99 protein-coding genes and 3 tRNA genes (1 of these 102 running past the window's edge) are annotated in these 115,343 nt (G+C 67.4%); 55 read left to right on the top strand and 47 right to left on the bottom strand.

Going from position 1 to position 115,343, the window contains the following annotated elements; all coding sequences use genetic code 11:
• Both ACWDSI_RS15360 and ACWDSI_RS15355 read left to right on the top strand, forming a co-directional pair.
• A protein-coding gene (locus ACWDSI_RS15360) for an aminotransferase class V-fold PLP-dependent enzyme (protein WP_449747955.1) crosses the window boundary here: on the top strand, window positions 1-618 show its 3' portion. Its footprint begins 474 nt before the window's first position; the window shows 618 of its 1,092 coding nt (coding positions 475-1,092); its start codon lies beyond the left edge, outside the window; its stop codon occupies window positions 616-618.
• 4 nt (window positions 619-622) lie between these two features.
• Complete coding sequence (locus ACWDSI_RS15355) at window positions 623-1,540, top strand: diacylglycerol/lipid kinase family protein (protein WP_449757060.1); 918 nt, start codon at window positions 623-625, stop codon at window positions 1,538-1,540.
• On the opposite strand, the gene ACWDSI_RS15350 is transcribed toward ACWDSI_RS15355, so the two are convergent.
• A complete protein-coding gene (locus ACWDSI_RS15350) occupies window positions 1,534-2,997 on the bottom strand; it encodes a CCA tRNA nucleotidyltransferase (protein WP_449757059.1) in 1,464 nt (487 codons plus the stop codon). The genes ACWDSI_RS15355 and ACWDSI_RS15350 overlap by 7 nt on opposite strands.
• Window positions 2,998-3,056: 59 nt before the next feature.
• Between ACWDSI_RS15350 and ACWDSI_RS15345 the strand changes: the two genes are divergently transcribed.
• From ACWDSI_RS15345 to ACWDSI_RS15325, 5 genes are all read left to right on the top strand, one after another.
• Window positions 3,057-4,208, top strand: a complete 1,152-nt coding sequence (locus ACWDSI_RS15345; protein WP_449747958.1) for an NUDIX hydrolase — start codon at window positions 3,057-3,059, stop codon at window positions 4,206-4,208.
• Window positions 4,201-6,936 (top strand): DUF6049 family protein, encoded by a 2,736-nt coding sequence (locus ACWDSI_RS15340; RefSeq protein WP_449757058.1) that lies wholly within the window; start codon window positions 4,201-4,203, stop codon window positions 6,934-6,936. Before ACWDSI_RS15345 ends, ACWDSI_RS15340 begins: the two co-directional genes overlap by 8 nt.
• Complete coding sequence (locus ACWDSI_RS15335; protein WP_449757057.1) at window positions 6,933-10,769, top strand: lipid II flippase MurJ; 3,837 nt, start codon at window positions 6,933-6,935, stop codon at window positions 10,767-10,769. Before ACWDSI_RS15340 ends, ACWDSI_RS15335 begins: the two co-directional genes overlap by 4 nt.
• Window positions 10,770-10,844: 75 nt before the next feature.
• Window positions 10,845-12,227: an MFS transporter gene (locus tag ACWDSI_RS15330; protein WP_449747961.1), complete on the top strand. Its 1,383-nt coding sequence runs from the start codon at window positions 10,845-10,847 to the stop codon at window positions 12,225-12,227.
• A complete protein-coding gene (locus ACWDSI_RS15325; RefSeq protein ID WP_449757056.1) occupies window positions 12,220-13,737 on the top strand; it encodes a pyridoxal phosphate-dependent decarboxylase family protein in 1,518 nt (505 codons plus the stop codon). Before ACWDSI_RS15330 ends, ACWDSI_RS15325 begins: the two co-directional genes overlap by 8 nt.
• Here the strand turns inward: ACWDSI_RS15325 and ACWDSI_RS15320 are convergent.
• The gene (locus ACWDSI_RS15320) at window positions 13,633-14,625 is read right to left on the bottom strand and encodes a sterol desaturase family protein (RefSeq protein ID WP_449748050.1); all 993 of its coding nucleotides are present in this window, start codon (window positions 14,623-14,625) and stop codon (window positions 13,633-13,635) included. The genes ACWDSI_RS15325 and ACWDSI_RS15320 overlap by 105 nt on opposite strands.
• A 115-nt stretch (window positions 14,626-14,740) precedes the next feature.
• Between ACWDSI_RS15320 and ACWDSI_RS15315 the strand changes: the two genes are divergently transcribed.
• The 4 genes from ACWDSI_RS15315 to ACWDSI_RS15300 are packed head-to-tail and all read left to right on the top strand — an operon-like array spanning window position 14,741 to window position 17,326.
• Window positions 14,741-15,439, top strand: a complete 699-nt coding sequence (locus ACWDSI_RS15315) for a TetR/AcrR family transcriptional regulator (protein WP_449757055.1) — start codon at window positions 14,741-14,743, stop codon at window positions 15,437-15,439.
• A 4-nt stretch (window positions 15,440-15,443) separates the two neighbouring features.
• Window positions 15,444-15,845 (top strand): DoxX family protein, encoded by a 402-nt coding sequence (locus tag ACWDSI_RS15310; protein ID WP_449757054.1) that lies wholly within the window; start codon window positions 15,444-15,446, stop codon window positions 15,843-15,845.
• Window positions 15,846-15,847: 2 nt separating this feature from the next.
• Window positions 15,848-16,276 (top strand): PPOX class F420-dependent oxidoreductase, encoded by a 429-nt coding sequence (locus ACWDSI_RS15305; protein ID WP_449757053.1) that lies wholly within the window; start codon window positions 15,848-15,850, stop codon window positions 16,274-16,276.
• 51 nt (window positions 16,277-16,327) lie between these two features.
• On the top strand, window positions 16,328-17,326 hold the full coding sequence (locus ACWDSI_RS15300; protein ID WP_449757052.1) for a 5'-methylthioadenosine/S-adenosylhomocysteine nucleosidase family protein: 999 nt from the start codon (window positions 16,328-16,330) through the stop codon (window positions 17,324-17,326).
• 8 nt (window positions 17,327-17,334) lie between these two features.
• Here the strand turns inward: ACWDSI_RS15300 and ACWDSI_RS15295 are convergent, their stop codons facing one another.
• Window positions 17,335-19,047: an alpha/beta hydrolase gene (locus ACWDSI_RS15295; RefSeq protein ID WP_449757051.1), complete on the bottom strand. Its 1,713-nt coding sequence runs from the start codon at window positions 19,045-19,047 to the stop codon at window positions 17,335-17,337.
• Between the two features lie 61 nt (window positions 19,048-19,108).
• Here ACWDSI_RS15295 and ACWDSI_RS15290 point away from each other — a divergent pair, with 61 nt between their 5' ends.
• The gene (locus tag ACWDSI_RS15290) at window positions 19,109-19,879 is read left to right on the top strand and encodes a CPBP family intramembrane glutamic endopeptidase (RefSeq protein ID WP_449757050.1); all 771 of its coding nucleotides are present in this window, start codon (window positions 19,109-19,111) and stop codon (window positions 19,877-19,879) included.
• A 5-nt stretch (window positions 19,880-19,884) separates the two neighbouring features.
• Here ACWDSI_RS15290 and ACWDSI_RS15285 read toward each other — a convergent pair whose 3' ends face one another.
• Entirely contained in the window at window positions 19,885-20,742 is an 858-nt protein-coding gene (locus tag ACWDSI_RS15285; protein ID WP_449757049.1) for an acyl-[acyl-carrier-protein] thioesterase, read from the bottom strand.
• A 125-nt stretch (window positions 20,743-20,867) separates the two neighbouring features.
• Between ACWDSI_RS15285 and sigM the strand changes: the two genes are divergently transcribed.
• From sigM to ACWDSI_RS15260, 5 genes are all read left to right on the top strand, one after another.
• Window positions 20,868-21,428, top strand: coding sequence for an RNA polymerase sigma factor SigM (gene sigM / locus ACWDSI_RS15280; protein WP_449757048.1), 561 nt, complete (start codon window positions 20,868-20,870; stop codon window positions 21,426-21,428).
• A gap of 162 nt (window positions 21,429-21,590) precedes the next feature.
• A complete protein-coding gene (locus ACWDSI_RS15275) occupies window positions 21,591-22,343 on the top strand; it encodes an anti-sigma factor family protein (protein ID WP_449747971.1) in 753 nt (250 codons plus the stop codon).
• A gap of 163 nt (window positions 22,344-22,506) precedes the next feature.
• On the top strand, window positions 22,507-23,502 hold the full coding sequence (gene trxB / locus ACWDSI_RS15270) for a thioredoxin-disulfide reductase (RefSeq protein WP_449757047.1): 996 nt from the start codon (window positions 22,507-22,509) through the stop codon (window positions 23,500-23,502).
• 36 nt (window positions 23,503-23,538) lie between these two features.
• Window positions 23,539-23,877 (top strand): thioredoxin, encoded by a 339-nt coding sequence (gene trxA / locus ACWDSI_RS15265; RefSeq protein WP_449747973.1) that lies wholly within the window; start codon window positions 23,539-23,541, stop codon window positions 23,875-23,877.
• Window positions 23,878-23,997: 120 nt separating this feature from the next.
• A complete protein-coding gene (locus tag ACWDSI_RS15260) occupies window positions 23,998-25,188 on the top strand; it encodes an N-acetylmuramoyl-L-alanine amidase (RefSeq protein ID WP_449757046.1) in 1,191 nt (396 codons plus the stop codon).
• Window positions 25,189-25,215: 27 nt separating this feature from the next.
• Here the strand turns inward: ACWDSI_RS15260 and ACWDSI_RS15255 are convergent, their stop codons facing one another.
• The 9 genes from ACWDSI_RS15255 to rpmH form a co-directional block, all read right to left on the bottom strand.
• Window positions 25,216-26,085 (bottom strand): hypothetical protein, encoded by an 870-nt coding sequence (locus tag ACWDSI_RS15255; protein ID WP_449757045.1) that lies wholly within the window; start codon window positions 26,083-26,085, stop codon window positions 25,216-25,218.
• A gap of 134 nt (window positions 26,086-26,219) precedes the next feature.
• On the bottom strand, window positions 26,220-27,308 hold the full coding sequence (locus tag ACWDSI_RS15250) for a ParB/RepB/Spo0J family partition protein (RefSeq protein WP_449757044.1): 1,089 nt from the start codon (window positions 27,306-27,308) through the stop codon (window positions 26,220-26,222).
• Between the two features lie 46 nt (window positions 27,309-27,354).
• Window positions 27,355-28,338 (bottom strand): ParA family protein, encoded by a 984-nt coding sequence (locus ACWDSI_RS15245; RefSeq protein ID WP_449757043.1) that lies wholly within the window; start codon window positions 28,336-28,338, stop codon window positions 27,355-27,357.
• Between the two features lie 107 nt (window positions 28,339-28,445).
• Window positions 28,446-29,144, bottom strand: a complete 699-nt coding sequence (gene rsmG / locus ACWDSI_RS15240) for a 16S rRNA (guanine(527)-N(7))-methyltransferase RsmG (RefSeq protein WP_449757066.1) — start codon at window positions 29,142-29,144, stop codon at window positions 28,446-28,448.
• A 252-nt stretch (window positions 29,145-29,396) separates the two neighbouring features.
• Window positions 29,397-30,077: a Jag family protein gene (locus tag ACWDSI_RS15235; RefSeq protein ID WP_449747979.1), complete on the bottom strand. Its 681-nt coding sequence runs from the start codon at window positions 30,075-30,077 to the stop codon at window positions 29,397-29,399.
• 78 nt (window positions 30,078-30,155) lie between these two features.
• Window positions 30,156-31,391: a membrane protein insertase YidC gene (yidC, locus tag ACWDSI_RS15230; protein WP_449747980.1), complete on the bottom strand. Its 1,236-nt coding sequence runs from the start codon at window positions 31,389-31,391 to the stop codon at window positions 30,156-30,158.
• Window positions 31,392-31,398: 7 nt separating this feature from the next.
• Window positions 31,399-31,818 (bottom strand): membrane protein insertion efficiency factor YidD, encoded by a 420-nt coding sequence (gene yidD, locus ACWDSI_RS15225; protein ID WP_449747981.1) that lies wholly within the window; start codon window positions 31,816-31,818, stop codon window positions 31,399-31,401.
• Window positions 31,815-32,246 carry a ribonuclease P protein component gene (gene rnpA / locus ACWDSI_RS15220; protein ID WP_449747982.1) on the bottom strand — a complete coding sequence of 144 codons (432 nt, stop codon included), beginning with the start codon at window positions 32,244-32,246 and terminating at the stop codon, window positions 31,815-31,817. The genes yidD and rnpA overlap by 4 nt, the downstream gene beginning before the upstream one ends.
• A 74-nt stretch (window positions 32,247-32,320) precedes the next feature.
• Window positions 32,321-32,464 carry a 50S ribosomal protein L34 gene (rpmH, locus tag ACWDSI_RS15215; protein WP_449747983.1) on the bottom strand — a complete coding sequence of 48 codons (144 nt, stop codon included), beginning with the start codon at window positions 32,462-32,464 and terminating at the stop codon, window positions 32,321-32,323.
• 610 nt (window positions 32,465-33,074) lie between these two features.
• Between rpmH and dnaA the strand changes: the two genes are divergently transcribed.
• The 11 genes from dnaA (at window position 33,075) to ACWDSI_RS15160 (ending at window position 45,829) form a co-directional block, all read left to right on the top strand.
• Window positions 33,075-34,595, top strand: a complete 1,521-nt coding sequence (dnaA, locus tag ACWDSI_RS15210) for a chromosomal replication initiator protein DnaA (protein WP_449747984.1) — start codon at window positions 33,075-33,077, stop codon at window positions 34,593-34,595.
• 536 nt (window positions 34,596-35,131) lie between these two features.
• Window positions 35,132-36,301 (top strand): DNA polymerase III subunit beta, encoded by a 1,170-nt coding sequence (gene dnaN / locus ACWDSI_RS15205; protein WP_449757042.1) that lies wholly within the window; start codon window positions 35,132-35,134, stop codon window positions 36,299-36,301.
• Window positions 36,301-37,251 (top strand): phosphogluconate dehydrogenase (NAD(+)-dependent, decarboxylating), encoded by a 951-nt coding sequence (gene gnd, locus ACWDSI_RS15200; RefSeq protein ID WP_449747986.1) that lies wholly within the window; start codon window positions 36,301-36,303, stop codon window positions 37,249-37,251. Before dnaN ends, gnd begins: the two co-directional genes overlap by 1 nt.
• A gap of 3 nt (window positions 37,252-37,254) precedes the next feature.
• A complete protein-coding gene (gene recF / locus ACWDSI_RS15195) occupies window positions 37,255-38,457 on the top strand; it encodes a DNA replication/repair protein RecF (protein ID WP_449757041.1) in 1,203 nt (400 codons plus the stop codon).
• Window positions 38,454-39,044: a DUF721 family protein gene (locus ACWDSI_RS15190; RefSeq protein WP_449757040.1), complete on the top strand. Its 591-nt coding sequence runs from the start codon at window positions 38,454-38,456 to the stop codon at window positions 39,042-39,044. The genes recF and ACWDSI_RS15190 overlap by 4 nt, the downstream gene beginning before the upstream one ends.
• Before the next feature lie 354 nt (window positions 39,045-39,398).
• The gene (gene gyrB / locus ACWDSI_RS15185; protein ID WP_449747989.1) at window positions 39,399-41,444 is read left to right on the top strand and encodes a DNA topoisomerase (ATP-hydrolyzing) subunit B; all 2,046 of its coding nucleotides are present in this window, start codon (window positions 39,399-39,401) and stop codon (window positions 41,442-41,444) included.
• A 52-nt stretch (window positions 41,445-41,496) separates the two neighbouring features.
• Window positions 41,497-43,983 (top strand): DNA gyrase subunit A, encoded by a 2,487-nt coding sequence (gene gyrA, locus ACWDSI_RS15180; RefSeq protein WP_449747990.1) that lies wholly within the window; start codon window positions 41,497-41,499, stop codon window positions 43,981-43,983.
• 123 nt (window positions 43,984-44,106) lie between these two features.
• Window positions 44,107-45,018: a DUF3566 domain-containing protein gene (locus ACWDSI_RS15175; protein WP_449757039.1), complete on the top strand. Its 912-nt coding sequence runs from the start codon at window positions 44,107-44,109 to the stop codon at window positions 45,016-45,018.
• 74 nt (window positions 45,019-45,092) lie between these two features.
• Window positions 45,093-45,169: transfer RNA gene (locus ACWDSI_RS15170), tRNA-Ile, on the top strand.
• 9 nt (window positions 45,170-45,178) lie between these two features.
• Window positions 45,179-45,254, top strand: a tRNA-Ala gene (locus ACWDSI_RS15165).
• Window positions 45,255-45,418: 164 nt separating this feature from the next.
• Complete coding sequence (locus tag ACWDSI_RS15160) at window positions 45,419-45,829, top strand: DUF1622 domain-containing protein (RefSeq protein ID WP_449747992.1); 411 nt, start codon at window positions 45,419-45,421, stop codon at window positions 45,827-45,829.
• Here the strand turns inward: ACWDSI_RS15160 and ACWDSI_RS15155 are convergent.
• From ACWDSI_RS15155 to ACWDSI_RS15145, 3 genes are all read right to left on the bottom strand, one after another.
• A complete protein-coding gene (locus ACWDSI_RS15155) occupies window positions 45,808-46,518 on the bottom strand; it encodes a cutinase family protein (protein WP_449757038.1) in 711 nt (236 codons plus the stop codon). The genes ACWDSI_RS15160 and ACWDSI_RS15155 overlap by 22 nt on opposite strands.
• Window positions 46,519-46,571: 53 nt before the next feature.
• Complete coding sequence (locus ACWDSI_RS15150; RefSeq protein ID WP_449747994.1) at window positions 46,572-46,784, bottom strand: DUF4190 domain-containing protein; 213 nt, start codon at window positions 46,782-46,784, stop codon at window positions 46,572-46,574.
• 1,067 nt (window positions 46,785-47,851) lie between these two features.
• The gene (locus tag ACWDSI_RS15145; protein WP_449757037.1) at window positions 47,852-48,031 is read right to left on the bottom strand and encodes a hypothetical protein; all 180 of its coding nucleotides are present in this window, start codon (window positions 48,029-48,031) and stop codon (window positions 47,852-47,854) included.
• A 69-nt stretch (window positions 48,032-48,100) separates the two neighbouring features.
• Between ACWDSI_RS15145 and ACWDSI_RS15140 the strand changes: the two genes are divergently transcribed.
• Together ACWDSI_RS15140 and ACWDSI_RS15135 are read left to right on the top strand one after the other, a co-directional pair.
• Window positions 48,101-48,631 carry a peptidylprolyl isomerase gene (locus tag ACWDSI_RS15140; protein ID WP_449748051.1) on the top strand — a complete coding sequence of 177 codons (531 nt, stop codon included), beginning with the start codon at window positions 48,101-48,103 and terminating at the stop codon, window positions 48,629-48,631.
• A 43-nt stretch (window positions 48,632-48,674) separates the two neighbouring features.
• Entirely contained in the window at window positions 48,675-49,622 is a 948-nt protein-coding gene (locus tag ACWDSI_RS15135) for a rhomboid family intramembrane serine protease (protein ID WP_449757036.1), read from the top strand.
• A gap of 14 nt (window positions 49,623-49,636) precedes the next feature.
• On the opposite strand, the gene ACWDSI_RS15130 is transcribed toward ACWDSI_RS15135, so the two are convergent.
• Both ACWDSI_RS15130 and crgA read right to left on the bottom strand, forming a co-directional pair.
• Complete coding sequence (locus ACWDSI_RS15130) at window positions 49,637-50,128, bottom strand: PH domain-containing protein (protein WP_449747997.1); 492 nt, start codon at window positions 50,126-50,128, stop codon at window positions 49,637-49,639.
• An 81-nt stretch (window positions 50,129-50,209) separates the two neighbouring features.
• Window positions 50,210-50,500, bottom strand: coding sequence for a cell division protein CrgA (gene crgA / locus ACWDSI_RS15125; RefSeq protein WP_449747998.1), 291 nt, complete (start codon window positions 50,498-50,500; stop codon window positions 50,210-50,212).
• A gap of 128 nt (window positions 50,501-50,628) precedes the next feature.
• Here crgA and ACWDSI_RS15120 point away from each other — a divergent pair, with 128 nt between their 5' ends.
• Entirely contained in the window at window positions 50,629-51,321 is a 693-nt protein-coding gene (locus ACWDSI_RS15120) for an aminodeoxychorismate/anthranilate synthase component II (protein WP_449757035.1), read from the top strand.
• 42 nt (window positions 51,322-51,363) lie between these two features.
• Here the strand turns inward: ACWDSI_RS15120 and pknB are convergent, their stop codons facing one another.
• The 7 genes from pknB to ACWDSI_RS15085 form a co-directional block, all read right to left on the bottom strand.
• Window positions 51,364-53,295 (bottom strand): Stk1 family PASTA domain-containing Ser/Thr kinase, encoded by a 1,932-nt coding sequence (pknB, locus tag ACWDSI_RS15115; RefSeq protein ID WP_449748000.1) that lies wholly within the window; start codon window positions 53,293-53,295, stop codon window positions 51,364-51,366.
• Window positions 53,292-54,698, bottom strand: a complete 1,407-nt coding sequence (locus tag ACWDSI_RS15110) for a protein kinase domain-containing protein (RefSeq protein ID WP_449748001.1) — start codon at window positions 54,696-54,698, stop codon at window positions 53,292-53,294. Before ACWDSI_RS15110 ends, pknB begins: the two co-directional genes overlap by 4 nt.
• Window positions 54,695-56,194: a peptidoglycan D,D-transpeptidase FtsI family protein gene (locus tag ACWDSI_RS15105; protein ID WP_449748002.1), complete on the bottom strand. Its 1,500-nt coding sequence runs from the start codon at window positions 56,192-56,194 to the stop codon at window positions 54,695-54,697. The genes ACWDSI_RS15110 and ACWDSI_RS15105 overlap by 4 nt, the downstream gene beginning before the upstream one ends.
• Window positions 56,191-57,624, bottom strand: a complete 1,434-nt coding sequence (locus ACWDSI_RS15100; protein ID WP_449757034.1) for an FtsW/RodA/SpoVE family cell cycle protein — start codon at window positions 57,622-57,624, stop codon at window positions 56,191-56,193. The genes ACWDSI_RS15105 and ACWDSI_RS15100 overlap by 4 nt, the downstream gene beginning before the upstream one ends.
• On the bottom strand, window positions 57,625-59,118 hold the full coding sequence (locus ACWDSI_RS15095) for a PP2C family protein-serine/threonine phosphatase (RefSeq protein ID WP_449748004.1): 1,494 nt from the start codon (window positions 59,116-59,118) through the stop codon (window positions 57,625-57,627).
• Window positions 59,115-59,579: an FHA domain-containing protein FhaB/FipA gene (locus ACWDSI_RS15090; RefSeq protein ID WP_449748005.1), complete on the bottom strand. Its 465-nt coding sequence runs from the start codon at window positions 59,577-59,579 to the stop codon at window positions 59,115-59,117. Before ACWDSI_RS15090 ends, ACWDSI_RS15095 begins: the two co-directional genes overlap by 4 nt.
• A gap of 194 nt (window positions 59,580-59,773) precedes the next feature.
• Complete coding sequence (locus tag ACWDSI_RS15085) at window positions 59,774-60,994, bottom strand: DUF3662 and FHA domain-containing protein (RefSeq protein ID WP_449748006.1); 1,221 nt, start codon at window positions 60,992-60,994, stop codon at window positions 59,774-59,776.
• Between the two features lie 328 nt (window positions 60,995-61,322).
• Here ACWDSI_RS15085 and ACWDSI_RS15080 point away from each other — a divergent pair.
• A tRNA-Leu gene (locus tag ACWDSI_RS15080) sits at window positions 61,323-61,408 on the top strand.
• Window positions 61,409-61,679: 271 nt separating this feature from the next.
• Here ACWDSI_RS15080 and ACWDSI_RS15075 read toward each other — a convergent pair.
• Window positions 61,680-62,414, bottom strand: coding sequence for an SDR family NAD(P)-dependent oxidoreductase (locus ACWDSI_RS15075; RefSeq protein ID WP_449757033.1), 735 nt, complete (start codon window positions 62,412-62,414; stop codon window positions 61,680-61,682).
• A 111-nt stretch (window positions 62,415-62,525) separates the two neighbouring features.
• The gene (locus ACWDSI_RS15070; protein ID WP_449748008.1) at window positions 62,526-63,578 is read right to left on the bottom strand and encodes a helix-turn-helix domain-containing protein; all 1,053 of its coding nucleotides are present in this window, start codon (window positions 63,576-63,578) and stop codon (window positions 62,526-62,528) included.
• Between the two features lie 213 nt (window positions 63,579-63,791).
• Here ACWDSI_RS15070 and ACWDSI_RS15065 point away from each other — a divergent pair, with 213 nt between their 5' ends.
• The 4 genes from ACWDSI_RS15065 to ACWDSI_RS15050 all read left to right on the top strand — a co-directional run bounded on the left by ACWDSI_RS15065 (window position 63,792) and on the right by ACWDSI_RS15050 (window position 70,395).
• Window positions 63,792-64,313: a 2,4'-dihydroxyacetophenone dioxygenase family protein gene (locus ACWDSI_RS15065; protein WP_449748009.1), complete on the top strand. Its 522-nt coding sequence runs from the start codon at window positions 63,792-63,794 to the stop codon at window positions 64,311-64,313.
• Window positions 64,314-64,529: 216 nt separating this feature from the next.
• Window positions 64,530-65,711 (top strand): T3SS (YopN, CesT) and YbjN peptide-binding chaperone 1, encoded by a 1,182-nt coding sequence (locus ACWDSI_RS15060; RefSeq protein WP_449748010.1) that lies wholly within the window; start codon window positions 64,530-64,532, stop codon window positions 65,709-65,711.
• A gap of 116 nt (window positions 65,712-65,827) precedes the next feature.
• Window positions 65,828-68,596 carry an ABC transporter ATP-binding protein/permease gene (locus ACWDSI_RS15055; RefSeq protein WP_449757032.1) on the top strand — a complete coding sequence of 923 codons (2,769 nt, stop codon included), beginning with the start codon at window positions 65,828-65,830 and terminating at the stop codon, window positions 68,594-68,596.
• Window positions 68,593-70,395 (top strand): ABC transporter ATP-binding protein, encoded by a 1,803-nt coding sequence (locus ACWDSI_RS15050; protein WP_449748012.1) that lies wholly within the window; start codon window positions 68,593-68,595, stop codon window positions 70,393-70,395. The genes ACWDSI_RS15055 and ACWDSI_RS15050 overlap by 4 nt, the downstream gene beginning before the upstream one ends.
• Here ACWDSI_RS15050 and ACWDSI_RS15045 read toward each other — a convergent pair.
• From ACWDSI_RS15045 to ACWDSI_RS15035, 3 genes are all read right to left on the bottom strand, one after another.
• Window positions 70,382-71,029 (bottom strand): TetR/AcrR family transcriptional regulator, encoded by a 648-nt coding sequence (locus ACWDSI_RS15045; protein ID WP_449748013.1) that lies wholly within the window; start codon window positions 71,027-71,029, stop codon window positions 70,382-70,384. The two genes, ACWDSI_RS15050 and ACWDSI_RS15045, sit on opposite strands and share 14 nt — an antisense overlap.
• A gap of 211 nt (window positions 71,030-71,240) precedes the next feature.
• Window positions 71,241-71,699 carry a hypothetical protein gene (locus ACWDSI_RS15040; protein ID WP_449757031.1) on the bottom strand — a complete coding sequence of 153 codons (459 nt, stop codon included), beginning with the start codon at window positions 71,697-71,699 and terminating at the stop codon, window positions 71,241-71,243.
• Window positions 71,700-71,756: 57 nt separating this feature from the next.
• Complete coding sequence (locus ACWDSI_RS15035) at window positions 71,757-73,151, bottom strand: amino acid permease (protein ID WP_449748015.1); 1,395 nt, start codon at window positions 73,149-73,151, stop codon at window positions 71,757-71,759.
• Window positions 73,152-73,416: 265 nt separating this feature from the next.
• On the opposite strand from ACWDSI_RS15035, the gene ACWDSI_RS15030 reads away from it, so the two are divergent.
• Complete coding sequence (locus ACWDSI_RS15030) at window positions 73,417-74,031, top strand: hypothetical protein (RefSeq protein WP_449748016.1); 615 nt, start codon at window positions 73,417-73,419, stop codon at window positions 74,029-74,031.
• Here ACWDSI_RS15030 and ACWDSI_RS15025 read toward each other — a convergent pair.
• The 3 genes from ACWDSI_RS15025 to ACWDSI_RS15015 form a co-directional block, all read right to left on the bottom strand.
• Window positions 73,990-74,796 (bottom strand): DUF1266 domain-containing protein, encoded by an 807-nt coding sequence (locus tag ACWDSI_RS15025; protein WP_449757030.1) that lies wholly within the window; start codon window positions 74,794-74,796, stop codon window positions 73,990-73,992. The two genes, ACWDSI_RS15030 and ACWDSI_RS15025, sit on opposite strands and share 42 nt — an antisense overlap.
• On the bottom strand, window positions 74,768-75,751 hold the full coding sequence (locus ACWDSI_RS15020; RefSeq protein ID WP_449748018.1) for a phosphatase PAP2 family protein: 984 nt from the start codon (window positions 75,749-75,751) through the stop codon (window positions 74,768-74,770). The genes ACWDSI_RS15025 and ACWDSI_RS15020 overlap by 29 nt, the downstream gene beginning before the upstream one ends.
• Before the next feature lie 86 nt (window positions 75,752-75,837).
• Window positions 75,838-76,590, bottom strand: a complete 753-nt coding sequence (locus ACWDSI_RS15015; RefSeq protein WP_449748019.1) for a hypothetical protein — start codon at window positions 76,588-76,590, stop codon at window positions 75,838-75,840.
• 800 nt (window positions 76,591-77,390) lie between these two features.
• Here ACWDSI_RS15015 and ACWDSI_RS15010 point away from each other — a divergent pair.
• From ACWDSI_RS15010 to ACWDSI_RS14945, 14 genes are all read left to right on the top strand, one after another.
• Window positions 77,391-77,774: an ethanolamine utilization protein gene (locus ACWDSI_RS15010; RefSeq protein ID WP_449748020.1), complete on the top strand. Its 384-nt coding sequence runs from the start codon at window positions 77,391-77,393 to the stop codon at window positions 77,772-77,774.
• Between the two features lie 5 nt (window positions 77,775-77,779).
• A complete protein-coding gene (locus ACWDSI_RS15005) occupies window positions 77,780-78,346 on the top strand; it encodes a dimethylamine monooxygenase subunit DmmA family protein (RefSeq protein ID WP_449748021.1) in 567 nt (188 codons plus the stop codon).
• Window positions 78,343-79,344: a PDR/VanB family oxidoreductase gene (locus tag ACWDSI_RS15000; protein ID WP_449757029.1), complete on the top strand. Its 1,002-nt coding sequence runs from the start codon at window positions 78,343-78,345 to the stop codon at window positions 79,342-79,344. The genes ACWDSI_RS15005 and ACWDSI_RS15000 overlap by 4 nt, the downstream gene beginning before the upstream one ends.
• Window positions 79,320-80,888 carry a heme-dependent oxidative N-demethylase subunit alpha family protein gene (locus tag ACWDSI_RS14995; protein WP_449757027.1) on the top strand — a complete coding sequence of 523 codons (1,569 nt, stop codon included), beginning with the start codon at window positions 79,320-79,322 and terminating at the stop codon, window positions 80,886-80,888. Before ACWDSI_RS15000 ends, ACWDSI_RS14995 begins: the two co-directional genes overlap by 25 nt.
• Complete coding sequence (locus ACWDSI_RS14990) at window positions 80,885-81,889, top strand: PDR/VanB family oxidoreductase (RefSeq protein ID WP_449757026.1); 1,005 nt, start codon at window positions 80,885-80,887, stop codon at window positions 81,887-81,889. The genes ACWDSI_RS14995 and ACWDSI_RS14990 overlap by 4 nt, the downstream gene beginning before the upstream one ends.
• Window positions 81,886-82,926, top strand: a complete 1,041-nt coding sequence (locus tag ACWDSI_RS14985; protein WP_449757025.1) for a heme-dependent oxidative N-demethylase family protein — start codon at window positions 81,886-81,888, stop codon at window positions 82,924-82,926. The genes ACWDSI_RS14990 and ACWDSI_RS14985 overlap by 4 nt, the downstream gene beginning before the upstream one ends.
• Before the next feature lie 262 nt (window positions 82,927-83,188).
• Complete coding sequence (locus ACWDSI_RS14980) at window positions 83,189-84,535, top strand: ammonium transporter (RefSeq protein WP_449748026.1); 1,347 nt, start codon at window positions 83,189-83,191, stop codon at window positions 84,533-84,535.
• Window positions 84,536-84,778: 243 nt separating this feature from the next.
• Window positions 84,779-86,134 carry a type III glutamate--ammonia ligase gene (glnT, locus tag ACWDSI_RS14975; RefSeq protein WP_449748027.1) on the top strand — a complete coding sequence of 452 codons (1,356 nt, stop codon included), beginning with the start codon at window positions 84,779-84,781 and terminating at the stop codon, window positions 86,132-86,134.
• A 29-nt stretch (window positions 86,135-86,163) separates the two neighbouring features.
• Entirely contained in the window at window positions 86,164-87,060 is an 897-nt protein-coding gene (locus ACWDSI_RS14970; protein ID WP_449748028.1) for a glutamine amidotransferase, read from the top strand.
• Entirely contained in the window at window positions 87,048-87,743 is a 696-nt protein-coding gene (locus ACWDSI_RS14965; RefSeq protein WP_449748029.1) for a GltB/FmdC/FwdC-like GXGXG domain-containing protein, read from the top strand. Before ACWDSI_RS14970 ends, ACWDSI_RS14965 begins: the two co-directional genes overlap by 13 nt.
• A gap of 113 nt (window positions 87,744-87,856) precedes the next feature.
• The gene (locus tag ACWDSI_RS14960; RefSeq protein ID WP_449748030.1) at window positions 87,857-89,209 is read left to right on the top strand and encodes an FMN-binding glutamate synthase family protein; all 1,353 of its coding nucleotides are present in this window, start codon (window positions 87,857-87,859) and stop codon (window positions 89,207-89,209) included.
• Window positions 89,206-90,414 (top strand): NAD(P)/FAD-dependent oxidoreductase, encoded by a 1,209-nt coding sequence (locus tag ACWDSI_RS14955; RefSeq protein WP_449757024.1) that lies wholly within the window; start codon window positions 89,206-89,208, stop codon window positions 90,412-90,414. The genes ACWDSI_RS14960 and ACWDSI_RS14955 overlap by 4 nt, the downstream gene beginning before the upstream one ends.
• A gap of 12 nt (window positions 90,415-90,426) precedes the next feature.
• Window positions 90,427-91,224, top strand: a complete 798-nt coding sequence (locus ACWDSI_RS14950) for a helix-turn-helix domain-containing protein (protein WP_449757023.1) — start codon at window positions 90,427-90,429, stop codon at window positions 91,222-91,224.
• A gap of 77 nt (window positions 91,225-91,301) precedes the next feature.
• Window positions 91,302-91,787, top strand: a complete 486-nt coding sequence (locus ACWDSI_RS14945; protein ID WP_449757022.1) for a hypothetical protein — start codon at window positions 91,302-91,304, stop codon at window positions 91,785-91,787.
• A gap of 124 nt (window positions 91,788-91,911) precedes the next feature.
• Here ACWDSI_RS14945 and ACWDSI_RS14940 read toward each other — a convergent pair whose 3' ends face one another.
• Window positions 91,912-92,859, bottom strand: a complete 948-nt coding sequence (locus ACWDSI_RS14940) for a hypothetical protein (RefSeq protein ID WP_449757021.1) — start codon at window positions 92,857-92,859, stop codon at window positions 91,912-91,914.
• A gap of 261 nt (window positions 92,860-93,120) precedes the next feature.
• Between ACWDSI_RS14940 and ACWDSI_RS14935 the strand changes: the two genes are divergently transcribed.
• Both ACWDSI_RS14935 and ACWDSI_RS14930 read left to right on the top strand, forming a co-directional pair.
• Window positions 93,121-93,438 carry a DUF2853 family protein gene (locus ACWDSI_RS14935; protein ID WP_449757020.1) on the top strand — a complete coding sequence of 106 codons (318 nt, stop codon included), beginning with the start codon at window positions 93,121-93,123 and terminating at the stop codon, window positions 93,436-93,438.
• Window positions 93,439-93,525: 87 nt separating this feature from the next.
• Window positions 93,526-96,999 (top strand): DEAD/DEAH box helicase, encoded by a 3,474-nt coding sequence (locus tag ACWDSI_RS14930; protein WP_449757019.1) that lies wholly within the window; start codon window positions 93,526-93,528, stop codon window positions 96,997-96,999.
• A 21-nt stretch (window positions 97,000-97,020) separates the two neighbouring features.
• On the opposite strand, the gene ACWDSI_RS14925 is transcribed toward ACWDSI_RS14930, so the two are convergent.
• The 6 genes from ACWDSI_RS14925 to ACWDSI_RS14900 all read right to left on the bottom strand — a co-directional run bounded on the left by ACWDSI_RS14925 (window position 97,021) and on the right by ACWDSI_RS14900 (window position 104,870).
• Complete coding sequence (locus ACWDSI_RS14925; protein WP_449757018.1) at window positions 97,021-98,103, bottom strand: HNH endonuclease; 1,083 nt, start codon at window positions 98,101-98,103, stop codon at window positions 97,021-97,023.
• A 73-nt stretch (window positions 98,104-98,176) separates the two neighbouring features.
• A complete protein-coding gene (locus tag ACWDSI_RS14920; protein ID WP_449757017.1) occupies window positions 98,177-99,556 on the bottom strand; it encodes an LLM class flavin-dependent oxidoreductase in 1,380 nt (459 codons plus the stop codon).
• A gap of 26 nt (window positions 99,557-99,582) precedes the next feature.
• The gene (locus tag ACWDSI_RS14915) at window positions 99,583-100,611 is read right to left on the bottom strand and encodes an ABC transporter permease (RefSeq protein ID WP_449757016.1); all 1,029 of its coding nucleotides are present in this window, start codon (window positions 100,609-100,611) and stop codon (window positions 99,583-99,585) included.
• 4 nt (window positions 100,612-100,615) lie between these two features.
• A complete protein-coding gene (locus ACWDSI_RS14910; RefSeq protein WP_449757015.1) occupies window positions 100,616-102,256 on the bottom strand; it encodes a sugar ABC transporter ATP-binding protein in 1,641 nt (546 codons plus the stop codon).
• Window positions 102,253-103,617, bottom strand: a complete 1,365-nt coding sequence (locus tag ACWDSI_RS14905) for a sugar ABC transporter substrate-binding protein (protein WP_449757014.1) — start codon at window positions 103,615-103,617, stop codon at window positions 102,253-102,255. The genes ACWDSI_RS14910 and ACWDSI_RS14905 overlap by 4 nt, the downstream gene beginning before the upstream one ends.
• Window positions 103,618-103,658: 41 nt before the next feature.
• A complete protein-coding gene (locus tag ACWDSI_RS14900; protein ID WP_449757013.1) occupies window positions 103,659-104,870 on the bottom strand; it encodes an acyl-CoA dehydrogenase family protein in 1,212 nt (403 codons plus the stop codon).
• A 305-nt stretch (window positions 104,871-105,175) separates the two neighbouring features.
• Between ACWDSI_RS14900 and ACWDSI_RS14895 the strand changes: the two genes are divergently transcribed.
• Complete coding sequence (locus tag ACWDSI_RS14895; RefSeq protein ID WP_449757065.1) at window positions 105,176-105,604, top strand: DUF4440 domain-containing protein; 429 nt, start codon at window positions 105,176-105,178, stop codon at window positions 105,602-105,604.
• Window positions 105,605-105,640: 36 nt separating this feature from the next.
• Here ACWDSI_RS14895 and ACWDSI_RS14890 read toward each other — a convergent pair whose 3' ends face one another.
• The 4 genes from ACWDSI_RS14890 to ACWDSI_RS14875 form a co-directional block, all read right to left on the bottom strand.
• A complete protein-coding gene (locus ACWDSI_RS14890; protein ID WP_449757012.1) occupies window positions 105,641-106,033 on the bottom strand; it encodes a hypothetical protein in 393 nt (130 codons plus the stop codon).
• Window positions 106,034-106,162: 129 nt separating this feature from the next.
• A complete protein-coding gene (locus ACWDSI_RS14885; protein WP_449757011.1) occupies window positions 106,163-107,137 on the bottom strand; it encodes an adenosine deaminase in 975 nt (324 codons plus the stop codon).
• A gap of 60 nt (window positions 107,138-107,197) precedes the next feature.
• A complete protein-coding gene (locus tag ACWDSI_RS14880) occupies window positions 107,198-108,169 on the bottom strand; it encodes a ketopantoate reductase family protein (protein ID WP_449757010.1) in 972 nt (323 codons plus the stop codon).
• A 21-nt stretch (window positions 108,170-108,190) separates the two neighbouring features.
• A complete protein-coding gene (locus ACWDSI_RS14875; protein ID WP_449757008.1) occupies window positions 108,191-109,384 on the bottom strand; it encodes a TY-Chap domain-containing protein in 1,194 nt (397 codons plus the stop codon).
• A gap of 263 nt (window positions 109,385-109,647) precedes the next feature.
• Between ACWDSI_RS14875 and ACWDSI_RS14870 the strand changes: the two genes are divergently transcribed.
• A complete protein-coding gene (locus ACWDSI_RS14870) occupies window positions 109,648-110,883 on the top strand; it encodes a lipase family protein (protein WP_449757007.1) in 1,236 nt (411 codons plus the stop codon).
• Window positions 110,884-111,488: 605 nt separating this feature from the next.
• Here the strand turns inward: ACWDSI_RS14870 and ACWDSI_RS14865 are convergent.
• The 3 genes from ACWDSI_RS14865 to ACWDSI_RS14855 form a co-directional block, all read right to left on the bottom strand.
• The gene (locus ACWDSI_RS14865) at window positions 111,489-113,111 is read right to left on the bottom strand and encodes a long-chain fatty acid--CoA ligase (RefSeq protein WP_449757006.1); all 1,623 of its coding nucleotides are present in this window, start codon (window positions 113,109-113,111) and stop codon (window positions 111,489-111,491) included.
• Between the two features lie 140 nt (window positions 113,112-113,251).
• Window positions 113,252-114,430: an epoxide hydrolase family protein gene (locus ACWDSI_RS14860; RefSeq protein ID WP_449757005.1), complete on the bottom strand. Its 1,179-nt coding sequence runs from the start codon at window positions 114,428-114,430 to the stop codon at window positions 113,252-113,254.
• A gap of 158 nt (window positions 114,431-114,588) precedes the next feature.
• Window positions 114,589-115,065: a DUF1942 domain-containing protein gene (locus ACWDSI_RS14855; protein WP_449757004.1), complete on the bottom strand. Its 477-nt coding sequence runs from the start codon at window positions 115,063-115,065 to the stop codon at window positions 114,589-114,591.
• Between the last annotated feature and the right edge of the window lie 278 nt (window positions 115,066-115,343).

Here is a 115,343-nt window from a genome sequence, read left to right as displayed (position 1 = left end):
ATCGGGTCGATGTCGGGTGCGGTGCAGCCGGTCACCCGCATCGTGGAGATCGCCCACGCCGCGGGAGTGCCGGTGGTGGTCGACATGGCCCAGTCCGCCGGCCACGTACCCACCGTGACCGGGGCCGACGTCGTCTACGGAACCAGCCGCAAATGGCTGACCGGTCCGCGCGGTGTGGGATTCGTCGCGGTCCGCCGCGACGCGCTGCGCCACGTGGACATCGACAGTTCCGAGGCATTCGTCGCCGGGCGGCTCGGACTCGGGGTGGCGGTGTCGGAGATCCTGCAGACCGGGCAGCAACGGGTGTTCCGCGAACTCGCCGCCATCGGCCGCGCGGTTCGCGAACGCCTCGACGGCATCGGGAGCTGGGAGGTCCGCGAGCCGATCGACGAACCGTCCGCACTCGTCACCCTGGCGCCGCCGCCCGGATGGCAGTCCGCCGACGTCCACGCGGCGCGCGACAAACTCTTCGACATCGGCATCCTGGTGACCGCCGCCGACTCCTGGCGCGCCCCACTCGCCGGTGACGAACCCGTCCTGCGGATCAGTCCGCACCTCGACGTGACACGTGGGCAACTCGACGACCTCGCCGACGCCCTGCGCACGATGGGCTACTGATCCCATGTCCGATTTCTCGCATGTCACCGTCATCGCGAATCCGACCTCACGGCACGGCGCGGGGCGGCGCATCGCGGCCGAGACGGCCCACGCGCTCACCGCACGCGGTGTGAGCTTCGAGCTCCTGATGGGCGAGACCAGTGACGCCACCGCAGATCTGGCGGGTAAGGCCGCGCGTACCGACACCGATGCGCTCGCGGTGATCGGCGGTGACGGCACGTTGCGCGTGGTACTCGAAGCGGCGATGGGCACCGGCACCCCGATCGGATTGATCCCCGCCGGCAGCGGCAACGACACCGCGCGCAATCTCGGCATCCCGCTCGACGACGTCGACGGCGCGATCGACATCATCCTCGCCGGACGGTGCCGCTTCCTCGATCTGGGCCGCGCCACCTTCGCCGACGGCACCACCGCCGTGTTCGCCACCATCGCCGCCACCGGATTCGACGCCGCAGTGGCTGCCCGCGCCGGGGAAATGTCTTGGCCCAGTGGACAATCCCGCTACACGGTGGCCGCACTGCGGCAGCTGCCCGCACTCAACAACCACCACTACCAGGTGCGTGTGGACGACGCCGAACTCGAGGAAGACGTGGCGTTCACCGCGATCGCCAACACCACCTCCTACGGCGGCGGACTACCGATCGCCCCGGACGCCCGCATGGACGACGGCCTCTTCGAGATCACCGTGGCGCTGCGTCCCCGGCACTTCGCCCGTTTCGCCTTCGCCCGGGCGCTGGCCCGGCTCCGCGCGGGAAAGCACTCCGATCTCCCGATGGTGCGCACCCTGCGCGGCCGGGAGGTGGAACTCTACGGCGACCCGCCGGCCGAGGTGTCACTCGACGGTGATCTGCTCGGCACGCTGCCCGCGGTGTTCGACGTGGTACCGCGGGCCACCCGCATCCTGGCGCCGACGGCTCACTGATCGCCGCGCTGCGCCCACCACTCGCGCAGCGCGTCGACGGCCTCCTCGTGCGACAGCGGGCCGCGGTCGAGACGCAACTCCTTGAGATACCGCCACGCCTGACCCACCACCGGCCCGGGCGGCACGTCGAGCAACTCCATGATCTCGTTGCCGTCGATGTCGGGTCGCACCCTCTGCAGATCCTCGGCCGCCTGCAGGTGCGCGATGCGCTGCTCGAGATGGTCGTAGTTCTGCTGCAGCCGACGCGCGCGCCGCTTGTTACGCGTGGTGCAGTCCGCGCGCACCAGCTTGTTGAGTCGGTCGAGCAGCGGCCCGGCGTCGTTCACGTAGCGGCGTACCGCCGAATCCGTCCACCGGCCCTCCCCGTACCCGTGGAACCGCAGATGTAAGAAGACCAGCGTGGCGATGTCCTCGGTCACCGCCTTCGGATACTTCAGCGCCCGCAACCGCTTGCGCACCATCTTGGCGCCCACCACCTCGTGGTGATGAAAACTCACGCCGCCGTCGGGCTCGTGGCGGCGGGTGGCCGGTTTGCCGATGTCGTGGAGCAGGGCCGCCCACCTCAGCACCAGGTCGGGGTCACCCTCCTCGAGGTCGATCGCCTGCGCCAGCACCGTCAGCGAATGCTGGTAGACGTCCTTGTGCTGGTGATGCTCGTCGATGGTGAGTTTCATCCCCGGCACCTCGGGCAGCACCCGCTGCGCGAGCCCGGTCTCCACCATCACGTCGATCGCCTCGATCGGGTGGTCACCGAGGATCGTCTTGTCGAGTTCGGTGCGCACCCGTTCGGGCGTGATGCGCTCGATCTGCCCGCTCATCTCCGCGATCGCGTCGAACACCCGCGGGGCCGGCGAAAACCCCAGCTGGGAGACGAAACGCACCGCCCGCAGCATGCGCAGCGGATCGTCGTCGAAGGATTCCTGCGGCGTGGCGGGTGTGTCGATGATCCCGGCCAGCAACGCGCTCATCCCGTCGAGCGGATCGTGGAAGTCGGCGGGTCCGTCGGGGCCGATGGCCACCGACATGGCGTTGATGGTGAAGTCGCGTCGCACCAGGTCGCCGTCGAGGGAATCACCGAAGGTGACCTGCGGGTTGCGGCCCACCCGGTCGTAGGTGTCGGCGCGGTAGGTGGTGATCTCGATCATCATGTCGCCGCGGCGTGCGCTCACGGTGCCGAATTCGATGCCGGTGTCCCACACGGCGTCGGCCCACCCGGCCAGCAGTGCCGTGATGGCATCGGGACGGGCGTCGGTGGTGAAGTCGAGGTCGTTGCCCAGACGACCGAGCACCGCGTCGCGCACCGACCCGCCCACCAGGTGGAGTTCGTGCCCGGCGGCGGCGAATCGGGTACCCAACGGAACCAGGATGTCGGAGAGCGCTTGCAGCGACACCGCCGCCGCGGCGAGCAGCCGGGTACGGCGCTCGATCCGCTGATCGGCTGATGTCGGGTCGGTCACGGCTCGCCAGCCTACGGCACTGGGCAAACGCAAGGTGACCAGCAGCTAGCATCGAGATTGTGCCCGCCGACTCATCGACCAACCCCTCGGACGTCTCCGGTGACGTCTCGACGGGTGGCTCCGATGCAGGGCCGAGCACGCCGCGTCCCCGACGGCGCGGGCGGCGACGCAGGCGTGGCCAGGACAAACGCAAACGGGCGGGCAACAACGCCGACACCCGCACCGACCGTCACCAGAACCCCGACGCGCCCGGGTCTTCCGCCGGCGGGGACAAGAGCCGCCACCCGCCCTCACCCGCAGATCTGGCCAGGGCCAGCGCGCGCGGTAAACGCACCGAGGCGGGCATGGCCGATTGCGTGGATGATCCCGCCGACTGCGACGGGGAGACGTCCATCGAGGGCGCCCACGCCAAGGTGACCCCGCCCAAACCGTCGGATCTGGCGGTGGTCTCGGCCAAGATCACCAAGACGGGGCTCTCCCACGCGAGCACCGGCGGCGGGGCGAAGCCCACCCAGAATCGCAGCAGGCGACGCCCGGGGCGCGGTGAGCACAACGGCGACCGACTGCAAACGGTGCGGGAGACCTCGGCGGGCGGACTGGTGATCTCCGACCTCGACCTGCCCGTCGACGAGTTGTCGGCGGCGCTGATCGGGCGCACCGACCGGCGTGGTCGGCTGATGTGGTCGCTGCCCAAGGGCCACATCGAGACCGGCGAGACCGCCGAGCAGACCGCGATCCGTGAGGTCGCGGAGGAAACCGGCATCCAGGGCACGGTGGTGGCGCCGCTCGGCAAGATCGACTACTGGTTCGTCAGCGAGGGCCGGCGCATTCACAAAACGGTGCATCACTACCTGCTGCGCAGCACCGGGGGCGAACTGTCCGCCGAGGACTACGAGGTCAGCGAGGTGGCGTGGGTGCCGTTGCACGAGCTGCCGCGGCGGCTGACGTACTCTGACGAGCGGCGACTCGCCAGGATGGCGCGCGGCGTCATCGTCGATCTCGCCGCCGACCCCCAGCGGTTGGCCCAATCCGAGGCCGAGAGCAGCCGCACCGAACCCAACGCCTATGAGAGAGCCGCAGCCGCACGCAATCAGCGTCGCACCGAGTATCAGCACCGCACGGAGGTCACGCGTCGCGCCGACGTTCCTCCGGCGGGGCGCTCGCGACGGCGCCGCAGGCGACCGCGACGTCCGGCGTCCGGGGATGCGTGACGCGCTGCGACCCCATCTCGCGCTGCCGCTGCATCCCCTCCTCGCACTGCTCGGGACGCTGGCACTGATTGCATTTCTCGCAGCCCCCGCGGCCGCGGCCCCCGGCGACACGGTGTCGGCCGGCAGCGGCGAGCGTTTCGCCGTCGTATCCGTCGACACACTCACCCCGACGATGGTGACCACCACGTCGGGTCCGGATCTGACCATCGACGGCCACATCCGCAACACCAGTTCGCGCACGCTGCGCGACCTGACGCTGCGCCTCGAGCGCGGCAACGCGGTGACCAGCGCCGCGGGTCTGCGCACCAGTCTGGCGATCGCGCATCCGCCGATCGCGGTGGCCAGTCCGTTCCGTTCCGTCGTCGACGAACTGAAGCCGGGCGCGCAGGTGTCCTTCTCGATCCGGATGCCGTTGTCGGGTGACGGCGGACTGCAGCTCGCACGCACCGGCGTGTACCCGCTGCAGGTCAACATCAACGCGGTACCCGACTACGGCTCGATGGCCCAGGTGGCCGGGTCCCGCACGCTGCTCCCCGTACTGTCGCTGCCGCCGAACGCGGACCGCGCCGCCGAGTACGCCGCCACCTCCGACGGCGCTCCGTCGTTGCCGGGCGCCGGCGACGGATCGCCGGTCACGGGGTTGGGCGCGGACGGATCGATCTCGGCCGACATCTCGTCGCCCTCACGCCTGACGATGCTGTGGCCACTGGCCGCTCCCCCCCAGCTGGCGCCGGGCGGACTGGGCGCCCAGACCGAGCCGGTACGGCTGATCAGCGAGGACATGGCGCGGTCGCTGCAGTCCGGGCGGCTGCACAACCTGCTCGACACCGTGCGCGGGTTCGGCGACCAGGACGCGGGATCAACCGCCACGAGCGAAACCCCCGGACCCGACGACGGCTCGTCGACCCCCTCCCCCGACACGTCCCCGACGCCGGATGCCGCCGCGCCCGCCCCGCCGTCGGACCTGCAGCGCAGCATCTGCCTGGCCGTCGACCCGGACCTGCTGGTGACCGTCCGGGCGATGTCGCTCGGCTACGTGGTGACCACCGATCCGGCCGATCCCACCGCCCGCACCGTTCCGGGTACCGGGCAGGACGCCGCAGCAACATGGCTCACGGAGCTGCAGGCGGTGGCCCAGCGGATGTGCGTGGTGGCGCTGCCGTTCGGTCAGGCAGATCTCACCTCGCTGCACCAGGTGGACAGTGCCGGCCTCACCGCCGCGGCCCTCGATTCGCCCGCCGACGTGGTGGACGCGATCCTCGGCATCCGCAGCCAGCGGGGGCTCACCATCCCGCCGCTCGGCGCGCTTGACCGCTCCGGTGCGGCGGTGCTGCAGTCGTCGGGCCACACGTCCGTGCTGGCCGCGGCCACGACGGTGGCGCCCGTCGGGTCCCCGGCGGCATCGGGTGCCTACCGGGTGGGTGCATTGTCGGCGCAGACCTTCGACGAGCCGGTGACCGAGGCATTCGGTGCCCTCGGCACCCGGCCCGTGGTTCCCGGTCTGACCCCACCCGACCAACAGGTCGATCTCGCGGCCGAGTCGCCGGTGAGCAGGCGCCAGGCCGCGCTCGGCGCTTTGGCGTACGCGTCGATCGGCACCAGCCCCGACTCGGCAGCCGGCGCCGAATCGGGCGGTACCACGGGACGCGCGCAGGTGATCATGCCGCCGACCTACTGGTCACCGACCGCCGACGACGCCGCCGCCGTCTTCGATACGGCCACGGTGTTACTCGGGTCCAAGGCGGCGGTCGCCACGCCGGTGTCGGCGGTCACCGCCGCACTCACCACACCCGGGGCCCCGGCTCGGCTGATCGACCCGCCCGGGGTGGGACCGGTCACCGATCTCGGCCCGAATCTGCCGACCCCGCTGGCCGACCGCATCCGCGGGGCGGCCGAACTGAGCTGGCGGCTGCAGGGGTCGCTCGTCGATTCCGCCGACACCGACGCCACACCCGAGCGGTACCTGGCACCGCTCCGTGAGGATCTGCTGCGCGCGATCCGCCTGCCCGACCAGAACGACGACGCGACGCGGGCGGCCGTCGCTGCGCAACGCCAACAACGGGTGTCGGCGGTGGAGTCCACGCTGGAACGGATGCGGTCGGAGGTGTCGATTCTCGATCCCGGCGGGCGTTACACGCTGGCGTCCGAACGCAGTCCCCTGCTGCTGGTGGTGCGCAACGACCTCTCCCTGCCGGTGCGGGTACGTATCTCCAGCACCGCCCCGTCGGACCTGTCGATCGGCGATGTCGGGGTGGTGGAGATCCCCGCCCGCGGGACCCGGCAGATCCAGTTGCCCACGCACGCACAGTCGTCGGAGTCGACGTCGGTGCACATCACGCTGGCCACCGCGACCGGCATCGACCTCGGGTCGCCGATCACGCTGTCGGTGTACTCCAATGCCTACGGCAAACCGCTGTTCATCATCACGCTCGTGGCCGGGGTGATCCTCGTGCTGCTCACCGCCCGACGCCTCTGGCACCGTTTCCGCGGTGAGCCCGACCCGGCCGACGCGGACCGGCCCGAACCCGACGAGGTGGAGCGGCTGCTGGCGTCGAGCACCTACCAGCAGCGGCGCCGTACCCTCCAACAAGAAGGTCCCTTCGAGGATCATCCGCCGCGGCAGCGGCCACCCGCGGGGGCGTCCGATCCCACCGGCGCCGACACACCGGCAACCGACAACACCCCAGCAACCGACAACACCACAGGAACCGACAGGACCGGGGCATGAGCGATCGAGGACCACGCGACGAACCGCCGCGCCGGGCCGCGCCGCGTCGCGTACCGCCCCGTGAACCGTCGACCCGCGGCGTGCCGGCCCGTGAACCGTCGGGCCGTCGGGTGCCACCCGGCGCGCCCACCCGGTCGCCGACCCGTGATCGGCGGCCCGCAGCCGACGGCGCCCGTGCCGTTCCGAGCGTGCTGGAAACCACCGCCGAGAACATCGGGGTGTCCGACGAGTCGTCCACGGGGCTGTCCCGCGACTCCGACGCCAGCATTCTGCGCACCTCCGGGTCGATCGCGCTCGCCACGCTGACCAGCCGCATCACCGGCTTCATCCGCACCGTGCTCGTGCTGGCGATGCTGGGACCGGCGATCGCCTCGGCATTCCAGGCGGCCTACGTGCTGCCGAACATGATCGCCGAGGTGGTGCTCGGTGCGGTCCTCACCGCCATCGTCATCCCGGTGCTGGTGCGCGCCGAGGCCGAGGACCCCGACGGTGGGCGCGGCTTCATCAACCGCATCTTCACCCTCAGCGTGGTGACGCTGGGCACCGCGACGGTGATCGCACTCATCGCCGCACCGATACTGACCTTCCTCAACGTCGGCGACGGCGACGTCGACCGCCCGCTCACCACGGCGCTGGCCTACCTGCTGCTTCCCGAGATCCTGTTCTACGGCCTGTCCGCGCTGTTCATCGCGATCCTCAACATGAAGGGGTTCTTCAAGCCGGGTGCCTGGGCGCCGGTGCTGAACAACATCGTGCAGATCGCCACGCTGGTGCTCTACGCCGCGATGCCCGGGGAGATCACCCTCAACCCGGTTCGGATGAGCGATCCCAAGCTGCTGGTGCTCGGCATCGGCACCACCCTCGGCGTGGTGATCCAGGTGGCCATCCTGGTGCCCTACCTGCGGCGCGCCGGGGTGGCACTGCGCTGGCAGTGGGGTATCGACGCCCGCCTACGCAGGTTCGGCAACATGGCCGCGGCGATCGTGATGTACGTGGCGATCCTGCAGATCGGCCTGGTGGTCACCTACCGCATCGCCGCGCACGCCGACGCGTCGGGCATCAGCGTGTACGCCACGCACTGGCAGCTGCTCCAGCTTCCCTACGGCGTCCTGGGCGTCACCATCCTCACCGCGATCATGCCGCGCCTGTCGCGCAACGCCGCGGCCGACAACACCGGTGCGGTGGTCGACGACCTGTCACTGGCCACCCGGCTCACCATGATCGCGCTGGTGCCGACGGTGGCCTACATGACGTTCTTCGGCCCGGCCATCGGCATCGCGGTGTTCAACTTCGGCAAGTTCGACGCCGCGGTGGCCTCGCAGCTCGGTTCGGTGCTGGCGTGGGGTGCGTTCACGCTCATCCCCTACTCGATGACGCTGGTGCAGTTGCGGGTGTTCTACGCCCGCGAGGACGCATGGACCCCCACCGCGATGGTGCTCGGCATCACCGCGGTCAAGGTCGGCGCGTCGTATCTGGGGCCGGTGCTGTTCTCCGACCCCGACCTGGTGGTGCGGTGGCTCGCGCTGTCCAACGGGTTGGGCTATCTCGTCGGCGCGATCGTCGGCCACTATCTGTTGCGCGCGCGCCTGGGCAACGCCCACCAAACCGATGTCACCCGCACCACCGTGGTTTCGCTGGTGGTGTCCATCGGCGTCGCGGGTGGGGTGTGGGCGATCGCCGAACTGTCCGGGCTGCATTTCCTCGGCACCGGCTACGGCAAGCTGGGTTCGCTGACCTATCTGCTGCTGACCGCCGTGGTGGTTTTGGGATGTATCTACGCGGGCCTGGCGGCCGCCGGCCTCCCCGATGTGATCTCGATCTCGAATTCGGTGCGCCGCATGCTCGGTCGGTTCGTACCCGCACTGGCACCGCCCGAGAACAGCGATGTCACAGAATCGGCACCCACGATCACGGTTCAGTTTCCACGCGTCACCGGCGACGAACCCCTCCCGTACTCTGGTCAGGTACAGGTGATCCGGCGCTTCGACCGAGGCACCGCGACCTGGCAGTCCTACGCAGTGCACAGCGGCGGGGCCGCCGGTCACGGCGTTGCCGAACGGTCGCCGGCCGGGCAGCCGCGAGACATTCGCTATCGGAGGAAGGGAGCCCGTCGCGTGAGTGAGAGTGATTCGGGTCCGCTCGCTGCGCTCTCGGAGGAACCGGACACACCCGCGCCGTCGGTCGGCTCCCCCACCGAACCCGATCCGGTTGACTCCGAGCAGGTTTCGGCGGGCCCCTCGCCGACCGCTCCCGATCCCGATCGCGCCGAACCGATCATCCCGTCCCGCCTGCGGGGTCCGCGGCTGGTACCCGGTGCGGCCGTGGCCGGCGGACGTTACCGGCTGCTCGACCACCATGGCGGCACCCGCGGACTGCAGTTCTGGCGGGCACTGGACATCAACCTCGACCGTGAGGTGGGCCTGACGTTCGTCGACGCCGAGCAACTCGCTCCGCCCGCCACCCGCGACGAGCACAAGCACACCAAACTGTCCGACGAGGGTCCCCAGGCCGTGCTCACCCGCACGTTGCGCCTGGGCCAGATCACCTCGTCGGGCGTGGCCCGCGTGCTCGACGTGGTACGCGGCTCGTCCGGCGGCATCGTGGTGGCCGAGTGGGTGCAGGGATCCTCGCTCGCCGACGTCGCCCGATCCGAACCGTCGCCCATCGGTGCCGCCCGTGCGGTGCGTGCGCTGGCCGCCGCCGCCGAGGCCGCCCATCGATCCGGCGGCGCACTCTCGATCGATCATCCCGACCGCATCCGCGTCAGCAACGACGGCAACGCCGTGCTCGCGTTTCCCGGCACGCTCGCCGGCGACGACAAGTCGTCGGACGTCCGCGGGCTCGGCGCCGTGCTCTACGCGCTGCTGCTCGCCCGGTGGCCGCTCGACGGCGCCACCGGATCCCGCCTGATCACCACCGCCGAGACCACCACTCCGGTCGGCGGACTGCCCATCGCGTCCCCCGGACCCGACGGCGAGCCGATCGAACCGCGAGAGGTGCGTGCCGGCATCCCGTTCGAGATCTCCGCGGTCGCCGCCCGGGCGCTCGACGGTTCGCGCGGCATCCGCACCGCGGCCACCGTGCAGCATGTGCTCGACCAGGCCACGGTGCTCGATCTGAAGACCGACATGCTTCCCGCCATCGACTCCGATGCCCCGCCGGTACGCATGGGCACACCGGCGACGCCGGAATCACCGGAGCAGGGCCGACGCAACATGGCGCTGTTGGCGGGTGCCGGGTTGCTGGCGCTGTTCGTCGTGATCGCGCTGGTGGTGTGGATTTCCGGGGCGCTCGGTGGGGGTGGCAAGGACACCAACATCGACTCGATCCTGACCACCACCACGTCCGCACCCGCCGCGCCCGCCCCACCCGCGGCGCCCGGTGCGGGTGCGCCGATCGCGCTGCAGTCGGTGTCCGTGGTCGACGTCTCGTCCCAGCCCGCCGACGGTGCGGCGAACGTGGCGAACGTGATCAGTGGGGCACAGCCGGCCTGGCGGACCGATGTGTACCGCTCCTCCCCCAACTTCGCGGGTCTCAAGAGCGGGTTGGGTCTCATGTTCGACCTGGGTGGCGACAAGTCGGTGAAGACCGTCACCATCAACTCCCCCACACCCGGTTTCACCGTCGAGTTGCGAACCTCGCCCACCGCGACACCCACCACCCTCGGGCAGACCACGCCGGTGGCACAGGGCAGTGTGGACCAGACGTCGACGACGCTGACCATCGCCGATCCGCAGTCGAGCCCCTATCTCATGGTGTGGATCACCTCGCTGCCGGCAGCGCCGAACGGTGGATACCAGGCGCAGATCGCGCGTGTCACCATGACGAGTTGAGCCAGCGGTAACCGCACACGGATGGGGGAATCATCGGTGACCGGCGACAACAGTCATGGGGCCCGGTCTTCGGGCGTGTTGAGCGCAAGCACCGTCGCGCGCTACGGCACCGGTTCGCTGGGCACCGGCGGCTACACCACCCTGCCGGGCCTGGTGCTGGTCTACTACCTCACCGACGCCCTCGGGATCGCCGCGGTGGCCGCGGGAATCATTCTGGGTGTCGCCAAGATCTGGGATGTGCTCATCGCCCCCGCGATCGGCGCGCTCAGCGACCACTCCGCGGCGCAACGGGGCTCGCGCAGGCCGCTGATGACGGTCGGGGCACTATCGCTGCCGATCTTCTTCGCACTGACCTTCGCGGCCCCTCCGGGCTGGCCGCTCGGGTTCAAGGCCACCTGGGTCGCCATCGCATTCTTGTTGTCGGCCACCGTCTTCAGTCTCTTCCAGGTTCCCTACGTCGCGCTGCCCGCCGAGCTGACCTCCCGCTATCACGAACGCACCCGACTTCTCACCGTCCGGGTGGCCGTCCTTGCCCTGGCGATCCTTCTGTTCGGTGCGGGCGGTCCCGCCCTGCGTGACATCGGCGGTTCGGAGACCACCGGCTACCTGGTCATGGGTGTGGTCACCGGCCTCGCCATGGGGGTCGCGATGTATGTGGCATCACAGACCGCGACGCTGGCCCGGCCACCGGCGGGTACCGCCACCTCGCACCGGCACGCGCTCACCGCGGGCTACCGCGACGCCGGTGCGGTGCTCCGCCGCAGCTCGGCGTTGCGATTGCTGTTGACCGCCGGCGCCCTCCAGGCGCTGGCCACCGGCATGATGCTGGCCGCCGCCCAGTACGTGGCCACGTGGGTACTCGATTCGCAGTCGGCCATCTCGGCGCTGTTCGTGGCCCTCATCGGCCCCGCCCTCGTCTTCGCCCCGGTGTGGGGCCTGGTGGCCCGCCGGGTCGGCAAAGAGGCCGGTTTCGCCGCTGCGCTCGCGCTCTTCGCCGCTGCTGCCCTCGGCCTGCTCGCGTTGTGGTGGTCCACCGGGTGGTGGATCTATCCGCTGATCGGACTCGCCGGCGTCGCGTACGCCGGCATCCAGACGCTGGCTCTGGCCATGGTGCCCGACGTGATCTCGCACGACGAGCGCACCCACCACGCCAGTTCGGCCGGGGTGATCGGCGGCATCTGGACCGCCGCGGAAACCGGCGGTATGGCACTGGGAGCCGTCGGCCTCACCGTGATCCTCGCCTTCGGCGGATACGTGTCGTCCACCGAAGGCTCCGACGTCACCCAACCCGATTCCGCACTGCACGCCATCGTGCTCGCCTTCAGCGTGGTGCCGGCGCTGCTCACCCTCGCCGCGCTCGCATTCATGCTTCGATATCCGTTGCGGCAGAAGGATATCGACGACGACTTCGATGCCCTCCCGGGTACGGCCGCACACACCGGTGACACCCATGCGTGACGCCGACATCGAGGCGGTACTCGCCGCGCTGAGCGCGCTGCGCATCGACGACGCACCCACGCACGGGGGCCGGGTGCTCTCCTACGTCTACGACTCGGGTCTCGCCGAACTCGACGAGCTCGCCGCCCGCGCGGCCACGTCGGTGCAATCGCTCAACGGCCTCGATCCCACCACGTTTCCGTCGGTGGCACGGATGGAACGCGAGGTGATCGACTTCGCATCCGACCTCGTGCACGGCGATCCAGCCCATCCCCCCGTCGGGTTGGTGACCAGTGGCGGCACCGAAAGTTGTCTGCTCGCAGTGAAATCCGCGCGAGACCGGTGGCGGGCGCGGCAGGCCGCGGACGCTTCGCAGCAGGGAGTCACCGAGCGGCCCGTGCTGGTGGCCCCGGTGACCGTGCACGCCGCGTTCCACAAGGCGGCCCACCTGTTCGATCTCGACCTCGACCTGGTCCCGGTGGACACCGACGGCGTGGTGAACGCGCAAGCGATGTATTCACGACTGCGCCCCGAGGTCGCGCTGGTGGTGTTGTCGGCGCCCTGCTACCCGTTTGCCGTCCTCGATCCGATCGGCGAGATCGCTCCCCGGGCGGCCGCCGCGGGTGTGCCTGTTCACGTCGACGCCTGCATCGGCGGCTGGGTGCTCCCGTTCTGGGGCGCTCCACATGCCGGACTCCCCCCGGAGTTGCTGCCGCCGTGGGATTTTCGGGTGGCAGGGGTCACCAGCATCTCGTTGGATGCGCACAAGTACGGCTATGCCCCCAAGGGCGCGTCGGTACTGCTGTTCGCCGACCGCGACGCCAAGCGGGCCGCCTCGTTCGCCACCACCCGCTGGCCCGGATACCCGGTGGTGAACCCGACGTTGCTCGGTAGTCGGTCGGCGATGTCACTGGCGGCGGCGTGGGCGGTGGTGGCCTACCTCGGCCGCGCGGGATTCCAGCGACTGACCGACCGCGCCCACGCGGCCACGTCCGCGCTCCGCGAATGTCTCGACGCGATCGAGGGTCTCACCGTGGTGGGCGATCCGGTGGGGCCGCTCCTGGCCGTCGCGGCCGACACCTCGGTCGATGCCGCCGCGCGCGTCGATCCGCACCATTGGGCCGATGCGGTGCATGCGCAGGGATGGACACTGCAGCCACAACCGGGACTGGATCAGCCCGGGGGAGTACACCTTCCGCGTACCACCCATCTCACGGTGACGCCGGTGACCGCCGATCACCTGCCCGCGCTCACCGCGTCGCTGACTTCCGCGGCCGACGAGGTACGCGGCCGCGAACCGGTGGATCTCAGTGGCCTGCTCGACGCGATCCCCGAACTCGGTGCCACCGGACCGCTCGATTCGGTTGCCGCCGAGAGGATTCTGGAGTCCCTGGGGCTTGCCGGGAGCAACGGAGTGCCAGCGGCGCTACCCGCTGAACTCGCGCCCGTCATGGCGTTGCTCGACGTCATCCCGGCCGAACGCGCCGAGCAACTGCTGACCGAACTGCTCGCGCGGCTCAACGAGCGCTGAGTGCTGCGGCACGGCCGCGGCGGCGGGCGTCCACCCGGGCGGCCCGAACACATACCCCAGTCGCGCCCGCCACGAGCCGGCCGTGCGTACGTCGCGGGCGATCGCGGCGTACTCGTGGGTCTGCAGCCGCCAGATGTTGTATGTGCCCACCGGTTTCGTCAAACCATAGGTGGGACGGTGGGTTTCGGGGGTGAACGAGCCGAACAGCCGGTCCCACACGATGAAGGTGCCGCCGTAGTTCTTGTCGAGGTATTCCGGATCGCTGCCGTGATGCACCCGGTGATGCGACGGCGTGTTGAAGACGAATTCGAAAGGCCGCCACAGCTTGTCGATGTGCTCGGTGTGAATCCAGAACTGGTAGATGAGGTTCAGCGAGTATGTCGCGAACACCAGTGCCGGTGGTACCCCGAGCAGGGGGAGGGGCAGCCACATCACCAGCGCCGCGGTGATGTTCCACTTCTGCCGCAGTGCGGTGGCGAAGTTGAAGTACTCGCTGGAGTGGTGCGCCTGATGCGTCGCCCACACGAGCCGCACCCGGTGGGAGACGCGATGCGACCAGTAGAAGAGGAAATCGACACCGAGGAAGGCGATGACCCAGCTGTACCAGGCAGTGGCGGGCAGATGCCACGGGGCGAGATAGGCGAAGATCGCGGTGTAGGCCAGCAGGCCGAGGAACTTCCAGGCGGCGCTGGTCGCGATGGACACCACGCCCATGCTCAGGCTCGCCCTGGCGTCGCGGCGTTCATAGGCGCCCGCCGGGCTGCGCTGCTCACCCTCGTCGTGCTCGAGTTTGGCCGCGGCGCACCATTCGATCACCAGCATGGTGACAAAGAACGGGATCGCGATCACCGTGGGTTCACGCATGGCCTCGGGCAGCAGGTCGAGCATCTCGCAATGCCTCCTCACCAGGCAGAGGATCTGACACCCCTACGTGTCAGATCGATGTGTGACACGATAGCGTGTCAGATAGGTTCCGTCTACAGCCGCACAGAAGAAGGCCCCGTTGCTCGACAACGACTCATCCACGCTCGCTGGAGCGGGCAGGCGCTATGCCGGCACCGACGCCGAGCAACGCCGCACCCGTCGACGTGCCGCCCTGGTCGACGCCGGACTCGACTTGTTCGGCAGCGAAGGCTACGCCGCGGTCTCGGTGAAACGGGTATGTGAACACGCCGGGCTGACGCAGCGCTACTTCTACGAATCGTTCACCGACCGGCCCGCCCTGCTGGCAGCGGTGTACGAGCACTGCGTCGCGGTGACCCGTGGGGCCACCGTCGACGCCGCCGCCCCGTATCTCGGCGTCGATCACCGCATCAACCCGTCACGCTTGCGGGCCGCGGCCCACCACACCCTCGACGCCTTCCTGCGCTGCCTCACCGGGGATCGTCGGATGGCGCGGATCATCCTGGTGGAGGTGGTGGGCGTAGACCCCGCACTCGAACGCCTGCGGATGGGGGCAATCCACGACTGGGCGGGATTGGCCCTGGCGCTGGTCGGCGGGGAGCGCGACGTCCCGGCGCAGGCGCAGCTCACCGCGGTCGGCGTCATCGGCGCGCTCACCCAGCTCCTCGTCGACTGGTATGTCCGCACCGACGCCGACCCGGAGTCGCGCGAACCCGCAGCACAGGTGGACATGATCCGCGACGTCTGCGTCGAGCTGTTCGTGGCCGCCCACCGTCAGCTCACCACGGGCGTAGGCTGACGCCATGGCATCCCGCGCAACAACCCTGGGCCCCAACATCGCCCGCATCTCGCTCGGATCATTCCTCGCCCTCGCCGGAATAGGGCATATGACGTTCCAGCGCAAGGAATTCCAGGCGCAGGTTCCCGACGCCATCCCGCTCGACCCCGATGTCACCGTGCTGGCATCCGGGGTGGTCGAGATCGGCCTGGGCACCGCCTTCGTCGCACTGCCCCGATATCGCCGGATCATCGGTGCGCTGCTCGCCCTGTTCTTCGTGGCGGTGTTCCCGGGCAACATCCACCAGTACGTCAACCACATCGACGCGTTCACGCTCGACACCGACCGCAAACGACTCGTCCGCCTGTTCTTCCAGCCCGTGCTCATCGCGCTGGCGCTCTACGCACGCGGACCGAAGAAGGCCTGAACGTGGCCGGCCCCGAGCTGACGCCCGAGGTGGTGGAGTTTCTCCAGTCGGGCACCCGCACCGGCAAGCTCGCCTTTGTGGCCGCCGACGGACGCCCGCTGGTCGCACCCGTCTGGTTCGTCGTCGAGGGCTCCGAGCTGGTGTTCAACACCGGTGCCGGCACCGCCAAAGGCCGTGCCCTGCACCGTGATCCGCGGGCCACTCTGCTCGTCGACGACGAGCGCCCGCCGTTTTCCTACGTCCAGGTCCAGGGGACGGTGACGGTGTCGGAGGACCCCGCGGAATTGCTGCGCACCGCCACCGTCATCGCCGCGCGGTACATGGGTCCCGACCTCGCCGAACAGTACGGCAGACGCAACGGCGTACCGGGTGAGCTGGTCGTGCGATTGCGCCCCACCAAGGTGCTCGCCGCATTCGACATCGCTGAGTGATCTCCGTCGCCTCGCAGCGCACCGCCGGGTGGTCGCTGCGAGCATGAAGCGATGCGACCTGTGTTTCGTCTCGCCGCACTGTGTGCCGCCCTGCTGTGTTCCCTGGTTCCCGCCCTGGTCGCGAGCACCGGTCCGGCCGCGGCCGCACCGGCGTCGTGTCAGCCGGTGACGGTGGTGCTGTCGGCGTATCCGGCCGAGTTGTCGGCGGTGCTGGCACGCTCCTCGGGCGTGCGGGAGACCTGGACGCACAACAATGTCAGCTTCTACCGCACCGACATCGGCGGTGCGCCGGTGATCGCGGCGATGACCGGCGTCGGCATCACGAATGCGACGAACACCGCCGACACCACCGGCAAGGTACTCACCTGCGCCGCGCACGGTGTTCGGGTGCAACGAATCCTGTTCTCCGGCACCGCAGGCGGTATGCCTCCGGCCGGCATCGGCGACGTCACCGTGCCGTCGACGTGGTTCCTCGGCCGCGCCGGGAGACCGCTACCGGCCGATCCCGCTCTGCTCGCGGCCGCGCGCACTGTGCACCCCGCGCTGATGCACGCCACCGACACCGCGAATCCCCTCTCCCCGTGCGCATGTGACCTGCCCTGGACCGCGCCCATCGATCTGCACCGACAGCCGCGGATCGTGGTGGGCGGCCGAGGACTGTCGAGCGATCCCTACCGCGGCTACTCGTTTCCGTGCGTCCCGGGCGGGGGCGCGATCACCGGGTGCCGACCCTGCGCGCTGGCCGACCGCACCACCGACCGCGCCGACCTCGACCGGCTCGCCGCCACCGATGCCCGGGTGCTGGCGACCCTGCTCGACGACGTCGACCCGGGCACGGGCTATCTCACCTCCGACATGGAGACGGCTGCGGTGGCGCAGATGGCGGCACGCAGCCACATCCCGTTCCTCGGCCTTCGCGGCGTCTCCGACGGACCCGACGACCCCAATCGGCTGCCCGGGTTCCCGGTGAGTTTCCTTGTCTACCAGCAACTCGCGGCCACCAACGCCGCAGCTGTCGCGGCCGCGGTGATCACCTCGACCGCGCGGTGAACCCGGGATCAGTCGCGGCTGAGGTGGGGGAGTAGCGCCGCTGTCTTGGCGTCGGTCCACCCGGGGGGCTGCAGGATCTGCGCCCATGCGTAGGGAATCGCGTCGAGGTAGTGGTGCCCGTGACCGTCGGGGACGTTCACCGCGACGGCCATGTCGGCCGACACCTGCAAGAAGGTGATGAACGGAATCCAATGCACGGAATCGAGGACGTCGCGGCCGTGGGGTTTGTTCAGCCAATCCGGTTTGTTGAGGATCAGCGAGGGCGACCACCAGGTGATGGGGTCGGAGGCGTGTTGCAGGTACACCACCCGACTGCCCGGCCACGGCGCATCGGGCCGGTCGAGGTCTTGCTTGTCGGCGATGAAGCGCACCTGTCGACCGCTGTCGTAGATCGGGAGCCACTGCGGGGACCCGGGGTCGCGGGCGGCGGTGGCATCCTGCCATAGGGAGTTGCTGAACGTGGGGCCCGAGAGCAGTGCGCCGTCGGTGCGGGCGGCCATCGTCGGCACGGTACCGAATGCTGCTTCGGCACCGAAGGATCCGAGGCTCTCACCGAACACCACGATCTTCGGGCGTTGCGCCTCGGGTAGTTCGCGCACCCTGGCGTCGACGGCCTCGAACAGCGCGCTGCCCGCCTGCCGCGCACGTTCCTTGTCCACGAGGAACGAGATCCAGCTCGGCAGATACGAGTACTGCATGGCCACGGTCGCCACGTCGCCGTTGTACATGTATTCCAGCGAGGCCACGGTGCCCTTGTTGACCCAACCCGATCCGGTGGTGGCCCCGATGGCGATCACCTTGCGCTGCAGGCCCCCGGCCCGCACGAGTTCGTCGGCGGCCAGTTGCGCGTTCGCGCGGGCGTTGTCACCCGAACCGAGCCCCACGTATGCACGGATCGGTTCCTTCGCGGGTGCGTTGTTGAAGACCGACAACGCCCCGGTGTCCGGGCCGCCGGACACGAACACGCGCCCCTCCCGGCCCAGCGATTCCCAACTGACCAGCGACTCGGGGCCGCCGGAGCGCATCGTCGACGGAGGTGGCGTGGAGGTGGGGCGCACCTCGTCGTTGGCCAGCGCGAAACTGCTGTTGAGCCATTTCATCGAGTATTTGGCCACCACGCCGTTGAGGATGAACACGGTGAGCAGCACGAGCACCAGCAGCGAGGCCACGGCCGAGATCCGGGGCGGCACATGACGGTTGGTCCGACGCACGAGGAAGGCCAGCGCGCTGGCCCACGCCTGACCGATGAACATCAGCACCACGAACACGATGAGAGCGATCACGATGATCTGCGGATAGGCGGTCCACGACAGGTTGGCGACACCCATCAGGTTGCGAATCTCCTTCTGCCACACCGAGTACCAGTAGAACATCACGGTGGTGCCGATCGCGAAGGTGACGCCCAGCCCGATCCACACCGCTCGTGGCGGTGTGGGCCACCGCTGATCTCGCGACAACATGAAACGGATGAGCCACGCCACGAATGCACCGATGGAGTAACCGAGCGCGGCGGCCGCCCCGCTGATGATGCCCTGAAACAGCGGACCGCGGGGGAGCAGGGAGGGCGTGGCCGACAGCCACAGGAAGACTGTGGCAAACAGCAGACCCGCGAAGCTGATCCGGGTGCGGTAGGACGACCAGAAACGACGGAACCGGCCGGGCCGGGGGGCATCGGTCGGTTCCTCGTCCGCGTTCGTGCGTTCGTCGACGACCTCGGACACCCGGTGCCTCCATATTCTCGCCGTACGCACGTGATTGCGTTCCTGTGCGAGGGTACGTGGTGTGACGTCGTCCGGACCACCGCTTCCACCCGCCTCGCATGATCCGCCTTCGGCGGTGGTGAACGCACGCGCCCGTCGTCGTCTCTGGTGGGCGCTCGGCGTCGGCGGTGCGCTGATGCTCGGCGCCGAGATGGTGGCGCATTTCGACCCGGTCCGCGGCGCCGGTTGGGCGGTGTTGATTGCCGCCGTGCTTGCCGCGTGTATCGCCATATGGGCGGGCCTGATCGCCGCAGACCTGGGTCTCGGACGTGCGTCGTTGGGCAGGGGCCTGCGCTACGCCGCCGCGATCGTGCTGGTGGTGTCGGCGGTGGTGCTGATCGGCGTGGGTCTGCCATGGACCCGAGATCTGTTCCTCAACGACCGCTACGCGCAGCTGGGGCCCGCCATCCTCGCGGCGGCGGTGATCATCCCATTGCAGACCGTGGTGCCCGAGGAGGTGTTCTTCCGCGGGGTGGTTCTCGGATCCCTCTGCCGGCTGACGACGGTCCGCCGTGCGGTGCTGGTGCAGGCCGTGCTGTTCGGGCTGTGGCATGTGGTGTCATCGCTCGACCTCACCGCAGGCAACGCGGGCTTGACGGCCGTGCTCGGTCATGGCATCGGGGCGCAGCTGATCGGAGTGGTGGGTGCTGTGGTGGTGACCGCTGTGGCCGGGGCGGTGCTCGCATGGTTGCGGCTGCGGTCGGGCAGCCTGCTGGCACCGATTGCCCTGCACTGGACGCTCAACGGCGTCGGCGCGATCGGGTCGGCGTTGGCCTGGTATCTGTCGCGCTGACCCGATCAGTCGTCGTCGGTGGGCAGCGGTGCGGTTCCGGTGGGCAGGGGGCTCACCGATACCGTTGCGGCGGAGACCAATTCGCCGTCGTCGCCGGGCATCAGCAGCCAGACGAGCAGCCTGTCGGCGTCGCGTGTGCGGCGCACGGTGATGGGGGTGCCGGGCACCACGGGGCGCAAGTATTCGATCACCGCGCGATGCGGTGCCTCCACCAGATCGGGGTGATCGACGAGCTCGTCTTCGACGGCCTCCCAGTAGGCGGCGTTGTTGAGGTGTTTGAACGGGTCGAAATCGGTGATGCGCAGCACGTGCTCGCGGTCGGGAAGGGCGAGTTCCTCAGCGGCGGGCGCCTTCTCCGGATTCATCGACTTCCATCGCAGTCGGTGCTCGTCGGTCATCGACGAGAGCATCTCGAACGCCTCGTCGGTGAGGCGCGACGGCATGCCCTGCTCGTTGACGTTGATCCAGAACGCCTCGGTCTCGATGAGCCCGGGTTCGCGTGGTTCGGGGTTGAATCGGTTGGTCTCGTGGTCGGCGGTCAGGCGCACCCGCATGTTGGTCCATCGGGTCGACAGTGCCCCACACCAGCGCTGCGCTGTCAGACCCGCCGGCCAGGTGATGGGGCGGATCACGTCGATCACCGTGCGCCGGACGATCCAGAAGGGGTCGGTGGCCCCGAAGTCGGTGGCCTCGATGTTGTCGTTGGCCACGTCCTGCAGGAACCGGGCCACCCCGTCGAGACGCAGTCGCATCTCCTGGTCGATGTCGCCGGTGCGGACCCGGTAGTTGGCCTCGAAGAAACGTGCGCCCGCCTTGCGGTCGGGCAGCGGTTCGTGGCCTCGATCGGTGGATGCAGCGCTCACCGGATTCCCTTCGGTGGAAGTACGCGGGTCACCTTACCGCTCCGGCCGGACCGGCATCTGCCGAGATTGTCCACAGGAGCCGAACGGCTGCGATCGACCGGCCCGGCCTGCACTACCCTCATCCCATGCCCGGGGGAGATGGCGACACACGCAGCGACGAAGAGCTGCTCGCCGCGCACCTCGCCGGCGATCCCCGCGCCTTCGCCACGCTCATCCACCGCCACCACAATCACCTCTGGGCACTGGCCTACCGCACCCACCAGCACCCCGAAGACGCCGCCGATTCACTGCAGGACGCCCTGCTCAACGCACACCGGATGGCGCACACCTTTCGCGCCGACGCGCGCGTGTCCACGTGGCTGCATCGCATCGTCGTGAACGCCTGCCTCGACCGAATCCGTCGAAACAAGTTGCGGCACACGGTGGCGCTGCCGGAGTTCGATGTGGCCGCCCTCGGTGCCGGAGCCGATCAGTACCGCGCCGTGGACCTGTCGATGTCCATCGGTGAGGCGCTCGGCGAACTTCCGCCCGACCAGCGCGCCGCGATCGTCGCGGTGGACGTCGAGGGCTATTCGATCGCCGAGGCCGCCGAACGCCTCGGGGTGGCCACCGGCACCATCAAGAGTCGCTGCGCCCGCGGTCGGCTGCGGCTCGCGCAGATCCTGGGACATCTGCGCGATGACTGAGCCGCAGCGCAGAGAACGGCGGCAAGAAAAGCGGCGGCAAGAACCCGGAACAGGTCGGGGGAACCCGACGGCGCTTCCTCGCGTCGTATGTCACGAGCAGTATTCAGACCGCGCCACCTCGAGGGGTGGGGCTGCCGTGTCGAGGAGTGGGACAGTACAAGAATGAGCACGACGTATCGGGATCCCCCGTATCCGGATCCCCCGTATCCGGTGGATCTCCTCGCCGATTTTCACGCCGGCGTGCTTCCCGACGACGTCGCCGCGCACATCCGGTCACGCCTGCCGGACGATCCGGCGGCCCGGCACGTTCTCGCCGCGCTCGATCAGACGCAGGCAGAGCTGCGCGAGCTCCCCGTCGAGCCGATTCCGGCGCCTGCGGAGGTCCGGGCCCGCACCGAACAAACGCTCGACGCGGTACGCGCCGAGGTGGATGCAGCGTCGAGTCCGGCGCGTCGGCGGGCCGCGTCCCGCTGGGGCCGGACGCCCACGCCGGTGCGCGCCTCGGTGATCGCGCTGGCGGCGGCCGCCGTGGTGGCGGTGCTCGCCGGGGTGCTGATCGCGGTGCTGCCCCGCACCGGCGACGACGCGGCGGGCGTGCAGGCCGGAGCCACTTCGACGCCCGCGGCCGGAGCATCGCTCGACGGTACCGAACGTGCTTCGGCGCTCACCGTGCTCGGCGACTCCTCGGCGCGCCCGTTCGGGTCCGAGTCCGCGCTGCGGCGATGCACCGCGGCCAACGGCGTGCCCGCATCCACACCGGTCCTCGGTTCCGGCGACATCGTCGTCGCCGGTGTGCCGCGCATCGTGATCCTGCTCGGAACAGGGGTGGCCGGACGGTTCGACGCGCTGGTGGTGGAGCGGGGCTGCGACACCGGCAATCCCGCCACGGTGTCGAACACCACGATCGGCGGATGACCACACACCCCTGACCCCACACCCCTGACCCCACACCCCTGACACCGACCGGACGACGGCCCCCGCGCCAGGGGAACATCTGCCCTTAGGCTTGTGTTGAAGCAGCGGGAACCGGACCGCCACCAGCGCGTGGTGTCCCGCGTCCACGAGCACGGAGGATGGATTGACTCACACAGACAACCCGCAGGTCCACAATCTGATCATCGTCGGGTCGGGCCCGGCCGGATATACCGCTGCCGTGTACGCGGCACGCGCCGAACTGGCGCCCGTGGTATTCGAGGGCACACAGTTCGGCGGTGCGCTGATGACCACCACCGAGGTGGAGAACTTCCCGGGTTTCCAGAACGGGATCCAGGGTCCCGCGTTGATGGATGAGATGCGCGAACAGGCGATCCGCTTCGGCGCGGACCTCCGCATGGAAGATGTCGACGCCGTGCGGCTCACGGGAACCGTCAAGGAGGTCGACGCCGGTGGGGAGACCTATTACGCACATGCCGTGATCCTCGCGATGGGCGCCGCCGCCCGCTACCTCGGAATCGAGGGTGAACAGGAACTCCTCGGTCGCGGCGTGTCCGCCTGCGCCACCTGCGACGGATTCTTCTTCAGGGATCAGGACATCGCGGTGATCGGCGGCGGCGACTCGGCCATGGAGGAGGCGACGTTCCTCACCAAGTTCGCCCGCAGCGTCACCCTGGTGCACCGTCGCGACGAGTTCCGCGCCTCGCGGATCATGCTCGACCGCGCCAAGGCCAACGACAAGATCCGCTTCGTCACCAACTCGGCAGTGAAGTCGGTGGTCGGCAATGGATCGGTCACCGGACTCGAACTCGAGGACACGCGAACCGGTGACACGCAGGTCATCGACGTGACCGGCATGTTCGTCGCGATCGGGCACGACCCCCGCAGCGAGCTGGTGCGCGGTCAGGTGGATCTCGACGCCGAGGGCTACGTCAAGGTGCTGGGACGCACCACGTATACGTCCGTGCCGGGTGTCTTCGCCGCCGGCGACCTGGTGGATCACACCTATCGCCAGGCGATCACCGCGGCGGGCAGCGGATGCTCGGCCGCGATCGACGCCGAGCGTTGGCTCGCCGAGCAGGGCGACGTGGCACCGATGCCGGCAGAGGGCGATGTGATCGCCGTCCAAGCGAACATCTGATTCACTCGAAACGAAAGAACTGTCAAGGAGGACACCATGGGTGCAAACACCGTCGCCGTCACCGACGCGACCTTCAAGGATGAGGTACTGGGCGCCGACAAGCCCGTACTGGTCGATTTCTGGGCCACCTGGTGCGGTCCGTGCCGCATGGTGGCCCCCGTCCTGGAGGAGATCGCCCGCGACCACTCCGACAAACTCACCGTCGCGAAGCTCGATGTGGATGCCAATCCCGCGGTTGCCCGTGACTTCAAGATCATGTCGATCCCGACGCTGATCCTGTTCGAGAACGGCCAGCCGACCAAGACGATCGTCGGTGCGAAGGGCAAGGCCGCGCTGCTGCGCGAGCTCGATTCCGTCGTCGGCACCTCGGCGTAGTCGATCCCCGCGAGTTTGGACCCGGGCCGCCGGACCTGAGACAATGCTGCTTATCGTCCTCCGCTGAGGTTGTCGTACCCGCGGAGGACGCGCAGTGCGGCACCCGACCGAGGAGATCACATGCCAACGTTCCGACATGGGGATCGGGGGTCGGCCGTCGCCGAGATCCGTTCGATTCTGTCGGGACAGGGTCTGATGGTCGCCAACCGCGGTCGTCACGCAGTCACGTCGTCGACAGATGCAGAACAACCCGCCTCGGTGGCCGATGCGGTGTTCGACGACGACACCGATCACGCGGTGCGCGCCTTTCAGCAGCAACGGGGACTGATCGTCGACGGTGTTGTCGGGCCCGCCACCTATCGCGCGCTGCGCGAGGCCTCCTATCAGCTCGGGGCACGCGTGTTGCTGTACCGGCTGTCGGCGCCGATGGTCGGCGACGACGTCTCCGCGCTACAGGGCCGCCTACAGAATCTCGGCTACTACACCGGTCTCGTGGACGGTGTATTCGCCGAGGGCACCCACAACGCGGTGTGTCTGTATCAAAGTGAATACGGATTGTCGGCCGACGGTATCTGCGGTCCGTCGACACTACGGTCACTCGACCGTCTCGGCACCCGTGTCACCGGCGGCTCGCCCTATGCGATCCGCCAGGAAGAGCACGTGCGGCGGTCGGGCCCGCGGCTCTCCGGCAAGCGCATCGTGATCGACCCGGGAACCGGTGGCGGACACGAGTATTCGACCGGGGAGTTGGCCGAGATCGAGTCCCGCGTGCTGTGGGATCTCGCCGCCCGACTCGAGGGTCGGATGGCTGCGGCGGGGATGGAGACATTCCTGTCACACGACGGCCGGGGCGAGCCCACCGATGACGAACGAGCCCGTGTGGCCAACATGGTGGATGCCGACATGATGATCTCGCTGCGCTGCGGGCATCATCCGACGTCGGCGGCCAACGGTGTTGCGTCGTTCTATTTCGGCAACGCGCGCGGATCGTACTCGACCATCGGTCGCACCCTCACCGACTTCATCCAGCGCGAGATCGCTGCGCGCACACCACTTGTCGACTGCCGCACGCATGAACGCACCTGGGAGATCCTGCGTCTCACCCGGATGCCGGTGGCACTGATCGACGTCGGTTACATCACCAATCCGCACGACGTCGAGGTGCTCGAGGATCCCAACTACCGCAACGTGATCGCCGAGGCCATCCTCGTCGCGGTCAAGCGGCTGTATCTGCTCGGTGAGGACGACCGCCCCACCGGCACATACACGTTCGCTGATCTTCTTGCGGCCGAACGGATTTCAGGCTTCTAGGAAGCTCTGGCTGTCGGACCTCGGGCGTCAGAACAGGTTTCGGCGTCGCGCCACCGGCACAGCGGTGCGTTCCCGGCCGGCCAGGTCGATGGCCGCCATCACCACCAGCTTGTCCAGGGCGCTTTCCACCTCGAACTTCCAGCCCAGTCCCTCGTCGAGTTCGAGTCGGAACCGCGGGAACCGCGGATGCGACGACACCACGTCGAACGCTGAATCCTTCAGGAACGCCGCGTCGATCATGCACTGGGTGCACAAGTCGCCCTGCGGGCTGTCCAGGATCTCACGCGCCACCTCGACGATCGATTCCTCCGACCAGGTACTCAGATCGTTCGGCACCGCGAGCAGGGGGGCTTCACCGGCGGTCGCATCCGTCGCGTCGCCGGACTCGGGGTAGGCGACTTGCCGACGTGGCGTGCGCACCAGCCCGAACGCCTCCACCGCACGTACACCGCGTCGGATCAGATCACCGAGCGTCGCATCCAAGAGCAGACCCGCTGCCTCCTCGAAACCCGGTTCGGTGCGGATCGACGTGAGCAGTACCGCGTCGGCGCTCACCGGCGAGGTCGGGAAGGAACGAGACCGCGGCACCCGACCGGGCGGGGAGTAGAAGGCGGTGCCCACCACCACGCCGGTGCCGGCGTCGATGGCCACCTGCCCGCAGGTGCCCCATTCCAGAAGCACCGAGGAGATCCACGCCTCCTTGTCGAACTCGCTCTCGAAGCGGTCCGCCGAGAATGCGGCGAGCGGATCGCTCGGCAGCGCGGGGGACGACTCGTCAGAAGGCGCCGTGAGTGCCGAATCGACGGGCGGACCGACCTCCCAGAAGACACATCGGCGGGTGTGCGACGGCAACGACTCGAACGCTTCGAGATCCAGCCGCGTAACCGTCAGATTCACCGTGTACCGCCCTCGCTGGTCACCCGAGGCCCGCCCTCGCATACCAAAGGTGTTGTGTACCAAAGCCTTTGGCGGTCGGGCTGCTTCCGGTGATGATCAAGTGTCACTGTGACGTAACTTCCGCATGTCCTAGGTCAGGGTTTTGCCGCGGTTGGTGGGTCGATGGTTTCGACAATACGTTCCAGATCGTCCACCGACCCGAACTCGACGACGATCTTGCCCTTGCGCTTACCCAGGCTCACGGTGACGCGGGTGTCGAGCGTGTCCGAGAGCCGTTCAGCCACCTCCTGCAGCCCCGGCATCTGCATCTGACGACGCCGAGCAGGCGTCGGCGTGGGGGAGGCGGGGCCATCGCCGCGATTGGCGAGCGTCACCGCCTCCTCGGTCGCCCGCACCGACAATCCCTCGGCGACGATGCGCGCGGCCAGTACCTCTTGCTGATCGGAGCCCGTCTCCAGAGACAGGAGTGCCCGGGCATGGCCGGCGGAGAGGACGCCCGCAGCCACCCGTCGTTGCACCGGGATCGGCAGTTTGAGCAAGCGGATCATGTTGGTGATCACCGGCCGGGACCGTCCGAGTTTACTGGCGAGTTCCTCGTGGGTCACCCCGAACTCGTCGAGCAACTGCTGATAGGCCGCCGCTTCTTCCAGCGGATTGAGCTGTGCGCGGTGAATGTTCTCCAGGAGGGCGTCGCGCAGCATGTCGCCGTCGGCGGTCTCACGCACGATCGCCGGGATGGCGTCGAGTCCGGCCTCCTGGCTGGCACGCCAGCGGCGCTCGCCCATGACGAGCTGATACCGCACTCCGTCGGTCGTCGGTGTCTCGAGTTTGCGCACCACGATGGGCTGCATGAGCCCGAACTCGGAGATCGAGTGGACGAGTTCGGCCATGGCCTCTTCGTCGAAGACGGTCCGCGGCTGATGTGGGTTGGGTTGGATCGCCGCGGGCGGGAGCTCCTGATAGACCGCGCCCACTTCGTCGGGGGTGCCCACATCGGGCACCCTCGGCTGGTCGGCCACCGCGGTGGTGCCGGCTCCGGACGCGGCTGCGCTCGCACCGGCCGCACCGCCGGACCCGCCGGAGCCCTTGCCGATCACCACATCGGCCGCCGCCGATCCCAGCTTCGGAGCGGTGCTGTCGGTGTCCGGGGGACCGGTGGGGATGAGGGCGGCGAGACCTCGGCCGAGTCCGCCGCGTCGGGGTGCGGTGTCGCGCTGACTCACAGCATTCCTCTCGATGAAGCAATGGGGCGATAGCTGGGACGTGCGTTCACGCGGAACTCCCCGTGTCCGCGGTCGGCGTCGCATCGGCTTCGGCCTGCGCCCGCAACGCCACCTCCCGTGCGGCGTCGAGGTAGCTCATCGCTCCACGTGAACCCGGATCGTATTCGATGATCGTCATGCCGTAACCCGGCGCTTCCGACACCTTCACGCTGCGCGGGATGATCGTGCCGAGCACCTTGTCACCGAAGTGGCGTCGGACTTCCTCGGCCACCTGATCGGCGAGCTTGGTGCGGCCGTCGTACATGGTCAACACGATGGTCGACACGTGCAGGGTGGGATTCAGATGCGCCTGCACCAGCTCGATATTGCGCAGCAACTGTCCGACACCTTCGAGTGCGTAGTACTCGCACTGAATCGGGATCAGGACCTCGCGCGCGGCCACCATCGCGTTGACGGTCAACAGCCCGAGCGAGGGCGGGCAGTCGATCAGCACGTAGTCGAATCCGAACTCCGCGATCGCGTCGGCGTTGAGCGCGTTGCGCAGCCGATTCTCGCGTGCGACGAGACTCACCAACTCGATCTCGGCACCGGCCAGGTCGAGCGTGGCCGGGACACAGAAGAGGTTCTCGTGGCTGGGGCTCTGCTGGATCGCCTCCCGCAAACTGACCTCGCCGAGCAGCAACTCGTACACCGATGCGATGTCGGGGGCGCGGTGATCAATTCCCAGGGCCGTGCTGGCGTTGCCCTGTGGGTCGAGATCGATCACGACCACACGGAGCCCGTGCAGGGCCAGCCCCGCCGCCAGGTTCACCGCCGTCGTCGTCTTACCGACGCCGCCCTTCTGATTGGCCACGGTGATGATGCGCGTCTGTGGGGGGCGGGGGAGCTGGCCGGTTCCCCCCGGTGTCAGCACCTGACTGGCTCGTGCCGCAGCTGCCGCGATCGGGGTGTCGTCGTAGGTCGGCGTCGAAGTGGACGCACCGACGGGCCGGACGGTTTCACGTGAAACATCCGGATCAGCTTCCGTCACGCCTTGGCTCCTCTGCCCTATCCGATACTCGTCGGCACTCACTCAACTCGCCCCTGTCGTGGTGGTGCATCGTCGTTGTCGTCCATTCTGCGCCCTCCGAGTCTCCGTCACCAACTACCGGCCGTTCCGTCGTCGTGCACGTCCGGGTCGTGTCTTGCCGTCCCCGGGCGATCGCCGACGATCACCGTTGTCGGCGGGTCCAGATGACCGACACCACAGTGTTCGACGCGCAACCCGACGATCCCGTTCCGCGCGGCCGCAGCCTCGTCACGAGCGATCTCGTCGACGGCCGACGATCCCTTGATCGCCACCAATCTGCCGCCGTCGCGAATGAGCGGCGCCGACCATCTCGAGAGCCGCTCAAGCGGCGCGACCGCACGCGAGGTGACGACGTCCGCGAGGGGCACCGCGGCGCGCACCGACTTCTCCTCGGCCCGGCCGCGCTCTACGCGCACCGCCAACCCGAGATCGGCAACCGCGCGCTCGAGAAAGGTTGCCCGCCGTAACAGAGGCTCGATCAAGGTGATCGCCAGATCGGGTCGGGCGATCGCCAGTGGGATGCCCGGAAGGCCCGCGCCGCTCCCGATATCCACCACGGCGCAGTCAGCGGCCACCTGCTCCTCGATCACTGCACAGTTGAGGATGTGGCGCTCCCAGAGACGCGGGACCTCCCGCGGTCCCATCAATCCGTGCTCGATGCCATCGGTCGCAAGGATCACACAGTAGCGTTGCGCCAACCCGAGCCGATCACCGAACACCTCTGCCGCGAACGGGGGAGGGGAGGACGCAAGGGAGGCGGCATCCACCGCTTCCTCTGTGGCGCGGCTCTGAAGGGGTGGACCGTCCAGCGGCCGGCCCTGCTCGTTCGGCTCATGTTTCACGTGAAACCTTCGCGCCTTACTGTCGCTCGACAATCGCGGGTCTGCCGCGTCGACGTTTCACGTGAAACATCCCACCGGTCCGCGAACAACATAGGTGTAATTCAGTCTGCACAAACGAAAGAAGTCCCGGCCGAAGCCGGGACCTCATCGTACTAAGGAGTGCGCGCTCGGACGTGACTAGTTCGTCCGGAGCACCACCACGCGGCGCTTGGGCTCGGCGCCTTCGCTCTCGCTCATCACGCCGTCGACCGCCGCAACGGCGTCGTGGACGATCTTCCGCTCGAACGGGGTCATCGGATCGAGCTCTTCACGATCGCCGGTGTCACGAACGCGCTCGGCGACCTCCTGGCCCAGACGGGCAAGGCGATCACGACGGTCGGCGCGCCACCGGGCGATGTCGAGCATCAGTCGACTGCGATCACCGGTCGCTTGCTGCACGGCCAGTCGAGTCAACTCCTGCAGTGCGTCGAGCACCTCGCCCTTGCGGCCGACGAGCTTGGACAGGTCGTCCCCACCGTCGATGCTCACCACCGCGCGGTCGCCGTCCACATCGAGGTCGATGTCTCCGTCGAAGTCGAGCACATCGAGGAGCTGCTCGAGGTAATCGCCGGCGATCTCACCCTCCTCGACCAACCGCTCTTCGTCATCGAGTTCATCGTCGGTGTCGGTGTCGTCGGTGTCGTCGGCATCCGCATCCGCATCCGCACCGCCGGTGACTTCCGCGGTGACCGCCTCAGTGCCGTCCGCAGCGGCATCCCCGTCAGCGGTCGCCTCGGCCGACGTGTCCACCGCAGTGCCCGCGGTCTGCGTCTGCTCGTCCACCGTCGGGTCGGTCTGGGTCGCGGTTTCTGCTGTCATCTCAGTTGCACCTCGCTGTGTGTGTTCCGGTCAAAGTCTCTGGGAGGGAAAGTTCTGTGGGGGAGGGGAGTGTCGCGGCTACCGCCGGCCGCCCTTGCGGCCTCCGCCGCGTTTGCCTCCGCCGCGGCCCGCTCCCTGCTTGCGGCTGCCCGGACCCGACCCGGCGGCACTCTTACCGGCCGACGACTGTCCCGGCTTCTGCCCGGCTTTCGGTTTGTTGCCCACCACGTGCTTGGTATCCGGACCCGTCGACTCGGCCGCGGCCCCATCCGAGCCACCCGACTCCGAGCCACCCGACTCCGATGCCGCAGTTCCCGACGAACCGTCGCCCGAGGTCGTCGCGGTCGCATCTCCGGTCGGGGCCGACCCGTTCACCTCGGGGTGCTTCTTGGCTCGGTCCGGGCGCGCACCCGGCTTGGGGGCGTTGGCCTTCAGCTTCTCCTGCTTGGCCTGCCGAGCCTCTTCTTCTTCCTTCTCGATCCGGCCGAACACGATGTGCTGCTGGCCGTAGGTCCAGATGTTGTTGCTCATCCAGTACAGCAGGATGGCGACGGGGAAGAACGGGCCCGACACCAGGATGCCGAGGGGGAAGACGTAGAGCGCCAGCATGTTCATCATGCGGGTCTGCGGGTTCTCCAGCGCCGCCTCGGGCTGCCGTGCCACCGACGCGCGCGAGTTCATGTGCGTCGCGATCGAGGCGATGATCATCATCGGGATCACCACGATGGCGATGTTCATCCGGGTGAAGTCGATGGGCGACCCCACCTGGACGAACGCTTCCCACTGAGCCTTGGGCTGGGTGATGTACGCCGACAGCGGCACACCGAACAGACGAGCGTCGAGGAAGTTCTGCACCTGCTCCGCGCTGAAGAAGTAGTTCGCGGCGCCTCGCGTCTCCTGCGGCGACATGCCCAACTGTCCGATGCCGGTCGCGGTGCGGTTGAACGAGCGCAGCACGTGGAACAGGCCGATGAACACCGGGATCTGCAGCAGCATCGGCAGACAGCCGAGGAGGGGATTGAACCCGTGCTCCTTCTGCAGCTTCTGCATCTCCTCGGTCATTTTGACCCGGTCTTTGGCGTACTTCTTCCGGATCGCCTGCAGCTGGGGGTTGATCTCCTGCATCTTCTTCGTGGTGCGGATCTGCTTCACGAAGGGCTTGTAGAGGATCGCGCGGAGGGTGAACACCAGGAACACCACCGACAGCGCCCAGGCAACACCGTTGCCGCCCGGAGTGTTCGGCGTGATGAAGTCGAAGAGCCAGTGCCAGACCCACATGATGCCGGACACCGGGTAGTAGATGAAGTTCAGCACGGGTCAGTTACCCCTTACTCCCGTTGGCGGCACCACGGTGGGTGTGGTGCTCTCGAGTCGTACATGATGACTGGTTTGTGTGGGACGTTGTCCGCGACGACGATGGCCACCGGATCTTCTGCTCGGGAACCGGGTCGTAACCGGGTTTGTGCCAGGGCCCGCACTTGAGAAGCCGGATCACCGCGAGCGTCCCGCCGTAGAAGAACCCGTGCCGCTCAAGGGCCTCCACCGCGTACCCCGAGCACGTCGGCTCGAAGCGGCAGGTCGGCAGCCGTAGCGGCGACACCCACGTGCGGTAGAGCTCGACGAGAAAAATGACGATGCGTCGCGGCAAGAGGTGCAGCCACCGCGCGGTCGTCGACAATGCCCGCCGCCACCCTGGTGCCGGCGTGACGGTCTCGTGCTCCGACGTGGTGGGCGCGGTCATCGCGGGCCGCCGACGGAGATCGCCCCGGAAGTGTCGAGTGCCAGGCGTCGTGCCCGGCGATCGGCGAACACGGTCCGCAGTTGTTCGGCGAGGTCGGGTGCCGACCGCTCGGCGGCACCGGGCAGCGCACGGATCACGACGGCGGTCTCCGGGCTCGGGCAGTCCGCGGCCACCGCGGCGAACGCCGACCGCAACCGGCGCGCCACTTGGTGCCGGGTAACCGCCGACCCCACTGCCTTGCTCACAATCAAACCGAGCCACGGACCACCGGTCGTCGCGACATCGACCCGCCGACCCGCAGCGTCGGGCCACTCGCGGGGCGTCACCAGGAGATGGACCACCACGTCATGCGCGGAGATCCGCACGCCACGTTTCAGCGTGCGGGAAAAGTCGGATCTGCGTGAGATCCGATGAGATGCTGCCGTCATCGACCAGTCACCACCGACCACATTCGCACCCGGTCGCCGGTGGGACCGGACGCGGCGTGGGTCGTGCTCGACGATCAGGCCGTGAGCTTCGCGCGGCCCTTGCTGCGGCGGCTGTTGACGATCGAACGGCCCGCACGCGTGCGCATGCGCAACCGGAAACCGTGCACGCGTGCACGACGACGATTGTTCGGCTGGAAGGTCCGCTTGCCCTTGGCCACGGCTGAACTCCTTGTGCTCGGACGTGGACGCACCGAACTTCGTGCGCAACCCACGCTGTACTGGGTGGTCTTGCTGATCGAGGCTGCGGTGCCGGACTGACGCCGGTTGGGTGCCCCGCTCTCAAGGACGGATCGAGGGCTTGCACCCCGACCCGTCGGTGAACAACGCTTGACACCGCGCAAATCCGCATACCTGGATGACCCGTCGAGACTACTGGACCGGGGCCATCCAAATCAAACGAGCGACCATCCGTACGCCTGCTGACCTGCGTGAATCCGGATTCCGGTACGTCCGTCGTCCCGCGTCCACGCGCGGCGTCGGACAGATCGGTGCAAGTCGGTGATCGGCTTTGTCACCCGAACGAGCGCAATTCGGGCTTCCGTTATCGATGTCGTTCGGGGTCTGTTAGCGTCGAATGATCGCCGGCGGGCACGACCCATCCCGTCCACCCGCTCACGGGCAACCGCTCCGCCCACAGCGGTGACGTTCTGTTCCCAACCAGTTGTACACATTTGTGGATAACCGTGTGGACAAGTCCCGTGGACCCTCGACATGGTTGAGACCTTCGATGCCGATACTGGTAATTTCTCCCGGCAGGAGGGCCGTACCGTGAGCACAGATCGCGACTCGTTCGGGGAGGTCTGGCAACAGGTCGTCGCCGAGTTGAACGACGATGCCGGATCCCACGAGCACGAACCCCTGACCCGGCAGCAGAAGGCCTGGCTCTCACTGGTCCAGCCGCTCACGCTGGCCGAGGGATTCGCCTTGCTCACCGTTCCCACGCCGCTCGTGCAGGAACAGATCGAACGCAATCTGCGTGACACCATCCGCGCCGCGCTGTCGCGCCACCTGAATCAGCCGGTCGATCTCGGGGTGCGGATCTCGACGCCGACGCCGCTGCCCGACACTCTCGCCGAGTCCGTCGCCACTGCCGCCGGTTCCCCGGTGCTCGAGACCGCACCTCCCGACGCCGCGACCACAAACGCCGTTGGCGTCCCGGCACCGGCCTCCGACGCCGGCGCCGACACTGCGACGACTTCGAACTCCTGGCCCTCCTACTTCGCCGAGCGGCCCACCACCTCATCGGCCACCGGCACAGGTGCCAACCTCAACCCGAAGTACACCTTCGACACCTTTGTCATCGGGGCCTCCAACCGATTCGCCCATGCGTCCGCCGTCGCCGTCGCCGAGGCACCCGCACGCGCCTACAACCCCTTGTTCATCTGGGGTGAATCCGGACTCGGGAAGACCCACCTCCTCCACGCCGCCGGCCACTACGCGCAGCGACTGTTCCCCGGCATGCGCGTCAAATACGTGTCCACCGAGGAGTTCACCAACGACTTCATCAACTCACTGCGCGACGACCGCCGGGTGGCGTTCAAACGCCGCTACCGCGACGTCGACGTGCTGCTGGTGGACGACATCCAATTCCTCATCGGTAAGGAAGGCATCCAGGAGGAGTTCTTCCACACGTTCAACACGCTGCACAACGCCAGCAAACAGATCGTCGTCTCCTCCGATCGGCCTCCCAAACAGCTTGCAACACTTGAGGATCGGCTACGCACTCGATTCGAGTGGGGTCTGATCACCGATGTGCAGCCGCCCGACCTCGAGACACGCATCGCGATTTTGCGCAAGAAGGCGCAGATGGACAGCATCGTGGTGCCCGACGACGTGCTCGAGTTGATCGCGTCGAAGATCGAACGCAACATCCGCGAACTCGAGGGCGCGCTGATCCGGGTGACCGCATTCGCCTCGCTCAACAACACCGAACTCGACAAGTCGCTGGCCGAGGTGGTGCTGCAGGCGTTGCTGCCCAATTCCGGCACGCTCGAGGTGAGCGCGGCCAGCATCCTCGCCATCACCGCCGAGTACTTCGACATCTCCGTCGACGAACTACGCGGGCCCGGCAAGACCCGGTCGATCGCCCAGGCCCGCCAGATCTCCATGTATCTGTGCCGTGAGCTCACCGATCTGTCGCTGCCGAAGATCGGCGAGACCTTCGAACGTGACCACACCACGGTCATGTACGCCGAACGCAAGATCCGCAAGGAGATGGCCGAGCGCCGCAAGGTGTACGACCACGTGCAGGAACTGACCGCGCGGATCAAACAGCGCGCCGTTCGCTGAACCCTGCACACCTCCGCTTTTGCAGCGGGATCAGGCCGCGTGCCGACCGCCAACTCTCGACTGTCACCGCAGGGTTGCTGTCGCATCCGACGGCATCCGCGCCGTGTCCACCCATCGTCGGTACACAATGTCACGCATCCATGTGCCCTGTGGATGAGTTGTGACCAACCCGTCGGCGAATGTGTACGGCGCGTGCACAGGATTCGAACAACACCACACCATCCCACAACCTGGCCGCTCGATTCGATGTGATTCCACGGCTCCTGCACACCCGCACCACGCTGCGGGCCACGGCTTTTGGGTGCTTCTCCACAACTTCCACAGGCCCTATGACTGATATGGATCCCTCTCTTGAAAGACTCTCTTTTAAGAAGGATCTGTGCACACACCCGCCGATGCCGACCGCCGTCGCCGATGGTGACACCGCGCATCGAGGCAACACGGCGTGGCGACTTGACCCCAACCACCACCGATGTCGTGGCGTCGTTCTACAGTGGGTATCCCTGGCGAGTTCAAGAGAAGGGCAACCACCGAGCATGAAGTTCCGTGTCGCGCGCGATCAGTTCGCCGATGCCGTTGCCTGGGTTGCCCGCAGCCTGCCCACTCGCCCGCCCGTTCCGGTGTTGGGGTGTGTCGTGTTACTTGCCGACGATTCCGGGCTCACCGTGTCGGGATTCGACTACGAGGTCTCCGCCCAGGAGACCATCGCGGCCGAGATCGCCGAGCCGGGTCAGGTACTGGTGTCCGGGCGACTGCTGGCCGACATCACCAAGGCGCTGCCCGCCAAACCGGTCGACGTCTCTCTGGACGGATCCCGCGTCGCCATCACCTGCGGCAGTGCGAAGTTCTCGTTGCCGACGATGCCGGTGGAGGACTACCCGCAGCTGCCCGACGTTCCGGGGGTCACCGGAACCATCCCGGCGCAGATCTTCGCCGAGGCCATCTCGCAGGTCGCCGTCGCCGCCGGCCGCGACGACACCCTGCCGATGCTCACCGGTGTGCGCGTGGAGATCGACGGCAAGACCGTCGTCCTGGCCGCCACCGACCGGTTCCGCCTCGCGGTGCGCGAATTGGAATGGGATCCCACCGATGACGCCGCGTCCGGTGCCGTCCTGGTACCCGCGAAGACCCTCTCCGACAGTGCTCGGACCGCGGGATCCGAAGGTACTGGCGATGTTTCGTTGGCGTTCGGTAGCGGCGCCGCCCTCGGGGGCGAGGGCATCCTCGGCATTCTCGGCGAGAACAAGCGCACCACCACCAGGCTGCTCGACGCGGAGTTCCCCAAGTTCCGGCAACTGTTGCCGGCCAGCCACACCGCGGTGGCCACCATCGACAGTTCCCCGCTGATCGACGCCATCAAGCGTGTGGCACTCGTCGCCGAACGCGGTGCTCAGGTCCGCATGGAGTTCACCGACGGATCGGTACTGCTCACCGCCGGAGGTGACGAGGCGGGTCGTGCCGAGGAGGAACTGCCGGTGCAGTTCCACGGCGAACCGTTGACCATCGCCTTCAATCCCACCTACCTGCAGGACGGGTTGTCGGCGATCGGGGTGCCCACCGTCGACTTCGGTTTCACCACCCCGAGCCGGCCGGCGGTGCTGCGGCCGTCCACCGGAGACGAGCCCGTCGCCGACGAATCGGGCGCGTTCGTCGCGCCCGACAGCGCATTCACGTATCTGCTCATGCCGGTGCGTCTGCCGGGCTGATGCAACTCGGGCTGATCGGGCTGGGCAAGATGGGTGCCAACATGCGCACCCGCATCGAACGTGCCGGTCACCAGGTGATCGGATACGACCCGCGGCCCGAGGTCACCGACGTCGCCTCGCCGGCGGAGTTGGTGGCGGCGTTGGACGCTCCCCGGGCCATCTGGATCATGGTGCCGTCGGGGGAGCCCACGCAGAGCACGGTGCGTCAACTGGCCGACCTCCTCGAACCCGGAGACATCGTGGTCGACGGCGGAAACTCCCGATACACCGATGACGCCGACCACGCAAAGATCCTGGGCGCCAAGGGAATCGGTTATATCGACTGCGGCGTGTCGGGCGGCGTGTGGGGTCTGGAGAACGGATACGGGCTGATGGCCGGCGGATCCGACGCCGACATCACGCGACTCATGCCGATCTTCGACGCACTGCGACCCGAGGGTGAGCGCGCCGACGGTTTTGTCCACGCCGGACCCGTCGGAGCCGGGCACTACGCCAAGATGGTGCACAACGGCGTCGAGTACGGCCTGATGCACGCCTACGGCGAAGGCTACGAACTGCTGTGCGCCGAACCGTTGATCGCCGACGTCGAGGGCACGCTGCGCGCGTGGACGCACGGTACGGTGATCCGGTCGTGGCTACTCGATCTGCTGGTACGCGCGTTGCAGGAAGATCCCGGGTTCACCGAGATCTCGGATTACACAACCGATTCCGGTGAAGGCCGATGGACGGTGGAAGAGGCCATCCGGCACGCGGTGCCCGCCAACGTGATATCCGCAGCGTTGTTCGCGCGATTCGCGTCCCGTCAGCAGGACGGTTCTCCCACGCTCAAAGCCGTGTCTGCGTTGCGCAACCAGTTCGGCGGGCACTCCGTGCACAACACCGCAGGCCGCAGTGTCGGCGAAACCTCGACGCCGAAAGACGAACCGCCGCAACGTCCATCGACGGACTGATCCGTGTTCGTCCGTGACCTGCGGCTGCGCGACTTCCGTTCCTGGCCCGATGTCGAGCTGAGCCTGGAACCGGGTCCGACGGTGTTCACCGGCCGCAACGGGTTCGGCAAGACCAACCTGATGGAGGCCCTGTATTACTTGGCCACCCTGCGGTCGCATCGGGTGAGTACCGATGCGCCGCTGGTGCGTTCGGGTACCGCGTCGGCCACGGTCACCGCGACGGTCGAGAACGCCGGGCGTGAACTCACCGCCACCCTGCAGATCAACGCCGAGGGCCCGAACAAGGCCTGGCTCAACGGATCTCCCGCGCGACGTCCGCGCGAACTGCTCGGCGTGCTGCGCACGGTACTGTTCGCGCCGGAGGATCTGCTGCTGGTGCGCGGCGACCCGGGTGACCGTCGACGATTCATCGACGAGCTCGTCGCGCAGCGCGGACCACGGTGGGCCGCGGCCCGCGCGGACTACGACCGGGTGCTGCGGCAGCGCTCGGCGCTGCTGAAGACCGCGGCCGCAGCACTGCGACGTGGGGGTCGCGACGGCGACTCGGTGATCAGCACCCTCGACGTGTGGGACGGACAACTCGCCGATCTCGGCGGCCAGGTGACCGCCGCCAGAATTGAGGTTCTGGGCGAGCTCGAACCACATTTCGCGCGGTCGTACGCGTCGATCGCCCCGCACTCGCGACCCGCGACCCTGCGGTACCGGCCCGCGGCCGGCGGCGACATCGTGCCCGCCGCCGGAGATTCGCCCGATGCAGGGCGCATCGCCGAGCAACTGCTGGCGCGCCTGGCCGAACTGCGCAGCAAGGAAATCGAACGCGGCCTGAGCCTGATCGGCCCGCACCGCGACGACATCGACATCGTGCTCGGCGACGAGGTGGCCAAGGGCTACGCCAGCCATGGCGAGTCCTGGTCGTTGGCGCTCGCGCTACGCCTCGGCTCGGTGGAACTGATCCGCGCCGACGGCATCGAACCGGTCATCATGCTCGACGACGTGTTCGCCGAGCTCGACGCCGCCCGCCGTCGCAAACTGGTCGAGCACACCGCGGGCGCGGAGCAGTTGCTCATCACCGCGGCCGTGGCCGACGACATCCCCACCGAGATCGGTGGGCGCCGCATCGGGGTGGACGTGACCGAGGACCCGGCCGGCGGCCGGCACTCGGTACTGCTGGATTCGTCGGACCGAAGCGGGAGAATGTCCTCATGACCCCTGCCGATGGAAACGCTGCGGACGGAAACGCTGCCGATGGAAACGCTGGCAACGGGGACGAGTCGTCGGCCGGCCTCGGCGGTTACGAACGCGCGCGGCGGGCGCTGGAGGAGGCGCGTGCGTCGGCTCGGGCGGCGGGAAAGTCGGTGGGTCACGGCCGGGCGTCGCCGGTCCGTCGTCCCCGGCCCCAGGGAAGTCGCCGACGGTGGTCGGGCGCGGGTCCCGATTCGCGGGATCCGCAGCCGTTCGGGCGGCTCGTCGGCGGGATCGCCCGCGATCGCGGGTGGGACCCGCACATCGCCGAAGGCACGATCTTCGGCCTGTGGCCGCAGATCGTGGGCCCCGACATCGCGGCTCATGCCCAGCCGGAATCGTTGCGCGACAAAGTATTACATGTGCAGGCGGAGTCCACCGCCTGGGCCACGCAGTTGCGGTATGTGCAGTCGCAGATTCTCGCGAAGATCGCCGCATCGGTCGGCGACGGGATGGTCACCTCGCTGCGCATCACCGGGCCGAAGGCCCCGTCGTGGCAGAAGGGACGACGTCACGTGCGTGGTCGCGGGCCGCGCGACACCTACGGCTGAACCGTGATTCCGGGTCGGCGGCGGCCCGTAGCGGAGGGCTCCGACAGATTCTGGGCAGAAAGCGCGTAGACGCCGGTTTTATCCCCAGACCACCGTCGACCGCGCCGGAGTCGGAAAAAATCGATCTGAGCGCGCGTTAGCGGCCCCGGATGCGTATCCCAGCATGGATGAGGCAGTACACTGTGGAGAGTTGTCCCGACAGGGATATGAGGTGACCGTTGGCGACGGGTTTTCGGTGGTACGTGGACTCGTCGACTGCGGTCGCCCGTGCGCGCATCACGGCCGTCGGCAAGCATACCGGCCGAGGGCGACCAGACAGAGCAGTCCTGAGCAGCAGAGGAGCGGACGAACCCCGTGGCCGACACGAACGACAAGAAGAGCCGGAAGAAGCCCGGTGAGTACGGCGCCGATTCGATCAGCATCCTCGAAGGACTCGAGGCTGTCCGCAAACGGCCCGGAATGTACATCGGGTCCACCGGTGAACGCGGCCTGCACCATCTGATCTGGGAGGTCGTCGACAACTCCGTCGACGAGGCGATGGCCGGCTACGCCAGCAAGGTCGACGTCACCCTCCTCGCAGATGGTGGCGTCGAGGTCATCGACGACGGCCGCGGTATCCCCACCAGCATGCATGCCACCGGCGTTCCGACGGTCGAAGTGGTGATGACCCAGCTGCACGCGGGCGGCAAGTTCGATTCCGACGCCTACGCGGTGTCCGGCGGCCTGCACGGCGTCGGTATCTCGGTGGTCAACGCGCTGTCCACCAAGGTGGAACTCGAGATCAACTACGGCGGTTTCCACTGGGAGCAGACCTACGACTACGCCAAACCCGGGCCGCTGATCAAGGGCGACGCCACCCGCAAAACCGGCACCATCGTGCGTTTCTGGCCGGACGCGGCGATCTTCGAGACCACCACGTTCTCCGCGGAAACCGTGGCCCGGCGGCTGCAGGAGATGGCGTTCCTCAACAAGGGACTGACCATCACCCTCACCGACGCCCGCCCCCAGGCCGCGCCGGATGCGGCCGAGGAATCCGACGACACCGCCGAGAAGGCCAAGACCGCACTCGAGCAGGCCGCCGAGGAGCAGTCGCCGCGGCCGGTGAAACCGCGCACCCGCACCTATCACTACCCAGACGGCCTCGTCGACTACATCAAGCACCTCAACCGCACCAAGCAGCCGATTCATGCGTCGGTCATCGGGTTCACCGGGCAGGGGACCGGCCACCAGGTCGAGATCGCCATGCAGTGGAACTCGGGCTATTCCGAGTCGGTGCACACCTTCGCCAACACGATCAACACGGTCGAGGGCGGTACCCACGAGGAAGGGTTCCGTGCGGCGCTCACCTCGACGGTCAACAAGTACGCCCTCGACAAGAAGCTCCTCAAGGAGAAGGACGGCAAGCTCACCGGCGACGACATCCGGGAGGGACTGGCAGCGGTCATCTCGGTGAAGGTGTCCGACCCGCAGTTCGAGGGCCAGACCAAGACCAAACTCGGCAACACCGAGGTCAAGAGCTTCGTGCAGCGCACCTGCAACGAGCACCTCGGTCACTGGTTCGAGGCCAATCCGGCCGAGGCCAAGATCATCGTGAAGAAGGCGGTCGACTCCGCGCAGGCCCGGATGGCGGCGCGCAAGGCGCGAGAACTGGTGCGGCGCAAGACCGCCACCGACATCGGCGGGTTGCCCGGCAAGCTCGCCGACTGCCGCAGCAACGACCCCACCAAGTGTGAGGTCTACATCGTCGAGGGTGACTCGGCGGGCGGGTCGGCCAAGTCGGGCCGCGATTCGATGTATCAGGCGATCCTGCCGATCCGCGGCAAGATCATCAATGTCGAGAAGGCGCGCATCGACAGGGTGTTGAAGAACACCGAGGTGCAGTCGATCATCACCGCGTTCGGTACCGGCATCCACGACGAGTTCGACCTCGCCAAGCTGCGGTATCACAAGATCGTGCTGATGGCCGACGCCGATGTGGACGGCCAGCACATCTCGACGCTGCTGCTCACCCTGTTGTTCCGGTTCATGCGACCGCTGATCGAGAACGGTCACGTCTACCTCGCGCAGCCGCCGCTGTACAAACTCAAGTGGCAGAAGTCGGAGCCGGAGTTCGCCTACTCCGACCGCGAGCGCGACGGCTTGCTCGAGGCCGGTCGCGCCGCGGGCCGCAAGATCAACGTCGACGACGGTATCCAGCGTTACAAGGGTCTCGGTGAGATGAACGCCAAGGAACTGTGGGAGACCACCATGGATCCGTCCGTGCGGGTGTTGCGTCAGGTGACGCTCGACGATGCCGCGGCGGCCGACGAACTCTTCTCGGTGCTGATGGGTGAAGACGTGGCCGCCCGCCGCAGCTTCATCGCGCGCAACGCGAAAGACGTTCGCTTCCTTGATGTCTGAGTGACATCCCAGTCCATCATCCACAGACCAGAGTCTCTAGAGAAGGTCACGAATGACTGACACCACCCTGCCACCCGGCGGCGAAGCGGGCGACCGCGTCGAGCCCGTCGATCTCGGCCAGGAGATGCAGAACAGCTACATCGACTACGCGATGAGCGTGATCGTGGGCCGGGCGCTGCCGGAGGTCCGCGACGGACTCAAGCCGGTGCACCGCCGTTTGCTGTACGCCTCCTACGACGCCGGGTTCCGGCCCGACCGCAGCTATGTGAAATCGGCGAAACCCGTTGCCGAGACGATGGGTAACTATCACCCCCACGGCGACAGCGCCATCTACGACGCGCTGGTGCGCATGGCCCAGCCGTGGTCGATGCGCTATCCGCTGGTCGACGGGCAGGGCAATTTCGGTTCCCGCGGCAACGACGGACCTGCCGCCATGCGCTACACCGAGGCACGCCTGACGCCCCTGGCCATGGAGATGCTACGCGACATCGACGAGGAGACAGTCGATTTCACGCCGAACTACGACGGCAAGACCAACGAGCCGACCGTCCTGCCCGCCCGCATCCCGAACCTGCTGATCAACGGTTCCGGCGGCATCGCGGTCGGCATGGCCACCAACATCCCGCCGCACAACCTCAATGAGGTTGCCGACGCCGTCTTCTGGTCACTCGAGCACCCCGACGCCGACGAGGAGTCTCTGCTCGCGGCGTGCATGGAGGCCATCAAGGGACCCGATTTCCCCACCGCCGCACTCATTGTCGGGGGCCAGGGCATCCGCGACGCCTACACCACCGGCCGCGGCAGCATCCGGATGCGCAGCGTGGTGGACATCGAGGAGAACAAGGGCACCACCATCCTCGTCGTCACCCAGTTGCCGTACCAGGTGAACCCGGACAATCTGATCGCGTCCATCGCCGAACAGGTCAACGAGGGAAAACTCAAGGGCATCAGCCGGATCGAGGATCAATCCTCCGATCGCGCCGGTATGCGCATCGTCATCACGTTGCGCCGCGACGCGGTGGCCAAGGTGGTGCTGAACAACCTCTACAAGCACAGCCAGCTGCAAACCAGCTTCGGCGCCAACATGCTGTCCATCGTCGACGGGGTGCCGCGCACCCTGCGTCTGGACCAGATGATCAGCTACTACGTCGCGCATCAGATCGACGTCATCGTGCGGCGCACCCGTTACCGGTTGCGCAAGGCAGAGGAACGCGCACACATTCTGCGCGGACTGGTCAAAGCCCTTGACGCACTTGACGAAGTGATCGCATTGATCCGTGCGTCGGCGAACACCGAGGAGGCCCGGCAAGGGCTGATCGGGCTGCTCGACATCGACGAGATCCAGGCCGACGCCATCCTCGCCATGCAGCTGCGCCGGCTGTCGGCGTTGGAGCGGCAGAAGATCATCGACGAACTCGCCGAGATCGAACGCGAGATCGCCGACCTCAAGGACATCCTGGACAAGCCGGAACGTCAGCGCGCCATCGTGCGTGATGAGCTGAAGGTGGTCGTCGACAAGTACGGCGACGAACGGCGCACCAAGATCATCGCCGCCGACGGTGACGTCACCGACGAGGACCTGATCGCCCGCGAGGACGTGGTGGTCACCATCACCGAGACCGGGTACGCCAAGCGCACCAAGACCGACCTGTATCGCAGCCAGCGCCGCGGCGGCAAGGGAGTGCAGGGCGCCGGCCTCAAACAAGACGACATCGTCAAGCACTTCTTCGTGAGCTCCACCCACGACTGGATTCTGTTCTTCACCACGAAGGGCCGGGTGTACAGGGCCAAGGCGTACGAGCTGCCCGAGGCCAACCGCACCGCGCGTGGCCAGCACGTCGCCAACCTGCTGGCGTTCCAGCCCGAGGAGCGCATCGCCCAGGTGATCCAGCTGCAGTCGTATGCCGACGCGCCGTATCTGGTGCTGGCCACCCGCAACGGTCTGGTGAAGAAGTCGCGGCTGGAGGACTTCGACTCCAACCGGTCCGGCGGTATCGCCGCGATCAACCTCCGCGGTGAGGACGAACTCGTCGGCGCCCAGTTGTGCAGCGCGGACGACGATCTGCTGCTGGTGTCGCAGAAGGGGCAGTCGATCCGGTTCCACGCCGACGACGAGACGCTGCGCCCGATGGGCCGGCAGACCTCCGGCGTGCAGGGCATGCGGTTCAACGGCGACGACACGCTGCTCTCGCTCAACGTGGTGCGGGAGGGCACGTACCTGCTGGTGGCCACCTCCGGTGGCTACGCCAAGCGCACCGGCATGGACGACTACCCGGTGCAGGGTCGCGGCGGCAAGGGTGTGCTGACCATTCAGCACGACCGCAGGCGCGGCGAGCTCATCGGCGCGATCATCGTCGACGACGACTCCGAGCTGTACGCGATCACCTCCGGTGGCGGCGTGATCCGCACCGCCGCCAAGCAGGTTCGCAAGGCCGGACGGCAGACCAAGGGCGTGCGGCTGATGGACCTGGCCGAGGGCACCACGCTGATCGCGATCGCCCGCAACGCTGACGAGCCGGAAACGGACGGTTCGGACTGACGCCACGTCGCGACGGTGCTGTGACCCCTGCAACCGTTAGGGTGGGGGTCACAGCAGTCGCCGGCGCGGCCGGTCGCAGAGCGGGCAAAGACCGACACGGGTAAGCCGAATGAGGGAAGACGAGTGAGCACACCGAACGACCCGGACAAGAACCAGCCGACGTCGCCGCCGAATGGAACCGGACCGGCGTCGGGATCGGCCGGTGCGTCGGGGGCGGGTGCCTCGGGCACACCACGCTCGGGTGGCCTCGTTCCTCCCTGGCAGCGGGGACCGAAAGACATTCCGGCCGGCGGGGGAGAGTCGTCGCCCAACGAGGGATCCCTCAACGGCAGTTCCCGTCCCGGGCCACCGCCGCGGGGCGTGGTGAGCGCAGGATCTCCGGCACCGTCGGCGCAGGGCGCCAACGGCGCGCAAGCGCCGGTGACCAAGCTGGACTCCAGCGCGCGCCCGGCTCCCTCCTCGGGCGGCGCCGCGGGTGGCGCCTCGTCACCGAAATCGGCAGGCGGCTTCGTCGAATCGCCGACGCGCACCATCGTGCGGGATCCGTCCGACGACGAGCAGCTTCCGGATCTGGATCTGATTCACCACACCGACGCGCGACGCGTGCCCCCGCAGGCCGCTCCGGCGGCTTCCGTCCCGCGGCCGGTGCCCACCCAGGTCGGGTCCTCGGCCGGGCTGCGCGCCTCGGTGCAGGTGCGCCGCATCGACCCGTGGGCCACGTTCAAGATCACCGCGGTGCTCTCGGTGGCCGGCTTCTTCATCTGGATGATCTCGGTGGCGGTGCTGTACCTGGTCCTCGACGGCATGGGCGTGTGGGATCAGGTCAACAGCTCGTTCGGCACCTTGGTGACCGCCGACGGTTCGTCGAGCTCGGGCGACATCATCGGGGCGGGCACGGTGTTCGGGTACGCGGCGCTGCTCGGCGCGGTCAACGCGATCCTGCTGACCGCCCTGGCCACCGTGGGCGCCTACATCTACAACCTGTGCGCCGACATGATCGGCGGCGCCGAGGTGACCCTGGCCGATCTCGACTAGTTCGCCGTCGAGCCGCCCTACCAGCCGTTTTGGTTGTTGTACGCGCCGTCGGGTAACCTCATTCTTCGGTTCACGGGCCTATAGCTCAGGCGGTTAGAGCGCTTCGCTGATAACGAAGAGGTCGGAGGTTCAAGTCCTCCTAGGCCCACCACTGGACCACGGGGCCTTAGCTCAGTTGGTAGAGCGCTGCCTTTGCAAGGCAGATGTCAGGAGTTCGAATCTCCTAGGCTCCACCACCCACCACCCCACCCGCCGCCGCCGTCCTGTATCTGTGTGGTGTTGGAGATTCTGGGTGCTGTAGCACCCAAGTGCTCCGAATCGACCCACGTTGAGCCGCAGCGGCGCCATGAAGCGCGGTTCGCACCCACCGAGGCGCACCACCCGAAGTACGCTCACCCGCATGGAGTCGGTGTTCACCGGGGTCGCCGTGGGTTTCGAGGTGATCGGCGCGTGCGCGATGATCATCGGCTTCGTCATCGCGGTGGTGCTGGGCATCCGGTCCCTGCGCCGCGGAGAAGGTGGCCAGATCGCGTTCGGAGTTCTGCGCACCACGTTGGGGTCGGCGATCCTGCTGGGACTCGAGGTGCTCGTCGCCGCCGACCTGATCCGCACGATCACGTCGAAGCCGTCGATCGAGGATGCAGTGATCCTGGGACTGATCGTGCTGATCCGGACCATCCTGTCGATGTCCATCCAGATCGAGATCGAGGGCGTGCTGCCGTGGCGACGTGCCCTGCTCACCAGTGGCGGTCAGCTACTGGGCAACGCCGTGGCCCGCGACAACGCCGCTCAGAGGCGCGCGGCCACGTAGTCGGCGGCCTGCACCTGCATGCCGTTGACGCCGTAGAGCACGTGCAGCGCATTGGGCTGGCCCACCGGCCCACCGTCGCACACCACGTCGCCGGGAATGCAGAAGCGCGTGGTCTTCGAGGCGTAAAGAGGCCCGATGGTCATCGGCGGCGCGCCGATGTCGCGGATCCAGCGTTGTGACGGCGGCGCGAACAGCACGACGGCCTTCACATGCGACGCCACCGACGTCGGCATCGGCTTCGGGGCCTGCGAGGCGTACTGCGCGTACTGTTCGGGAACCGAGATGCCGCTGTTGGCGGCGTAACTGGCCACGGCTCCACCCTGGGAGTAGCCGCCCAGTACCACGTCGGTCCCGGGACAGGTCGCGGCGAGGTACTTGATTCGGTCCTGCGCGTCGTTGATGCCCTGGACCACATTGCGCACGAATGCCACGCGATCGTTGAAATTGCTGCTGGCCGGGTAATTCACCCCGTATCCCACCACCGATTTGCCGGGGAGCCGGTTACGCAGCGTCTCGACGAACGAGATGCCGGTGAGCCCCAGCGGTGGCGCCGTTTCCGCCGTGCCGCGGGCAAACACCACCTCGACATCCGGGCACGGCGCGGCCGAGGCGTGCGGAGTTTGGGCCGCAGTGGCCGCGCCGACCGCGAACACGAGACCTGCCAGCAACATCAGGGAGCGCTTGACCATGGCCCGATGCTACGTGGCGCAAGTGAATCGCGTCAGCAACCGAAGGTCATGCGTCAGAAACCGAAGATCATGAGGTAGGCGATGATCGCCACGACCACCACCACGATGTAGGCCCAGCCCAGGTAGATCGCGACCTTGGCGAAGGGTTCCCCGTACTCACGGGTCCGTGCGATCTCACGCCGCGCCCGATAACCGAGATACATGCCGATCGGGAATGTGATGCCCAGGATCGACAGCACGAACGCCCAGATGGCGGTTCGGTTCATCCGGGGGGCACCGGTGGATCGCGCGGCACCGGGGCGCGGTCCGGCACCCGTCCGGCGTGCTGCGGACGTCCGAGGCGCGGCCACGGTTCCCTCCTGATCGTCGACACCGGGTCCCCCCGGACGCGCAGTCGCCGCATCCGGGGCCGATGTGATCGCAGAGTACGCCCGGGGTGCGACATCATCGGCCGCACCATCGGTGGCCGGCACATTGGGCGCCGCGGGCGCGGAGTCGGTGAGGCGGGGTCCGGCGTCCAGAGGTCCCCGCGACGGCGGACGGAACAGGGGTGACTCGGCGTTGTCGGCAGGTACCCGGGTGGTATCTGCGGGTGCGCTCTCGCGCCTCGGTGGTGCGGCGGCCGGTGGTGGACCACCCGGCGGGGTCACCGACTGCGGTGGCCGGCCTTGTCCCGGAGGCGGCATGCCGGGTCGACGTGGCGGCGGGGATCCGCGTCCGGCAGGCGGTCGAGCGTTGGGGCCCGGTGGTGCCGGCCGGTACCCGGGGGGCGGACCCGGTCGCCATCCGGTCGATCCCGTGGGTCGTTGATCAGGCGAAGGGGGAGCCGAACCATTGGGAGCTGAACCGTTCGCTGGACGAGGCGGCGGTCCGGCCGGAGGACGTCGCTGCTGACCGGTCGAATACGGGTTGCCGTCACGGATCGGCGCGCTCGGTGCCGACCGGGGACCGGTGGGAGAGGGAGGCACCGACTGCGGGCCGCTGGCATGCCGCGGGGCCGGGGGTGGGGTGGCGGGACTCGTGGAGAGTCGTTCCCATGGCGGCAGCGTTGCTCCCGTCGCAGACCCGCTGCCCGTCGCAGATCCGCTGTCCCCCGCAGACCCGCTGCCCCCCGCAGACCCGCTGCCCGTCGCAGAGCCGCTGCCCGGCGCGGAATCGGCCGCGCCGGCGGCATCCTCGGCGGGTACCGGGGCGCGCGCGACGCCGGTGTCGGCGTCGGGCCCGGTACGGGTCTCGTCGGAGTTCACCAGTTCAAATTACCGTTACCGAGTCGTTGCCACCGCACCGACCGCTGTATTGACGGCCGCAAAGGTGGGCGACGCCACTCGTCGGATCATCGGGCGGTGCTGGTCTCCGGTGTCCCCGGCGTCTCCGACAACTCCTCGATCCGCGGCACCGTCGCCGATATCGGTGGGGGTTCGGGACGGGTCCGACGCAGGATCAGGACCGTCGTCGCAATCGCCGACAACACCGCCAGCGCCCCCGCGGTGACGAGCAGATACTTCTTCGACATGCGTCCCAGCGTGCCAGGATGGGCCTGCTCGACGCCACTTCGGTGGGCTTCGCCGGAGAAGATGGTTGGATGGATGGCGTGAGTACACACACGCAGACCGCGACCATCCACACCAACCGCGGTGACATCGTTGTCGACCTGTTCGGAAACCACGCCCCCAAGACCGTGGCCAATTTCGTCGGTCTCGCCGACGGCACCAAGGACTACTCCCAGCCGAACGCCTCCGGCGGCGACTCCGGCCCGTTCTACGACGGATCGGTGTTCCACCGCGTCATCGAGGGCTTCATGGTTCAGGGCGGTGACCCCACCGGTACGGGCCGCGGCGGCCCGGGCTACAAGTTCGAGGACGAGTTCCACCCGGACCTGCGCTTCGACCGCCCCTACCTGCTGGCAATGGCGAATGCCGGACCGGGCACCAACGGCTCGCAGTTCTTCATCACCGTCGGACCCACCCCGCATCTGAATCGTCGCCACACCATCTTCGGTGAGGTGTCCGACCCGAAGTCGCAGCAGGTGGTCGACGCGATCGCCACCACCGCCACCGACCGGGCCGACCGTCCGCTCGAGCCGGTCGTGATCGAGAAGATCGAGATCAGCTGAACCAGCCAAAGGCACACAGGATCGCAGTTACGGCCGCGCCGCGATGACCGGACCGCAATACCCCACGGGCAACGCGCAACCCGCCGGGGCGCAGCCCGTCTGCTACCGACATCCCGACCGCCCCACCTGGCTGTCCTGCAGCCGGTGTGGGCGGCCGGCGTGTCCGGAGTGCCTCCAACCCGCCGCGGTCGGGCAGCACTGTGTGGACTGTCGGCGGGGCGACGGCATGCAACGCGCCACCGTGCCCACCTTCGGCGACCAGGGCGTGCGGCCCGTCGCGCCCAAGGCGGTGGTGGCGCGGCGCCCGGTCGCCACCTACGGCCTCATCGCGATCAACGTCGCCGTCTTCATCGCCTGCGTGATCGAGGCCAGATCCTTCGACGCAGGCCTGGCCCCCCTCTTCCAGCACGGCGACCTCGTCGGCCTCTACGTGTCCGACGGCCAGTACTGGCGACTGCTGACCGCGGGGTTCCTGCACTTCACGGTCTTGCACATCGCGGTCAACATGATCTCGCTGTACATCCTGGGCCGCGACCTGGAGATAGCCCTCGGGATAGGGCGCTATCTGATGGTGTATTTCATCTCGCTGTTCGGCGGCAGCGCCGCGGTGATGCTGTTCGAGGCGAACAACGTGCGGTCGGCGGGCGCATCGGGCGCCATCTACGGACTCATGGGCGCCATGCTGGTGGTGGTGCTCAAGGCGCGGATCTCGCCGACGCCGGTCCTCGTGATCATCGGCGTCAACCTGGCGCTCTCGTTCTCCATGCCGGGGATCTCCGTGGCCGCCCATGTGGGCGGGCTGGTGTTCGGTGCCGCCGCCACCGCTGCGGTGGTGTATCTGCCCGGACTCGTGTTGTCGCCGCAGACCCTGACCGCGGATCGCGCGGCCCGAGTCGGCTGGATCGCGTTGTGCGCGCTCCTGGTGGTCGCGATCGGTATCGGTGTCGGCGCGGGCGCCCTGGGTGTCGGCACCGGAACCCTCGTCCGCTGACGCGGCGTCACACGTCAGCGTTTGTCGTCGACGACGAACCCCGCCCGCCGCAATGCGTCACCGACGTCCTCGAGGTCGGCCCCCAGGTCCCACCGGCTGAACACGATGAGCCGGGTGTCGTCGCGCAACGGGCCGCCTTGATTGGCCGGCGGCGCGCCGTCGGGGAGCACTTCGAGCTGTAGCTGACCGGAGCGGCGGTTGATGCGGCGTAGGTTACGCAGCTCGACGTGCTCCACCCGGTCGACGGGATAGGTCTGCGTTCCGCCGATCGTGCGGACCGTCACCTGCGCGCCGGGGCCCAGCGCCAGCCGTGGCCGGATGGTCAGCGTGTACACGCCGAGACCGAGAGCCAACAGACCCGCGACGCCCATGATGATCGTTCCCGCGGGTTCGGACCTTCCGGCGATTGCCGCCACGAGCAGCACTGCGCCTGCGACGGCCAGGACGATCCCGTATGCCCGCGGTGTCGACCACGATTCGGGCGCCGGAGCAGCAGAGTTATCCACAGGGGTTACTCACAATGGGGATGACTTACACACATGTAATTTCCACACTGTGGAAATCGGATACAAGCCTGTTGTGGCAGGTCAACGCCACCGCATGGTCATCAGCAGGCCGATCACCATCAGCGCGAAACCGATCAGGAAGTTCCACGAACCCAGATTGGCCATCCAATGCAGCGCCTGCCCTTCGCCGCCGTAAGCGGTGGGGCTGGCGGCAAGGTAGTAGACGATCAGCCAGGCGAGGCCGAGCAGCATGAGACCGAGCATCACGCCCACATAGATGCTGCTGGACGGCCCGGTCTTGACCTTGACCGGTGTCCGCGACGCCGGGTTGATCGTGTAATCGGTCTTCTTCCGGACTTTTGACTTCGGCATGACTTCCTCGGTTGGGGTACTGAAACGCTGCGTCCACGGTATCTCACCAGGTCGCCGTCGCCGAACGGTCGCGGGTCCGGTGACCGGGAGCAGAACTGGTCGCGGGGTACCACCGGTACCCTGGGCGTGTGAGTGCGCCGCAGCAGTCGACGGGCCGGGTGCTCGTCGTCGACAACTATGACAGCTTCGTCTACAACCTGGTCCAGTATCTGGGTCAGCTGGGCGTGGAGGCCGTGGTGTGGCGCAACGACGATCCCGCCCTGACCGACGAGAACGGCGGGTTCAGCACGGACTCGTTGCGCGCGGCGGTCGACGGATTCGACGGGGTGTTGCTGAGTCCGGGCCCGGGCACCCCGCAGCGCGCCGGCGCCACCATTCCGCTGGTGCACCTCGCCGCGGCCGACCATGTACCGCTGCTCGGCGTCTGCCTCGGTCACCAGGCGATCGGCGCCGCGTTCGGCGGCACCGTCGACCGGGCCCCGGAGTTGTTGCACGGCAAGACGTCGCTGGTGTTCCACGACGACAGCGGGGTCCTCGCCGGACTGCCCGACCCGTTCACCGCGACCCGATACCACTCGTTGACGGTGCTGCCCGAGACCATTCCCGACGAGCTGCGGGTCACCGGCCGCACCGAGTCGGGCATCGTGATGGCGATGCAGCACCGCGAGTTGCCCATCCACGGCGTGCAGTTCCATCCGGAGAGTGTGCTCACCCAGGGTGGACACCGGATGCTCGCCAACTGGCTCGCGGTGTGCGGTGTTGATGTGCCCGAATCACTGGTGTCCGAACTCGAACACGACATGGCCGCGGCCATCGGCTGATCACAGCCGTAGGTCACTCGCGCCCGAACCCGGTCGGCGGACTCACGGCGGGAGCAGGCTCAGCTCTCCCACGGTCACCGACACCGCGCCGTTCTTCGCGAGCTTTCCCCCCGAGTTGGGATCCTGGTCGACGATCTTGCCGATGTCGGGGCTCCCGATCGGCACACCGCGCGTCGTCTGGGTCAGCGTCGAGCCGGTCCATCCCTGCGCCTTGAGGGTGGCCTGGGCTTGCGCCGGCGTCTGCCCACGCAGGTCCGGCACCACGAACAGATTGCCGCGCGACACGGTGACCTGCACGGTGCTGCCCTGGTCGACGGTTTCCCCGGCCGCCGGCGACGAGCTGATCACCTGTCCGGCGGGCAGATCCGAGTCGGCCGACACGGCCACCATCTTCAGCCCGGCCTGGTCGAGCATTTGCTGCGCCTGGTCGCGGCTGAGACCCACGATGTCGCGGACGGTGACCTGTTTGGGTCCGGTACCCACGTGCAGCACGATCAGTCCGTTGACCGGCGCCTCGGTGCCCGACGCCGGGGTGGTGTTGACCACCTTGCCCTTCAGGTCAGCGGTGGAGTCCACCTCGTCGGTGCGAATGTTGGTGAATCCCAGCACTTTCAGCGCGTCGGTCGCCTGCTCGGGTGTCTTGGTCTGCAACGGCGGGATCGAGTGCCGTTGCGGTCCGGTCGAGATGTAGAGCGTCACCTCGGAGTCCTCCGGGGCCATGACGTCGGCTCCCGGTGTGGAACGGGTGGCGTTGCCCGCGGGTACATCAAGGCTGGGTTCCTGGAGCTGTTTCACCCGGAAACCGGCCTTGACGAGATTGTTTTCGGCGTCTTTCGCCGAGAGTCCGTTCACCGACGGCACCGCGATCTGCCGTGCGGACTCCGACGCCCAGGGTGCCCACCACAGCAGCAATCCGGCGAGCAGCAGCACCACCATGGCCGCCGACCCGAGGATCAACGGCCGGGAGCGCCGGCGCAGCGGTTCGTCGTCGGCGGCATCACGGCGATGTGACCCGGTGCCGCCCGACCCCGACCCCGCGCCGGCGTCGAGGCTGCGCAGCGCGCGCCGCGGTCCGGAGTCGAGGAACTCGGTGCGGTCCTCGTCGCTGAGCAGCAGCGGAGCCGACGGCCTGCCACCCGCGAGCACCTTGATCAGGTCCGACCGCAACTCGGCCGCCGACTGATAGCGGTTCTCCTTGTTCTTGCTCATCGCCTTGAGCACCACCGAATCCAGCTCACGCGGGATGTCGGGTTTGATCGACGACGGCCACGGCGGATCCTCGTGCACGTGCTGATGCGCGACGGCCACCGGAGAGTCACCGGTGAACGGCGGCTGCCCGGTGAGCAGCTCGAACAGCACACACCCCATCGAGTAGATGTCCGAGCGCGGATCCACCTTGATGCCGCGCGCCTGCTCGGGCGAGAGGTACTGGGCGGTGCCCATCACCGCCGAGGTCTGCGTCATCGTCGACGTCGAATCGCTGATCGCGCGGGCGATGCCGAAGTCCATCACCTTCACCGCACCGGACTTGTCGATCATCACGTTCGCCGGCTTCATGTCGCGGTGCACGATGCCGTTGCGGTGACTGAAATCCATCGCCGCGGCCACGTCGGCCATCCAGGTCATCGCCTGGCGCGGCGAGATGGGACCGTTGGCGCGCAGCACGTCACGCAGCGTCTCGCCGTCGACGTACTCCATCACGATGAACGGCAGCGGACCGTCGGGTGTCGTGGCCTCTCCGGTGTCGAACACCTGCACGATCGTCGGGTGGTTGAGCTTGGCGGCGTTCTGCGCCTCACGGCGGAAGCGCAGATAGAACGACGGGTCGCGGGCCAGGTCGGCGCGCAGCACCTTGATCGCGACGTCCCGGTTGAGCAGGAGGTCACGTGCGAAATGCACCTCCGACATCCCGCCGAATCCGAGCGTTTCGCCCAGTTCGTAGCGGTCGGAGAGGTGATGCGGCGTGGAGGTCATTGTCCTGGCAGGCAGATCGGGGGGCAGAAGCGACCGGTCACGGTCGGCGCACCCGTATCGGGTTGGGTGGTCGGGGTGGGTGTCTCCTGGGTCGGGGTGGGTTCTTCGGTCGTGGTCTCCGTGGTCGTTTCGTCCTGGGTCGTCGTGGTGGGCTCACGACGTGTGGTGGTCGGTTCGTCGTCGGCGGTGGTGGGGACCGTGGCGGTGGTGGTCTGCGTGACCGTCGCCGGTGGCGACGGCGTGTCGGACGAGCTCGAGTTCAGGTTGGCCACCCAGAATCCGATGAGCCCGATGGCGCCGAGCAGCAGCACCGCGGCGATCCCGGCGAGCACCTTCTGCCCGGTGGTCCACCCGTTGTCGTGGTGGTCGGGCGGGGTCGGCGTCGCCGACGTGCGGGTCGGGGTGAGACCGGTGCCGCTGCTTGCGGGGGCCATGGCGGTGTTGCCCGCGGTCATCGCACGGGTGGCGCCGGTCGGGCGGGCGGCGGCGATCCCGGCTCCGGCCGCCGCTCCGGCCGCGGCTGCCCCGGCGGCGCCGAGTGCGGCCGTTCCCGGACGTGGTGGTCGGCGACCGGCGCGCACCGCGGCCACCGCGTCGGCGAACTCCCCGCCGTTGGCGTAGCGCTGTTTGGGGTCCTTGGAGAGGGTGATGTCGATGAGTTCGCGCACCGACGCCGGGATGTTCGACGGCAGCGGCGGCGGCTCCTCGCGGATGTGTTTCATCGCAATGGTGATCGCCCCGTCGCCGAGGAAGGGCCGACGTCCGGTGAGCGCTTCGTATCCCACCACGCCCAGCGAGTACACGTCCGACGCGGCGGTGGCCTCACCGCCGGTGGCCTGCTCGGGCGAGATGTACTGGGCGGTGCCCATCACCATGCCGGTCTGGGTCACCGGTGCCGAGTCGACGGCCTTGGCGATACCGAAGTCGGTGATCTTCACCTGCCCGGTGGGGGTGATGAGGATGTTGCCGGGTTTGACGTCGCGGTGCACCAGACCGGCGCTGTGCGCGGCCTGCAACGCGCGACCGGTCTGCTCGAGCATGTCGAGGGTGTTGGCCAGCGACAGTCGTCCCAGCCGTGAGATCACCGAGTTCAGCGGCTCACCGTCGACAAGTTCCATCACCAGGTAGGCCAGCGGCGCGCCCCCGGTGCGGTCGGGTGTTTCACCGTAGTCGAAGACGTTTGCGATGCCCGGGTTGTTGAGCTTCGCGGTGGTCTGCGCCTCGGCGCGAAACCGTGCCGTGAACTCGGGATCATCGGAGTACTCGGCCTTGAGGACCTTCACCGCGACCCGGCGGTTGAGCCGGGTGTCGAGGGCTTCCCACACCTGGCCCATGCCACCGGTGGCGATCAGTCGCCGCAGCCGGTAACGGTCGGCGATCGTCGCCCCGTTCTGCAGGCTCATCGTCCACCTCCCACCAGCGCGTTGATCACGGCCCGTCCGATCGGTGCCGCGACCGTCGCACCCACAGAATTCACACCGTAGTCGCCGTTCTCGACCACCACGGCCACCGCGATCTGCGCGTTCGACGACGGACCGAACGCGATGTACCACGTGTACGGTGTCACGGACTCGCCGTTCGTCGTGTCCGAATGCTCGGCGGTCCCGGTCTTCGACGCGATCGAGACGGGCCCGCCGGCCCCGGCGGTGGCGCGTTCGGATTCGACCATCATCTGCGTGAGCGTCGCCGCCTCGTCGGAGGTGATGGGTTCGTTGATCGTCGTCGGTTGCGAGGTGTAGAGCGTGCGCAGATCGGCCGACTGCAGCTTATCCACCAGATATGGCTGCATCCGCACACCCCCGTTGGCGACGGTGGCCGCGATCATCGCGTTCTGCAGCGGAGTGAGGCGTACGTCGCGCTGACCGATCGCCGACTGTGCCAGCGCCGCCTTGTCGGCAATCGGCCCCACCGTCGAACGTGCCACCGGCATCGGGATGTCCGGACCCGCCTCGTCCATTCCGAATCGGCGGGAGGTTTCTTTGAAGATCGCGGTGGCGTTGGGCATCTTGGTGGTCACCAGGTCGGCGAAGGCGGTATTGCACGAGTACTTCAACGCCGTGGTCATCGATACGGTGCCCCCCGACGATTCCGGGCAGGTCTCGCCCCCGTAGTTGGGCAGCGAGATGGTGGTGTCGGGCAGGGGGAAACTCGACGCCGACGTGAGCCGGATGTCGGGTTTGATGCCGTCGCGCAGTGCGGCCGCCGAGGTGACCACCTTGTAGGTGGATCCGGGCGGGTACAGCTCGTCGATCGCGCGGTTGAGCATCGGCTGCGGCCCGTTGGGCTGATTCCACGACGACCACGCGGTCTCGCGCACCGCCTGGTCCTGGCTGGCCAGCTTGTTCGGATCGAAACTCGGGGTGGACACCATCGCGAGGACCTTGCCGGTGGTGGGTTCGATGGCCACCACAGCGCCCCGACAGCCGCCGCGGCATCCGTTCTGCATCTGGTTGTAGGCCACGCGCTGAAGCCGCGGATTGATGGTGGTCACCACGTTCCCGCCGCGGGGGTTGCGGCCGGCGAACATGTCCATGAACCGCTGCCCGAACAGTCGGTCGTCGCTGCCGGAGAGGAACTCGTTCTCGTAGTGCTCGATCCCGGTGGTGCCGTATTGGTAGGAGAAGAAGCCGGTGACCGGCGCGAACGGCAGTGCGTCGGCGGGCGGATAGGTGCGCTGGAACTTGATGCGGCTGTCGGTGGGCACCGACTGCGCGATCACCTCCCCACCGGCGGTGATGGCACCGCGCTGGCGGGAGTACTCGTCGAGCAGCACGCGGGTGTTGCGCGGGTCGGCGCGCAACGTTCCGGCCTTGAACACCTGGATGTAGGTGGAGTTGGCGAGCAGGGCGACGATCAGCACGATCACCACCATCGACACGCGGCGAATCGGTGTGTTCATACCTGGCGCACCGCCTGGGTGGGCAACGATTCGATCGGTTTGGGCTTGGGCCGCCGTTTGGTGGGGTCGGGCTCGCGGGCGGCGTTGGAGACGCGGATCAGCAACGCCAGCAGGATGTAGTTGGCCAGCAACGACGAACCGCCGTACGACATGAACGGTGTGGTGAGGCCGGTGAGCGGGATCAGTTTGGTGACGCCGCCGACCACCACGAAGATCTGGACCGCGATGGTGAACGCCAGGCCGGTGGCCAGGAGTTTGCCGAAGCTGTCGCGCACCGCCACGCCGGTGCGCAGTCCGCGCATCACGAAGATGAGGTACAGCATCAGCACCGCGAACAGTCCGGTCAGACCGAGTTCCTCACCGATGGTGGCGATGATGAAGTCGGTGTTGGCGAACGGCACGATGTTGGGCCGGCCCGAGCCGAGCCCGGTGCCGAACAGGCCGCCGGTGGCCAGCCCGAAGAGGCTTTGCGCCACTTGATATCCGGTGGTGTCGAAGGTGGCGAACGGGTCGTCCCACACCTGCACGCGCACCTGCAGGTGCGGGAACAGCTGGTAGGCGAGGAGCGCGCCCGCGACGAACAGAGTGAGCCCGATGATCACCCAGCCGACGCGTTCGGTGGCGACATACAGCATCGCGAGGATGGTGGAGAAGATGAGCAGCGGGCCGCCCAGGTCGTTCTGCAACGCGAAGATGCCGATCGTCACGATCCAGGCGATGAGCAGCGGACCGAGGTCGCGGGCGCGTGGGAGATCCATGCCGAGGAAGTGTTTGCCCGCAGTGGTGAACAGATCGCGTTTGGACACCAGCAGTGCGGCGGTGAAGATGATGATCGCGATCTTCGCGAACTCTCCGGGCTGAATGTTGAAGAACGGCGTGCGAATCCAGTTCTTGGAGCCGTTGATCTCCGAGATCGACGCGGGCAGGATCGCCGGGATCGCAAGGAAGATCACGCCACCGAGACCCAGCGTGTAGGCGTACCGCGACAAGGTGCGGTGATCGCGGATGAAGATCAGGATCGCGGCGAACGCGATGACACCCAGCAGCGCCCACAGCAACTGTTGATCGGCGTTGTTCGTCCGGTCCGACGGGCTGATCTCTTCCCCGCTGGGCCCCGACCCGAGGTCGAGGCGGTGGATGAGCACCAGCCCGAGTCCGTTGAGCACGGCGACGATCGGCAGTAGCAGCGGGTCGGCGTGCGGGGCGTAGCGACGCACCACGAAATGGGCGATGCCGAACAGAAACGTGTACGCGGCAACGTATTTCAGCAGATCCCAGGAGAGGGCCTGCCCTTGGGCGGCCTGCACGATGAGCAGCGCCACGGTCACCAGACCGATCGCGAAGATCAGCAGGACGAGTTCTGCGGTGCGACCGGTCTGCTCGGCGGGTTGACGCGGCGGTGCGTGCGTGGCGGAGGCGGGTTGTGTCATCTACGGTTCCCGGCACGGTCCGTCGTCGAACGGTTGCGTGCCCGGCGACGATGCGCCGGGGGACGAAGGCGAGGGCTGCGCCGGCGTCGACGGTGCCGGCGAGGCCAGCCCGAAGGTGGCCGGGGCCACGGTCTGCTCCTGGGCGGGCGCGCCCGGAGCCGGCGCAGGGGCAGGTGCCGGAGCCGAGGGCGCGGGAGTGGCGGTCGGCGGCTCTTTCTTGCACAGCGGTAGGAACGTGAGGCCGCGCACGCGGTTCTGGGCGGTGGCGAGGTCCACCTTGCTGATACCGAAGCTGCGCACGGTGCTCGCGCTGAGCGAGTCGAGGTCGGCGAGTTTGAGTCGGGTGCACTCGCCGGTCTCGTCGACACCCCGGAACATCACCGACGGTGTGGACGTGTCGGCGCCGACGACGCACACATGTTGGGCGGGTGTGCTCGAGGAGAAGAACAGGATCTTGTCGGGTGAGCCCTGGAAGACGGTGACCTTGCCGCTGTCGTCGCCCACGTAGTAGGTGCTGCGCAGCAGACCGCGGGCGACGAAGAACCCGATGATCAGTGCGGCGAGCACCAGGATGCCGATGCCGGGGAGAATCCAGCGGCTCCAGCGGCTGCGCTGTGGTGGTTCCTCGTCGTCGGCCAGGATGGAGGGCCGCTGCGGCTGGGCCGGCGGCGGGCGCAGTGCGGCGGCGCGACCGGCGGCGGTGGCGGGGTCGGGGGTGTAGCTCTGGTCGTCGTTGCCCGCGGCACCGCCGACCATCGGCCGCGATTCGCCGTAGGAGGTGTCGAGGACGTCGGCGAGCACCACCGTCACGTTGTCGGGGCCGCCGCCGCGCAAGGCGAGTTCGATGAGCCGGTCGGCGCATTCCTTGTCGTCGACGATGGTGCCGAGGGTCTCGGCGAGGGTCTCCTCGCTCACCACATCCGACAGTCCGTCGCTGCACAGCAGGTACCGGTCGCCGGCGCGAGCCTCGCGGATGGTGAGGGTCGGTTCCACCTCGGTCCCGGTGAGGGCGCGCATGATCAGCGAGCGCTGCGGGTGGGTGTGCGCCTGTTCGGCGGTGATGCGGCCCTCGTCGACGAGGGTCTGCACAAAGGTGTCGTCGCGGGTGATCTGGGTGAGTTCGCCGTCACGGTAGAGGTAGCCGCGGGAATCGCCGATGTGGCACAGGCCGATCCGGTTGCCGGCGAACAGGATCGCGGTGAGCGTGGTGCCCATGCCGTCGAGGTCGGGGGAGCGTTCCACCTGCTCGGCGATGGCGGCGTTGCCGCGGTGGGTGGCGCGGTCGAGGGCGGCGAGGAGGTCGCCGCCGGGTTCGTCGTCGTCGAGGGTGCGCAGCGCCTGGATGACGAGCTGGCTGGCCACCTCGCCGGCCGCGTGGCCTCCCATGCCGTCGGCCAGGGCGAGCAGGCGCGGGCCTGCGTAGAAGGAGTCCTCGTTGTTGGACCGCACCAGACCACGGTCGCTTCGCGCGATGTAGCGCAGCACCAGCGTCACGGGCGGAGCTCGATCACGGTCTTGCCGATGCGGATCGGCGTGTTCAGCGGGACCTTCACCGCGGTGGTCACCTTGGACCGGTCGAGGTAGGTGCCGTTGGTGGATCCGAGGTCCTCGACGTACCAGTCGTCGCCGCGGCGCGAGAGCCGTGCGTGGCGTTCGGAGGCGTAATCGTCGGTGAGCACGAGGGTCGAGTCGTCGGCGCGGCCGAGCAGCACGGGCTGGGTGCCCAGCGTGATGCGCGTGTTGGCCAGCGCGCCGTGGGTCACCACGAGGTGGCGGGCGGAGCCGCGTGCGACGGTCGACTTGCGTCGGCGCTTGTCACCGCCGGGTATCCGCAGCATCCGCGACCCCGACGCGGCGGCGATGTCGGTGCGCAGGGTGCGGATCACCGCGTAGACGAACAGCCACAGCAGCACCAGGAACCCGATACGGGTCAATTGCAGAACCAAGCCCTGCATCTAGTGCTCACCTCCAGCGCCATCACGTCGTCTGTATCCGCCGGGCGCCCGGTGGCGCTCGGAAGACGGCGGACCCGACTGCATCTTATGGGGTGATCCCGTGTGCGCCGTCATTCAGATGTGACAGTTCCGCATCAACATCCCGCCGACGAGGCGAGATGTCGAGCAACGCCGCAGGTCCGCCCGATGAAGCCTTACTGGAACCGGACGGTGATGTCGGAGTGTCCGATGCGGATGCGATCGCCGTCGGCAAGCTCCCAGCTGTTCACCTGGACGTCGTTGACGGTGGTGCCGTTGGTGGAGTTGAGGTCGGTGAGCATGGCGGTGCTGCCGTCCCAGCGAATCTCCACGTGACGGCGTGAGACGCCGGTGTCGGGGAGCCGGAACTGGGCGTCCTGACCGCGGCCGATCACGTTGGAGCCCTCGCGCAACTGGAAGGTGCGGTTGCTGCCGTCCTCGAGGATCAGGGTGATGGCGGTGGGGGCGTAGCCGCCGGGACGACCATAGTTCTGGTCGTAGCCGTAAGCGGGTTGCTGTCCGTAACCCTGGTCGTAGCCGTACCCCTGCGGGGCGGGCTGCTCGTAGCCCTGCTGGCCGTAGCCCTGCTGGTAGTCGTAGCCGGGCTGCTGGCCGTAGCCCTGGTCATAACCGGGCTGCTGCGGATAGCCCTGCCCGTAGCCACCCTGGCGGTAGTCGTAGCCCGGCTGCTGGCCGTAACCCTGGTCGTAGCCGGGCTGACCCTGCTGCGGGTACCCCTGCTGGCCGTAGCCCTGCTGGTAGTCGTAGCCGGGCTGCTGCCCGTAACCCTGAGGCGCCTGCTCGGCAGGCTGCTGGCCGTAGCCCTGCGGGTAGTCGTAGCCGGGCTGCTGTCCGTAACCCCGGTCGTCGTATGCGGGCTCGGGACCCCGCCGCTGGTCATATCCGGGGTTGTGGGTCATGGCGGGTGCTCCTACTTCTCGGGGTGCATTCGTGTGCGTCTGCAACTGTTGTTCTGCTGCGGCAGCGGCGGGTGTGGACTTCTGGTCCGCCGACCGCGGAGTGGCATCGGGGTTCACCGTTCCACGCGCTCGGAACATCCCGGTGTGGAGGGACGGCGATTGGTCGAACTCTACGACGACCTTCCCATAGGTCTGCCACCCATTGTCCTTGATGAAATTTTCCAGGTGCTTCGAAAACCGTCTGCGGTTGAGTTCGTACTCGGCCGCGATCTGGTCGTGATCGGTGGGGCTGAACAGCAAGGTGTAGCTGTTGGCCGCCAGGATCGCGCCGTCGCCGAGGTCCTCGAGGGATTCCTCCGCCTCGCGCTGCAGACCGTTCTCGATCTCCTGCGGGGCGACCTCACCACCGAAAACGCGAGCGAAGCCGTCGTCAACGGCACCTTCGAGTTTGCGCTCGAATCGTTGCAAGATGCCCATGGTCGACCCCCTTCACTCTCGTCGTGGCGTGTCGCCGTGCATGTGACCTTGAATGATGATACCGATACTGACGGCTAACGCCGCCTCCAAGCAACTGCTGCACCTTCTGCAACACACGTATCACGCCGGTGTATGCCGCGATCACTCGGTAAACGCGGCACGAATCTGAATACGCTGAGGCTGCAGCCAGAGCGTTTACCGATTCGAGCAGCGTTCACGTAACCGCTGGCGTCGAGTTTTACATCGCCCGGCCATTGTTGCTATCGTTCTGCAGTCCGTTGGTCGTTCCCATGGCCGACGACATGCCCGCCGAGCGATCGGCGGCCACGGGCGAGTGGCGGAATGGCAGACGCGCTGGCTTCAGGTGCCAGTGTCCTTCGGGACGTGGGGGTTCAAGTCCCCCTTCGCCCACCATTTGAGCGGTCAGCTCAGAGCGCTACAAAAGGTCAGGCCGCGGAAGCGCGGCCTGACCTTTTTGGTACCTCATACTTGCCACGCGCAGCCCAGCCCCGGGATCACACCGACGGTAAACACCGACCCCGACGCCCGCGTCGACTCTCACGACGCAATTGCGATCCCAACCGGATCGTGAGCGGTGTGCACCCGGAGCGTGCGCCGGTCAGTTTTCGGTTTCCGAATTCGACGACGAAGCCGCTCACCGGCACGCCGATACGTGCTGCTTCGATCAGATGCCGGTCACCAAGTAGCCGCCGTCGACCGGAAGCACCACCCCGGTGATGAACGACGCCGCATCCGAGGACAGGAATGCGGTGACCTTGCCGATCTCCTCCGGGGCTCCGTAACGGCCCATCGGTGTGCGGGAGAGGATGCGGTCGTTGAGTTGGGCGTCGGCCTTCAACGGCGCCAGCAGCGGCGTGTCGATCCAGCCGGGAGCAATGGCGTTGACTCGAATGTGGTCGGGAGCGTAAGCCTCGGCGAGGGAGCGGGTCAGCTGCGCAATTCCGCTCTTCGCCGCGGCGTAGGCGGCACGTGTGCCGCCACCGAAGAACGAATACATCGACGCGACGTTCACCACCGATCCGCCGTTCTTCGCGAGCAGGTCATGCCCCAGTTGGATCGTGCGGTACACCCCGGCGAGTTGGATCGAGAGCACCTTGTTGAACGGTCCCCATTCCAGTTCGCGCTCACCCATGCTGATTCCGGCGGCGGGCATGAGAATGTCGAGTGCGTCGAGTTCGGCGAACAGCCCGGTCAGATCGGCATCGTTGGTCACATCCACTTCGCGGACCTGAACGTCGAGGCCGTCGGGAAAGCCGGCTTCATCGGCACCGAGTCCGACGGCGTAGACACTCGCTCCGAGTTCGGCGAGGTATCGCGCGGTACCCGCACCCAGTCCCGATGTCCCGCCGGTGACCACCGCGGTCTTTCCGGCGAAGAGTTCTTTGGCAAACGTCGACATGGGCTACTCCTCTACGGTCACACACGCCTTGTGGCGCTGCTCGCCATCGTGGTTCGTGCTCCGGAGGAAAGGAGTCCTCTCTCCGACGACTGTGCAAACTTTGCACACTCGTCAGCCGTCGATGTGGTACCGACGCAGGCGTTGGTACAACGTTCCGCGCGAAATACCCAGTCGCTCAGCTGTTTCCGACTTATTACCGTCGCATTCGTGCAGCACGTCGCGAATGACGTCGGCCTCCGCCCGCTCCAGCCGGCTACCCGGCGCGAACGATGACGGCAGGGCGTCCGGGTCGTGCGCCGTGAGGTCGGGACCCGACGACAGCGTCGCCGGACCACCGGCGAGCATCAGGATCACCCCATGGGACAGCGACTGATCTGCGACCCGATACATGTCAGCAGTCAGGTTGCCGGGCAGCGTGATTCGACGCGCGTGCGGTCCCGCCTCGAGAACGGCGGACCAGACCCGTGCACGATCGAGGTGAAGGGCCGCCACCTTGTCGTCGACGAGCATCATCGCGGCGTCGAGCGCAATGACCGGCCTCGTCGTCGCGGACCGGAATCGCAGACACATGTCGAGAAGCTGATGTTGCCGCGGCGTGGCCGAGTCTCTTATGGCGGAACTGATTCCGGATGCGAGCGACCGCAACGCCACCGACAGGAAATGGTTGGCGTCCTCGACCCGACACGCGATGTTCACCAATCCCGCGATCTGACCGGTGATGGGGTTGGCCACGGGTGCTGCGAAACACGCCCAGTCGTGCCACAACTGCTTGTAGTGCTCGGTGCCGATGACGGTCACCGGCCGACGGTCCGCGATCGCCAGACCGATTCCGTTGGTGCCGGCCTGTTGCTCGGCGAACTGTGACCCCAACTCGAACTCGGAGCGATCCAGCAACGTGGTGATCCTGGAATCCGATTCCCAACGCCAGGTCACCACTCCCGACGGGTCCGCGAGGGCCAACGACGTAGAGGTTCCCGCCAGCAGATCGGTCATCGACAACAGCACCGGGGCGCCCGCAGCGATGAAGCCGGACTCGAAATCCACGTCGGTCCGCGCGACGTCGAGCCGCGCGACGTCGACCCCGTTCTGTCGGGAACGCTGCCACGACTTGACGATGTCGGTTCTGATCGGCCGATCGAGATCGCCGTGTGTGGACGACGGCATATTCACCTCCCGCTGACTTCCGGCCCGGCGATGGTAAGGGCGGCTGCGTTGTCGGCGGGGTCAGCGCGACTGTTGATTGTACAAGTTTTGAACAAGATGCCCAGTGGCCGACGCCATTATGCCAGTGCAGAGTGACGATGGTCACCGTCGTCGCGAGGCGGCCCACGCACCGGGCGACCAGCACCAGAATCTACGTTTTCAGAGGAGTTCACCATGTCGGTCACCGCCACCAATCCGGGCAACGTCAGCAACCTCACCGAGCTCGAACGCGCCGAACTGGCCGTTGTCGAACGCTATGCGGCCGAGGATCGTTACGTCTCCGGGGACGAGGTGCCCTGGTTCCCGTGGGTCGGTGCTCTCGAGCTGAAGATGCTGCGCGCCGACAACCGCAGCGGGCAGTTCGTGGTGGGACTGCGTTCCGCGGAGGACGCGATGCTCGGCAAGCATCGCCATCGCGGTGCCGTCGCCGCCGTCACCACCAAGGGCAGGTGGCACTACTTCGAATACGACTGGATGGCCACCCCCGGCGACTACGTGCGCGAGAGCCCGGGCACCATCCACACCCTGCACCTGTTCGCGGACACCGAGATCTACTTCACCATCGAGGGTTCGATCGAGTTCCTCAACGACGACGACACGCTCAACAACACGATGGACATCTGGAGCTTCGTGCACCTCTACGAAGACCATTGCGCCAGAACAGGAACCGAGTTCAACCACCGCATCTTCTACTGACGGCCACGACAGAGACACCTCACCGCTCGGTACACGCGAGCAGCACTGACAGCGTTGAAAGAGGGGTGAGGTGTTCCGTGGCGTGCGGCAGTTCGCCTACTCGTGATCCAACCTCTGGGCGCGTGACCCGATTTGTCAGACCATGCGCCTAATCTGCAGTTGAAAGGGTGATTCTCCGGTATGCCGGTGGACGCCTGACGCAGAAAGGGGGAGGTCATGGCCAACATTGACTTCGATACCTCCGTCGAGGGTGCGTGGCGCACCTTCCGTGGTGAACTCGCCGACCGCCTCGTCGGCCTCGAACCCGGAGACGAGGTCGTCGTCGAGCAGTCGCGCGAGGTCCACGAGGGCTCGCACGCAACCCTCACCTTCACCGCCACACGCGCCCACCGCCTGCGCGCCACCATCCGCACCGTCGATCTGCTCTCGGCGCCCGGCGAGTCCCCAACGCCCATCGAGGCCGCGGGCAAAGCGGGCTGGCGAGTTCTGCGTGACGGCCGGACCATCTACGAGGTCTCCCGTCGGCGGGTCGACGAGCTCGCGCAGGTCGCCGTCGCCGCGCTTCGCGAGATCTGGGAAGTGGTGCACCCGGCGTTCCTCGCGCAGCCGGAGCCCGCGCCGGTGGAACCGGTCGTCTCGATCGGTGTGGTCCCCGAATCGCGAGATCACCTGCTGCGCTTGGTGGTCGGCGCTCTCGAGGAGATCGCCGGAGGCACCATCGTGCTCGACGAGGACGGCGACATCCCGCTGCCCACGGGTGAGCTCCGGTCGTGGCTGCACGTCATGGCCGACGACCCGGCGATCGAGTTCTTCGGCACGCTCGTCGACGAGGTGCCCGACGCTGCGGCGGCCGCCGAGTTCATCGCCGCCGAGGCGGTCGGTTGGACCGGCATCAAATTGGTCCTGCATCAGTCCACGGTGATGGTGTTCCTCACCGTCGAGATGCGTGCGTTCTGCCGCGAGAACCTGGTGTCGGCGCTCGCGCGCTGGCTCGGCTTCATGCACGACGCCGCACCCGACATCGTCGCCGCGATCAAGGGGGCCGACGCACCCGAACCGACCAGCACCGACGACGATCAGCTGCCCGACGAGCTGCAGACGCTCATCGTCCTCGATGAAGACGGACAGTCACTCGACGCGCACGACGTCGCGACCATCTGCCGCTTCGACCGCTCGGCCATCCTGCGGTACTTCCGCACCACCCAGGAGCAGTACCTCGAGTGGATGAAGTCGGCGCGCGCCGCCGACGCCGCCGGCGACCCGGAGGAAGCCGCCGCATGCCGCCACGAGGAGGAAGCGTGGCGGGTCACCGCGCGCAAACTGCAGGACGCGCTGCGCATCGTGGCGCTACCCGACGACGGCGACGTCCACGATCGGGAGCCTCGCCCGACGCGGTAACAGGCTCGGGCAGAGTCGGCGTGCACTCACCGAGCTGCCGGTGGCACGACAGATTTGTTAGGTTAGCCTTCGTAACGTCGGTGTGAGCCGGGCGGACACGACGATCGGAGGCATCGATGTCACGCGGATTCTCGGGGGCGATGATGCGCGCGTTCGGCGCGCGCGACCACAGTGCGACGGTGACCGGCACCGAATCGGTGACCAGCCACTGCATCCGCGTCCGCTTCCACTCCGACACGCTGTTCGACGAAGTGGTCGCGGGTCCCACCACGTGGGTTCGCGGGTGGTTTCCGCACGACGACGGCAAGGAATCCCAGCGCGGCTACACCTTCTCCGAATGCGATCCCGACGCCCGGACCTTCGCGATCGACTTCGTTCTGCACCAACCCGCCGGCCCCGCATCGAGCTGGGCGACGCAGGCACAACCCGGCCAGACGCTCTCGATGGTCTACATGAGCTCGATGCCGCTGGACATCCCGACTGTCGACGGACCGGCTGGGTACCTGTTGATCGGCGACTCCGCCTCCATACCGGCGATCAATTCGATCATCCCGGCGGTCCCCGCGCAGACACCCATCGAGCTCTACCTCGAGGAGCACGAGCCCGCCGACCGCGAGCTCCCCCTCGCCACCCACCCGCGGTTGCGTGTCCACTGGGTGCATCGCGCCGACGCGGCATCGCTCGCCACCGCGCTGGAAGCCCGGGACTGGTCGGACTGGTACGCCTGGGCGGGGCCGGAGTCGAACTCGCTCAAGGAGATTCGCAAACGATTCAAGGAGTTCGGCTTCCCCCGCGCCGAAACCCACGTCCAGGCGTACTGGGCGCAAGGCAAGGCGATGGGCAAGGAACGCGACCCCAGCTCGCTGGCCGAGCCCGTCCCTTCGCTGGTTGAGCCTGTCGAAACCACCCCCCCGCCGGCCGAGCCGCCCTCGTCGCCGGCCGAGCCCGTCCCTCCGCTGGTTGAGCCTGTCGAAACCACCCCCCCGCCGGCCGAGCCCGTCCCCCCGCTGGCCGAGCCCGTTCCTTCGCTGGTTGAGCCTGTCGAAACCACCCCCCCGCCGGCCGAGCCGCCCTCGTCGCCGGCCGAGCCCGTCCCCCCGCTGGTTGAGCCTGTCGAAACCACCAGCCGCTGGCGGTCCGCCGCCGCAGGCCGACTCCTGGCTCCCCTCAAGGGAACCCTCATCGTGGCCGGCATCCTGCAGGCCGTCGTCACCCTGGTGCAGCTGGCCCCGTACGTCCTGCTGGTCGAACTCGCGCGCCGACTCCTCGCCGGCGCCGACACCGCCCAACTGTGGACCGTGGGCATCCTCGCGCTGATCTTCCTCGTCGCCGGCGCCCTGCTCGACGCAGCCCTACTGGCCTGGCTGCACGCCGTCGACGGACGCTTCGCCCGCGATCTGCGACAACGACTGATCGGCAAACTCTCCCGACTTCCGTTGGGCTGGTTCACCGATCGCAACGCGGGCACCATCAAGACCCTCGTCGCCGACAACACCCTCTCGCTGCACTACCTCGTCACCCACGCGGTGCTCGACGCGGTGGCCGCGGTGGTCGCACCCATCGCGGTGCTGATCTACCTCTTCACCGTCGACTGGGGCATCGCGCTGTTCCTGTTCATTCCCGTCCTCGCCTACATCCTCACCATGTACCGCATGATGATCCAGTCCGGCGCCAAGATCCCCTTGTCGCAGAAGTGGGTTGACCGCATGAACGGCGAGGCCGCGTCGTATCTCGAGGCGCAGCCGGTGATCCGGGTGTTCGGCGGCACCATGTCGTCGAGCTTCCGCCGCAACCTCGACGAGTACATCGAGTTCCTCGACAACTGGCAGCGCCCCTTCATCCGGGCCAAGACCCTGATGGACCTCGTCACCCGACCCACCACATTCCTGTGGCTCATCGCGGCGGTCGGCACATTCTTCGTCATCTGGGGGTGGGCGGCCCCGGTGGACCTGCTGCCCTTCCTGTTGCTGGGCACCACCTTTGGCGCACGACTCCTCGGCATCGGATACGGCCTCGCCGGGCTGCGCACCGGTATGACCGCCGCCCGCGACATCCAGAACACTCTCGACGAACCCGAACTCGAAACCCGCGACGACACGCCACAACCGGACACCCCGGAACCCGACACCGTCACCTTCGACCACGTCACCTTCGGATACCGCCCCGACGTCCCCGTCCTGCACGACATCTCGCTGCAGCTCGCACCCGGCACCGTCACCGCGCTGGTCGGACCCTCCGGCTCGGGCAAGTCGACGCTCGCCGCGCTGCTGGCCCGTTTCCACGACGTCGACGCCGGTTCCATCCGCATCGGCCACCGCGACATCCGCGCGATGACCTCCGACGAGCTCTACCGGCACATCGGCTTCGTATTCCAGGACACCCAGCTCGTCACCGGTACCGTCGCCGAGAACATCGCCCTCGCCGTCCCCGACGCGCCGCGCGAGGCCATCGAGGCGGCCGCGCGCGCCGCGAACATCCACGACCGCATTAGCCGCATGCCCCACGGCTACGACACCGAACTCGGACCCGACGCCGCGCTGTCGGGCGGCGAACGCCAACGACTCACCATCGCCCGCGCCCTCCTCGCCGACGCCCCTGTGCTGATCCTCGACGAGGCCACCGCCTTCGCCGACCCCGAATCGGAGTACCTGGTGCAACAGTCGCTGAGCCGGCTGGCCGCCGACCGCACCGTCCTGGTGATCGCGCACCGGCTGCACACGGTGGTCGACGCCGACCGCATCGTGGTGCTCGACTCCGGGCGCATCGCCGAAAGCGGAACGCACACTGACCTTCTCGCTGTGTCCGGGCGATACCGAGAGCTATGGGAATCGACGGAGCACCCCGCGCCGCACCCCGACGCCACCACCGCAGGAGTCTCCCGATGACGAACCCAGCCCCGCGGACCAACGCGCTGCGCACTTTGCTGACCCTCCTGCTCGACGGCAGCAAACCCGCCGTCCGCACCTTCAGCGTGCTGGCGGTGATCTCGGTGATCGTGCGCGCCGTCGGTGTGGTGCTGCTCGTCCCGCTCATCGCCGCACTCGTCGACGGCCGCCACGGCGCCGCACTGGGCTGGCTCGGCGGACTCACCCTGGCCACCCTGCTCGGATGGGCCGTCGACTGGGCCGCGTCCCGAGTCTCCTTCGACCTCGGTTTCAGCCTGCTCAACGGCGGACAACACACGGTGGCCGAACGTCTTTCACGAGTCCGGCTCACCTGGTTCACCGCCGGCAACACCGCCACCGCACGCCAAGCCATCGCCGCCACCGGCCCCGACCTGGTGGGCGTCGTCGTCTACCTGGTGGTCCCGCTACTCAGCGCCATCCTGCTGCCGATCGCGATCGCCGTTGCGCTGCTGGGCATCTCGTGGCAACTGGCTCTGGTGGCGCTGGCCGGGGTGCCGGTGATGCTCGTCGCCCTGTGGGGTTCGGCAGCCATGAGCCGACGCGCCGACGAGGCCGTCGACGCGGCCAACGTCGACCTCACCGAACGGGTGATCGAATTCGGTCGCACCCAGCCCGCGCTGCGCGTCGCCCGCCGCGTGGGCACCGAGCGGGGCCTGGCCGAAGCCGCGATCTCCCATCAGCACGCGGCCACCCTGCGGCTGCTCACCCTGCAGGTTCCCGGGCAGGTACTGTTCTCCGTCGTCAGCCAGCTCGTCCTGTTCGCGCTCGCCGTCACCACCGTCTGGCTCACGGTGAGCGACCGGCTGTCGGTGGCCGAGGCGGTCGCCCTGATCGTGGTGGCGGTGCGCTACATCGAGCCGCTCACATCGCTGGCCGAACTCGGAGCAGGCCTCGAGGCCACCCGGCTCACGCTGCGCCGGATCGGCGCGGTGCTCGCCGCACCCGCCGTCGGTGACGGCGTCGCCGCGCTGCCCGACGGCCCACGCGCGCCGCGCATCGAATTCGAGAACGTCGGATTCCAGTACGGCGACCCCGACCGCCCCGTTCTCACCGACCTGAGCCTCGTCGTCGAACCAGGTACCACCACCGCCGTCATCGGTCCCTCCGGCTCGGGCAAGAGCACCATCCTTGCGCTCATCGCCGGACTCCAGGAACCCACCGCGGGCCGCATCCTCATCGACGGCGTCGACGCGTCCACCCTCGACCTGCACACCCGTCGCGCCCTGACCAGCGTGGTGTTCCAGGAGCCGTACCTGTTCGACGGCACCATCGAGGAGAACATCCTCGCCGGCGATCCGGCCGCGTCGCCGCAGCGCGCATCCGCCGCGGCGACCAGCGCGCGGGTCGACGAGATCACCGCCCGCGTGCCCGGCGGACTCGGCGCCCGCGTCGGCGAGGGCGGGTCGGCGCTGTCGGGCGGTGAGCGTCAACGCGTCAGCATCGCACGCGCACTGCTCAAACCCGCTCCGGTGCTACTGATCGACGAGGCGACCAGCGCACTCGACAACGAGAACGAACGTGCCATCGTCGACGCCCTCTCCGACACCGACGATGCCCTCACCCCCGAGCGTCGCGAGCGGACCAGGATCATCGTGGCCCACCGTCGCCCGGGTATCCGCCGCGCCGACCACGTTCTGGTGCTCGACGACGGACGGGTGGTCGAAAGCGGCTCACCCGACGAACTGCTGGCAGCAGGCGGCAGATTCGCGCAATTCTGGGCGCAACAGGAGGCGGGCGCGGCCTGGAAACTGACCGACGCCGCGGCTACGCCGGCGTGATCAATGACATCAGCACCGTGGTGAGCGTGTCCGCCTCGATCACCCGCTCATTCTCGTGACCGACGTGCTCGAGTGAGAGCCCGTTGATCACCGCCAGCACGAGCACCGCGACGTCGTGCGATGGCACCGTCAGTTTCAGTCCGCGGGCAGTCGCCGTCTGCGCCACCGCGTCGGCGAGTGAATCGGCCAGCCGCGTGCGCAGTGCGGTGTAGGCAACAAGGAGTTCCGGATCGCGGTCGCACGCCGCGCGGAACTCGGCGAAGAGCACATTGCTGCGAAACCCGTCGCGGACCGATTTGAGCAGCGTCACCGAGAGGCCGTGCACGGCCGATTCCAGGTCGGCGGTGGTCTGGACCGGGACCTGTCCCGCGGCGGTGAGCATCTCGGATCGTTCGGCGAACAGCGACGCCGCCAAATCCAGGAACAGATCGCCCTTGCCGGCGAAGTTGGAGTAGACGGCTCCCTTGGAGAAACCCGCCCGTTTGGCGATCGCGTCCAGCGACGCGCCCGCATAGCCCTGCTCGAGGAACACCTCGCGGGCCGCGGCCCGGATGTCGTTGCGCACGTCATCGCGCCGAGGCCGACGTCGGATCGGCACAGCCGGGTCGGCGGAGCTTGACGAATTCTGCGTCACGGGACCATTGTGGGACATAGACTCGATACCGACGGTATCAGAAGTGTGGGTTTCGGACCGAGTTGTCGGGGGCGCCGACATCGCAAAGCAGTGCGATGTCGGCGCACGTTCGGGGCCTGCCAGACGTGCTGCCGTCCTCCGGCGGCCCTCGCCGACGCGTGACGTGGGCGGGTGGTCGCGACGGAGTCCTTCACCCGCAGGATCCGGCTCGTCATACGAGCGACACGATCACGGCGACAAGGAACAGCAACAACAGAGTCAGTCCGATGGTGTTGGCCACCACGAACACGGCGACGCCCTTGTACTGCTGGGGAGGCGGGCCGAGCGCACCGCGGTAGTGGTACATCCAGAGCGGCATCCGGTACTCGAGTTCGGTCATCCGGTTCGGGTACACCGTCGCCCACGTCTCGGCGCGCCCGATCTTGTACAGCCCGACGTCGTTCACGGAGAGCGACGGGATGTGCACGTAGATCCGGTGCGGGCCGGGCGGCAACGGGATCACGTTGAGACCCCAACGCGCGCTGGGCATTTGCCATCCGTCCACCATCACGTACGGGCGCATGCCGATCCCGAAGTTGACCGGATGTTTTCGGATGGTCAGTGCCACACCTGTGGTGATCGGCGGCCGATACGACCAGGGTGCCGGTTGACGATCTCGCGGACCGTCCATAGCTCGATTGTACGAGCGGGTCGGCGTGTCGGCGAGACCGTCGTCCGAATGACGAGGTCAGCCGACCGGTGCCACCGGGTGCGGATCGCTGCTGCGACGCTGCACGACGATCCCGGCTGCGACGATGATGACCGCGGAGATCGCCGAGAACACGATCGCCTGACGCTGATTGTTGTCGAAGATCATCAGGATCAGGACGGCGAGGATGAACGTAATGACCGCACCGGTCAGATACGGGAACAGCCACATGCGCACCGGCGGCCGATGACCCTCGTGGCGCAGTGTGCGGCCCAGGACCAACTGGCTGGCCGCAATCGTCAGGTACACAAATAGCGCGATCGCGCCACTGGTGGCCAGCAGCCACGCAAAGATCTTGTCGGGCAACACATAATTGCCGATCACCGCGAGGAATCCCACCACCATCGACAGCAGCACCGCCACCCACGGCACGCCATTGGGGGTCAGCGTGCGCACCACCTGCGGGGCGTCGTGGCGGCTGCCCAGCGAGAACAGCATCCTCGACGCGGTGTACAGCGCGGAGTTCAGACATGAGGCCACCGCCGTCAGGATGACGATGTCCATGATCACCTTCGACCCGGGAATCCCGATGGCCTGCAGCACCGACTGGTATGACCCGTTCTCCAGCTGGTTATAGGGCATCAGCGCCACGATGACGAAGATCGAACCGAGATAGAACAGCGAGATCCGCCAGATCACGGAGTTCACCGCCTTGGTGATGCCTTTCTCGGGTTCGGGTGACTCCGCCGCGGCGATGGTCACGATCTCGGTGCCCATGAACGAGAACATCGTGATGAGCATGCCGGCGATCACCGCACCGAAGCCGTTGGGCATGAAGCCATCCGGCTCCCACAAGTGGCTGATGCCGCTGACCTCGGAATCCGGGAACCAGCCGAGCATCGCGGCTACACCGACGAGGATGAACGCGACGATCGCGACCACCTTGATGAGCGCGAACCAGAATTCGAACTCTCCGTAGTTGCCGACACTCGCGAGGTTGGTGACGGTCAGCAGCAACGTCACCGCCAGCGCCCAAATCCATTGAGCACCACCAACCAGGTCGGTCAGGATCGCTGCCGCTGCAGTTGCCTCCACCGGGATCACGAGTACCCAGAACCACCAGTACAGCCACCCCACCGAGAAGCCCGCCCACCGGCCCAGGGCGCGGTCGGCGTACACGGAGAACGATCCGGTGTCGGGGTTGGCGGTGGCCATCTCACCGAGCATCCGCATCACCAGCACCACCAGGGCGCCGGCCATCGCGTAGGAGATGAGTACGGCGGGCCCCGCCTTCTCGATGGCATTGGCCGAACCGACAAAGAGTCCGGCTCCGATCACTCCGGCGATCGAGATCATGGTGATGTGCCGGGGTTTGAGGTTCGAACCGAGCGAGTTCGGTGTCTCTCCGGCCGAAGTTTCCTGGGTAGTGGCCATGTGGCGGTCGTCCTTTCGCTGAAACCCGATGGGTGCGGGATCGTGCGTGCGGTACCCGGATGGTTTGCAGGTACACGTGATGACGGATGCCCGCGGGTGGCGGGCAATCCGGTTACGGGTGGTTAACCCTGCTTTACCTTAGGAAGGAATTCACCCGCGTGCAGACGATGCGAACTTGGTCGCGATTGTCCGATTCGATACGAGTGCATCGCATGATCGACGGTGGCGACGTGGCGCGGTGCGATGCCGTCTATTGTCGAGTCCGATGACAGAGTCACCCCGGACCGAGACCCCCCTGGTGCCGACCGAACCGCGCGATCCGCGGTGCGCGGCGAGTTTCGGCTTGCCGTCCACCTCGCGACCCGACATCACCGCCGCCATGTGGTGGTTGCGCGACCTCGAGGCCGATGGGCGGCGCCTGGTGTCCTACCTGCGCGACGACGAATTGGTGCTCACCGTCGAGCGCGCGTGGATCCGGGGGTCGTGGGGCCACCTGGCGGTCACCACGCAGCGCATCGTCCACGTCGATTCGACCTCGGGTGGGTATGCCTTCGAGATTCCGTTGCTCGCGGTTCTCGACATCGCCAACGGGGGCGAAGACAACGGGAATTGGATTCTGGCGCTGCACGATTACGAGGCGTGGACCAAGATCTTCGTCGGAAGCCGGCAGGCGATCGAGCGGGTGAATCAGCGCGTCTACTGGCGCACCCGCGACTTCGCCGAAGAAGGGCAGTCGAGCAGAGAATCCGCGACCGACGATGACGTACTCGAGGAGTTCGGCCGCTATCAAGCGCTCAAGAACGCCCGTGACGCCGGTGTGCTCGACGAGCAGGCGGTCTCAGCCGCCCTGGAGCGACTCTTCCTCCCCCGAACGGAGTGACAACAGCCGCCACGGACTGGCGGGCCGCGCGAGCAGCGCATTCACCCAGTTGCCCGCGAGCAGGGCGGCGTCCTTGGCGTCGGGCATCGCCTGGCCCGCCATCCAGAAGGCGCGTCCCATGACCACGCCGTGGGCGAACTGCCGCCAGTTCGCGTAATAGCCGCGCGCCGACGAGAGCGACGCCAGCAGCATCGGCCAGCATTCGTCGCGCTCGATGTGGCCGGCCTTGAGGCTTGTGCGCACCACGAACTGGATTCGCCCCAGATCCCACGATCGGACGTGCGTCGGAAATCCCGCGTCCACATACGAAGCGCGAAGCGTGTTCGAGGTACGCAGCGTCAGCAGGGTGTCATAGGCGTCGGCCCAGTACTCCGGGTACAGGCCACGGGTGGCCGCACGCAACCGCAGGAACTCGCGGTGAACGCTCGGCTGGTGGCCGTCGGCCTTTCTCACCACCTGATCGACCAGCGGATAGGCCACCTCGTAGGCCGCGCTGTGCATTCCGTCGAGCAGCAGGCCGATCACCTTGCGCGCATCGGCGCCGCTGCTGATGCCCCACCATTGGTCGATGTCGCGGCGCGCCGCCGCGGCGTCGGCGGGGATGTCGAGGGTGTCGTGCGCCCACCCGTGGGCCAGCGACATGTGTGCGCCGATCGCCAGCGCGGTCAGTTGGTCCCGGTCGAGCGGCTCGCCGCTATCGGAGCCCGGCGTCGCCGACACGGCGTCCGCCGCGGTGTCAGGGGCGGGAGTCCCTCGTGACCACACGATCTCCTTGGTGAGCATCGAACTCGAACCCGAGGGGTACAACGTGATCGGAGTGTCGGACACCCCCCCAGCTTAACGAGCGCATCCGCGCCGGAGAGCGCGCACCGTCGGTGACGCCCACCAGGGTTCCCAGTGAGAGTCCGACCCCCAAGGCGATCGCCGCCGCGATCACCACCTGCTCGGGCCGCGGGTAGTACAGGGCGAGGATCGTGGGCGCCGCCAGAGTGATCACCGCGGCCACCGCGATCCATGTGCCGCGGGGCATCGGGGTGGTGGATGCGCGGTGGGGGTCGGGGAGGAGGACTGCGGCCCCGACCACCAGCAGGGCCGAGATGAGCACATCACCCGGACGATGCCAGCCCGAGGCGACGAGCCCGAAACAGATGACCGCCGACCATGTTCCGCCGATCGCGGCCACCGCGGGCCGCAGTACCGGCGGGGCGGCGAGGACGAGCACGGCCACCAACGACGTCACCGCGGCGGCGTGCCCGCTGGGCGCGGAGTTCGCAGTCTCGGCGATCCACTCGTGCAGTTGCGGACGGGGCAGGCCGTCACGCAGGGCGCGGACAACGAGGATGGCCGCCGGCGGGAACAACAACAGCAGTGCGGTCGACGACGCCCGCCGGCCCCAACCGCTCGGCGACCGGCGGCAAAGGATGGTCCCCGACTGGACGAGAGCGACGACCGCCACCGCACCCAGAGTCCACAGCAGCGGATTGGACACGATCGGCACGCGCAGCCCGACCGGCATCGGGGTGACCGACGGGAGTTCGCGCGCGTACTCGAGGACGCGCTGATCGACGTACTGTCCGGTAGAGGTCCGCACCGCGATCACGAAGATCACGACAGCGCTCACACATGCCGCCACGGCCGCGACCACGGCACCCGCACGCGGCGCCGACAGACGGCGCGGGGCTGCGGTGGACCGCGGCGTTGCGGTGGACACGGAACTCACCGCGCCACCGTATCGGCACAACCTGGGAGAATTCTGGGTGCAACGCCGCTTCGGTGGAGGTCGATTTCAGTCGTGCCTACCGGGATTCAGAGGGCCACGATCCACTCGGCGACGGTCGGGGCGACGTAAGCGTGCACCACATAGCCGACGGCGGTTCCCGCAACACGGCCGAAGTAGATGGTCACCACGTCGCCGGACAGGTAACCGATCTCGTCGGCGACGCCCGGCTCGTCGTGGTTCTCCACCGCCCGGACAAACAGATACGCATCGATTGCCAAGCTGACCCGGCCGAGGACGGCCGACGCGCCGGGCACCCAGACGACGACAGACGAGTCGAAGGCTCTCCACTGGGCCACCCAGGCGGGATTGTCGAGATCGGGGGGAAAGCTCGGGACGACGACGCGAGGCAGCGAGAACAACGAGAGAAGCGAACCGAGCGGATCGTTGTTCGTGGGGGTCGCGGAACCGACGAGCGCGCTCTGCGCCACCGCCAGCAGGCCCGCGGGTGTGGAACGCGTGGTGCCGATGTCATCGGTGCTCGTGCTCTCGGAGGCCACGGTTTCGGGTGCGGCACCCGCCGCGGACATCAGCAGCACCGGCGCGGAGGTGTCGACCGGGTTGCCGGTGTCGTCGGCGCTGGTGTCGGCGGCGTTGGTGTGGTCGGCGCTGGTGTCCCCGGCCGAAATGCGCCCCTCAGCGGCGGGCCGAGGAAGTAGTGCACTCGGCGCCACGCCGGTGGGCGCTTTTGAGCCCTCGGGTGCGCTGGTTGTGGTTGGCGTGGCGGGTGTTTCGGACGGGGTGGTCGACGACGGCTGGTGAGTGACGGTCGGCGTGGACATCGAGGGCTGGGTGGTCGGGGATTCTGCACTCGTCGAGGGTGCTGCGCTCGTCGGGGATGCTTCGGTCGTCGAGGATGCTTCGGTTGTCGAGGATTCTTCGGTTGTCGAGGGACCGCCGGGCGGCGTGTCCGACCCCGACGGTGCGGGAGCCGAAGGGTCCGAGTTCCCCGTGGGTGCGGTGGTCGGGGCGCCGGTACCGGTGCCGGTGGGGCTGGTGCTTGCGCCTGGCGTCGTGGGCCCGGTGGTGTTTCCTGTCGGCCCCGCAGCTGCTCCCGAGTCGGACCCCGCGCCCGTATCGCTCCCTGCGCTCGTATCGGACCCCGTGCCCGTATCGGACCCCGCACTCGAGGCGCCCGTTTCCCCGGTTCCCGAGTGCGATGTTCCCGGCGACGACGTGTCGGCGTCGGCTGCTCCCGCGCCCAGGAAGAGCAGTGGCGCTGCCGATAACGCCACAGCAGCGGCGAGCACACGATGACGGGTCGCGACTGCCGCGCGAAGCTGGGTCATGCGCTGAATTGTGCCGGACGAAACCGCGCTGCGGAAGAACTCAATAACCGACGAATCACGTTGGCGCACTGTGACTTTCGCAACTACGCACTCACCGGGCGACACGCCCGGAACGGGGTTATCATCCCACGCTGACTGGCCCCAGTTTCTCCACAGTGGACAAAGTGTCACACACGTCAACACGTGTGTCACATCCCTGAAACGTTCACCGAGTCTCATGAGATGCAACAACGTTCACTCTCATGATCCGAACCCGCCGATGGGTTCCGGTCGCCTCAAGGATAGGAGAAATCATGTCGATCGACAGCACGAACGCGTTGACGTTCCAGGTCACCCCGGATGCCTGGAAGGGCCTGCCCAAGATGCCCGACGCCGAGTACCCCGGCACGCAGGGCTTCATCGGCGACGTCTACGAGAATCCCGAGGGCAGCGAGATGTGCAGCGGCTACTTCGAACTCCACCACACCGAGGCCCCGCTCTACTACGAATACGAGTACGACGAGATGAAGGTGGTCCTCGAGGGCGAATTCCTCCTCGAGAACAAGGAGACCGGGCAGACCCTCGTCGCCAAGGCCAAGGACGCGATCTTCTTCCCGAAGGGCTCCAAGATCTACTTCAGCACCCCGAACTATGCGCTGGCGTTCTACACCGGTCACCGCGATTCGACCCTGCTCTGACCGCCATGTCGCAGATCGCCTATTCCAGCGTGCCCCTCTGGGCGCGTCCGGCGGCAACCGCCTCCACCGGCCTACCGGATGCCACGGGGACGTCGTATGTCCTTGTCGGGGTGGGTGAGTCGGAGCACTCCGATGCCGCAGACATCGTCCGGTCCTGGATCGACGCGCTGCCCGAGGATGCAGAGAGGCACGTCATTCTCGCCGACGTGGCCGGGGCCGCCACCGAACTGCGGTCGATCCTCACCCACGCCACCGTGGGCCTTCGGCTGCTGATCGCCGGACCCGTCGGCGCGTGCCTGCGACTGCGTGCGGAGGCCGTGCGTGCGGGACTCGAGGACGACGAGATCCACGTGGTCCCCACCTCGGCGGGCCAGATCGACGTCTTCTGCTCGCACTGCCGAACGGTGACCACCACACCGGCCGCGGTCGACGACACCATCGAGTGCTCCGGGTGCGGCCGCACGCTGCTCGTCTACTACCACGTGTCGCGCCGCACCGGTGCCTACCTCGGCTTCATGATCGACGCGGAAACCGCAGCCCCGCAACAGGTCTTGCAGGAGAACACGAAATGACCGCAACATTGCCGGGATCGTCGGACACCGACACCCCGCCGGGCGAGCGAACCCTGCGTCTGGTGGTCACCGCCATCACCGATCAGGCCCGCGGGATCCGTGGATTCACGCTCGCCGCCCCCGACGGCTCACCCCTGCCCGGATTCGTGCCGGGCAGCCACCTGGTGGTCCGCACCGGAGCGGCCGGTGCCGAGCGCACCAACGCCTACAGCCTCACGAGCGACGGCACACATCCCAGCGTGTACGAGATCTCGGTGCTGCGGGTGGCCGACGGTCATGGCGGCTCGGTGTGGTTGCACGGCAACGTCGCCGTCGGCGACACCCTCACCGTGTATCCGCCGCGCAGCGCCTTCGCGCCGGTGGCCCGCGCCGCCAAGCACCTGTTGATCGCCGGGGGAATCGGCATCACCCCGATCCTCTCGCACCTGCGCGCCGCGCGTCGCTGGGGCCGGTCGGTGCAGGTGCTCTACGCCTTGCGCCCCGGCGCCGCCGCCCACATCGACGAGGTGGTGTCGCTGGCCAGTCCGGCAGCCGAACTCTTCACCACCCGAGCCGATTTCATCACTCGCCTCGACGCCGCACTACGCACTCAGCCGCTGGGCACCCACCTCTACGTGTGCGGTCCGGCCGGACTGATCGACCACGTGGTCACCGCGGCGACGGACGCGGGATGGCCCGCCTCACGCGTGCACTTCGAACGCTTCGGCATCGACGCCCTCGACGCCGGCGATCCGTTCCGCGTGCACCTCACCACCAGCAGACGCACCCTCGACGTCCCGTCGGGCACCAGCCTGCTCGAGGCACTCGAGGACACCGGCATCGCAGTACCCAACCTGTGCCGGCAAGGCGTGTGCGGCGAATGCAAGATCCCGGTCACCGCGGGCGCACCCGTGCACCGCGACCTCTACCTGACCGACGACGAGAAGAACTCCGGCGAGGCGATCATGCCGTGCGTGTCGCGCGCCGGAGACGGATGCACCCTGGAGGTACCGCTGTGACCCTCGCAGCCCCCGCACACGAACTGATCGGGAACTTTCCGTTCCCGTTCCCCGAGGACGCCTACCGCTACAGCACCAACGTCGAACCGGCCGAACACACCGTGGTCACCGCCGCCGGCCAGTGGGGCCGGGCGGTGGTCGACGTCGACTCGGAGTACCAGGCCGAACTCGACGAGCGCGCAACGATTCTCGCCGCCGACCCCACCCGGCACGCGGTACTCCCACACATGCGCCCCGCCGCCTGGGACGCGATGGTCACCATGATGCGCGAACTCGCCGCCGCCTACCCCGACACGATGCGCCTGGAATCCACCGGGCCCGACACGTGGATCTGGCACAACTCCATCCTGGGCATCGAGCAGCCCTTCCGCTACGGCGACGACGCATCGCTCGGGGTGGAACCGTTGCGCTACATCACCTCTCAGGTGCAAGAGGACATCGCGCTGCTCGACCAGCGCGGCGACACCCTCTACGTCGACGCCGGTGTGGTCACCTTCGCCGCCGACTGGAGCTTTGGGTTCGACGTCGGGATGAGCTTCCTCGAGATCCACGGCCCGGTGCCGAGGGTCCGGCAGATGGGTGTCATCACCCGCGCCCATGAATTCCTGAAGCGACTGCAGCCGCACGAACCCTATCGCCGCACCAACTGGACGCTCACCATCGGCCGTCGGCTCGACGTCTCGACCGAGCTCTACCCCGAATGGGGACCCGACCGTGAGGCCATCGCGCATGTCGACGACGCCGAGTTCGGACGTCTCGTGCACCTGCGCGTCGAGGTGCAGCACCTCATCCGGCTGGCCGACTCCGGCGCCCTGATGTTCCTCATCCGGACCTACATGCTGCCGCTGGAGCAACTGGCCACCGTCGACGCGTGGCGGGAGCGCACCGCGAAGGTGCTCACCGACCTGCCCGACGACATGGCCGACTACAAGGGCATCATCAAGTACCGCACCCGGGCCGCCGAATGGCTGCGGTCCCACGGCGCATCGGCACCCCTCGACGCCACCGCGGACGCACCGCCCGAATCGGCTCCCGGACTGCCCATCTGGCCGTCGCGACCGCCGGAGGTCGACGTCACCGGGTCGTCGTTCCTGGTGGTGGCGATCGGCGGCGACGACGAGTCGGGGCACGTGGCGCGCGGCTGGGTGAGCACCGCCACCGGCGCGGGGGCCACCCGGCTCGTGGTACTCGACTCGATGACCGCCGACGCCGACCGCGCGCAACTCGCCGCCGCCCTGGCCGACACCGTCACCGGAACCCGCATCATGATCACCGGCGGACAGTACGACGTGATGACCGCGCTGGCCGCAGCGCGCGACGCCGGGGCCATCGCACCCGAACTGTCCTGCTACGTCACCCACACCCGTGATCTCCCGGTCTACTGCGCCCACTGCCGCAACGCGTTTCGAGCCGAGGGCATCCCGGGCGGAGTGGTGCGGTGCCCGGGATGTGACCGTCCGCTGGAGATCCACGAGCACCACTCCCCGGTGCTCGGCAGCTTCCTCGCATCCGCAGTCGACGCCCGTGATCTGGAGGAGTCATGACCCTGGCCCCCGACGCGCCGGTGCGCGCCCACCTGCACGACGGCTACCTCACCGCACCGCGGCTGATGCGGGTGGCGCAGGTGCGTCCGCTCACCTCCGCCATCACCCATTTCCGCTTCGTACCGATCGACGAATCGGGTCCGCTCACGCCGTATCAGCCGGGCAGCCACCTGATCGTCACCGCCGGCGAACACCGCAACGCATACTCGCTGGTCGACGACGGCATGTTCCCCACGAGCTACGGAATCTCCGTGCTGCGCAAGGAACCCGGCGGTGGTTCGGAGTGGCTGCACGAGAACCTCGTCGAGGGCGCCGTGATCGAGGTGGAGGGCCCGCGGTCGATGTTCGCGCCCGTCCTCGACCAGCACCACGCGCTCCTGGTGGCCGGCGGCATCGGCATCACGCCGATCCTCGCGCACGCCCGCGCCATCGCCGCCGGTCGCACGCGCTGCGACGGCGCCGAGATCGTCTACTCCTACCGGCCGGGTCACGCCGCGCACCTCGAGGAACTACGTGAACTCGCCGCGGGGGCGTCGATCACGCTGTACGAGGCCACTTCCGTCGAATCCACCGTCGAGGTGCTCACCGACCGGCTCGCGGCCCAGCCCCTGGGGACACACGCCTACGCGTGCGGGCCCGGGCCACTGCTCGAGGCGTACCAGCAACTCGCCGTCGATGCCGGATGGCCCAGCGCACGTGTGCATCTCGAACGATTCACCGCACCCGAACAGGATCCGGGCGATCCGTTCTCGGTGCGTCTGACCGGAATGGGAGTGCACATCGATGTGCCGTCGGGCGTCTCGCTGCTGCAACGCCTGCTCGATCACGGTGTGGCAGTACCCAATCTGTGCCGACAAGGGGTGTGCGGCGAATGCCGCATCCCGGTCCGGTCGGGGCAACTGACCCACCGCGACTTCGTACTGACCGACGAGGAGAAAGCCGCCGGCGACAGCATGCTGTGCTGTGTGTCGCGCGGCCAGGACATCGAGGTGGACCTATGACACTGGCAATCCCACACACCCCCACCGGAGCGGCGGCCGAATACCTCGCAGCGCCCGTCGACCATTTGTCGAACATCCCGTGGCCGTTCCCCGACGATCTCGAGGAGTTCTCCTACTCGGTCAACGTCGAACCGGCGCGGGTTCCGCGACCCACCCGGGGCGGCGAATGGGGCCGTCATCTGGTCGATCTCGGCGGCGCCGAATACCCACAGATCATGGCCGAGCGGCGCCGGATTCTCGACGAGGACCCGTCCCGTGTCCGCATCCGCCCCGGCATGGAGGTCGCCTGCTGGGATCTGCTGCTCTACTACCTGCGCGACCTCGCGCTGGACTATCCGCAGTTCATGCATCTCGACGAGAGCGGCGACGGCCGGCTGCGCTGGCGCAACGATCTGCTCGGCACCGATGCGGAATTCGCGCTGGGAGAAAATGATTCACTGCCCAACGGGCCGATGGATTTCCTCGCCCGCGAGGTGCCCGACGATCTGCTGCTGGTGGTGGAGCGTGACGGTCGGCTCTACTTCGATGCCGGCGTTGTCACCTTCGCCGCCGCGTGGTCGGTTTCATTCGACGTCGGCATGGACATGTACGAGATCCACGCCCCGGTGCCCGGACTGATCCGGCAGGGCGTGGTGGCCCGCGCCGAACAGTTCCTGCGGCGGCTGCCCGCCGACCAGGTGTACCGACGTGTCAACTGGACGCTGTCGGCGTCGGATTCACACAAGCTCGACGTGAGTCTGGAGGAACTGCCCGAGTGGGGCCGCGATGTCCCACTCATGGTGCGTCAGAAGAACTTCGGCGACGCTCGGCTGCGTATCGAGTTGGAACACTTCGTACGCCTGCCGATGTCGGGCGCGGTGACCTTCAACATCCGCACCTTCATGGCGTCGCTCGACGACGTCCGCCGCATCCCCGCCTGGGCCGAGCAGCTGGCCACGGTCATCGAAACCCTCGACGAGAACATCGCCGCCTACAAGGGCTTCCTCGACTACCGCGACGACGTGGTCGCCTACCTCCGCACCCCACCCGCTGGTTGAGCCCCAATGCTGGTTGAGCTTGTCGAAACCACCCCCCCGCCGGTTGAGCCCGTCGAAACCACCCCCGTCGCTGGTTGAGCCCCCTCGCTGGTTGAGCCCGTCGAAACCACCCGCCGGTTGAGCCCCAATGCTGGTTGAGCTTGTCGAAACCACCCCCCCGCTGGTTGAGCCCGTCGAAACCACCCGCTGGCTGAGCCTTCCACCCGCTGGTTGAGCCCGTCGAAACCACCCCGCCCCACCCACCACTCAAAGGACACCCCACATGGAACAAGTTGCCGCGCACGCGGATCTGTCATGGATGCTCGCCGCATTCGCCTTCCTGGTACTGATGATCCCCGGCCTCGCGCTCTACTACGGAGGCATGCTGGGCTCCCGAAACGTGCTCAACATGATGTCGATGGTCTTCGCGACCATGGGCATCACCTGCGTGATCTACGTGCTCTACGGCTACGGCCTGGTGTCCGGATCGTCGGTCAAGGGCTGGGGCATCATCGGTAATCCCAGCGGCTTCATCGGCCTGCAGGACCATCTCTCCGACGACGGGTCCGGCGGCGTCCAGGTGCTCTACATCGCGGCCTGGTTCATCCTCTTCGCAGCCATCACCGTGGCCATCGTCGCCAGCGGCGCGGCCGGGCGCATGAAGTTCTCGGCCTGGCTGGTCTTCGTACCGATCTGGCTCACCCTCGTCTACTTCCCGGTGGCGCACTGGGTGTTCTCCGTCGACACCGACACCACCACCGGTGGATTCCTCGTCAACAAGGTGGGCATCCACGACTTCGCCGGCGGCACCGCGGTCCACATGAACTCCGGCGTCGCGGCACTCGCGCTGGCCATGGTCCTCGGTGCTCGGCGCAAACGGCTCGAACGACCGCACAACCTGCCGATCGTCCTGCTCGGCGGCGGCATCCTGTGGTTCGGCTGGTTTGGGTTCAACGGCAGCTGTGCGGGCGGCGCCAACTTCGTCACCCAGTACGTCGTGCTGAACACCCTGCTCGCCGGAGCCGCAGGCATGCTGGGCTTCTGGGCCATCGAGAAGTGGCGCGAGGGCCACGTCACCGCACTGGGCTGCATCACAGGTGTGATCGCCGGCCTCGTCGGGATCACCCCGTCCGCCAACACCATGACCCCCATCGGGGCGCTGGTGGTCGGCATCCTGTCCGCGGCCGTTGTCGCCTACCTGCTCAGCTTCAAGAGCAAATTCAAGGTCGACGACTCGCTCGACGCCTTCGTCGTCCACGGCATCGGCGGCATCGTGGGCACCCTGTGCATCGTGCTGTTCGCCGCCTCGGCGGCACCGGCCGGGATCAAGGGCATCCTGTTCGGTGGCGACGCCGACATCGTCTGGCGCGAACTGACCGGCATCGTCGTGACCTGTGTGTTCTCCTTCGTCATGACCTGGCTGATCGCGAAGGCCATCGACAAGACGATCGGCCTGCGCGTCGACGAAGAGACCGAGACCGAAGGTCTCGACTCGACCATCCACGCCGAAACCGCCTACGAGATCCCGGCAGCAGGTGTGGGTCACGGTCCGGGTCTGGGAGGCATGCACCCCACGCGCGCAGTCGATTCCGTGGAGCGTGGTCTGACCGAGCCGGTCACAACCTCCTGACCCGCCCCCACACGGCGACCGAGAAGTCTGTCACCCGACCGCCCATGAGCGCACCGTCGAGCCCCGTGCCCGGCGCGCGCCGTGGGCGGTCGGTGCTGTCAGCGGTCGAGTTGTGGTCGATACCCACGTCTCACCGACGAGTAACACAAACGCAACACCCAGAGTGTCTACTAGGACTAGACAACGGTTCATACGAGTAGACATACTGAGAACACGCCCACCGAATACCCCCGGAGCACCTCCATGACTGACACATCCACCGCCCCCGACCTCGCCACGCTGTGTGCGCAGAGCGGCACCAAGTTCATTCTCGCCATGTTCGTCGACCTCCGCGGCAAGCCGTGCGCCAAACTCGTCCCGGTCGAGGCCGTGGACGAATTGGCCACCGACGGAGTCGGATTCGCCGGGTACGCGGTCGGCGCCATCGGGCAGGAGCCCAAGGACCCCGACCTCATGGCCATCCCGGACGTGTCGTCGTTCCTGCCGATCCCGTTCATCAAGGAAGGCCTGGCGATCGTCCACTGCGACCCGCACGTCAACGGCAAGCCGTGGCCCTTCGCCCCCCGCAACATCCTCAAGTCGGTCATCCAGCGCGCCGCCGACGCCGGCTTCGAACCATGGGTCGGCGCCGAGGTGGAGTACTTCCTGCTCAAGCGTGCGCCCGACGGCTCACTGACCACCGCCGACGACGCCGACGACTCCGATCGCCCCTGCTACGACGTGCGCGGACTGACCCGCATGTACGACCACCTCACCGCGGTGTCCACCGCGATGAACCAGCTGGGATGGAGCAACTACGCCAACGATCACGAAGACGGCAACGGGCAGTTCGAGCAGAACTTCGCCTACGCCGAGGCGCTGACCACTGCCGACCGGGTGATCACGCTGCGCTACCTGCTCTCCACGATCGCCGCCGAGCGCGGCATGGTGGCCACGTTCATGCCCAAGCCGTTCGCCGAGCGCACCGGTTCCGGTCTGCACCTGCATCTCTCGCTCACCTCGGCGGGTAACCCGGTGTTCCCCGGGTCGGTGGCCGAGGACGAGCGCGGACTGGGACTCTCACCCACCGCCTACGGATTCGTCGGCGGCGTGCTCGAGCACGCGCCCGCCCTGCAGGCGGTGATGGCACCAACCGTGAACTCCTACAAGCGAACCGGTGCCACCGCCACCCGCTCCGGAGCGTCGTGGGCACCGCGCGTGCCCACCTACGGCGGCAACGACCGCACGCACTACGTGCGCGTCCCCGACGAACAGCGCGTGGAGCTACGGGGCGGCGACGGTTCGGCCAACCCGTATCTCGCGATCGCCGCGGCGCTCGGTGCCGGACTCGACGGCATCAAGCGCAGTCTCGATCCCGGCGAGCTGGGCACTTGCCCGAGCCACGTCCCGTCGCTCCCGCTCACCCTGCTGCACGCCGTCGAGGCCCTCGACGCCGACGGGATCATCGCCGGCACCCTCGACGCCGCCGTCCCCGACGACTGGCCGGCAGACCAGCAGCGTGTGTCGCAGTACTTCTCGCATCTCAAGCGGGAGGAGTTCTTCGCCTGGCACTCCGACGTGTCGGCCTGGGAAGTCGACCAGTACCTCACCGCCTTCTAGGCCCTCCACCCCACACAGAAAGGCCCACCATGTGCGGCATCGTCGGGTTGCATCTGCGCAACCCCGATCTCCATCCCCGTCTCGGGGAACTGCTCACCGGCATGCTCGGTGAGATGCAAGACCGCGGCGCCGACTCCGCCGGAATCGCGGTGTACGGCAACCCCTCCTGGACACCGGCCGGCCACGGCTGCGTCTGCCTGCTGGAGGTCGACGTCGATCCGGCAGATGCCGCGCAGACCCTCACCGCGGCACTCGGCACCACCGTCGCCGCGCAACGCGTCGACGAAACCCTCCTGCTGTCGGCACCGCTGGACTCCGAGGATCTGCTCGCCGCGGCCCGGGCCGCCTACCCCGAGGCGCTCGTCGCTGGCTTCGGCGCCGACCTCGCCGTGCTCAAAGGCGTCGGCGCACCGCGCACCCTCACGCAGCGCTGGGGACTGGCCGACGCGTCGGGCTGGCAGGGGGTCGGTCACACCCGCATGGCCACCGAATCGGCGGTCACCTCCTCGGGTGCCCACCCGTTCGCCGTCGGCCCCGAACAGTGCCTGGTGCACAACGGGTCGTTCTCCAACCACGCCACCATCCGACGCGAATTGCGCGCCCAGGGCGTCGAATTCGACAGTGAGAACGACACCGAGGTCGGCGCCCGATTCGTCGCCCACCAGCTCGCCCAGGGCAAGGATGTCGAAACCGCGCTGAAAGAGGTGTGCGCCACCTTCGACGGCTTCTACACCCTGTTGGTGTCCAACCACGACTCGTTTGCGGTGGTCCGCGACGCCATTGCCTGCAAGCCCGCCGTCATCGCCGAGACCCCCGACTGGGTGGCCATGGCGAGCGAATACCGCGCCCTGGCACAGCTGCCGGGTGTGGAGAACGCCAAGATCTGGGAACCCGAACCGGAGGTGGTCTACGCATGGACTCGCTGAACACCGATCGCATCGTCTTCGATCTCGCCACCACGCCACTGCGAGAGGTCAATTCGGCCCTGCACGGCGAGATCTCCGGCGAGTTCGTGATCGAGCACCCGCATGGCGCCCACAGTGTGGCCGCCGGGGTGAACGCACCGGTCAAGATCACCATCGACGGCCACGTCGGCTACTACGCGGCGGGGATGAACCAGCGCGCGGAGATCATCATCAACGGCAACGCCGGCACCGGTGTCGCGGAGAACATGATGAGCGGCACCGTGGTGGTGAAGGGCAACGCGTCGCAGTCGGCCGGGGCCACCGCCCACGGTGGGCTGCTGGTGGTCGAAGGTGACGCCGCCGCACGCTGCGGCATCTCCATGAAGGGCGTCGACATCGTGGTGGGCGGCAATGTGGGACACAACAGTGCGTTCATGGCGCAGGCCGGCCGCATGGTGATCCGCGGCGACGCCGGCCACGGCCTCGGCGACTCCATCTACGAAACCCGGCTCTACGTCCGGGGTTCGGTGGCATCGCTCGGCGCCGACTGTGTGGCCAAGCCGATGCGCTCCGAGCACCTCGAGGAGCTCGCCGGCCTGCTCAAGGCTGCGGGCTTCAAGGACGACGATCCCGCCGCCTACACGCGCTACGGCTCCGCCCGCGAGCTGTACCACTTCCACGTCGACAACTCGTCGGCCTACTGACCGCCGATACCCGCCCCCTCCCTGAACAGCGCCCACCACCGGGCCGTCGCGGCAACATCTCCGCAGCCGTCCGGTGCGGGGCGGTCTTCAGGGGAGATCCACAGGGAGAATCCATGAACCTCAGCAACTCTCAGCGCGGACTGCGCGAGTCCGCGACCTTCGACCGCACCACCATCGCGGCCATCCAGCAGGCCGCATCCACCGGCATCTACGACATCCGCGGGTGGGGCGCCAAGCGCAAACTGCCCCACTTCGACGACCTGCTGTTCCTCGGTGCGTCGATGTCGCGGTACCCCCTCGAGGGTTACCGGGAACGCTGCGACACCGACGTCACCCTCGGCACCCGCAACGCCAAATACCCACTGCACCTCGACACCCCGGTCACCATCGCCGGCATGAGCTTCGGGGCACTGTCAGCCGGGGCCAAGGAGGCGCTCGGTCGGGGAGCGTCGGAGGTCGGTACCTCCACCACCACCGGCGACGGCGGCATGACCCCCGAGGAACGCGGCCAATCCAAGAACCTGGTGTACCAATACCTGCCGTCGCGCTATGGCATGAACCCCGACGACCTGCGCAAGGCCGACGCCATCGAGATCGTGCTCGGACAGGGCGCCAAGCCCGGCGGCGGCGGAATGCTGCTGGGCCAGAAGATCTCCGAACGAGTGGCCGAGATGCGCACCCTGCCCGAGGGCATCGATCAGCGCAGCGCCTGCCGCCACCCCGACTGGACCGGACCCGACGACCTCGCCATCAAGATCAACGAACTGCGCGAGATCACCGACTGGGAGAAGCCGATCTACGTGAAGGTCGGTGCCACCCGCACCTACTACGACGTCAAACTCGCGGTGCATTCGGGCGCCGACGTGGTGGTGGTCGACGGCATGCAGGGCGGCACCGCCGCCACGCAGGAGGTGTTCATCGAACACGTCGGGATCCCCACGCTGGCCGCCATTCCTCAAGCCGTGCAGGCGTTGCAGGAGTTGGGTGTTCATCGTGGCGGGTCGTCGGGAACCGACGGAGTCCAGCTCATCGTCTCCGGTGGCATCCGCAACGGCGCCGACGTCGCCAAGGCGATGGCGATGGGCGCCGACGCGGTCGCGATCGGCACCGCCGCACTGATCGCCCTGGGCGACAACGATCCCCGCTACGAGGAGGAGTACGAGAAACTCGGCTCGGCGGCCGGCTTCTACGACGACTTCCAGGACGGCAAGGACCCGGCGGGCATCACCACGCAGGACCCGGAACTCTCGGCGCGCTTCGACCCGGTCGAGGGAGGTCATCGCCTGGCCAACTTCCTGCGCGTGATGACGATGGAAGCACAGACCATCGCCCGGGCCTGCGGCAAGGCGCACCTGCAGCACCTGGAACCCGAAGACCTGGTGGCGATTTCGATCGAGGCATCGGCGATGGCACGGATTCCGCTGGCCGGAACCAACTGGATCCCCGGAGCGGGGGCAGGCTTGTGACCGCCCCCCACACCGCAACCTCCGACACCGCGTCGATCGTCATCGTCGGCGGCGGACTCGAGGGCGCCGCCACCGCATGGGCACTCGCCCAGCGCGGCATCACCGACGTCGTCGTCTGCGAACGCGACACCGTCGGCGGCGGCATGACCGGCAAGTCGTCGGGCATCGTGCGCTGCCATTACGGGGTCAGTTCGCTGGCTGCGATGGCCGCCGTCGGCCTCGAGGTGTTCGAGAAGGCCGACGAGATCTTCGGCACCGACATCGGCTTCCGGCAGACCGGGTACGTGGTCGGGGTCGGTGAACCCAACGTCGAGAACCTACGTAAAAGCCTTGCCGCACAACGCGAAGTCGGGGTGCAGACCGAGGAGATCGACGCCGCCGAGGTGGCCCGCATGTGGCCGGCCGCCGATCTCGCACCGTTCGCGGCCTTCGGTTGGGAGGAACGCGGCGGCTACGGTGACGCCTACCAGACCGCGCAGGCCTTCGCGGCGTCCGCACGCGCCGCGGGTATCCGGATCAGGCAGGGCACCATGGTCACCGGACTGATGCTCGACGGCGATCGGGTCACCGGGGTCACGCTCGCCGACGGCTCCAGCATCGCCGCCGACACCGTCGTCGTCGCCACCGGGGTGTGGACCAAGCCGTTCCTGGCCGCCTACGGCGTGGACGTGCCCATCACGGTGCACCGCGAACAGATCGTGATGATCGATCCGGGCACCGATCTCGGTGCGGTGCCGGTGTTCTCGGATCTGGTGTCGTTGCAGTACGTGCGCCCCGACGTGCGCGGCGAGATCCTGTTCGGCAACTCCGACCTTGCCGAACTCGAGGTCGCCGACCCCGACAACTACCTCAACCGCGCCGACGAGGACTTCACCGACCTCACCGTCGACAAGGTCAGCACCCGCTTCCCCGATCTCACCGAGGCAGCGATCACCAGCAGCTACGCTGGCTGCTACGACGTGACCCCCGACTGGAATCCGGTGATCTCTGCGGGCCCGCTCGACGGGTTGGTGATCGCCGCCGGGTTCAGCGGTCACGGCTTCAAGATCTCGCCCGCCGTCGGACGCCTCGTCGCCGACATCGTCGTCGACGGTCGCAGTGGCGACCCGCGGATTCCCGAGGCCGATTTCCGGTTGTCACGCTTCGCCGAGGGGAAGCCGCTCACCACACGGTTTCCCTACGTCGGCGCCGGCGAGATGCGCTGAGCGGCGTCGCCGATGTGCGCGCTGCACGGCCGGGCGACAAACTTCGTGCCGCCCGGACCCGCCCGAACCGACGGCGACGTGCCGCCCGGCCCCGCCCGGATCCGGGCGGCCGGGTCGCGGCGGCTACCGCCAGTGAACTCTGTCTACCGTTATGCTCGCGGAGTGACCGACGACGCATTGATCCGGAACCAGTCGGGGACCGCACGCGAGCGTCTCGTCGACCAGCCGGTGGAAGAACTCGAACTCGAGTCCGCCATCGCCCACAATGTGCGTCGGTTGCGCAGGCAGGAAGGCCTGTCGGTGGGCGACATGGCCGCCAAGGTGGGCATCTCCAAGGCGATGCTCTCCAAGATCGAGAACGCCCAGACGTCCTGCAGCCTGAGCACTCTCGCCGCGCTGGCCACCGGCTTCGACGTGTCGGTCACCTCGCTGTTCCGTGGCGCCGACCTGGAACGGTCGGCGGTGTTCGTCAAGGCGGGCGAGGGCTCGCACATCGTGCGGGAGGGCTCCCGCGAGGGGCACGAGTACGAGATGCTCGGGTCGTTGCGCGGCGAACACAAACGGCTGGAATGCCTGATGGTGACGTTGAGCGAGAAGTCGGTCACCCAGCCGCTCTTCCAGCATCCGGGTACCGAGTTCATCCACATGCTCGAGGGCACCATGGACTATGCGCACAGCCGCTCGGTGTATCGGCTCAGTCCCGGCGACTCCCTGCAACTCGACGGCGAGGGCGCCCACGGTCCGGTGGAACTCGTCGAGCTGCCCATCCGGTTCCTCTCGGTGATCGCCTTCCCCGACTCGGCGATCTGAGCCGTCACCGTCGGTAACGCCGAGCGCGTCTGCGACGATAAACGCGCAACCGCATCCGACTTCGGGGAGGAACACCCATGCCCGTGACCGAGAAGTCTCCGCCACGCCACGCCCGCATCGCACGACGGCTCGTGGCGGCACTGGCGGCGACGATCGCGGCCGCCGGCATCGCGACCACCCTCGGTACCGCTGCAGCCGAAGCAACGGTCACCTCGGTGACGGTGTCGGCAAACCCGGACAAGACGCTGGGCACCTACTGCCGGCACGCCATCACGGTGAAGACCAACGTTGTGCCCCGTTCGGCGCTCTTGCCGGTCGACTTCTACGACAACGGCAAGTACTTCGGTAGCGCCACGCCGAGCACCTACGGTCCGAGCGCGGTGCGGGTGCTGTGGACCCCGGGCACGACGGGCCGGCACGTCATCACGGTGCGGCAGTACTCGGGCACCCCGAACACCACCGACCCGCGCAAACCGCCATTCCTCTACAGCTGGAGCCTGCGAAGCGTCCAGGTGTCGGTGAAGCAGGGCGTCGACCTCGGTAGCGGCTGTCTCACGTTCTGACCTTCTGACCAGGCGCCGCCATCGGTCGGCCGGTTCCCGCGGGGCGTGTCTGTTCCCGCGGGTGGTCGACGGTCTGCGGGAGCGGAGAAGGTCCGCGGGAGGGCTCATCCTCGGCCGACGACCGTCACGCCGCGGTCAGCCCCACCCGCGTGAGCCACCGCAGAACCTTCTCGACGACCCGTCCGCACTCGAGATCGTCCCAGATCCAACGGATGACCATGATTCCCTGTGCGCGTAGTGCATCCTCGCGCGCCTTCTCGCGCAGCACCGTCTGCTCGATGGTCTCGCCCTTGCGCCGGTCGCGCAGATATTTGCCCATACCGTCGAACTCGCCGACAACCCTTCCCGCCCAATCGAAATCCGTTCGGGCGATGAACTCGCCGGTGTCGTCGAAGAACTCATGCTGTAGCCGTGGCGACAGCACACCCGCGTCGATCATCTGGGCGCGGCTCCACGACTCGCCCGGGCTCTCTGCGAGCCCGTCGGCCCACGACAGCGCGCGACGGGCGTGCGCTGCACCCTGTCGTCGACGATGCGCGAGGATGGAGCGCAGTGCGCCGGGGTCGGCGCCACGTCGAAGCGCGGAGTCGAAGACAGCCAGTGCGCCCGCGAAACCGTGCGACGCCGTGCAGGCGATGTCGACGGCGGTCCGCTCGAGGCTTGTCACACGGTGACCGTCGACAACCACGATCTGCTCGTGCGGTACCGGCCCGACGTGGCGATGCTGTGAGGCCGTGCGGTATCCGCCGTTGGCCTCGGTCGTCGTCGAGTGCACGCGCTTCAGGATAGGTTTGAGCATCTCGAGTCCGTGCATCACCGCCGCCGACTGATGACTGAGAACGATGTCGGCGCTTCGCATCTCGGCGATGGCCAGTGCCTGCAGGCGATGCAACTGCTCGGGTGTACGGTCGGCGGACTCCACGCACACGCCGCGAACGACGGCGACGATCTCACCGCGGCGTCGCGCTGTGCGGTACTGGTCGTCGGTGAAACCGGCAGCCATCGCCGCCGCGTGGTAGATCAGGCCGTGACGGTCCTTGGGGAATGGGGTGCTCGGGGGAGATGGGTTCATGGCGGTTGGACGCCGTCGCCCACCGACTCGCTCCACGACCTTCCACAAGCCGGGCGCATCACTTCCCGAACAGGTTCGCCTCGGCCATTTGCGCGGGTCGTATTCGCTCGCGCGGGCCGTCGACCACCCGCGGCAGCGGACACGAACCGCGGCAAGCCGGTGAACACGCGCTAACCGGACAAGCGACCCATATCCATGTCACGAGATGGGCGCGGGCGTAGCGTTGGCGTCGTAAGGGATCTCAACCAACGGAGGTATCCGATGTCCGAAGCTCGTGAGTCTGTCCTCGCATACGTTCCCGACGCCGACACCGCGGTGGTCGACAAGATGGCCTCGACCTACGCGCTGGTGCTGCGTGATCGCGACGCCGCCCTCGTCTCGGCCAGTGACCCCGAAGAACTCAAGACGGTCCGCGAGAACTTCCTGAAGAAGAAGCTCGGCCTCACCCAGAGCGACGCCGACCTCGATGCGGCGATCAAAGAGGTCCTGGACTCCATGAAGGACGGCAAGTCCAATCCGCGGCTGGCGGTGTACTACAAGCTCGCCGACAAGTTCGGCAAGCTCGACGTCTTCAAGTAGCCCGGTCTCCTGGGCGGCCCGAGCCGAGCTGTGCACAAGTCGGCTCGGCGCGATCGTCTCGTCGGCGTCCGCGCCTACGCTGTGCCCATGCCCGATCTCCAACCCCTCGTCATCGGTGAAGACGCGCTGATCGACGAGTTCGGTGCCGCGGCTCTCGCACGGGGCACCTTGTACGCGCGTCAACACCGTGTGATGGTTGTGCGCTGGTCCGACGACGAACTCACGCTGACCGGTCGATGTCGCGGATCCAACGGCCAGATCTACACCACCACGATCGTGTTCACCCGGATTGGTGGCGAACGGGCGCTGCTCCGTACCCGTTGCACGTGCCCCGTGGGCGGCGGCTGTAAACACGGTGTGGCCCTTCTGCTCACCGCCGGCACGGTAGATCGCGACACCGAGCCGGTGCCCGCACCCGTTCGCGACCAGGGCGCGTCGTTATCCACTGTGGCACAACCGAATCCGCCGACCAGATTCCCACCACAGTGGCGCACCGTTCTCGGGGAGCTGGGTGAGTCATCTGCGAACGACCCCGGTACCGAACCGTTGGGCATCCTCGTCGAGTTGCCGGAACCGACCGGCTATCTGCCGCGGCCTGCGCCCACCCTCCGCCTGGTGGCGCCCGGCAAACGAGGCACGTGGGTGCGGACCGGTGTGCATTGGCGCATGTTCATCGGGTCGCCGCTTGTGTTCTCGTCGGCCATCACCGCAGCGTTCGACCGATTCGATCCCGCCGTGGTCGCTCCGATCCGCGCCATCGTCCGTGCGGTCCGGGCAGAGTCGCTACACGGGTTCGACGATGTGGTCACGCTCACCGACGCACCGACCGACATCTGGGAACTGCTGGCCGCGGCGCGCGACGCCGGGGTGACTTTCGTCGCGCACCAATCCACCGGTGCTACCCGCGTTGAGCTGATCGACGGTGCGCGAGCGGGTATCACGATCAGCCGTGACGGTTCCGACGCGGTGGTGACGCCACGGATCGAGGTTGATCACGCCGCGTGGGACGGCCAACCGGTGGGGCTGATCGGTCGCGCATCACCGCACGGCATGTTCAGCAGGGTCGACGATCTGCTGCTGCTCGGCCCGTTCACCGCGCCACCGTCGCGCACCGCGTTCGAACAGTTGGTGAGCTCTCCGTCGCTCCGCATCCCGGCCGAGGACATTCCCGAATTCGCTACCGGAGTGCTGCCGGGACTGTCGTCGTACCTATCGGTGGACGTGCACGACGGTGCCATCACGATGCCCGAGGTGGTGGGTCCGATCCCGGTCCTCACGTTGCGGATGACCGATGACGGTGGTGCCCACACGTCCTGGTGCATCGGCTACCGCGTCGACGAACGCCTGCGCACCTTCGACCGGGGTTCACGAACCGGCGGTGCGTCGTATCGGGATGCCGACGTCGAGGCGCGGATGTGGTCGGCTGCCCGACCGGCCTTCGAGAAGGTCGCCAACGCGTGTGCCCGATGGCACCAGCAGGCGCAACGATACGTGCGACAATCACAGCGGCACAACGTAACTCATCACAATCGAGGGTCGCTCGTCGCGGTGGCCGATCTCGCCGCCGACCCCGACGCCGCGATCAGCCGCGCCGACCTCGACCTGCTACTGCAGACCTACACTCTCTCGCCGTCGGACCTCGCGATGATATGGACGACGATCCTTCCGGAACTCACCGACGGCGGCCTGATCGACGTCGTGATCATCGGCGACGACCCGACCTACCGGCTCGCCGAGGGCGCACCCACCATTGAGATCGGCGCCGACGATTCGCCCGACAACGACTGGCTCAACTTGCGCATCACCGTCGAGATCGACGGCCACGCCATCCCGTTGCCCGACGTGCTGCGCGAACTCTCGGCGGGCACACGCTACATGCTGCTCGCCGACGGCGTCTGCTTCTCGCTCGACAATCCCGAACTGATCCGGCTGGCCGAACTCGTCGAGGAGGCCGAGTCGCTGGGCGAGGTGGATCGCGGCCGGATTCGCCGCGGTACGGTCCACGCCACCCTGTGGGACGAACTCCTCGCGCTCGGCGTGATCGACGAGCAACTCGCCCAATGGCGTTCACGCATAGCCACACTCGCCGACGCCGAACCCCCGACCACGGGTCCGGCGCCTGTGCTACTGCACGCCGAGCTGCGCGACTACCAGAGCGTCGGCCTCGACTGGTTGCGGTTTCTGTGGCGCAACAGGATAGGCGGGATCCTCGCCGACGACATGGGCCTGGGCAAGACGGTGCAGACCCTGGCGCTGGCGGCCGATGTCGTGGCCGACGATCCGGACGCCCGCATCCTGGTGGTCGCACCCACCAGCGTCGTGGGCAACTGGATCCGAGAGGCGCAACGCTTTGTGCCCGATATCCCGGCCGTCGCGGTGTCGGCGATGGGAACCAGGTCCGGCATCTGCCTCGATGAGCGCATCGGTGATGCACGAATCGTGGTCACCTCCTACACGCTGCTGCGACTGCAATTCGAACGCTTCGATGAATTCCGGTGGGCGGTGGCGGTGTTCGACGAGGCGCAGTTCGTCAAGAATCACCACAGTAAGGCGCATCAATGTGCGCGGCGGCTCGGTGCGGAAATCAAGGTGGCCATCACCGGCACGCCGATGGAGAACAACCTGATGGAACTGTGGTCACTGCTCTCCCTCACCGTGCCGGGCCTGTTCCCGTCGCCGAAGACCTTCACCGAGTACTTCCGCCGGCCGATCGAGAACGGCAGCAATCCAGGCCGACTGGAGTTGCTGCGCCGTCGGATTCGGCCGGTCATGTTGCGTCGCACCAAAGATCAGGTGGTCACCGACCTGCCGCCGAAACAGGAACAGGTGGTGACAGTGGAACTCTCACCGCGTCACGACAAGATCTACCAGACCCACCTCACCCGCGAGCGCGAGCGCGTGCTGGGACTGATCGGCGACTGGGACGAGAATCGCTTTGCGATCTTCCGCTCGCTCACCGTGCTTCGGCAACTCAGTCTGCATGCAGGTCTCGTCGATGCCGAACATGCCTCGGTGGCGTCGGCCAAGATCGACTACCTCGCCGACAATCTCCCCGAGCTGGTCGCCGAAGGTCATTCCGCGCTCGTGTTCAGCCAGTTCACCGGTTTCCTGTCGTTGGTCCGCGAACGCCTCGACCAACTCGGCATCGAGTACCGCTACCTCGACGGTTCGATGAGCGCGAAGCAACGGGCCGCGGCGATCGAGTCGTTCAGCGGGGGATCGGCGCAGGTGTTCCTGATCAGTTTGAAGGCAGGCGGTTTCGGTCTCAATCTCACCGAGGCAGACTACTGCTTTGTGTGCGATCCGTGGTGGAACCCTGCCGCCGAGGCGCAGGCCGTCGACCGTGCGCACCGAATCGGGCAGACCCGGCCGGTAACGGTGTACCGCTTGGTGTCTGCCGGCACCATCGAAGAGAAGGTGGTGGCCCTGCAGGCGCGAAAGCGGGAGCTCTTCGACGCCGTCATCGACGACGGTGAGCTCTTCGGTACCGCGATCAGCGCCGATGATGTGCGAGACATGTTGAGCGGCAGCAAGTCTGATGGTCACGAGGCCACCGACTGACGCACACCCTGTTGCTCGCGACTACCATTCGCCCGGCCAGGCGAAGTCCACCCGCGAGAGCAGCTCGATGTCCCGGGTTCCCCGCCACACGGGTGTCGACTCGGGTTGGGTGACGTACAGTCCGTGCGCGGCGTCGACGACACGCTGAAACTGGCTGGGCCAGTTGATGGATGCGGCCAACTCATCGAGGCGGTCGCGCCCCCGGCCCAATGCTCGCGACACGTGGACCGGATCGGGTAGCAGGTCGGACTTGTTGGTGTTGCAACGCGGACAGGAGAGCACCAGGTTGCTCAGACCGTCGATGCCCACCCGCGACCACGGCAGCACATGGTCGACGTGGGAGTCCGTGCGTAATCGCGCGGCGCAGTAGAAGCAGTCGCGGCCGAACTCGTCGGCGAGGAGTGACCCCGGCCGCTGCAGGGATACCCGGTCGGAGCCGAACAGATGCTGCGCGAGGTCGGGACCCTCGTCGAGGACGTTCTTGTTCATCCGGCGGACGTCGTCGACCCAGGCGAGCTGGAAAGCGGGTTTGAGCAGTGGTGCGAGCCGGGCGAGGGTGACGCACACGCCGGGGAAGAGTTCGATGCTGTTGTTGTGCGCGGCAATCACTTTCACCGAGTCCGTACCGAGCCAGGAGTCGTCGTAGAGGAAGCACTCGTGTGGTGCTCCCGCGCCGACGCGTTGTAGCAGCGCCAGCGGATACCGCACGAGGTTGCGTTTGACGGTGAGTAGGGACTGCGCGTACACGCCGGGCGCGTGTGCGCCGGTGGTCTCGAGTGGCAGATCCCGCAGGCCGGGCGTTGCTGTCGCGTCACGCAGGGCCGACACCGCCGCGAACACCACGCCCCGACCGTCGTTGGATTGCCGCAGCACGTGGCCGTCCAGGGGGCGTAGCTGTCGCCAGTACAGGTCGATGACGCGATGGGCCAGCGCGTCGAGGTCGACGCTGACCGCGGCGTCGGGGTCGGCGGGGACGGACTCCACTGCGATCTCGAGCAGCGCCACCATCGTCGCCAGCTTGTAGGTGGCCGTGCGATGCCCACCCTCGAGCACCGCGACCAGTTTCTGGCCAAGGGTCAGCGGGTCCGATCCGGGTGCGGACATGGGCTCAGCCTAAGCCCGCACCCGCTTCGGCGTTTCCTCCCGCCAAAGGTTGTCGGTTGACGCGCCCACCGCGTCAGACGGCAACCTCTGCCGGCGCCTGCGCAAAGGCTCCCCGGTACTGCGCCGCCGGATGCCGATCGTCGAGCAGATCGGAACCGAACAGCTTGGCGCGTGTGGTGCCGGGTGCGTACTCCCGCTGCGCCAGACCGCGGTCCTGCAGCACCGGGATCACGTGGTCGATGAACTCGACGTAGCTGCCGGGGATCGTCGCGTTCACCACGTTGATTCCGTCCACCCCCGCGTCGCGCCAGCGTTCGAGTTCGTCGGCGATCTGCTCGGGAGTTCCCACGACCCGTGAGCTGCGGCCTTGCAAGCGGCCGAGATCTTCGATGGTGGGCTCACGTCCGTCGACCGATTCGCGGACCCAATCGAGCACGCTGCGAATGCCGTCCGTCTCGATCGAACCGAGCGGCGTATCCAACGGGTGGCTGCCGAAATCGATACCGATGGCACCCGACAGGTGGGCGATCATGGCGTCGAGGTCGATGTTCTCCTCGAGTTCGGCCTCCTTGCGTCGCGCTTCCTCTTCGGTGCTGCCGATCACGAAGTGCAGACCCTGGAAGAAGGTGAGGTCGTGCGGATCACGGCCGTACGACGGTAGCCGCGACCGGGTGTCGTCGATCAGCGCGCGGGCCTGGTCGGGTCCGGGGGTGATGATGAACTGCGCCTCGGCATTTCGTGCCGCGAATTCGCGTCCGGCCGCCGACGATCCCGCCTGGAACAGCACCGGAGTACGTTGCGGGGAGGGTGCCACCAGATGCGGACCCTCCACGCGGTACCGCTTGCCTTCGTGGAAGATCTTGTGCACCTTGCTGGGGTCGCCGTGACGCCCGTTCACCTTGTCCTGTAGCAGCGCGCCATCGTCCCACGAGCCTTCCCACAGCTTGTACACCACGTCGGCGTACTCGTTGGCCCACACGTATCGTTCGTCGTGTTCCTCAAGGTCGGCGTAGCCGAAATTGCGTGAGGCGTTGGACAATCCGCTGGTCACGATGTTCCATGCGATCCGCCCGTTCGACGCGTGGTCGAGCGTGGAGATGCGGCGGGCAAAGTTGAACGGATGCTCCTGGAGCACCGAACTGGTGATCGCGATGCCCAGGTCTGTGGTGTTGTAGGCGATGGCCGAGGCGATCACCGACGGATCGTTGCTGGGGATCTGCAGCCCCGCCTCCACATACTTGCGGTAGCCGCCGTCGTAGTCGCCGTAGAGGCCGACGACGTCGGCGAAGAAGATGAAGTCGAACTTGCCGCGTTCGAGTTCTTTCGCCAGGTTCACCCAGTGATCGAGTGAGTTGAAGTTCACCTGCTGGGAGTCGGGCGTACGCCAAAGCCCCTGCAGGATATGGGATGTGGTGTTCATGACGAAGGCGGAGTAGCGGAGCGGTTTGGGCATGGGGGATCTCCTTGATCGAGAAGTGTCTATTTGACGATGAGCTTGCGTTGGGACGCCATGGTGAACACGGCGGCCACCACGATGACCAGTCCCTTGATGATGGTCTGCGTGTAGTCGGCGGCGCCGATCTGGTTGAGGCCGTTGGACAGTACGGTCAGGATCAGCACGCCGAGCACGGTACGGGCCACGCTACCCACGCCACCGGAGAGTGCGGTGCCGCCGATCACGATGGCGGCGACGGAGTCGAGCAGAATGGTGGAGCCCAGGGTGGGCCCGGCAGCACCGAGCTGCGCGGTGAGGAGCAACCCGGCCAGCCCGGCCGTCACGCCGGAGGCGATGAGCACGAACACCTTGACCTTCTTGGTGGCCACACCGGCGAGCTGCACCACGCGTTCGTTGCCGCCGACGGCGTAGGTGTACAGGCCGATACGGGTGCGCCGGGAGACGAACCAGACGATGGCGAACACCACAAGGGCGATGACGGCGGCGTTCTGGAGATTGGGAATCCATTGTCCGACGGCCAGATTGCGGATTCCCGTGTCGGTGAAGTTGATGGTGGAGCCCTCCAGGATGGTCAGCGCGATGCCGGAGAACAGCGAGAGGGTGCCCAGGGTGACGATGAACGACGGCACCCTGCCGTAGGCGAACACCACGCCGTTGAACAGTCCGATCACACCGCCGACACCGACGGCGATCAGAATCGCCAGCGCCGGATTCGCGATGCCGGAACTGATCAGATAGGCGATGACGGTTCCGGTCAGCAACGCGATGGAACCGACGGAGAGGTCGATGCTGCCGGCGATCACCACCAGGGTGGCACCGAGCGAGGCAAGCAGCAGAATGCCCGCCTGACCGCTGATCAAGGCGAAATTCGCGGCGCTCCAGAATGCTTCGGCGCGCAGGGAGAAGTAGACGATGAGCGCGGCGAGCGCGAGCAGCGGCAGCACATCGCGTGCCACGTTGGGCCGGCGGAGTACGCCGAGAATCGTCTCGCGGGTGGGTAGGGCCGGGCGCACCAGGGTGGCGGCGTGCTCGACATTGGTTTCGGCGGTCATGGTGTCATCCGTTCGTGGTGGGTTCGGCGGCAGTGAATTTCGCAGTGGCAGGTGGTGCAGCGCTGAGTGCAGGTGCGGCGCGTTCGAGATCGGCGTGTTCGCCGGCGGCGGGAATCATCAGCGCGACGAGGTCGTGTTCCTCGGGTTTCGTCTCGGCGGGGGCGTCGGCGATCGCGACGAGGCGTCCGCCGGTCACCACGCCGATGCGATTCGACAGTCCGATGAGTTCGGGCAGATCGTCGCTCACGAGCACGATCGCCGTGCCGGTTGCCGCGGCGGCGCGCAACAGGTCGTAGATCCCTTCGCGGGCGCCGGTATCCACACCCTGGGTCGGTGCGTCGAGAATGAGCACATCGGGCTGTCGAACAAGCCATTTGGCCAGCAGCACTTTCTGTGCATTGCCACCGGACAGCGAGGAGACGGGCGCATCGATGCCCTCGGCAACGATGTCGAGGTCGTCGACGTAACGCCGGGCAATTGTGCGGGCACGTCCCTCCGCCCACAGCCCCACCCGCGGGGTGGCGAACAGGTCGTGGAGCGAGGCGAGCTGGATGTTGTCGACGATCGACGCCGCGGTGATCAGACCCTTCTCCGAGCGGTCCGGCGGCACGTACGCGATACCGGCCGCCACATGGGAGCCGATGTCGCCGTCGACCTGAGTGCCGTTGACGGTGACTGTTCCGCCGGTACGTGCCACCGCACCCGCGATGATCTCGCCCAGCACCCGCTTGCCGGACCCCTCGGTGCCGGCGAGCCCGAAGATCTCACCGGATCGAACCTCGAACGTCGCCTCGCGTAACACCCCGGCGCCGGACAGGTCCCGCACGGCCAGCCGAGCGGGAGCGTCGTCGACGCGGTTCTGCGCGGTCTCGCGGTAGTAGTTCTCGGTGCGTACTCGTCCCACCATCAGCCGGTGCAGTTCGGTCTCGTCGGTGCCCGCGGTCGGGCGAACGGCGATCGACTGGCCGTCCTTGAACACCGTGATGCGGTCGGTGGTGTCGAGGATCTCCTGGAGCCGGTGCGAGACGAACACCACCGCCGCGACCCCGCGAAGTCGTTGCAGCAGATGAAGGAAGTTGTCCTCGTGTTCGTGATCGAGCGCGGTGGTGGGTTCGTCGAACAACACCACCGGCCGTTCGATCTCCAGCTTCTTCGACAGCGCGCTCACTCGGGCGATGTCGAGACTCTGCTTCTGGCCGGGGGTGAGGCTTCCGGTGGTGGCGGTGGGGTCGAGGCCGTCGATCGCCGCATCCGACAGCGCCTGCTCGGTGGCCCGGATCAGTCCGCGCCGATCGAGAAGCCCGCGGGATCGGAAGAGGTGTTCCCAACCGAAGAAGGTGTTCTCGTACACGCTCAGGTTGTCGATCAGGTTGGCCTCCTGGAACACCCGGAAGATGCCCAGCCGGTTGGCCTCCTGATAGGTCTTGGGCGCGATGTCGGTGCCGTCGAGCCGTAGCGTCCCCGAGTCGTAGGGCAGCACTCCGCTCAGGATGTTGAGGACGGTGCTTTTGCCCGCCCCGTTCTCGCCGATGAGCCCCACCACCTCGCCGTCACCCACCGTGAGGTCGACGCCGCGCAGGGCGCGGTTGGCGCCGAAACTCTTCACGATGCCGAGCGCCTCGAGACGCGGCGTGCTCGCGGTCATTGGTTCCTCCCGTAGGGTGACGGCCCGAGGACCGGCGATCGATAGTGGTCGCGGTAGAGCGCGCGAATCCGGTCGAAGTCCCCGTTGCGCCGTGCGGTGAGATACGCGTCGGGGTAGGTGAATCCGTCGGGTTTGGCGATGCCCGGCCACACCTTGTCGAGGTCTTCGGTGGGATAGGCGTCGAACTGCAGATCGAAGTCGTCGGGATGCTCGGTGCGCGACAACAACTTCACGTCGAACGATTCACCGATCGGTGTGTCGACGTAGCGCGATTTGAATGCCTTGACGTTGTCTTTGGTGATGATCTCGGCGTGCCAACCGTAGATGCGTTCGGCCGGTTCGGGTTTCCATCCCCGCAGCCGGTCGTGGAACTGTGCGACCGTCACGAAGGACGGATAGGCGGGCACGTTGCCGGTGGTGACCAGCTGCCGCCCGTTGAGCACACGCTCGATCCCGGCCTTCGAGCCGTTGGCGCCGACGACGAAGACATCCTTGCCCGGCACCTTGCCGGCGGCTTCGATACCTGCCACCACGCCGGTGGCCGCGTCGTCGTTGACCGCGACGATACCGACGGTGTCCGGGTAGCGGGTCAGCAGCGAGGTGGCCGCGCGCTGCGACAGGTCGGCGTCGTACTTCGCGTGGAGTTCACCGGCAAACCGGATCTTCGGATACTTCTTCAAGGTGTCGTGAACAGCAAGTCTGCGTTGCGCTTCCAGGCCGTCGATGGACGGGTAGAAGCCTCCGACGCGGACCACGGTGCCCTGTTCGCCGATCTGTTTGGCCAGCACGTCGACCGCTTTGCCGACCGATTCGTACTCATCGGGGATGAGGAACGAATTGTAGTTGGACCCATAACGATCGCTCTCCCACGGCGTGTACCACGACGGAGCGTTCCACGCTGCTTGGAACACCACGCCGTTGCGGTTGGCGTCCTGGGCGAGCGTGGGAAGTGCACCCGGATCGTTGAGTCCGACGAAGATTCCCGTGGTCTTCTGAGTCAGCAACTGGCTGAACTGATTCGACTGCACCGCCGAGTCGCTCTTGCCGTCGAGCACCACCGGTTTGTAGCCGAGCTGTTCGGCAGCCGCCTTGTAGGCGTTGGCCCATTGCACCTGATAGTCGCCCGTCGACGACCAGTTCAGCAGCGCGAACTGGCCGTCGGTGTAGGCCACCGCGCCTGCTCGCGCCGCAGTGCTGCGACCCGTCGCGGCCAGTGCGCCGCCGGCGGCCACCACGGCTGCGCTGCCGGCGAGTAGTTTGACGAACTGTCGTCGGCCAAGGCCGTAGGTGTCCAGCTTCTCCAGCACCGAATCGATGACACGCCTGTTGTCCGGATCGCGCTCGTCGATCTCTTGCACCATTGGTGTTGCCTGCCTTGTCTTCTCCGTTCGCTGAAGGTTGCTCAGAAGTAGCCGTTGGTGGGCAGCGGCTGGTCGAGCAGGACGCTCGCACCGATGGCCTGGGCCTTGAGTCGGGTGGGATTGTGCAGGGTGATGGTGCGGATGTTGCGCCAGTGCCGATCGAGGTCCTTGCCGCGGCTCGACGCCGACGCGCCACCGGCCTCGAACAGCAATGTGGCTGCGCGGGTGCCGATCTCGTCGATCACCGCCTTCACCTTCGACGCGGCCAGCGCGGCGGCCTGTGCGAGTTCGGGGTCTTGGATGCCGTCGACCGCCGAATCGGTGGCGGCGTCGATGGCCTCAGCGGCGACGAGGACGGCGGCCTCGGTGACGTAGGCCAGCGAGGCGAGTTCGCCGACCACCTGCTGCAACGACGGATCCTGCGCCGGAATCGGCGACGAAGCGTGTGAGAAGTTTCGGCTCCTGTTGTCCACCAACACCTTTGCGTCGGTCACGATCGAACGCAGTATCCCCGCGACGATGGCGTGCAGGTACAGCTGCACAAAGGAGCCCTGGGTCGACTGCGGCGGCGTCTGATCCAGCGGGAACTCGCGCAGGATGTCGTCGGCGTAGACCTTCACATCGGTGAACCGTGTGGTGCCCGATCCGGTGCGGCGCTGCCCGAATCCGTCCCAGTCGTCGAGGATCTCGACGCCGTCGCGGTCGGTGGGGATCACCACCGAGGTGAGGCTGGTGCCCTTGACGGTCCAGATGCTGACGTAGTCGGAGAACAATGTGCCGGTGGTGTAGAACTTTTCACCGTTGAGCACAAAATGGTCGCCCTCGGGCGCGAGGGTGGTGTTGAACTCGAAGTCGCCGGCCGCCTTGGTACCGCGTTCGCTGGTCGCGTTGCCGAACACCCTGCCCTCGGCGATCAGGTCGAGGAATCGTCGGGCGTTGTCGGTGTCTGTCGCGAGAAACTCTTCGGCGAGCCAGAAGTGGGTGCGGTAGATGTGCGCCACAGTGGGGTCGGCGGCAGCGAGATCGATGACCCGGGCGAACAATTCACGCAGTGTGACGCCCGCACCGCCGAGCTCGACCGGCAGGCGCAGCTTCCCGTATCCGGCGGCTGCTACCTCTCTGACCTGCTCGAATGGGTTGACGTTGTCGATCTCGCGTTGCACCGCACCGTCGGCAACTCGGGCCAGGACGGCGGGAAACGTGCTGACGTTCAGCGGTGCGACGGACGCGGGTGCGGGCTGAATCTGGGTCATCGGAATCTCCTTCAGGTATTTCGCGCAGGCCACATCAGGCACCGGGTGCGGCGCCGACGATGGGTTGAGTGGTTCACGGTGGAACCGGTCCGCATGGGCGGACCGCATGTTCGATCTGCGACGAAACTACGGGCGTGTGTACGCGATGCGGAAGCTATCGGTGCACGCGGCGTAAAAGGGAGGTGACTCCCGAGGGCTTATGCCGCAGGAGCAATGATCAGTAACTGTGGATGGCCCTCGGCGGGGCGGCGCGACCCCTGACAAGGCCTTGACCCGAACCTCACTTGAGGTCTTAGTGTGTGGCCATGTCATCCAGACCACACCTGCACCGCGCGAATAGCGACGCCGAAGCCGCCGTGGAGCGCTTGATCGATCACCTCCAAAGAGGCTTCGACATCGGCAACGCGGACATCTACGACGAAATGTTCGCTGAAGACATTCTGTGGGGGACGCCCAAAGGGCTTGTACTTGAAGGCTACAACCGTCTCAACCCCATTCATCATCGAATGATGGACGGGGTACCGGTCGCACCCGCGTCACGATTCGAGCTGGCACAGATCATGCTGCCGGCACCCGATGTTGCCGTTGCCCAGATACGACGAACCGCTCTTAACGGGGGCTTCAGTGAGATGGCGATGTATGTCCTGATCAAACACGAGGGTCAGTGGTGGGTGGCTGGAGGGCACAACACACCGGTCAACGATCGCCTACCCCCACCCACACCGAACCGCTGACACGGTCGTATCCACAGAATGTGACAAGTACTTGTCTCAGGGCTGGGTGGGCCAGCGGGTGATGAGCGTGATCGGCGCGTCGCGGTTGGTGATCCCGACGATCACTCGTCCGCCGTCCTTCTGCGCGGCCTCTTCGACGAGGCGTTGCGCACTGGTGCGGACCATCAGTCCGCGGCCGGGGACGAAGAACGGGACGTCGCGCGACTTGGGGTCGGGACCGGCCGACCAGTAGGGGCGTACCGCGGGATCGTCGAGGATCGATTCGACGCCGGTGCCCGCGATCTTCATGGTCTCGTCATGGGTGAAAACGATGTAGGTGGTGTTCCCGTGAGTCTCGGTCTGCGCGGCATGGGCGTTGCCGGCACCGGTCATGGTGATCCCGCCGACGGCGAGCACTCCGACGATGAGTGCGAGTGCGCGGTTCTTCATGTCTTCCCCCACGAGTCTGCGGACAGAGCACAGCTCTGCGTGGACAGACCCTAACAGGTGGGATGTGTGCGGGTGTGGTGTCGCGACGGTGTGGGGGTGTGACCGGTTACCGGCTTCGCCGGGACCGGGTCACGTGGTGGTGTCGTCGGGCGTCGGAGAGAACGATGCGGCGAACGAATTGGCTGCCAGCACAACGAGTTCCTCGTCGTCGACGCCGAGCTCGTCGCGGATCGCGACGAACGTGTCGCCCACATAGCCGCCGAAGTAGGCGGGGTCGTCGGAGTTGATCGTCACCAGCAGTCCCGCGTCGAGCATGCGCGACAGTGGGTGGTCGGCGAGCGTGGGCACACACCGCAGACGCACGTTGGACAGCGGACATGCGGTCAGTGGTGTCCGGTCGGCCGCGAGGCGCCGGATGAGGGCAGGGTCTTCGAGGGCGCGGATTCCGTGGTCGATCCGTTCGACGCCGAGCACGTCGAGCGCCTCCCAGACGTACTCGGGTGGTCCCTCCTCGCCGGCGTGCGCCACCACGTGCAAGCCGGCCTCGCGTGCACGATCGAAGACCGGTGCGAACTGACCGGGCGGGTGTCCGACCTCGGCCGAATCCAGGCCGACACCGATGATGGAGCCGAAGTGCGGGGCCAGCGCGTCGAGGGTGGCGTGGGCGTCGGCAACCGGTGTGTCGCGCAGGAAGCAGGCGATGAGGTCGGCGTGGATGCCGGTCTGCGCCGACACGGCGTCGAGGCCGCTGCGCAGTCCGTTCACGACGGCGCCGATGGGGACGCCGCGCGAGGTGTGTGCCTGCGGGTCGAAGAAGATCTCCGCGTGGCGGACGCCCTGCGCGCCCGCGCGACGCAGGTAGGCCTCGGCCAGATCGGCGAAGTCGCGTTCGGTGCGGAGCACCGCCATGCACGCGTAGTAGAGGTCGAGGAAGTGCGGCAGATCGGTGAACGCGTGGGCGCGGCGTAGGTCGTCGACAGAGGCGTAGGGCAACTCGACACCGTTGCGGGCGGCCATGTCGAACACCATCTCCGGTTCGAGGGTGCCCTCGATGTGCAGATGCAGTTCGGCCTTCGGCAAGGCCATCAGCGCCGCGTCATCCATGGGTGCTGTCCCTCTTCTCTGTCGTCGAATGTGTGGTGAGGCGGCCCGTCCTGAGGTGGGCTAGGAGGAGTCGAGCGCGCGCAGGGCCTCGGTGGGATCGAGGCTGCCCGGTGGGCGCTGCTCCCGGGCGAGGCGCACGATCTCGTTCTGCACCAGTTCATTGACCGGTGTTGCGACACCGTGCAGTCGGCCGAGCAGGACCACTTCGCCGGACAGGTAATCGATTTCGACGCTGCCCGTGCCGCGCGCGACGCTCTGCCAGGTGGAACTGCCGAGACTGTTCTCGCCGGTGTCGCGGCGGTGGATGGCGTCGGCACGGCGTTGTTTGTCGGTGGCTTCGGAGATCACGTCGATACCTGCCGCTCCCACCACGGCCTCCCCTTCGGCCCGCGCACGACGACACAGTTCGGTGAAGGCCGGATCGTCGCGCCGGAACCCCGCGTCGATGCCGTTGACCAGATTCATGATCAGTTTGCGGTACTTCCACGCCATGATGTTGTCTCGGGGCTCCGACCAGAACTCCGCGGCGCGCAGTGCGGTCGAGATCTCGTCGGCCGTCGGGTCGGTACCCATGGGATACGAGCCGATGTCGAGGATGCCCGGGACATTGTCGGACCCCTGGATCACCACACCCGGCTCGAGGTGCAGCGCCGGCAGCATGACGCAGATCGAGTACACGTTGGGGAACACCCGCAGCAGTTCTCGTTCGTTGGCGACGCCGTTCTGCGCCGACACGATGGGCGTCCGGCGCGGGGCGTGCGTGCGCAGGTCCGCGAGAGCCGCCGCGGTCTGTTGGGATTTGACGCACAGCAGCACCACAGTGTCGTCGGTCCATCGCACGCCTGCTGCGCCCGCGGCGGTCACCGCGTCGATTGCGTACCGGTGTCCGGCCGTGTCGAGGAGGAGGCCGTGGTCGCAGATCGCCTGCAGATGCGCCCCACGGGCCACCAGCGTGGTAGGGACACCTGCCAGCGCGAGGTGCGCTCCGATCACACCGCCGACCGCGCCGGCGCCGTAGATGACGAAGTGCATGAAATCCAGCGTAGGCGCGGGTCATGCGCCCTTGCTCTCCACTTGACGGACCGCCGACTCGAGCAACCCCACGAAGTGCTCGTAGAAGGCGGCGACAGGGTGGTGTGTGGTGCTGCTTCGCGCCGCTTCCTGGGCCAGGGCGCGGCAGACGTCGAGATACTCCACGAGGCGGTCGATCTTGGCGTTGGTCAGGTGCACGATGCGTTCCGGGGTGAGGCCCGTGGAGGTATCGATCTCGAAAAGTGTTTGCAGCCCAACCGGAATGGTGCTGTGCGCGCACGTGTGTGCACCGGGACCACCGGCGTTGAGGGCGTCGACGATGTCGAAAGCGGCCTCGCGGAGGAAACGCAGCCAGGTACACAGGGCCAGTGCGAGGTTGTCGGGGTGGAACACCGCGCCGTCGAAGATGCGTCGTGCGTAGACGTGATCGTCGCTGACTGTGAACGCGATCTCCGGCCAGGCCGCCGAGTGCTCGACGATCAGGCTGCCGAGAAGTGCGGGGTCGGTCAGCCGGTGGGTGAGCGTGGTGACGAACTCCAGGCTCGGTCCGTGCGGTGTTGCGAAGATCCCCCACGGCGGCGAGTCGAGGTCGGTGGGCATCACTTCGATCCACCCGTCCTGAATGGTCAGGTCCTGACGTAGATCGTCGGCGACGAGGTCGCGGGCCAGGTGCAGCAGGTGGTCGTCGTCGGTGGGCACGATGATCCCGGGAGCATCGGATAGCGGCGGGCTCGCGGGCGAGGCCGGATCGGGGACCGCGCTCAGTCGGCGACCGGGCGTGGTGCCGGGCCGCGGCAGATCGGGTACCCGCCGGAACGGATTGTGGATGGTGACGAACGACGGATGCGCGAAGCCCCACAGTTCGCGCAGTGTGCGGCATGCGAGAGTGCTCAACGTCGCGACACTGCGCTTGCCCGATTCCGCGATGTGTTGGTCCTTGCGGGGTAGATAGCGCCAGCCGAGGTCGGCGAGATCGCGTCGGATCGCGATCCACTCGCGGCGGCCGCCGATGGGGAGCGCCGACCCACTGATGTTGCAGCGGATGCGCCCGGATCCGGTGATGGCGACCACGATCAGCGGGCGATAGGTCAGGCCGTCCTGACGTGCGATCTCGACGAACTGCCCGGGCTCGAGATCACCCAGCTGCGGGAGCAGCGTCGCGCTGAATTCGGACCAGGCGTCGTCGATGAGATCGTCGAAACTGCTGGTGGACATGGGACCCCCGATCGTCGTGCGACACGCGCCGCTATACGAATGTGTGTTCGATGAAGACGGTATGTGAGGGGTCTGACAATGAGGATGACTACCCGATACCGCGAGGTCACGGACGTATGGGCGCCTCCTGTGACCGGTTTCTCACCGGGAATCACGGCCTACTCGTACGCGTTGGAAACAAGCGGAGCAGAATGTTTCTTGAAGGCGTTGTGACGTTGGTGTCAGCGGCATGGGGGCGACGCGCACATGAATAGGGGACAACGATGTCGAAAGCAGCCGAACAGGTAGCACCTGAGGGCGAGGTGACTCAACGCAAGCCGGTGTTGCCGGTCGACGACCCGTTCTACGAGGCACCCGACGACCTCGGCGCACTCCGGCCGGGCGAGATCATCCGCAGTCGGCAGGTGGTGCTCAAGAACTTCTGGGTGTCCCACCACCGGGCGTGGCAGTTGCTGTATCGCACCAGCGACCTCAACGGGATGCCCGACGTCACGGTCACCACCGTCGTGATTCCCGACGGGCACACCACCGAGCACCCGTTGCTCTCGTTCCAGGGCGCCATCGACGCGGTGACCTCGCAGTGTTTCCCCTCGTACGCACTGCAGAAGGGGGCCGAGGCCTCCCGCAGCGTCGCGCCGTTCGAGTTCATGGTGGTGCGGCGCGCACTGGCCAAGGGGTGGGCGGTGAGCATCCCCGATCACGAGGGTTTGAAGGGAGCGTGGGGTGCCCCGCGCGAACCGGGCTACCGCGCGCTCGACGGCGTCCGCGCCACCCTCGCATTCGAACCGCTCGATCTGCGCGCCGATACCCAGATTGGGTTGTGGGGGTACTCCGGCGGCGGCATGGCATCGTCGTGGGCGGCCGAGATGGCGCCCACCTATGCACCCGAACTCAACATCGTCGGCGCGGTGCTCGGATCGCCGGTGGGCGACATGGCCGAGGCGTTGCTGCGCCTCAACGGCGGATTCCATGCCGGGCTGCCGATCCTGGTGATCGCCGGCCTGCAGCGCGTCTATCCGGGGCTGAAGAAGGTCATCGACAAGTACGCCACGGAAAGGGGCCGCAAGTACCTCGCCGAGGCAGTGGACCTGCCGACGGGTGATGCCATCCGGCGTTTCCGCAATCACGACCTCGACGACTACCTCTCGGCTCCGCTCGCCGACGTGCTGGCCGAGCCGGAGATGGTCGAGATGATGCGCGACGTGCAACTCGGCACCCACAATCCGGGCGTGCCGCTACTCGTGATCCAAGCGATCCACGACGAGGTGATCGCCGCCGCGGATGTCGACGAGCAGGTGGCCAAGTACCGGGAGCACGGTGTCCCGGTGACGTACGTGCGTGACCTTGTGGCCGAACACTATTCACTGCTGGCACTGTCCGGGCCGCTGGCGGTGAGCTGGCTCTCGCATCGGTTCGAGGGCCGGCCCGCGCGTGATCGGACCGTTGCCGCGGTTGCCGGTCAGCCGCGACCGAAGTTGCGGCTCAATCCTTTCGGCTGAGACTCAGGGTGAGTGCGTCAGTAGAAGATCGAGTAGACGATGTGCATGATGGATTCGTAGAAGTTCCAGAGTGCGGTGAACATGGTGATCTCCTTAGATAGCCAAAGCACAAGTGGCTCTGGGGTTATGACTGCTTCCTCAGACTGCGCGCAGTGCTCCGGGAGATCAAGGGGCGGTGTGGTCGAGCGCCGCCCGTACCGGCACTAGCTGGGGGAATGGCGTCAAAGGCCATTCATCCGATTGTGGTACATCGTCAGTGGTCCGGTCCGGTCGCAGCACTACGCCCGGCGACCGTGCGATCACGGGCCGGGCGTAGCGCTACGGACTGACGGACCAGATGTCAGATGATGCTGACGACCAGGTTCCAGATAGATGCGAAGACATTCCAGATGGCGATGATCATTGTATTTCCCTTCTGCCGCAGGAACTTCAGGGATATGCGTCCTGCGCTTGCCTCATCAGCATCCCGAGAAGCCCGGTAGCTGAGAATGGGGAGAAGTCCCCCCGTGCTCGGCAATCTCGCCGTGATCTGGCAAATGTGTATCGGCGTTCATCTGCGCGACCGACACGACGGGACGTGATCAGGCGCTGATGCCCGGGAGCGGTCAGAGCCGCGTGACCGACAGGTCGCCGTCACGGAACTGCGAGCGCAGCCGCTTCTTGTCGAACTTGCCGACACTGGTCTTGGGCACCTCGTTGATGATCGTCCAGTTCTCGGGGAGCTGCCAGTGGGCGACCTTGTCGGACAGGAACTCTCGCAGAGATTCGGGGGTGGCCGACGAACCCTCGCCTAGTACGACGGCCACCAGCGGGCGTTCGTCCCACTTGGGGTCGGGCACTGCGATGACGGCGGCCTCGATCACGTCGGGGTGACCCATCACGGCGTTTTCGAGGTCGACCGACGAGATCCATTCGCCGCCGGACTTGATGATGTCCTTGGTGCGGTCGGTCAGCGTGAGGTAGCCGTCGGGGGTGATGGTGCCGACGTCGCCGGTGCGCAGCCAGCCGTCGTCGAACTTGTCGGCGGCGTCGACGCCGTAGTAGGAGCCGGTGATCCATGGTCCGCGGACCTCTAGTTCGCCGACCGTCTTGCCGTCGTGGGGGAGCACCTCACCCTGGTCGTCGACGAGCCGCGCCTGTACCGACGCGGGGAAGCGGCCCTGGGTGTAGCGGTAGTGCCACCGCTCTTCGCCCTCGGTGCCGGCCGGTGGGCGTGCCACCGATCCGAGCGGAGACGTCTCGGTCATGCCCCAGGCGTGGATCACTTCGACGCCGTGCTCCTCCTGGAAGACGTGCATCAGCGACGGCGGCACCGCCGACCCGCCGATCAGGACGTCGTTCATGTGCGAGATGTCTTGCGGGCGGTGCACGAGGTACTGGTGCAGGCCGAGCCAGATGGTGGGCACCGCGGCGGCCACGGTGGGCTGTTCGGCGGCGAGCAGCGCGGCGAGCGGTTCGGGCTGCAGGAACCGGTCGGGCATGATCAGCGACGCCCCGATCATGAACGCGGCGTAGGGAAGTCCCCACGACATCGCGTGGAATTGGGGGACCACGCACAGTGCGCGGTCGCCCTGTTTGAGTGCGGGTCCTTCGGTCATGCACACCTGCATGGAGTGCAGGTAGATCGAGCGGTGGGAGTAGACAACGCCTTTCGGGTCTCCGGTGGTGCCGGAGGTGTAGCACATGGCGGCGGCCGACCGTTCGTCAACTTCGGGCCAGTCGAAGGTGACCGGTTGTTCGGCGATCAGCGCCTCGTAGGAGTGCACCGCCACGCCGTCGGGGGCTTCGACGCCCTCGGTGGAGTCGCCGGTGACGATGATGTGTTTGATGGTGGTGAGGTGTGGGAGCTGCGGGTTGAGCAGCGCGACCAGCGTGGGGTCGACGATGACGACGTGGTCTTCGGCGTGGTTGGCCACGTGGATGAGCTGCTCGGGAAACAGACGGATGTTCAGGGTGTGCAGCACCGCGCCCATCGACGGCACCGCGAGGTAGGTCTCGAGGTGCTCGGCGTTGTTCCACATGAAGGTCGCGACGCGCTGGTCGCCGTCGACGCCGAGCCCGCGCAGGGCGTGTGCCAGTTGGGCGCAGCGTCGACCCACCTCGGCGTAGCTGCGCCGGCGCGACCCGTCGCCGGTCCAGGTGACCACCTCCGCGTCACCATGCACGCCGCTGCCGTGACGCAGCAATTGAGCGATGGACAGTGGGGCGTCTTGCATCGTGCTCAGCATGGGATTCCTGCTCTTCTCTTCGGGGCGGCGACGGCTCGCGGGCGCGTCGGGGGTGGGGCGACCGGTTCCTTCTGAGCTTTGCACGCGGCGCGTGCGTCGGGGTGCGGTTTCGCCGATCAAATCGGACATTGCCCGAGGGGTCAGAGTCGCGGTTCCGGCGGTGTCGGCGGACGGAAGGGGCGGAAGAAGGTGCGTAGTTCGTCGGCGTAGGTGTCGGGCACCTCGAACGGCGCGAAGTGGCCGCCGTGCGCGGGTTCGGACACGTAGACGGTGTTCGCCGTGCGTTCGAGCCAGGCCCGCGGTGGACGCACCACGTCACCACCGAAAATCGTGAAACCTGAGGGTGTTTCGACGTGGCGGGTGCGTTGCGCGACGGGGATGGCGGCGTTGGCCCGGTAGGTGCGGATCGACGATCCGATAGTGTTGGTGACCCAGTACTGCGTGATGAGGGTGAGGATCTCGTCCTTGGTGTAGACGCTTTCCAGGTTGCCGTCGCAGTCGCTCCAGGAACGCAGCTTCTCGACGATCCAGGCAGCGAGACCGACCGGCGAATCGGCGAGACCGGCGGCAGCGGTTTGCGGTTTGGTGCTCTGGATGGCGGCGTAGGCGCCCTCGGCGGCGGCCCATTGCTGGGCGCCGCTGAGCCATGCCTGTTCGTCGGGGGTGAGGGTGGCGGGGTCGATGCCGGGCGGGGGCAGACCGGCATCGGTGCGGTGTACGGCGATGACGCGGTCGGGGTGATCGAGCGCGAGGTAGCGGGCGACGTGGCTGCCCATATCGCCGCCGGCCACGGCGAACCGGTGGTAGTCGAGGGCGGTCATCAGTTCGGCGTAGAGCCCGGCGATGTCGCGCGTGTTCAGGGTGGTGTCGAGTGGGTGTGCCGAGTAGCCGAACCCGGGCATGTCGGGGACGACGACGGTGAACGAGTCGGCCGGGTCGCCGCCGCGGGCGGCGGGGTCGGTGAGCAGCGGGATGGCTTTGAGGTAACGCCAACACGAGTCGGGCCACCCGTGGGCGAGCAGCAGCGGCATCGACGGGGTGCCCGCGGTGGACTCGGCGTGGATGAGATGGATATCGAGGCCGTCGACGGTGACAATCTGGTTCGGGTAGGCGGTGAACGCGGATTCGGCTGCGGGCCCGTCGAAATGGTGAAGCCAGTAGTCGGTGAGTTCGCGGAGGTAGGCGAGGTCGGTGCCCATGGACCATCCGGAGTTCGACGGCGCATCGGTCCATCGGGTCAGCCGCAGTCGGGTGTGCAGATCGTCGATGACGTCTGCGCGGGTGCGCGGAACGAAGGGTCGGGGGCCGGTGGCGGGCATGGGTTCAGGGTAGGACGGGCAGGCGGCGGTAGCGGCCACGCGACGAAGCGGCGAAGGCTGACAGCTCGTGTGGCGTGCCATCGATGGCACATCGGCGCCACACCCTCAGTTACCAGATAAGTGAAGGTAAGTGTCCACGGTGCCGTCGCTTGTGGCGGCTACGAGGAGGATCCGAACGGCGAGACCGGCTGCTTGGGCTGCGGAGTGGTGCGCCACGTTATCGTCCACTTCGCGAGGATCTCGCCGAGCGGGGCTTCGTACTCGATCATGGTCGGGCGGGGCCCGGAGATGCCGAATGCGACGATGCCCTTGACACGTTCGCCCGCCGGTAGGTCACCGGAGTGCAGGTCGGTGTAGGTGTAGTCGGGCTCGTCGTAGGTGGTTCCGTCGTCGGCTTTCGCGATGAAGTACAGCGGATTGACCGGCACTGCGCCACGCGTCGCGTCGATGGTGACGACGAAACTGAAGGTGTCGCCGCGCATGCTGATATTCGAGACATCGACGTATCCGGCCCAGTCGTCGTCCGCGATGTAGCGCGATGTCGACGGTGGGTCCGCGTACGCGGCCGGCAGCGCAATGCCCGAAAGAATGGCGAGCAGAAGGGTGGCGAAGATTGTTGTGATGACGGTGCGCACGGCTGTCCTAATCAATTCGATGACGAATGTTTGTGGTCACGATAACGAGAGGGTGTGACAATCCCGGGCGCGCTTCGAGTGCAGTCGATTTACGCCGTGTTCTGGTCAGGGCGAGGCGCTTCGGATAGGTGGTAAGTAAGCCTGCACTATGAGGCTTTGGGCCAGCTGCCTCAGAGGCAAAAAGGCTCTTCCGGATTCAGAGTGCATGCAGTCGTTCTGCGAGTTGGCCGGAGTGGATGAGTGACCGCAAGATGTAGTGGTTGAGGTTGCGGAAGCCG

Source organism: Gordonia sp. NPDC003429, from assembly GCF_053588575.1.
This window is presented reverse-complemented; position numbering and strand designations above follow the sequence as displayed.

Coding starts and splice junctions, on each gene's coding strand:
- ACWDSI_RS15355 (WP_449757060.1), top strand. CDS start 623: ATGTCCGATTTCTCGCATGTCACCGTCATCGCGAATCCGACCTCACGG.
- ACWDSI_RS15340 (WP_449757058.1), top strand. CDS start 4,201: ATGCGTGACGCGCTGCGACCCCATCTCGCGCTGCCGCTGCATCCCCTC.
- ACWDSI_RS15335 (WP_449757057.1), top strand. CDS start 6,933: ATGAGCGATCGAGGACCACGCGACGAACCGCCGCGCCGGGCCGCGCCG.
- ACWDSI_RS15325 (WP_449757056.1), top strand. CDS start 12,220: ATGCGTGACGCCGACATCGAGGCGGTACTCGCCGCGCTGAGCGCGCTG.
- ACWDSI_RS15320 (WP_449748050.1), bottom strand. CDS start 14,625: ATGCTCGACCTGCTGCCCGAGGCCATGCGTGAACCCACGGTGATCGCG.
- ACWDSI_RS15310 (WP_449757054.1), top strand. CDS start 15,444: ATGGCATCCCGCGCAACAACCCTGGGCCCCAACATCGCCCGCATCTCG.
- ACWDSI_RS15300 (WP_449757052.1), top strand. CDS start 16,328: ATGCGACCTGTGTTTCGTCTCGCCGCACTGTGTGCCGCCCTGCTGTGT.
- sigM (WP_449757048.1), top strand. CDS start 20,868: ATGCCCGGGGGAGATGGCGACACACGCAGCGACGAAGAGCTGCTCGCC.
- ACWDSI_RS15275 (WP_449747971.1), top strand. CDS start 21,591: ATGAGCACGACGTATCGGGATCCCCCGTATCCGGATCCCCCGTATCCG.
- trxA (WP_449747973.1), top strand. CDS start 23,539: ATGGGTGCAAACACCGTCGCCGTCACCGACGCGACCTTCAAGGATGAG.
- ACWDSI_RS15260 (WP_449757046.1), top strand. CDS start 23,998: ATGCCAACGTTCCGACATGGGGATCGGGGGTCGGCCGTCGCCGAGATC.
- ACWDSI_RS15235 (WP_449747979.1), bottom strand. CDS start 30,077: ATGACAGCAGAAACCGCGACCCAGACCGACCCGACGGTGGACGAGCAG.
- yidD (WP_449747981.1), bottom strand. CDS start 31,818: ATGACCGCGCCCACCACGTCGGAGCACGAGACCGTCACGCCGGCACCA.
- rnpA (WP_449747982.1), bottom strand. CDS start 32,246: ATGACGGCAGCATCTCATCGGATCTCACGCAGATCCGACTTTTCCCGC.
- dnaN (WP_449757042.1), top strand. CDS start 35,132: ATGAAGTTCCGTGTCGCGCGCGATCAGTTCGCCGATGCCGTTGCCTGG.
- gnd (WP_449747986.1), top strand. CDS start 36,301: ATGCAACTCGGGCTGATCGGGCTGGGCAAGATGGGTGCCAACATGCGC.
- ACWDSI_RS15190 (WP_449757040.1), top strand. CDS start 38,454: ATGACCCCTGCCGATGGAAACGCTGCGGACGGAAACGCTGCCGATGGA.
- gyrA (WP_449747990.1), top strand. CDS start 41,497: ATGACTGACACCACCCTGCCACCCGGCGGCGAAGCGGGCGACCGCGTC.
- ACWDSI_RS15160 (WP_449747992.1), top strand. CDS start 45,419: ATGGAGTCGGTGTTCACCGGGGTCGCCGTGGGTTTCGAGGTGATCGGC.
- ACWDSI_RS15155 (WP_449757038.1), bottom strand. CDS start 46,518: ATGGTCAAGCGCTCCCTGATGTTGCTGGCAGGTCTCGTGTTCGCGGTC.
- ACWDSI_RS15150 (WP_449747994.1), bottom strand. CDS start 46,784: ATGAACCGAACCGCCATCTGGGCGTTCGTGCTGTCGATCCTGGGCATC.
- ACWDSI_RS15145 (WP_449757037.1), bottom strand. CDS start 48,031: ATGTCGAAGAAGTATCTGCTCGTCACCGCGGGGGCGCTGGCGGTGTTG.
- ACWDSI_RS15140 (WP_449748051.1), top strand. CDS start 48,101: ATGGATGGCGTGAGTACACACACGCAGACCGCGACCATCCACACCAAC.
- ACWDSI_RS15135 (WP_449757036.1), top strand. CDS start 48,675: ATGACCGGACCGCAATACCCCACGGGCAACGCGCAACCCGCCGGGGCG.
- crgA (WP_449747998.1), bottom strand. CDS start 50,500: ATGCCGAAGTCAAAAGTCCGGAAGAAGACCGATTACACGATCAACCCG.
- pknB (WP_449748000.1), bottom strand. CDS start 53,295: ATGACCTCCACGCCGCATCACCTCTCCGACCGCTACGAACTGGGCGAA.
- ACWDSI_RS15110 (WP_449748001.1), bottom strand. CDS start 54,698: ATGAGCCTGCAGAACGGGGCGACGATCGCCGACCGTTACCGGCTGCGG.
- ACWDSI_RS15105 (WP_449748002.1), bottom strand. CDS start 56,194: ATGAACACACCGATTCGCCGCGTGTCGATGGTGGTGATCGTGCTGATC.
- ACWDSI_RS15100 (WP_449757034.1), bottom strand. CDS start 57,624: ATGACACAACCCGCCTCCGCCACGCACGCACCGCCGCGTCAACCCGCC.
- ACWDSI_RS15090 (WP_449748005.1), bottom strand. CDS start 59,579: ATGCAGGGCTTGGTTCTGCAATTGACCCGTATCGGGTTCCTGGTGCTG.
- ACWDSI_RS15085 (WP_449748006.1), bottom strand. CDS start 60,994: ATGGGCATCTTGCAACGATTCGAGCGCAAACTCGAAGGTGCCGTTGAC.
- ACWDSI_RS15075 (WP_449757033.1), bottom strand. CDS start 62,414: ATGTCGACGTTTGCCAAAGAACTCTTCGCCGGAAAGACCGCGGTGGTC.
- ACWDSI_RS15070 (WP_449748008.1), bottom strand. CDS start 63,578: ATGCCGTCGTCCACACACGGCGATCTCGATCGGCCGATCAGAACCGAC.
- ACWDSI_RS15065 (WP_449748009.1), top strand. CDS start 63,792: ATGTCGGTCACCGCCACCAATCCGGGCAACGTCAGCAACCTCACCGAG.
- ACWDSI_RS15060 (WP_449748010.1), top strand. CDS start 64,530: ATGGCCAACATTGACTTCGATACCTCCGTCGAGGGTGCGTGGCGCACC.
- ACWDSI_RS15055 (WP_449757032.1), top strand. CDS start 65,828: ATGTCACGCGGATTCTCGGGGGCGATGATGCGCGCGTTCGGCGCGCGC.
- ACWDSI_RS15050 (WP_449748012.1), top strand. CDS start 68,593: ATGACGAACCCAGCCCCGCGGACCAACGCGCTGCGCACTTTGCTGACC.
- ACWDSI_RS15040 (WP_449757031.1), bottom strand. CDS start 71,699: ATGGACGGTCCGCGAGATCGTCAACCGGCACCCTGGTCGTATCGGCCG.
- ACWDSI_RS15035 (WP_449748015.1), bottom strand. CDS start 73,151: ATGGCCACTACCCAGGAAACTTCGGCCGGAGAGACACCGAACTCGCTC.
- ACWDSI_RS15030 (WP_449748016.1), top strand. CDS start 73,417: ATGACAGAGTCACCCCGGACCGAGACCCCCCTGGTGCCGACCGAACCG.
- ACWDSI_RS15015 (WP_449748019.1), bottom strand. CDS start 76,590: ATGTCCACGCCGACCGTCACTCACCAGCCGTCGTCGACCACCCCGTCC.
- ACWDSI_RS15010 (WP_449748020.1), top strand. CDS start 77,391: ATGTCGATCGACAGCACGAACGCGTTGACGTTCCAGGTCACCCCGGAT.
- ACWDSI_RS15005 (WP_449748021.1), top strand. CDS start 77,780: ATGTCGCAGATCGCCTATTCCAGCGTGCCCCTCTGGGCGCGTCCGGCG.
- ACWDSI_RS15000 (WP_449757029.1), top strand. CDS start 78,343: ATGACCGCAACATTGCCGGGATCGTCGGACACCGACACCCCGCCGGGC.
- ACWDSI_RS14995 (WP_449757027.1), top strand. CDS start 79,320: ATGCACCCTGGAGGTACCGCTGTGACCCTCGCAGCCCCCGCACACGAA.
- ACWDSI_RS14990 (WP_449757026.1), top strand. CDS start 80,885: ATGACCCTGGCCCCCGACGCGCCGGTGCGCGCCCACCTGCACGACGGC.
- ACWDSI_RS14985 (WP_449757025.1), top strand. CDS start 81,886: ATGACACTGGCAATCCCACACACCCCCACCGGAGCGGCGGCCGAATAC.
- ACWDSI_RS14980 (WP_449748026.1), top strand. CDS start 83,189: ATGGAACAAGTTGCCGCGCACGCGGATCTGTCATGGATGCTCGCCGCA.
- glnT (WP_449748027.1), top strand. CDS start 84,779: ATGACTGACACATCCACCGCCCCCGACCTCGCCACGCTGTGTGCGCAG.
- ACWDSI_RS14970 (WP_449748028.1), top strand. CDS start 86,164: ATGTGCGGCATCGTCGGGTTGCATCTGCGCAACCCCGATCTCCATCCC.
- ACWDSI_RS14965 (WP_449748029.1), top strand. CDS start 87,048: ATGGACTCGCTGAACACCGATCGCATCGTCTTCGATCTCGCCACCACG.
- ACWDSI_RS14960 (WP_449748030.1), top strand. CDS start 87,857: ATGAACCTCAGCAACTCTCAGCGCGGACTGCGCGAGTCCGCGACCTTC.
- ACWDSI_RS14950 (WP_449757023.1), top strand. CDS start 90,427: ATGTGCGCGCTGCACGGCCGGGCGACAAACTTCGTGCCGCCCGGACCC.
- ACWDSI_RS14945 (WP_449757022.1), top strand. CDS start 91,302: ATGCCCGTGACCGAGAAGTCTCCGCCACGCCACGCCCGCATCGCACGA.
- ACWDSI_RS14940 (WP_449757021.1), bottom strand. CDS start 92,859: ATGAACCCATCTCCCCCGAGCACCCCATTCCCCAAGGACCGTCACGGC.
- ACWDSI_RS14935 (WP_449757020.1), top strand. CDS start 93,121: ATGTCCGAAGCTCGTGAGTCTGTCCTCGCATACGTTCCCGACGCCGAC.
- ACWDSI_RS14930 (WP_449757019.1), top strand. CDS start 93,526: ATGCCCGATCTCCAACCCCTCGTCATCGGTGAAGACGCGCTGATCGAC.
- ACWDSI_RS14925 (WP_449757018.1), bottom strand. CDS start 98,103: ATGTCCGCACCCGGATCGGACCCGCTGACCCTTGGCCAGAAACTGGTC.
- ACWDSI_RS14920 (WP_449757017.1), bottom strand. CDS start 99,556: ATGCCCAAACCGCTCCGCTACTCCGCCTTCGTCATGAACACCACATCC.
- ACWDSI_RS14915 (WP_449757016.1), bottom strand. CDS start 100,611: ATGACCGCCGAAACCAATGTCGAGCACGCCGCCACCCTGGTGCGCCCG.
- ACWDSI_RS14910 (WP_449757015.1), bottom strand. CDS start 102,256: ATGACCGCGAGCACGCCGCGTCTCGAGGCGCTCGGCATCGTGAAGAGT.
- ACWDSI_RS14905 (WP_449757014.1), bottom strand. CDS start 103,617: ATGGTGCAAGAGATCGACGAGCGCGATCCGGACAACAGGCGTGTCATC.
- ACWDSI_RS14900 (WP_449757013.1), bottom strand. CDS start 104,870: ATGACCCAGATTCAGCCCGCACCCGCGTCCGTCGCACCGCTGAACGTC.
- ACWDSI_RS14895 (WP_449757065.1), top strand. CDS start 105,176: ATGTCATCCAGACCACACCTGCACCGCGCGAATAGCGACGCCGAAGCC.
- ACWDSI_RS14890 (WP_449757012.1), bottom strand. CDS start 106,033: ATGAAGAACCGCGCACTCGCACTCATCGTCGGAGTGCTCGCCGTCGGC.
- ACWDSI_RS14885 (WP_449757011.1), bottom strand. CDS start 107,137: ATGGATGACGCGGCGCTGATGGCCTTGCCGAAGGCCGAACTGCATCTG.
- ACWDSI_RS14880 (WP_449757010.1), bottom strand. CDS start 108,169: ATGCACTTCGTCATCTACGGCGCCGGCGCGGTCGGCGGTGTGATCGGA.
- ACWDSI_RS14875 (WP_449757008.1), bottom strand. CDS start 109,384: ATGTCCACCAGCAGTTTCGACGATCTCATCGACGACGCCTGGTCCGAA.
- ACWDSI_RS14870 (WP_449757007.1), top strand. CDS start 109,648: ATGTCGAAAGCAGCCGAACAGGTAGCACCTGAGGGCGAGGTGACTCAA.
- ACWDSI_RS14865 (WP_449757006.1), bottom strand. CDS start 113,111: ATGCTGAGCACGATGCAAGACGCCCCACTGTCCATCGCTCAATTGCTG.
- ACWDSI_RS14860 (WP_449757005.1), bottom strand. CDS start 114,430: ATGCCCGCCACCGGCCCCCGACCCTTCGTTCCGCGCACCCGCGCAGAC.